The sequence below is a fragment of the Pseudomonas sp. NPDC087690 genome (assembly GCF_044743175.1).
GTDB lineage: Bacteria > Pseudomonadota > Gammaproteobacteria > Pseudomonadales > Pseudomonadaceae > Aquipseudomonas.
Genome location: NZ_JBIUVX010000006.1, coordinates 1 through 115,343, shown reverse-complemented (window position 1 = coordinate 115,343; position 115,343 = coordinate 1). Strand labels below are relative to the sequence as shown.

96 protein-coding genes, 1 tRNA gene and 1 pseudogene (1 of these 98 running past the window's edge) are annotated in these 115,343 nt (G+C 60.4%); 53 read left to right on the top strand and 45 right to left on the bottom strand.

Annotated features, from left to right (window positions below; all coding sequences use genetic code 11):
- The 19 genes and pseudogenes from ACIPIZ_RS10620 to ACIPIZ_RS10530 all read left to right on the top strand — a co-directional run.
- Positions 1-105: pseudogene (locus ACIPIZ_RS10620) on the top strand (methyl-accepting chemotaxis protein) (its annotated part extends 423 nt beyond the left edge of the window); the annotation flags it as partial.
- A 325-nt stretch (positions 106-430) separates the two neighbouring features.
- The gene (locus ACIPIZ_RS10615; protein ID WP_401165233.1) at positions 431-877 is read left to right on the top strand and encodes a DUF411 domain-containing protein; all 447 of its coding nucleotides are present in this window, start codon (positions 431-433) and stop codon (positions 875-877) included.
- Complete coding sequence (locus ACIPIZ_RS10610) at positions 877-1,311, top strand: YqaA family protein (protein WP_064391169.1); 435 nt, start codon at positions 877-879, stop codon at positions 1,309-1,311. The genes ACIPIZ_RS10615 and ACIPIZ_RS10610 overlap by 1 nt, the downstream gene beginning before the upstream one ends.
- An 87-nt stretch (positions 1,312-1,398) precedes the next feature.
- Positions 1,399-2,448: an alpha/beta fold hydrolase gene (locus ACIPIZ_RS10605; RefSeq protein WP_064391095.1), complete on the top strand. Its 1,050-nt coding sequence runs from the start codon at positions 1,399-1,401 to the stop codon at positions 2,446-2,448.
- Positions 2,449-2,461: 13 nt separating this feature from the next.
- Entirely contained in the window at positions 2,462-3,415 is a 954-nt protein-coding gene (locus tag ACIPIZ_RS10600; RefSeq protein WP_401165231.1) for a D-2-hydroxyacid dehydrogenase family protein, read from the top strand.
- 592 nt (positions 3,416-4,007) lie between these two features.
- A complete protein-coding gene (gene glgA, locus ACIPIZ_RS10595; protein ID WP_064391093.1) occupies positions 4,008-5,594 on the top strand; it encodes a glycogen synthase GlgA in 1,587 nt (528 codons plus the stop codon).
- 18 nt (positions 5,595-5,612) lie between these two features.
- A complete protein-coding gene (gene treZ / locus ACIPIZ_RS10590) occupies positions 5,613-7,415 on the top strand; it encodes a malto-oligosyltrehalose trehalohydrolase (protein WP_122661314.1) in 1,803 nt (600 codons plus the stop codon).
- Positions 7,412-9,490 carry a 4-alpha-glucanotransferase gene (gene malQ / locus ACIPIZ_RS10585; RefSeq protein ID WP_401165229.1) on the top strand — a complete coding sequence of 693 codons (2,079 nt, stop codon included), beginning with the start codon at positions 7,412-7,414 and terminating at the stop codon, positions 9,488-9,490. The genes treZ and malQ overlap by 4 nt, the downstream gene beginning before the upstream one ends.
- On the top strand, positions 9,487-12,255 hold the full coding sequence (locus tag ACIPIZ_RS10580; RefSeq protein WP_401165228.1) for a malto-oligosyltrehalose synthase: 2,769 nt from the start codon (positions 9,487-9,489) through the stop codon (positions 12,253-12,255). The genes malQ and ACIPIZ_RS10580 overlap by 4 nt, the downstream gene beginning before the upstream one ends.
- 27 nt (positions 12,256-12,282) lie before the next feature.
- Positions 12,283-12,597, top strand: coding sequence for a DUF2934 domain-containing protein (locus ACIPIZ_RS10575; RefSeq protein WP_122855137.1), 315 nt, complete (start codon positions 12,283-12,285; stop codon positions 12,595-12,597).
- 226 nt (positions 12,598-12,823) lie between these two features.
- On the top strand, positions 12,824-14,983 hold the full coding sequence (glgX, locus tag ACIPIZ_RS10570; protein WP_064391088.1) for a glycogen debranching protein GlgX: 2,160 nt from the start codon (positions 12,824-12,826) through the stop codon (positions 14,981-14,983).
- A gap of 1 nt (position 14,984) precedes the next feature.
- Positions 14,985-15,983 carry an acyl-CoA dehydrogenase family protein gene (locus tag ACIPIZ_RS10565; protein ID WP_064391087.1) on the top strand — a complete coding sequence of 333 codons (999 nt, stop codon included), beginning with the start codon at positions 14,985-14,987 and terminating at the stop codon, positions 15,981-15,983.
- Positions 15,980-16,738 (top strand): PIG-L family deacetylase, encoded by a 759-nt coding sequence (locus tag ACIPIZ_RS10560; protein ID WP_122855135.1) that lies wholly within the window; start codon positions 15,980-15,982, stop codon positions 16,736-16,738. The genes ACIPIZ_RS10565 and ACIPIZ_RS10560 overlap by 4 nt, the downstream gene beginning before the upstream one ends.
- Positions 16,735-17,334, top strand: a complete 600-nt coding sequence (locus ACIPIZ_RS10555; protein ID WP_401165225.1) for an SAM-dependent methyltransferase — start codon at positions 16,735-16,737, stop codon at positions 17,332-17,334. Before ACIPIZ_RS10560 ends, ACIPIZ_RS10555 begins: the two co-directional genes overlap by 4 nt.
- Positions 17,331-17,987, top strand: a complete 657-nt coding sequence (locus tag ACIPIZ_RS10550) for a glycosyltransferase family 2 protein (protein ID WP_064391084.1) — start codon at positions 17,331-17,333, stop codon at positions 17,985-17,987. Before ACIPIZ_RS10555 ends, ACIPIZ_RS10550 begins: the two co-directional genes overlap by 4 nt.
- A 187-nt stretch (positions 17,988-18,174) precedes the next feature.
- A complete protein-coding gene (locus tag ACIPIZ_RS10545; protein WP_064391083.1) occupies positions 18,175-18,933 on the top strand; it encodes a PIG-L deacetylase family protein in 759 nt (252 codons plus the stop codon).
- Positions 18,934-19,121: 188 nt separating this feature from the next.
- On the top strand, positions 19,122-19,904 hold the full coding sequence (locus ACIPIZ_RS10540) for an endonuclease/exonuclease/phosphatase family protein (RefSeq protein WP_401165223.1): 783 nt from the start codon (positions 19,122-19,124) through the stop codon (positions 19,902-19,904).
- Positions 19,905-20,098: 194 nt separating this feature from the next.
- A complete protein-coding gene (locus ACIPIZ_RS10535) occupies positions 20,099-22,636 on the top strand; it encodes an autotransporter outer membrane beta-barrel domain-containing protein (protein ID WP_401165221.1) in 2,538 nt (845 codons plus the stop codon).
- Positions 22,637-22,959: 323 nt separating this feature from the next.
- Positions 22,960-24,030, top strand: a complete 1,071-nt coding sequence (locus tag ACIPIZ_RS10530; protein ID WP_122661321.1) for an autotransporter outer membrane beta-barrel domain-containing protein — start codon at positions 22,960-22,962, stop codon at positions 24,028-24,030.
- A 123-nt stretch (positions 24,031-24,153) separates the two neighbouring features.
- On the opposite strand, the gene glgB is transcribed toward ACIPIZ_RS10530, so the two are convergent.
- The 3 genes from glgB to ACIPIZ_RS10515 all read right to left on the bottom strand — a co-directional run bounded on the left by glgB (position 24,154) and on the right by ACIPIZ_RS10515 (position 31,893).
- Positions 24,154-26,385, bottom strand: coding sequence for a 1,4-alpha-glucan branching protein GlgB (gene glgB, locus ACIPIZ_RS10525; RefSeq protein WP_122855134.1), 2,232 nt, complete (start codon positions 26,383-26,385; stop codon positions 24,154-24,156).
- Between the two features lie 2 nt (positions 26,386-26,387).
- Complete coding sequence (gene treS / locus ACIPIZ_RS10520) at positions 26,388-29,729, bottom strand: maltose alpha-D-glucosyltransferase (protein WP_401165218.1); 3,342 nt, start codon at positions 29,727-29,729, stop codon at positions 26,388-26,390.
- Between the two features lie 169 nt (positions 29,730-29,898).
- Positions 29,899-31,893, bottom strand: coding sequence for an alpha-1,4-glucan--maltose-1-phosphate maltosyltransferase (locus ACIPIZ_RS10515; RefSeq protein ID WP_122661324.1), 1,995 nt, complete (start codon positions 31,891-31,893; stop codon positions 29,899-29,901).
- 216 nt (positions 31,894-32,109) lie between these two features.
- On the opposite strand from ACIPIZ_RS10515, the gene ACIPIZ_RS10510 reads away from it, so the two are divergent.
- Positions 32,110-32,268: a hypothetical protein gene (locus ACIPIZ_RS10510; protein ID WP_016985118.1), complete on the top strand. Its 159-nt coding sequence runs from the start codon at positions 32,110-32,112 to the stop codon at positions 32,266-32,268.
- 141 nt (positions 32,269-32,409) lie between these two features.
- On the opposite strand, the gene ACIPIZ_RS10505 is transcribed toward ACIPIZ_RS10510, so the two are convergent.
- Positions 32,410-32,922, bottom strand: coding sequence for an MgtC/SapB family protein (locus ACIPIZ_RS10505; RefSeq protein WP_105708126.1), 513 nt, complete (start codon positions 32,920-32,922; stop codon positions 32,410-32,412).
- A 123-nt stretch (positions 32,923-33,045) separates the two neighbouring features.
- Between ACIPIZ_RS10505 and ACIPIZ_RS10500 the strand changes: the two genes are divergently transcribed.
- The 3 genes from ACIPIZ_RS10500 to mapR all read left to right on the top strand — a co-directional run bounded on the left by ACIPIZ_RS10500 (position 33,046) and on the right by mapR (position 36,786).
- A complete protein-coding gene (locus ACIPIZ_RS10500; RefSeq protein ID WP_064391076.1) occupies positions 33,046-33,294 on the top strand; it encodes a DUF3203 family protein in 249 nt (82 codons plus the stop codon).
- A 195-nt stretch (positions 33,295-33,489) separates the two neighbouring features.
- Positions 33,490-34,920 (top strand): cytochrome c oxidase accessory protein CcoG, encoded by a 1,431-nt coding sequence (gene ccoG, locus ACIPIZ_RS10495; RefSeq protein WP_401165216.1) that lies wholly within the window; start codon positions 33,490-33,492, stop codon positions 34,918-34,920.
- A 456-nt stretch (positions 34,921-35,376) separates the two neighbouring features.
- On the top strand, positions 35,377-36,786 hold the full coding sequence (mapR, locus tag ACIPIZ_RS10490; RefSeq protein WP_401165215.1) for a GntR family transcriptional regulator MpaR: 1,410 nt from the start codon (positions 35,377-35,379) through the stop codon (positions 36,784-36,786).
- 116 nt (positions 36,787-36,902) lie between these two features.
- On the opposite strand, the gene ACIPIZ_RS10485 is transcribed toward mapR, so the two are convergent.
- The 7 genes from ACIPIZ_RS10485 to tpx form a co-directional block, all read right to left on the bottom strand.
- Entirely contained in the window at positions 36,903-37,649 is a 747-nt protein-coding gene (locus ACIPIZ_RS10485; protein ID WP_236431598.1) for an SDR family oxidoreductase, read from the bottom strand.
- A gap of 189 nt (positions 37,650-37,838) precedes the next feature.
- A complete protein-coding gene (locus ACIPIZ_RS10480; RefSeq protein WP_105708122.1) occupies positions 37,839-39,920 on the bottom strand; it encodes a bifunctional diguanylate cyclase/phosphodiesterase in 2,082 nt (693 codons plus the stop codon).
- 348 nt (positions 39,921-40,268) lie between these two features.
- Positions 40,269-41,741, bottom strand: coding sequence for an efflux transporter outer membrane subunit (locus tag ACIPIZ_RS10475; protein WP_064391072.1), 1,473 nt, complete (start codon positions 41,739-41,741; stop codon positions 40,269-40,271).
- Complete coding sequence (locus ACIPIZ_RS10470) at positions 41,738-44,845, bottom strand: efflux RND transporter permease subunit (RefSeq protein ID WP_150648663.1); 3,108 nt, start codon at positions 44,843-44,845, stop codon at positions 41,738-41,740. The genes ACIPIZ_RS10475 and ACIPIZ_RS10470 overlap by 4 nt, the downstream gene beginning before the upstream one ends.
- Positions 44,846-44,987: 142 nt before the next feature.
- Positions 44,988-48,089 (bottom strand): MdtB/MuxB family multidrug efflux RND transporter permease subunit, encoded by a 3,102-nt coding sequence (locus ACIPIZ_RS10465; RefSeq protein ID WP_064391070.1) that lies wholly within the window; start codon positions 48,087-48,089, stop codon positions 44,988-44,990.
- Positions 48,086-49,393, bottom strand: a complete 1,308-nt coding sequence (locus ACIPIZ_RS10460) for an MdtA/MuxA family multidrug efflux RND transporter periplasmic adaptor subunit (protein ID WP_064391069.1) — start codon at positions 49,391-49,393, stop codon at positions 48,086-48,088. Before ACIPIZ_RS10460 ends, ACIPIZ_RS10465 begins: the two co-directional genes overlap by 4 nt.
- A 175-nt stretch (positions 49,394-49,568) precedes the next feature.
- Complete coding sequence (gene tpx, locus ACIPIZ_RS10455) at positions 49,569-50,069, bottom strand: thiol peroxidase (protein WP_007955056.1); 501 nt, start codon at positions 50,067-50,069, stop codon at positions 49,569-49,571.
- A 336-nt stretch (positions 50,070-50,405) separates the two neighbouring features.
- Here tpx and ACIPIZ_RS10450 point away from each other — a divergent pair, with 336 nt between their 5' ends.
- Positions 50,406-50,831 (top strand): YciI family protein, encoded by a 426-nt coding sequence (locus tag ACIPIZ_RS10450; protein ID WP_105708117.1) that lies wholly within the window; start codon positions 50,406-50,408, stop codon positions 50,829-50,831.
- Between the two features lie 229 nt (positions 50,832-51,060).
- Positions 51,061-51,441: a YciI family protein gene (locus ACIPIZ_RS10445; RefSeq protein WP_224790858.1), complete on the top strand. Its 381-nt coding sequence runs from the start codon at positions 51,061-51,063 to the stop codon at positions 51,439-51,441.
- A gap of 100 nt (positions 51,442-51,541) precedes the next feature.
- Here the strand turns inward: ACIPIZ_RS10445 and ACIPIZ_RS10440 are convergent, their stop codons facing one another.
- Positions 51,542-51,766, bottom strand: a complete 225-nt coding sequence (locus tag ACIPIZ_RS10440; protein WP_064391067.1) for a cold-shock protein — start codon at positions 51,764-51,766, stop codon at positions 51,542-51,544.
- A 314-nt stretch (positions 51,767-52,080) separates the two neighbouring features.
- Here ACIPIZ_RS10440 and ACIPIZ_RS10435 point away from each other — a divergent pair, with 314 nt between their 5' ends.
- The 14 genes from ACIPIZ_RS10435 (at position 52,081) to ACIPIZ_RS10370 (ending at position 68,680) form a co-directional block, all read left to right on the top strand.
- Positions 52,081-52,869, top strand: a complete 789-nt coding sequence (locus ACIPIZ_RS10435) for a hypothetical protein (RefSeq protein WP_401165274.1) — start codon at positions 52,081-52,083, stop codon at positions 52,867-52,869.
- Positions 52,870-52,879: 10 nt separating this feature from the next.
- Positions 52,880-53,080 carry a hypothetical protein gene (locus ACIPIZ_RS10430; RefSeq protein WP_401165211.1) on the top strand — a complete coding sequence of 67 codons (201 nt, stop codon included), beginning with the start codon at positions 52,880-52,882 and terminating at the stop codon, positions 53,078-53,080.
- Between the two features lie 12 nt (positions 53,081-53,092).
- The gene (locus tag ACIPIZ_RS10425; RefSeq protein WP_064391065.1) at positions 53,093-54,043 is read left to right on the top strand and encodes a transporter; all 951 of its coding nucleotides are present in this window, start codon (positions 53,093-53,095) and stop codon (positions 54,041-54,043) included.
- A 23-nt stretch (positions 54,044-54,066) separates the two neighbouring features.
- The gene (locus ACIPIZ_RS10420; protein ID WP_064391064.1) at positions 54,067-55,047 is read left to right on the top strand and encodes a MoxR family ATPase; all 981 of its coding nucleotides are present in this window, start codon (positions 54,067-54,069) and stop codon (positions 55,045-55,047) included.
- Positions 55,044-55,979, top strand: a complete 936-nt coding sequence (locus ACIPIZ_RS10415) for a DUF58 domain-containing protein (protein ID WP_122855128.1) — start codon at positions 55,044-55,046, stop codon at positions 55,977-55,979. The genes ACIPIZ_RS10420 and ACIPIZ_RS10415 overlap by 4 nt, the downstream gene beginning before the upstream one ends.
- Positions 55,976-56,575 (top strand): DUF4381 domain-containing protein, encoded by a 600-nt coding sequence (locus ACIPIZ_RS10410; protein ID WP_401165209.1) that lies wholly within the window; start codon positions 55,976-55,978, stop codon positions 56,573-56,575. The genes ACIPIZ_RS10415 and ACIPIZ_RS10410 overlap by 4 nt, the downstream gene beginning before the upstream one ends.
- Positions 56,562-57,554: a VWA domain-containing protein gene (locus ACIPIZ_RS10405; RefSeq protein WP_253484234.1), complete on the top strand. Its 993-nt coding sequence runs from the start codon at positions 56,562-56,564 to the stop codon at positions 57,552-57,554. The genes ACIPIZ_RS10410 and ACIPIZ_RS10405 overlap by 14 nt, the downstream gene beginning before the upstream one ends.
- Before the next feature lies 1 nt (position 57,555).
- A complete protein-coding gene (locus ACIPIZ_RS10400; protein ID WP_401165207.1) occupies positions 57,556-59,136 on the top strand; it encodes a VWA domain-containing protein in 1,581 nt (526 codons plus the stop codon).
- On the top strand, positions 59,133-60,581 hold the full coding sequence (locus tag ACIPIZ_RS10395) for a hypothetical protein (protein WP_401165206.1): 1,449 nt from the start codon (positions 59,133-59,135) through the stop codon (positions 60,579-60,581). The genes ACIPIZ_RS10400 and ACIPIZ_RS10395 overlap by 4 nt, the downstream gene beginning before the upstream one ends.
- Positions 60,578-61,600, top strand: coding sequence for an HAD family hydrolase (locus ACIPIZ_RS10390; RefSeq protein ID WP_122661340.1), 1,023 nt, complete (start codon positions 60,578-60,580; stop codon positions 61,598-61,600). Before ACIPIZ_RS10395 ends, ACIPIZ_RS10390 begins: the two co-directional genes overlap by 4 nt.
- Positions 61,601-61,673: 73 nt before the next feature.
- Positions 61,674-63,254, top strand: coding sequence for an arylsulfatase (locus ACIPIZ_RS10385; protein WP_150648655.1), 1,581 nt, complete (start codon positions 61,674-61,676; stop codon positions 63,252-63,254).
- A 191-nt stretch (positions 63,255-63,445) separates the two neighbouring features.
- Positions 63,446-65,950 carry a fused MFS/spermidine synthase gene (locus ACIPIZ_RS10380; RefSeq protein ID WP_401165205.1) on the top strand — a complete coding sequence of 835 codons (2,505 nt, stop codon included), beginning with the start codon at positions 63,446-63,448 and terminating at the stop codon, positions 65,948-65,950.
- 100 nt (positions 65,951-66,050) lie between these two features.
- Positions 66,051-67,688, top strand: a complete 1,638-nt coding sequence (locus tag ACIPIZ_RS10375) for a J domain-containing protein (protein WP_401165203.1) — start codon at positions 66,051-66,053, stop codon at positions 67,686-67,688.
- The gene (locus tag ACIPIZ_RS10370; protein ID WP_401165201.1) at positions 67,685-68,680 is read left to right on the top strand and encodes a DUF3829 domain-containing protein; all 996 of its coding nucleotides are present in this window, start codon (positions 67,685-67,687) and stop codon (positions 68,678-68,680) included. The genes ACIPIZ_RS10375 and ACIPIZ_RS10370 overlap by 4 nt, the downstream gene beginning before the upstream one ends.
- 49 nt (positions 68,681-68,729) lie before the next feature.
- Here ACIPIZ_RS10370 and ACIPIZ_RS10365 read toward each other — a convergent pair whose 3' ends face one another.
- A complete protein-coding gene (locus ACIPIZ_RS10365; protein WP_064391053.1) occupies positions 68,730-69,404 on the bottom strand; it encodes a DUF3313 domain-containing protein in 675 nt (224 codons plus the stop codon).
- A gap of 211 nt (positions 69,405-69,615) precedes the next feature.
- Here ACIPIZ_RS10365 and ACIPIZ_RS10360 point away from each other — a divergent pair, with 211 nt between their 5' ends.
- Positions 69,616-71,976 (top strand): tetratricopeptide repeat protein, encoded by a 2,361-nt coding sequence (locus ACIPIZ_RS10360; protein WP_401165199.1) that lies wholly within the window; start codon positions 69,616-69,618, stop codon positions 71,974-71,976.
- A gap of 532 nt (positions 71,977-72,508) precedes the next feature.
- On the opposite strand, the gene ACIPIZ_RS10355 is transcribed toward ACIPIZ_RS10360, so the two are convergent.
- The 3 genes from ACIPIZ_RS10355 to ACIPIZ_RS10345 all read right to left on the bottom strand — a co-directional run bounded on the left by ACIPIZ_RS10355 (position 72,509) and on the right by ACIPIZ_RS10345 (position 75,864).
- The gene (locus ACIPIZ_RS10355; protein WP_150648652.1) at positions 72,509-73,483 is read right to left on the bottom strand and encodes a hypothetical protein; all 975 of its coding nucleotides are present in this window, start codon (positions 73,481-73,483) and stop codon (positions 72,509-72,511) included.
- A gap of 231 nt (positions 73,484-73,714) precedes the next feature.
- Positions 73,715-74,194, bottom strand: coding sequence for a DUF934 domain-containing protein (locus ACIPIZ_RS10350; protein WP_401165197.1), 480 nt, complete (start codon positions 74,192-74,194; stop codon positions 73,715-73,717).
- Entirely contained in the window at positions 74,191-75,864 is a 1,674-nt protein-coding gene (locus ACIPIZ_RS10345; protein ID WP_401165196.1) for a nitrite/sulfite reductase, read from the bottom strand. The genes ACIPIZ_RS10350 and ACIPIZ_RS10345 overlap by 4 nt, the downstream gene beginning before the upstream one ends.
- A 336-nt stretch (positions 75,865-76,200) precedes the next feature.
- On the opposite strand from ACIPIZ_RS10345, the gene ccoN reads away from it, so the two are divergent.
- Both ccoN and ACIPIZ_RS10335 read left to right on the top strand, forming a co-directional pair.
- Positions 76,201-77,628 (top strand): cytochrome-c oxidase, cbb3-type subunit I, encoded by a 1,428-nt coding sequence (gene ccoN / locus ACIPIZ_RS10340; RefSeq protein ID WP_122855164.1) that lies wholly within the window; start codon positions 76,201-76,203, stop codon positions 77,626-77,628.
- A 15-nt stretch (positions 77,629-77,643) separates the two neighbouring features.
- Positions 77,644-77,865, top strand: a complete 222-nt coding sequence (locus tag ACIPIZ_RS10335) for a hypothetical protein (RefSeq protein ID WP_064391048.1) — start codon at positions 77,644-77,646, stop codon at positions 77,863-77,865.
- Between the two features lie 140 nt (positions 77,866-78,005).
- Here ACIPIZ_RS10335 and ACIPIZ_RS10330 read toward each other — a convergent pair whose 3' ends face one another.
- Entirely contained in the window at positions 78,006-78,497 is a 492-nt protein-coding gene (locus tag ACIPIZ_RS10330; protein WP_064391047.1) for a hypothetical protein, read from the bottom strand.
- A gap of 195 nt (positions 78,498-78,692) precedes the next feature.
- Here ACIPIZ_RS10330 and ACIPIZ_RS10325 point away from each other — a divergent pair, with 195 nt between their 5' ends.
- Positions 78,693-79,385: an aspartate/glutamate racemase family protein gene (locus ACIPIZ_RS10325; protein ID WP_401165194.1), complete on the top strand. Its 693-nt coding sequence runs from the start codon at positions 78,693-78,695 to the stop codon at positions 79,383-79,385.
- A 1-nt stretch (position 79,386) separates the two neighbouring features.
- Here ACIPIZ_RS10325 and ACIPIZ_RS10320 read toward each other — a convergent pair whose 3' ends face one another.
- The 14 genes from ACIPIZ_RS10320 to ACIPIZ_RS10255 all read right to left on the bottom strand — a co-directional run bounded on the left by ACIPIZ_RS10320 (position 79,387) and on the right by ACIPIZ_RS10255 (position 93,586).
- Positions 79,387-79,905 (bottom strand): GNAT family N-acetyltransferase, encoded by a 519-nt coding sequence (locus ACIPIZ_RS10320; RefSeq protein WP_064391045.1) that lies wholly within the window; start codon positions 79,903-79,905, stop codon positions 79,387-79,389.
- Positions 79,906-80,080: 175 nt separating this feature from the next.
- A complete protein-coding gene (locus tag ACIPIZ_RS10315; RefSeq protein ID WP_401165192.1) occupies positions 80,081-81,061 on the bottom strand; it encodes a LysR substrate-binding domain-containing protein in 981 nt (326 codons plus the stop codon).
- A gap of 157 nt (positions 81,062-81,218) precedes the next feature.
- Positions 81,219-82,166: a peptidylprolyl isomerase gene (locus ACIPIZ_RS10310; protein ID WP_401165190.1), complete on the bottom strand. Its 948-nt coding sequence runs from the start codon at positions 82,164-82,166 to the stop codon at positions 81,219-81,221.
- Positions 82,163-82,633 (bottom strand): YbjN domain-containing protein, encoded by a 471-nt coding sequence (locus ACIPIZ_RS10305; protein ID WP_401165188.1) that lies wholly within the window; start codon positions 82,631-82,633, stop codon positions 82,163-82,165. The genes ACIPIZ_RS10310 and ACIPIZ_RS10305 overlap by 4 nt, the downstream gene beginning before the upstream one ends.
- Positions 82,634-82,663: 30 nt before the next feature.
- Positions 82,664-83,293: a DNA repair protein gene (locus ACIPIZ_RS10300; RefSeq protein ID WP_122661239.1), complete on the bottom strand. Its 630-nt coding sequence runs from the start codon at positions 83,291-83,293 to the stop codon at positions 82,664-82,666.
- A gap of 17 nt (positions 83,294-83,310) precedes the next feature.
- The gene (locus ACIPIZ_RS10295; protein WP_401165186.1) at positions 83,311-85,008 is read right to left on the bottom strand and encodes a putative porin; all 1,698 of its coding nucleotides are present in this window, start codon (positions 85,006-85,008) and stop codon (positions 83,311-83,313) included.
- Positions 85,009-85,062: 54 nt separating this feature from the next.
- Positions 85,063-85,767: an energy transducer TonB gene (locus ACIPIZ_RS10290; RefSeq protein WP_401165184.1), complete on the bottom strand. Its 705-nt coding sequence runs from the start codon at positions 85,765-85,767 to the stop codon at positions 85,063-85,065.
- Between the two features lie 3 nt (positions 85,768-85,770).
- Positions 85,771-86,196 carry a biopolymer transporter ExbD gene (locus ACIPIZ_RS10285; RefSeq protein WP_007915482.1) on the bottom strand — a complete coding sequence of 142 codons (426 nt, stop codon included), beginning with the start codon at positions 86,194-86,196 and terminating at the stop codon, positions 85,771-85,773.
- An 11-nt stretch (positions 86,197-86,207) separates the two neighbouring features.
- Positions 86,208-88,004 carry a DUF2341 domain-containing protein gene (locus ACIPIZ_RS10280; RefSeq protein WP_401165182.1) on the bottom strand — a complete coding sequence of 599 codons (1,797 nt, stop codon included), beginning with the start codon at positions 88,002-88,004 and terminating at the stop codon, positions 86,208-86,210.
- Positions 88,005-88,016: 12 nt separating this feature from the next.
- Positions 88,017-89,615 carry a ShlB/FhaC/HecB family hemolysin secretion/activation protein gene (locus ACIPIZ_RS10275; RefSeq protein ID WP_401165180.1) on the bottom strand — a complete coding sequence of 533 codons (1,599 nt, stop codon included), beginning with the start codon at positions 89,613-89,615 and terminating at the stop codon, positions 88,017-88,019.
- Positions 89,616-89,671: 56 nt separating this feature from the next.
- A complete protein-coding gene (locus ACIPIZ_RS10270) occupies positions 89,672-90,274 on the bottom strand; it encodes a transposase (protein WP_401165272.1) in 603 nt (200 codons plus the stop codon).
- Between the two features lie 270 nt (positions 90,275-90,544).
- A complete protein-coding gene (locus ACIPIZ_RS10265; RefSeq protein WP_401165271.1) occupies positions 90,545-91,753 on the bottom strand; it encodes a DSD1 family PLP-dependent enzyme in 1,209 nt (402 codons plus the stop codon).
- A gap of 71 nt (positions 91,754-91,824) precedes the next feature.
- Positions 91,825-93,156, bottom strand: coding sequence for a D-arabinono-1,4-lactone oxidase (locus tag ACIPIZ_RS10260; protein ID WP_401165269.1), 1,332 nt, complete (start codon positions 93,154-93,156; stop codon positions 91,825-91,827).
- 76 nt (positions 93,157-93,232) lie between these two features.
- Complete coding sequence (locus ACIPIZ_RS10255; protein WP_064391033.1) at positions 93,233-93,586, bottom strand: cytochrome c5 family protein; 354 nt, start codon at positions 93,584-93,586, stop codon at positions 93,233-93,235.
- Positions 93,587-93,988: 402 nt separating this feature from the next.
- Between ACIPIZ_RS10255 and ACIPIZ_RS10250 the strand changes: the two genes are divergently transcribed.
- The 5 genes from ACIPIZ_RS10250 to ACIPIZ_RS10230 all read left to right on the top strand — a co-directional run bounded on the left by ACIPIZ_RS10250 (position 93,989) and on the right by ACIPIZ_RS10230 (position 100,147).
- Positions 93,989-95,614, top strand: coding sequence for an NADP-dependent glyceraldehyde-3-phosphate dehydrogenase (locus ACIPIZ_RS10250; RefSeq protein WP_122661245.1), 1,626 nt, complete (start codon positions 93,989-93,991; stop codon positions 95,612-95,614).
- Positions 95,615-95,744: 130 nt separating this feature from the next.
- The gene (locus ACIPIZ_RS10245; protein ID WP_105708053.1) at positions 95,745-96,095 is read left to right on the top strand and encodes a DUF3302 domain-containing protein; all 351 of its coding nucleotides are present in this window, start codon (positions 95,745-95,747) and stop codon (positions 96,093-96,095) included.
- Positions 96,096-96,100: 5 nt separating this feature from the next.
- Positions 96,101-97,060, top strand: coding sequence for an HlyD family secretion protein (locus tag ACIPIZ_RS10240; RefSeq protein ID WP_064391030.1), 960 nt, complete (start codon positions 96,101-96,103; stop codon positions 97,058-97,060).
- Between the two features lie 61 nt (positions 97,061-97,121).
- The gene (locus ACIPIZ_RS10235) at positions 97,122-98,162 is read left to right on the top strand and encodes an FUSC family protein (protein ID WP_177330963.1); all 1,041 of its coding nucleotides are present in this window, start codon (positions 97,122-97,124) and stop codon (positions 98,160-98,162) included.
- A gap of 83 nt (positions 98,163-98,245) precedes the next feature.
- Positions 98,246-100,147: an acyltransferase family protein gene (locus ACIPIZ_RS10230; RefSeq protein ID WP_401165177.1), complete on the top strand. Its 1,902-nt coding sequence runs from the start codon at positions 98,246-98,248 to the stop codon at positions 100,145-100,147.
- Here the strand turns inward: ACIPIZ_RS10230 and ACIPIZ_RS10225 are convergent.
- Complete coding sequence (locus ACIPIZ_RS10225; RefSeq protein WP_064391028.1) at positions 100,144-101,043, bottom strand: DMT family transporter; 900 nt, start codon at positions 101,041-101,043, stop codon at positions 100,144-100,146. The genes ACIPIZ_RS10230 and ACIPIZ_RS10225 overlap by 4 nt on opposite strands.
- 149 nt (positions 101,044-101,192) lie before the next feature.
- Between ACIPIZ_RS10225 and ACIPIZ_RS10220 the strand changes: the two genes are divergently transcribed.
- Positions 101,193-101,630: an Lrp/AsnC family transcriptional regulator gene (locus tag ACIPIZ_RS10220; protein WP_064391027.1), complete on the top strand. Its 438-nt coding sequence runs from the start codon at positions 101,193-101,195 to the stop codon at positions 101,628-101,630.
- Positions 101,631-101,688: 58 nt separating this feature from the next.
- The gene (locus tag ACIPIZ_RS10215) at positions 101,689-102,018 is read left to right on the top strand and encodes a YceK/YidQ family lipoprotein (protein WP_064391026.1); all 330 of its coding nucleotides are present in this window, start codon (positions 101,689-101,691) and stop codon (positions 102,016-102,018) included.
- Positions 102,019-102,097: 79 nt separating this feature from the next.
- Here ACIPIZ_RS10215 and ACIPIZ_RS10210 read toward each other — a convergent pair whose 3' ends face one another.
- Entirely contained in the window at positions 102,098-102,769 is a 672-nt protein-coding gene (locus ACIPIZ_RS10210) for a Bax inhibitor-1/YccA family protein (protein WP_064391025.1), read from the bottom strand.
- A gap of 101 nt (positions 102,770-102,870) precedes the next feature.
- Here ACIPIZ_RS10210 and ACIPIZ_RS10205 point away from each other — a divergent pair.
- From ACIPIZ_RS10205 to ACIPIZ_RS10195, 3 genes are all read left to right on the top strand, one after another.
- Positions 102,871-102,958, top strand: a tRNA-Ser gene (locus ACIPIZ_RS10205).
- A gap of 207 nt (positions 102,959-103,165) precedes the next feature.
- A complete protein-coding gene (locus ACIPIZ_RS10200; RefSeq protein ID WP_236428055.1) occupies positions 103,166-103,375 on the top strand; it encodes a hypothetical protein in 210 nt (69 codons plus the stop codon).
- An 82-nt stretch (positions 103,376-103,457) separates the two neighbouring features.
- A complete protein-coding gene (locus ACIPIZ_RS10195; RefSeq protein ID WP_401165174.1) occupies positions 103,458-104,177 on the top strand; it encodes a hypothetical protein in 720 nt (239 codons plus the stop codon).
- 385 nt (positions 104,178-104,562) lie between these two features.
- Here the strand turns inward: ACIPIZ_RS10195 and ACIPIZ_RS10190 are convergent, their stop codons facing one another.
- From ACIPIZ_RS10190 to ACIPIZ_RS10135, 12 genes are all read right to left on the bottom strand, one after another.
- Positions 104,563-105,084, bottom strand: coding sequence for a lysis system i-spanin subunit Rz (locus tag ACIPIZ_RS10190; protein WP_401165267.1), 522 nt, complete (start codon positions 105,082-105,084; stop codon positions 104,563-104,565).
- Positions 105,084-105,617 (bottom strand): glycoside hydrolase family 19 protein, encoded by a 534-nt coding sequence (locus ACIPIZ_RS10185; RefSeq protein ID WP_236428057.1) that lies wholly within the window; start codon positions 105,615-105,617, stop codon positions 105,084-105,086. Before ACIPIZ_RS10185 ends, ACIPIZ_RS10190 begins: the two co-directional genes overlap by 1 nt.
- 57 nt (positions 105,618-105,674) lie before the next feature.
- On the bottom strand, positions 105,675-106,724 hold the full coding sequence (locus ACIPIZ_RS10180) for a contractile injection system protein, VgrG/Pvc8 family (protein ID WP_236428058.1): 1,050 nt from the start codon (positions 106,722-106,724) through the stop codon (positions 105,675-105,677).
- A gap of 98 nt (positions 106,725-106,822) precedes the next feature.
- Positions 106,823-107,029, bottom strand: coding sequence for a tail protein X (locus ACIPIZ_RS10175; RefSeq protein ID WP_236428059.1), 207 nt, complete (start codon positions 107,027-107,029; stop codon positions 106,823-106,825).
- The gene (locus ACIPIZ_RS10170) at positions 107,004-107,849 is read right to left on the bottom strand and encodes a phage tail protein (protein WP_236428060.1); all 846 of its coding nucleotides are present in this window, start codon (positions 107,847-107,849) and stop codon (positions 107,004-107,006) included. The genes ACIPIZ_RS10175 and ACIPIZ_RS10170 overlap by 26 nt, the downstream gene beginning before the upstream one ends.
- Positions 107,850-107,861: 12 nt before the next feature.
- Positions 107,862-110,534, bottom strand: a complete 2,673-nt coding sequence (locus ACIPIZ_RS10165; RefSeq protein WP_401165172.1) for a phage tail tape measure protein — start codon at positions 110,532-110,534, stop codon at positions 107,862-107,864.
- Between the two features lie 145 nt (positions 110,535-110,679).
- Positions 110,680-110,991, bottom strand: coding sequence for a phage tail assembly protein (locus ACIPIZ_RS10160; RefSeq protein ID WP_236428062.1), 312 nt, complete (start codon positions 110,989-110,991; stop codon positions 110,680-110,682).
- An 11-nt stretch (positions 110,992-111,002) separates the two neighbouring features.
- The gene (locus ACIPIZ_RS10155; RefSeq protein ID WP_064391014.1) at positions 111,003-111,506 is read right to left on the bottom strand and encodes a phage major tail tube protein; all 504 of its coding nucleotides are present in this window, start codon (positions 111,504-111,506) and stop codon (positions 111,003-111,005) included.
- 12 nt (positions 111,507-111,518) lie between these two features.
- The gene (locus ACIPIZ_RS10150) at positions 111,519-112,685 is read right to left on the bottom strand and encodes a phage tail sheath family protein (RefSeq protein WP_236428063.1); all 1,167 of its coding nucleotides are present in this window, start codon (positions 112,683-112,685) and stop codon (positions 111,519-111,521) included.
- Between the two features lie 103 nt (positions 112,686-112,788).
- Complete coding sequence (locus ACIPIZ_RS10145) at positions 112,789-113,331, bottom strand: DUF4376 domain-containing protein (RefSeq protein WP_236428064.1); 543 nt, start codon at positions 113,329-113,331, stop codon at positions 112,789-112,791.
- 8 nt (positions 113,332-113,339) lie between these two features.
- Positions 113,340-114,893 (bottom strand): phage tail protein, encoded by a 1,554-nt coding sequence (locus ACIPIZ_RS10140; protein ID WP_236428065.1) that lies wholly within the window; start codon positions 114,891-114,893, stop codon positions 113,340-113,342.
- A partial coding sequence (locus ACIPIZ_RS10135) for a phage tail protein I (protein WP_401165169.1) occupies positions 114,886-115,343 on the bottom strand: 458 nt, incomplete at its 5' end. The genes ACIPIZ_RS10135 and ACIPIZ_RS10140, both read right to left, overlap by 8 nt.

Sequence of the window (115,343 nt, the reverse complement as noted above, 5' to 3'; positions counted from 1 at the left end):
GATGAATTGGTGCAGAGCGGTCAGGCCAGCGAACTCAACACCCGGCAACTGCTGGAAGCCAACAGCCGGGTGAGTGCGATCATGGGACGTTTCAAAGTCCGCTGATTCATGCAGGAATTCCTGCCAACCCTATAACCCCTGTGGGAGCGAGCCTGCTCGCGAAAGCGTCCTTTCAGTCACTACTTCCAGTGCCTGACACACGGCCTTCGCGAGCAGGCTCGCTCCCACAGGGTTCGACGGCGTTCACACCATCGCCAGATGTGGCCACCTGACAACTTTGTCATCTCGCGCTCAGCAACCTGTCAGCCTTGATCTACGATCATCCTGCCAGCCTGCCTTGCAACAACTGGAAACATTGCGTTGATGCCGAGCGGGAAAAACCGTTCAAAATGCGTTCTTTTCTGACCGCCATCCGAGTCGAGACCTCACCATGCGAACCCACCTGCGTATGGTCGCCCTGAGCGCCCTGTTCCTTTCATCCCTGGCCCAGGCAGCCGATCTGATCCCGATCGAAGTCCATCGCGACGCCAATTGCGGCTGCTGCAAAAAATGGATCAGCCACCTCGAAGCCAACGGCTTCAAAGTCGAAGATCACGTCGAAAGCGACATGAGCAGCTTCAAGCAGCAACACGGCGTACCACCGCGTCTGGCGTCCTGTCACACCGCAATCATCAACGGTAAATTCGTCGAAGGCCACGTACCGGCTGAACAAGTGCTGGCCCTGAGCAAGCGCAATGACCTGCTCGGTGTTGCCGCACCGGGCATGCCGATGGGTTCGCCGGGCATGGAAATGGATGGCATGAGCGATGCCTATCAAGTGATCGGCCTGAAAAAGGACGGTGCTGACGTGGTGGTGGCGGACTACCCGGCCCATTGATCGGCGCGGCTTATTTCGGGCTGTTCTTCGCCGCGTTCGGTGCTGCGACATTGTTGCCGCTGCAGTCCGAGGCGTTGCTGGTCGGGCTGATCGTCAGTGATCGTTACTGGCTCTGGGGACTGCTCACGGTCGCGACGCTAGGCAATGTGCTCGGCTCGCTGGTCAATTGGTGGCTGGGCTGTCGGCTCGAGCGATTTCAGGATCGGCGCTGGTTTCCGGTCAGTCCCGCGCACATGGCCAAGGCGCGCAAGCACTATGAGCGCTACGGCCACTGGTCGTTGCTACTGAGCTGGCTGCCGATCATCGGCGACCCGCTGACGCTGATCGCCGGTGTCATGCGCGAACCGCTCGGACGGTTTCTGTTTATCGTAACCCTGGCCAAAAGCGCACGTTACGGCGTGCTGGCCATGCTGACGCTGGGGTGGCTGGGGTGAACGATCGGGCGCGGGCATTGCCTGTGTTTAACGTCGCCATAATCCGGCCGTTCCAGCATCGGCCGCTTTCAAACGGAGTTTGACCTTATGTCTGTCACGTTTTCCCGTTGGCTCCCCTCACTGCTCCTCTGCGCCGCCCTGCCCTTGTCTGCGCAGGCTGCCGCGCCAGCCGAAGCAATGCCCGAAGGCCCGGCTTACGGCCCGGAACTGCAAGGTTTCGAATACCCTTACACGCTTAAACACTTTGCCTTCCAGTCTCAGGGCAAATCCCTGCAGATGGGCTACATGGACGTCGCCGCGCATGGCAAAGCCAATGGCCGCACCGTGGTGCTGATGCACGGCAAGAATTTTTGCGCCGCGACCTGGGACAGTTCGATCAAGGCCCTGAGCGAGGCCGGTTACCGTGTAGTCGCACCGGATCAGATTGGCTTCTGCACATCGAGCAAACCGGACAACTATCAATACAGCTTCCAGCAACTGGCAACCAACACCCAACAATTGCTCAAAGCGCTGGGCATTCAGAAGGCCACCCTGCTCGGCCACTCCACCGGTGGCATGCTCGCCACCCGCTATGCCTTGTTGTTCCCGGAACAGGTCGAGCAACTGGCGCTGGTCAACCCGATCGGCCTGGAAGACTGGAAAGCCCTCGGCGTGCCCTATCGCACCGTGGATCAGTGGTATCAGCGCGAGCTGAAAGTCAGCGCCCAGGGCATTCGTGATTACGAACGCACCACCTATTACGACGGCCGCTGGAAACCGGAATTCGATCGTTGGGTGGACATGCTCGCCGGCCTCAGCAAAGGCCCGGGCAAAACCCAGGTCGCGTGGAACTCGGCGCTGATCTACGACATGATTTTCACCCAGCCGGTGTTTTACGAGTTCAAGGACCTGAAGATGCCGACCTTGCTGCTGATCGGCACTTCCGACACCACGGCAATCGGCAAGGATCTCGCCCCACCGGAAGTAAAAGCCAAAATCGGCCATTACGAGGTGCTCGGCAAACAAGTGGCCAAGCTGATTCCGCAGTCGACGCTGGTGGAATTTCCCGGCATGGGCCACGCGCCGCAAATGGAAGAACCGGCGCAGTTCCACAAAGCTCTGCTCGACTGGCTGAATACATCCAATCCCGTTCGTTGATGAGGTAAGGCTGATGGCGGTGCAGATTGCAGTAATCGATGACTGGCAGGACGTGGCCCGCGATGTGGTCGACTGGTCAGTGCTCGATAGCCTCGGTGAAGTGACGTTTGAACATGATTACCCGGCCGATAACGCCACACTGGCCGAGCGTCTCGGCCGGTATCAGGTGATCTGTGTGATGCGCGAGCGCACGCGTTTCGATGAAGACCTGCTCAAGCGTCTGCCCAATCTCAAGCTGCTGGTCACCGGCGGCATGCGCAATGCGGCGCTGGACATGCCAGCGGCAGCCAGACTCGGAGTCAAGGTCTGTGGCACTGACAGCTACAAACATGCAGCGCCGGAATTGACCTGGGCACTGATCATGGCCGCCACGCGTAACCTGGTGAATGAAGCCAATGCCCTGCGCGCCGGCAAGTGGCAGCAAGGTCTGGGCGGCGACCTGCACGGCAAGACCCTCGGCATTCTCGGTCTCGGCAGTATTGGCCATCGCGTTGCGCAGTTCGGTCAAGTGTTCGGCATGCGGGTGATTGCCTGGAGCGAAAACCTCACTGCAGAACGAGCTGAACAAGTGGGCGTGACGTACGTTAACAAGCAGGCACTGTTCGAGCAGGCCGACGTGCTTTCGGTGCACCTGGTGCTCAGCGAGCGCAGTCGTGGTTTGGTCGATGCGCAGGCGCTGGGCTGGATGAAACCGACGGCTCTGCTGGTCAACACCGCGCGCGGGCCGATTGTCGATGAAGCGGCGCTGATCAAGGCCTTGCAGAAACAGCAGATCGCCGGGGCGGCGCTGGACGTATTCGCGCAGGAACCGCTGCCGGCCATGCACCCGTTTCGCACACTGGACAACGTACTGGCGACGCCGCATGTCGGGTATGTCAGCCGGCAGAACTATGCGCAGTTCTTTTCGCAGATGATCGAGGATATTCAGGCTTGGGCGGCTGGGGAGCCGGTTCGCCTGTTGAACTGACCCTTCTCTGCAAATAGAGGGTGAAGTCACTATTGCTATCGCGAGCAGGCTCACTCCTACAGGGGAACGCATTTCAACTGTAGGAGTGAGCCTGCTCGCGATAGCGTCATAACCGTCACCCCATCAACAAACTGCCCGCACCACAACAGTGCAACCGCCCTCCTCGCTAGCACAACATCGTGACCGCCCAGTCACCGTTTTGGCCCTCCCTCGCAGAAAAACCTGCACTTCGTCGGTGCGTTTGCCCCGCCAAAGTACGGTTTGCACAGACTGCCAACCGATTGTCGAACAATTTACCCATTTGCTCTGGCCCGCTCTAGGATCTGGCCTAGACTGGTTTTTTCGAGGTACGACCTGCCAGTCACATTGCGGAAAAAAACTCGAAACTTTTGCGCAAAGCGGCGGGTCATCTGAAAGGCAGGGCCAAAGCGACTGGTGCAATCCTTGCAATGGCCTCTACACCCATTCTGCTTGCGCGTGTTGGGTAGCGTTTGCTCACCGATGCGTGGCGCGTTTGCGCCCGGCCACAGGATGTGGCCATGGACATCACTTGTTCCAGACAAGAATCAGATCAACAAAACGGGAGTTACATATGATCAGTGCGGCATTGGATATTCAGGGAGAGCGTGCTCAGCAGTCAGTTGGCGAATCGAGCAGCGTCAGTGTTCCCGGCAGCCGACAGATCAACGTCCCCGGCACCAAGACGCTGACTCCGGTAGCGAGCCAGAATCCGAACAAAAAGAAAGTGCTGTTCGTGACTTCGGAAATCGCCGATCTGGTGAAAACCGGTGGCCTGGGTGACGTCTCCGCCGCCCTGCCCCGCGCCATGGCGCATCTGCACGATGTGCGCGTGCTGATCCCCGGTTACCCGCAGGTAATGCACAGCGAGAACCCGATCCACATCATCGGCGAACTCGGTGGCCACGCTGCGCTGCCGCCGTGCAAGATCGGCCGTATGGACATGCCGGACGGTCTGGTGATCTACGTGTTGATCTGCCCCGAACTCTACGAGCGCGAAGGCTCGCCCTACGGCGCCAACAACGGTCGTGACTGGCCGGACAATCACATTCGTTTCGCCCGTTTGGGTCTGGCGGCTGCCGACATCGCCGCCAACCTCGCACAAATTCACTGGTGCCCGGATCTGGTGCACGCCCATGACTGGCCGGCCGGCCTGGCCCCTGCCTATATGCACTGGCGCGGGCAGCGCACGCCGACCCTGTTCACCATTCACAACCTCGCGTATCAAGGCGTGACCAGTCTCGGCTCCTGCCCTGAGTTGGGCATTCCCAACCATGCCCTGCAACAGGAAGGCATGGAGTTCTACGGCAAGATGTCGTTTCTCAAGGCCGGCATGGCCTATTCGAGCCATATCACCACGGTCAGCGCGACTTATGCGCAGGAAATCACCACCCCGGATTTCGGCTGCGGCCTCGACGGTTTTCTCGCCGCCAAGACCCAGCAAGGCTTGCTCAGCGGTATCCCCAACGGCATCGACGAGAGCTGGGACGCCGCCACCGATCCGCACCTGTTCGCGCCGTTTGCCATCGGTGACTGGGAAGGCAAAGCGGTCAACGCTGCGCATGTGCGCGAACTATTCGAATTGAATGACTCCGAAGGCCCGTTGTTCGCCGTGGTGTCGCGACTGGTCTATCAAAAAGGTCTGGACCTGACGATCGCGGTGTCCGAGTACATCGTTGAAAACGGTGGCCAGATCGCGATCATCGGTCGCGGCGAACCGGAAGAAGAACAAGCCATGCGCGAGCTGGCGCTGCGCTTCCCAGGCCAGATCGGCGTGCGCATCGGCTTCAACGAAACTGATGCCCGCCGCATGTTCGCCGGCAGCGACTTCCTGCTGATGCCCTCGCGTTACGAGCCTTGCGGTTTGAGCCAGATGTACGCCCAGCGCTTCGGCTCGCTGCCGGTGGCGCGCAACACCGGCGGGCTGGCCGACACCATTGAAAACGGCGTCACCGGCTTCCTCTTTGACCAATCCACTGCTGAGAGCTATCAAGAAGCCCTGAGCCGTGCGTTCAAGGTCTTCGCCTTTCCAGAGCTGCTCAATGCCATGCGTTGCCGGGCGATGGCGGCACCTTTCAACTGGTGCAAAGCGGTTGAACCGTACGCCGAACTCTACGAGCAACTGGTGGCCAAGGCACTGGGTAAAGCGCACCACAAATAACCAGGGAGGTTTTCAACGATGCCGTTACGGTCTACTGAAACCTGGCCCCACGGCGCGATCATGCTGGACGCCGAACACACGCAGTTTGCACTGTGGGCGCCGGATGCGTTTTACGTCAGTGTCGAGCTGGACAACGGCCAGTCCCTGCCAATGCTGCCTCAAGCAGATGGCTGGTTCGTGATCAAGACCCGCTGTGCGGCGGGTTCGCGTTATCGCTATAACATCGACGGAGAACTGGAGGTGCCCGACCCGGCTTCCAGGGCACAGGACGGCGACCTCGACCGTCACAGCGTGGTGGTCGATCCGCTGGCTTATCAATGGCGACACACGGCCTGGCACGGTCGGCCGTGGAGCGAAGCGGTGATCTACGAGTTGCACGTCGGTGCGCTCGGGGGATTCGCGGAAGTCGAACAACATCTGGCGCGCCTTGCGGGCCTGGGCATCACCGCCATCGAACTGATGCCGCTGGCGCAGTTCCCCGGCGAACGCAATTGGGGCTACGACGGTGTTTTGCCCTACGCCCCGCAAGCCTCCTACGGCACTCCGGAACAACTCAAACACCTTATCGACAGCGCCCACGGCCACGGCCTGGCGGTGATTCTCGATGTGGTCTACAACCACTTCGGCCCCGACGGCAATTACCTCCATCGTTACGCCAAAGGTTTTTTCCGCGAGGACAAACACACGCCGTGGGGCGCGGCGATCGATTTTCGTCGCGACGAAGTGCGCGAGTTCTTCATCGAAAACGCCCTGATGTGGTTGCTCGAATACCGCTTCGACGGTCTGCGCCTGGACGCGGTGCATGCCATCGAAGACCCGGATTTCCTCACGGTAATGGCCCAGCGCATCCGCGCGCAGATCGACCCGAGCCGGCATGTCTGGCTGACGGTGGAAAACGAACTGAACCAGTCGAGCCTGCTCGAATACGACTACGACGCGCAGTGGAACGACGACGGCCATAACGCCCTGCACGTGCTGCTCACCGGCGAAACCGACGCCTACTACGCCGACTATGCCGCACAACCCACCGAACAATTGGCGCGCTGCCTCAGTCAGGGTTTTGTCTTCCAGGGCCACATCACCCGCCATGGCGAACCGCGCGGCGAGCCCAGCGAGCACCTGCCCTCCACGGCGTTCGTGCTGTTCCTGCAAAACCACGATCAGATCGGTAACCGTGCGTTCGGCGAACGCCTGCATCATCTGGCCGATCCGCGCGCGGTGCAGGCAGCGACCGTGTTGTTGCTGCTGTCACCGATGATTCCGCTGATGTTCATGGGTGACGAGTTCGCCGCCGAGCAGCCATTCCTGTTTTTCACCAGTCACCACGGCGAACTGGCGGAACTGGTGCGCGAGGGTCGGCGCAATGAATTCGCCGCGTTCAGCGCCTTCACCGATCCGCACAAGCGCGAGCAGATTCCCGACCCGAATGGCGAAAAAACCTTCCACGCTTCACAGCCAAGGTTGATCGGTCATGGCAGCGAAAAACAGCAGGAAACCCTCGCGCTCTACCAAAAGCTCCTGCAATTTCGCCATCAATACATCATTCCCCATCTGTCCGGCACGCAAGCGCTCGGCGCGCATATGCTCGGTTATGGCGCGGTCAGTGCGCGCTGGCGTCTGGGCAATGGCAGCGAGCTGCGAATTGACCTGAACCTCAGCGACACGCCAGTGGTCAACCCTCCACAGACCGAGGCCGTGTGGTTGTTTCAACAGCCACCCACCGTCGATCTATCGGAATCGGGCGTACTGCCCGCGTATTGCGCGCTTGTCAGCCTCACGGCCGCAACCCCTTTGCAACCTCTGAATGGAGAGCGCCTATGAGCGATGCGCAACTGGAAATTCTTGCAAGCCGCGCCGGCCTCGCCGTCGACTGGATCGACGCCAACGGCCGCCCGCAAAAAGTCGCTCCGGCGGTGCTGCGCAATGTCCTGATCGGCCTCGGTCACCCCGCCAGCACGGCGCAGGAAATCGACGCCAGCCTGTTGGAACTGCAAGCCGTTCAACAAGATCGCCACTTGCCGCCGTTGTTGACCGCCGATGTCGGTGTCGGCGTCGATCTGGCGCGTTATTTCGCCCCGCAAACGCCGTGTGAAATCCACCTTGAAGACGGCTCGCGGCTGAACCTGAAACTCGATTCCGAAGCGATATTGCCGGGGCTGATCCCGGTCGGCTATCAACAGGTGCACATCAGCGATCAGTATTTCACCTTGGCCGTGGCCCCGGAGCGCTGCTTCAGCGTCGGCGATGCAGTGGATAATCCGATTCCCCGCGTCTGGGGTCTGAGTGCGCAGCTGTATTCGCTGCGCCGCCCCGGTGACGGCGGTTTCGGCGATACTCAGGCGCTGGAAGACCTGGTGCGCGTGGCCGGTGAACGCGGCGCCGATGCGGTGGCGATCAGCCCGCTGCACGCCATGTTCAGCGCCGATAACGGGCGCTACAGCCCTTATTCGCCATCCAGTCGGTTGTTCCTCAATTCTCTTTACGCAGCACCCGGGGCCATTCTCGGTGAGCGCGCCTTGCGTGATGCGATCGACGCGGCCGGCCTGGCCGAGCAGTTCGCGCAACTGGAAGACCTGACGCTGATCGACTGGCCGAGCGCCGCCGACGCCAAGCAGAAACTCCTGCAAGCGTTGTATGAAGGTTTCATCGCCGGTGAGCATCCGCTGCACCCGGACTTCGCCAGTTTCCGTCACGCCGGTGGCGAAGCATTGGAAAACCACTGCCGTTTCGAAGCGATTCAGGAAATGCGCGCCGCCCGTGGCGAGAACCTCGACTGGCGGCAATGGCCGGAACACTGGCACGACCCACGCGGCGCGGCGCTCGAAGCCTTCGCCGAAGAATATGCCGAGCGCATCGGCTATTTCGCTTTTTGCCAATGGCTGATCCACCGCTGCCTGGAACGTGCGCAAACCGCCGCACGCAGCGCCGGCATGGGCATTGGTCTGATCGCCGATCTGGCGGTCGGGGCCGATGGTGCCGGCAGCCAGGCCTGGAGCTTTCAGGACGAACTACTCGCCTCGCTGACCGTCGGTGCGCCGCCCGATATCCTCAACCGCTCCGGTCAGGGCTGGGGAATTTCCGCGTTCTCCCCCGAAGGCCTGATCCGTAATGGCTTTCGCGCGTTCATCGACATGCTCCGGGCCAATTTCGCCCACGCTGGGGGCTTGCGCATCGACCATGTGATGGGCCTGCAACGCCTGTGGGTGATTCCCAATGGCGCGGTGCCGGCCGACGGCGCCTATTTGTACTACCCGGTGGATGATCTACTGCGGCTGCTGACCCTCGAATCCCATCGTCATCAGGCGATTGTCCTCGGTGAGGACCTCGGCACCGTGCCCGACGGCCTGCGCGAGAAACTCATCGCCCGCTCGATGCTCGGCATGCGTGTGCTGCTGTTCGAACAGGACAACTGTCACTTCAAGCCCATCCTCGACTGGCCGGACAACGCCCTCGCCACCACCAGCACCCACGACCTGCCAACACTCAATGGCTGGTGGCATGGCCGCGACATCGACTGGAACGCGCGCCTGGATTTTGTCGATGCCAACGGTGAAATCGAATGGCGCCATCATCGCCAGCGTGAGCGCGAAGGTTTGCGCAGCGCCTTGAGCCAGGATCCGCAAAACTTTCGCGAGGAATCCCACGAGGCCGATCAAGTAGTCGATGCCGCTGTGCGCTTCCTTGGCCATACCCGCGCCCCCTTGGTGTTGCTGCCACTGGAAGACGCGCTGGGTATCAACGAACAGGCGAACCTGCCCGGTACCATCGACACACACCCGAACTGGTCGCGGCGCTTGCCCGGTACCAGCGAAGCGTTGCTCGATAGCGACGACGCTGCGCGACGGCTTGAGTTACTGGCGTGCGCGCGCCTTCAGGCGGCCGAGCGTGACCAATGAACCAAGCGCTCATCCAGCCACTGCGCGCGACGTTGCGTCTGCAGTTTCATAAAGGCTTCACCCTCGAACAAGCGGTGCCACTGGTGCCGTACTTTGCCCGGCTCGGCATCAGCCACATTTATGCCTCGCCGCTACTCGCCGCGCGTGCCGGCTCGATGCACGGCTACGACGTGGTCGATCCGACCCAGGTCAACCCGGAGCTCGGCGGCGAAGCGGCGTTGCGGCGTTTGGTCAGCACCCTGCGCGAACACAACATGGGGCTGATCCTCGATATTGTCTCCAATCACATGGCCGTCGGCGGCAGCGACAATCCGTGGTGGCTCGACCTGTTGGAGTGGGGGCGGCTGAGCCCTTATGGCGAGTTCTTCGACATTCAGTGGCACTCGCCCGACCCGTTAATGGAAGGCCAGTTGTTGCTGCCGTTTCTTGGCAGCGATTACGGGGTCGCGTTGCAGGAAGGCACGCTGAAACTGCGTTTCAATGCGCAGACAGGCAGTTTCCATGTCGAGCATTATGATCATCACTTCCCGATCTGCCCGAACGATTACGGCGAGTTGCTGAAGCCCGCGGAAGCGCTGAAACCCCTCGCGGATCGCTTCAGCACGCTGAGTTACCAGACCGATGCGCATGCGCTGGCGATCCCGCTGAAGGACGAGTTGCGGCAACTGGCGCGCGACCCGCAGATCCTTGCCGCGATTCAGCGCAACCTTGAGCATTTCGACTCGACCACGGCGGAAGGCTTTCAGCAGTTGCATCAATTGCTCGAACGGCAAAGCTATCGCCTCGCCAGTTGGCGCACCGCCGCAGATGACATCAACTGGCGGCGCTTCTTCGACATCAACGAGCTCGGCGGCCTGCGCGTCGAACGTCCGGCGGTGTTCGAAGCCACCCACGGCAAGATCTTCCAGTTGATCGCCGAAGGGCTGGTCGACGGCTTGCGCATCGACCACATCGACGGCCTCGCCGACCCGCGCGGCTACTGCCGCAAACTGCGCCGGCGCGTCGATCGGCTGGCACCGGGCAGGCACTTGCCGATCTACGTCGAGAAGATCCTCGGCGCCGGTGAAACCCCGCGCCGCGACTGGACGGTGGATGGCACCACCGGTTACGAGTTCATGAATCAGCTGTCGCTGTTGCAACACGATCCGGACGGCGAATACGTCCTCGGTGATCTCTGGCAACGCCGCACCGAACGCCCCGCCGCGTTCATCGAAGAAGCGCAACTGGCGCGTCAGCAGATCCTCAACGGCTCGCTCGCCAGTGACTGCGAAAGCGTCGCTCAGGCGCTGCTGCAAGTCGCCCGCGATGACCTGATGACCCGCGACCTGACGCTGGGCGCGATCCGCCGGGTGTTGCAGGCATTGATCGTGCACTTCCCGGTGTATCGCACTTACATCAGCGCCATGGGCCGCTCGGCGCAGGACGAGGGGTTTTTCCAGCAGGCCATGGACGGTGCCCGGCAAACCCTCAGCGAAGGCGACTGGCCGGTGCTCGACTGCGTGGCGAGTTGGCTCGGTGGCACACCGTGGCGGCGCAAACCGCGCGGCCGCTCGCGCAAGATTCTCAAGCATGCCTGCGTACGCTTTCAGCAACTGACCTCACCGGCAGCGGCCAAAGCCGTGGAGGACACCGCGCTGTATCGCTCGGCCGTGCTGCTGTCGCGTAACGATGTCGGCTACAACACCGAGCAGTTCAGCGCGCCGGTCAGCGACTTTCATGCGGTCAATCAGCAACGGTTGGATGAATTTCCCGACAACCTGCTGGCCACCGCCACCCACGACCATAAACGCGGGGAAGACACCCGTGCGCGGCTGGCCGTGCTCAGCGAGCGCAGCCATTGGTACGCGGAGCAGATCGAATTGTGGCGCGCCCTCGCCCGCCCGGTGCGGGTTGACGAGCAAATGCCGTCGAGCGGCGATGAACTGATCCTCTATCAAGCCTTGCTCGGCAGTTGGCCGCTGCAACTGCGCGATGACGATCAGGCCGGGTTCGCCGACTACGCCAAACGTATCTGGCAATGGCAGCAGAAGGCGTTGCGTGAAGCCAAGCTGCAAAGCAGTTGGAGTGCGCCGAACGAAGCCTATGAAAACGCCGCGCAAGCGTTCACCGAAAAACTCCTTACCGGAGAAGAAGGTGAACTGCTGCGCGCCGCGCTGAGCAAGACCGTCAACAGCATCGCCGCTGCCGGCGCGCTCAATGGTTTGGCGCAAACCTTGCTGCGCATGACCGTACCGGGGGTGCCGGATCTGTATCAGGGCAACGAGTTCTGGGATTTCAGCCTGGTCGATCCGGACAATCGCCGGCCAGTGGATTACGCCGCTCGCGAGCGAGCCTTGCAGGAGCCATTGCCACCTGTGGAGTTGCTGGCGAACTGGCGTGACGGGCGTATCAAACAAGCTTTGATCGCCCAGGTGCTGAACCTGCGCGTCGAGCATGCCGAGCTGTTTCGGCGTGGCAGCTACCAAGCCCTGGAAGTGCTCGGCAGTCAGGCGCACAACGTGCTCGCGTTTGCCCGCGAGCACGAGGGGAAGCAGGCCATCGTGATCGTGCCGATCCGTTGCGCCACGCTGCTGGAAAAAGGTGCTGTACCTCAGGTCGATGCGCTGCGCTGGGGCGATACGCGGGTGGTTTTACCGTTCGCCGCCTCTGACACAAACCTGAAGGGACTTTTTTCAAGCAGCGCAGTCACAAAAAACAGGGAGCTGAATATCAGCGACGCGCTGGGGGATGTCCCGGTCAATCTCTTTATCCAACACTTAACGTAAGCATGAGTTCAGTTCAGGAGCATTGCGATGAGTACCGACGATAAACGCATTCGCGAATTCGCCTATCAGATCTGGGAATCGGAAGGTCAGCCCGACGGTCAGGAAGAACGCCACTGGGAGATGGCGCGCAAACTGGCCGAAGCCGAGGCGCTGGCCCCGAAAAAGCCACCGAAAGCGGCTGGCAGCAAAACCGCTGGCAAGACTGCCGAAACCAAGGCGCCGGCCGCCAAACCGAAACCTGCGGTGAAAGCCAAGCCCGCCAGCGCCGCCAAAGTGATTCCCCCGGGCGAAAAAGCCGCCGAGAAAAAGCCCCGAGCGCCGCGCAAGCCTTCGGCGATCTAAAGCTTTAACGACGATTGAACTGAATGACCGTGTGGCGGGCTCGCTCGCCACCGAGGACGCGTTCGTCCTCAAGAAACACACAAAACCCCTGTGGGAGCGAGCCTGCTCGCGAAAGCGCTGGGTCAGCTAACAGAGATGTCGGATGTGCCGACGCCTTCGCGAGCAGGCTCGCTCCCACAGGGGAAACAGTGTCAACCGAACCATCCCGATTTTTGCAGGAGCAATCATGACCCGTCCAAACAAACCCGAGCCCACCGCGCACGCCGAGCCGTCGAGAATCCGTGAAGGCCTGCCCTTCCCGCTTGGTGCGACCTGGGATGGGTTGGGGGTCAACTTCGCGCTGTTTTCCGCCAACGCCACCAAAGTCGAACTGTGCATCTTCGACGATGCCGGCGAAGTCGAACTCGAACGCATCGAACTGCCGGAATACACCGACGAGATCTACCACGGCTACCTGCCCGATGCGCATCCGGGGCTGATCTACGGCTACCGTGTCTACGGCCCGTACGACCCAGCCAACGGCCACCGCTTCAACCACAACAAGTTGCTCATCGACCCCTACGCCAAACAATTGGTCGGCCAGCTCAAATGGTCCGAGGCACTGTTTGGCTACACCATCGGCCATCCCGACGCCGACCTGAGTTTCGATGAACGCGACAGCGCGCCTTTCGTGCCCAAATGCAAAGTCATCGACCCCGCACACACCTGGGGCAACGACCAGCGTGTCAGTGTGCCGTGGGACAAAACCATCATTTACGAAACCCACGTACGCGGCATCAGCATGCGTCACCCCTCGGTGCCGGAAAACGTGCGCGGCACCTTTGCCGGTCTGATGAATGACGATGTACTCAAACACATTCGCAGCGTCGGCGTTTCGTCGGTCGAGTTGCTGCCGATCCACGCCTTCGTCAACGACCAGCATCTGCTGCACAAAGGCATGACCAATTACTGGGGCTACAACAGCATCGCGTTCTTTGCCCCCGACCCGCGCTACCTGGCCAGCGGCAAAATCGCCGAGTTCAAGGAAATGGTCGCGCACCTGCACGAAGCCAACCTCGAAGTGATTCTCGACGTGGTCTACAACCACACCGCCGAGGGCAACGAGCAAGGCCCGACCCTGTCGATGCGCGGCATCGACAACGCCTCCTACTACCGCTTGATGCCCGACGACAAGCGCTTCTATATCAACGATTCCGGCACTGGCAACACGCTGGACCTGAGCCACCCGTGCGTGCTGCAAATGGTCACCGACTCACTGCGTTACTGGGCCACGGAAATGCACGTCGACGGTTTCCGCTTCGACCTGGCGACGATTCTCGGCCGTTATCACGATGGCTTTGACGAACGTCACAGCTTCCTCGTGGCCTGCCGTCAGGACCCGGTGCTGCGTCAGGTGAAAATGATCGCCGAGCCGTGGGACTGTGGCCCCGGTGGCTATCAGGTCGGCAACTTCCCGCCGGGCTGGGTCGAGTGGAACGACAAGTTCCGCGACACCGTGCGCGCGTTCTGGAAAGGTGATGACGGTCAGGTTGCAGACTTCGCCAGTCGCATGACCGCCTCCGGCGAGATGTTCAATCAGCGCGGACGCCGGCCGTATTCGTCGGTGAACTTCATCACCGCGCACGACGGTTTCACCCTCAACGATCTGGTTTCGTACAACGACAAGCACAACGAAGCCAACGACGAGAACAATCAGGACGGCAGCAACAACAATCTATCGTGGAACCACGGCGTCGAAGGGCCGACCGACGATCCCGAGATCAACGCGCTGCGCCATCGGCAGATGCGCAATTTCTTCGCCACCCTGCTGCTCTCTCAGGGCACACCGATGATCGTCGCCGGCGATGAATTCGCCCGCACCCAGGACGGCAACAACAACGCCTATTGCCAGGACAGCGAGATCGGTTGGGTCAACTGGGACCTGAGCGAGGATGGCAAGGCGCTGCTGAAATTCGTCAAACGTCTGATCAAGTTGCGACTGGCCTATCCGATCCTCCGTCGTGGCCGTTTTCTGGTGGGCGAATACAACGAAGACATCGGCGTCAAGGACGTCACCTGGCTGGCGCCGGACGCCACCGAGATGACCACCGAGCATTGGCATGACGCACACAATCGCTGTCTCGGCATGTTGCTCGATGGTCGCGCGCAGGAAACCGGGATTCGCCGCAAAGGTGGCGACGCGACGCTGCTGCTGGTGGTCAACGCGCACCACGACATCGTCAATTTCACCTTGCCGCAAGTGCCTGACGGCGGTTTCTGGACGTGCATGATCGACACCAATCAGCCGTCGATTCGCGGTCAGGAACGTTTCGATTTCGGTCATGAATATTCCGTCACCGGGCGCTCACTGCTGCTGTTCGAGCTGCAACACGAAGAAGAAGATTGATATGGACTTGCACAGTTATCTCGCCCGGCGCCCGCCGGACTACGCCAATACCACCGCCCTCGGCAGTTGCCTGCGGGCGATGGTCGAGGCCGGGCATGACCGTTTGCCGCTACCCGGCAGCGGTCGCACCCTGGAACGTTTTCAGCACTTGGCCGATGTCGGCGGGCATGATCTGGGCCTGTGCAAACTCTTCGAGGGGCACACCGACGCACTGGCAATCATCGAGCAACTGGGCGGTTCGCCGACGCCCGGCAGTACGTGGGGCATGTGGGCTGCGGAGCCGCCGCAGGCTCGGGTCAAGGTTTCGGCGGCCGGGCACATGGTCGCGCTGCACGGGCGCAAGGCCTGGTGCTCCGGCGCGGCGGTACTCAGCCACGCCCTGCTGACCGCGTGGGACGCTGACGATCAGCAGCAACTGGTCGCCGTCGCCCTCGATCAACCGGGCGTGACCATCACCGATCAGGGTTGGCAAGCGGTGGGCATGGCGGCGACCGGCAGCGTCGAAGTGGTGTTCGAAGGCGCCGAAGCACAGGCGATCGGCAACCCTGGCGACTACCTGCAACGCCCGGGGTTCTGGCAAGGCGGGATCGGCATCGCTGCCTGCTGGTACGGCGCCGCACGGCAGCTTGGCGAAAGTCTGCGCCAACACTGCGCGCGACGCGAAGAAGCCCACGCCCTCGCTCATCTCGGCGCGGTCGACACGGCTTTGCAGGCTGGCGCTGACGTCTTGCGCTTCAGCGCACTGCACATCGATGCCCATCCCGAGGACGACGCCGAATTGCTCGCGCGGCGGGCCCGCGCGGTGGTCGAGCAATCGGCCGAACAGGTGATGCGCGAAGTGGGCCGAGCCCTGGGTGCCGGGCCGTTTTGCAAAGACCGGCATTTCGCCCGGTTGATCGCCGATCTGCCGGTGTTTCTGCGGCAAAGCCACGCCGAACGCGATCTCGCCGCCCTCGGCCAACTGATCACCGCGCAATCGGATGAGGTATGGACGCTATGAGAACCAATCCAATCGTCGGTCAGGGAACATCCCTGCATCAATGGCAAAGCTCACGACATCTGGCGGAGCTCGACAGCATCGACATCCTTAGTCTGGTGCCGCCTGGCTCACGCGCGGTGATTGTCGCGCCGCATCCAGACGATGAAGTGCTCGGCTGCGGCGGTTTTCTGCAACGGCTTGCCGCTGCCGGACGTGCGCTGCAACTGATCTCGGTCACCGATGGCAGTGCCAGCCATCCCGGCTCCGCGCGCTGGCCGGTGGCACGGCTGAGCGTGGTACGTGCGCAGGAGTCCGCCGAGGCCCTGCGCCGACTCGGCCTGCCGATGCATCGTTTGAAGTGGCTGCGCGCGGGTTTCACTGACACACAGGTGGCCGCTGAAGAACCCGCCTTGCGCGCCTTCATCCAGCGGCATCTGCGCGCCAACGATGTGCTCTTCACCACCTGGAGCGAAGATGGCCATTGCGACCATGAAGCCGTCGGCCGCGCCAGTACCGAAGCGGCGCGGCTTGTCGGTGCGACCTGCCACGAACTGCCGGTATGGACCTGGCACTGGGCAACGCCGGAAGACGCTTTGGTGCCATGGCAGCGGGCGCGCAAGATTCTCCTGTCTCCCGAACAGATCGCGCGCAAGCGTCACGCCGTGCACGCTTTCGCCAGCCAATTGGAGGGCGACGCCGAATCCGGACTGGCGCCGGTGCTTGCGCCTTACGTGCTGGACCGGCTGCTGCAACCGTTCGAAGTGGTGTTCTTGTGAGCGTCGAAGACCGCTATTTCGAAGGGCTGTTTGCCGGCAACGATGATCCGTGGGCGTTTCGCCAGCGCTGGTACGAACAGCGCAAACGCGCAATCACTCTCGCCGCCCTGCCGCGTGCGCACTATCGGGCGATTTTCGAACCAGGCTGCGCCAATGGTGAATTGAGCGCCGAGTTGGCAGTCCGTTGCGACCGTCTGCTGTGTTGCGACACGGCGAGTGCGGCCGTCAGTCTGGCGCGTACCCGACTAAGCCTGTTCGATCACGCCGAAGTCCGGCAAAACCGCTTGCCGGACGACTGGCCGGAGGAAAAATTCGACCTGATCGTATTTAGCGAAATCGGCTACTACCTCGACAGCAAGGATCTGACAGAAGTGATCCGTCGGATCAGTCACAGCCTGACCGCTGACGGTCAATTGCTCGCCTGCCACTGGCGGCCGCCGATCGATGACTGCCCGCTGAATGCGCGACAGGTACACGACCTGATCCACGAACAATTGCATCTGCCGCGACTGGCGCTGCATCAGGAAGCCGATTTCATTCTTGAGGTGTGGAGCCGCGAGCCACGTTCAGTGGCGGCACTGGAGGGTTTGCGATGATCGGCATCCTGATCCCGGCGCACAACGAAGAGGCGCTGCTCGACGATTGCCTGAGCGCGGCGATGCGCGCCAGCAGGCACGGACTGCTGGCTGGTGAGCGGGTCGAGGTGTTGGTGGTGCTCGACAGTTGCACCGATCGCTCGGCGCAGATTGTCAGCCGTTACCCGGTGCAGAGCCTGCACATTGAGGCGCGCAATGTCGGTCAGGCGCGTGCCGCCGGGGCGCAGGTTCTGCTGGAACGCGGTGCCCGCTGGATCTCCTGCTCGGATGCCGACAGTCGCGTGGCCGACGATTGGCTGGTGGCGCAACTCGGCTTGGGGGCAGACGCGGTGTGTGGCACCGTGACGGTCGAACACTGGCCGGAGTCGTTCGCCGAAGCCGCGCAAATCCGCTATCACAGCCAGTATCAGGCCCGCGATGACCATCGGCACATCCACGGTGCCAACCTCGGCATCAGCGCCGACGCCTATCGCTGGGCCGGAGGCTTCCCGCCGCTGGTGTGCGATGAAGATGTGCAGTTGGTCCGGCAACTGCAATTGTCCGGTGCCGACATCGCCTGGAGCCATCGCCCGCGAGTGCATACCAGCGCCCGCCTCGACAGCCGCGCCCGTGGCGGATTTGGTGACTACCTGCGAAATCTGGCACAGCTTTGACAAATAAATCCGGATCAGATTGATCTGTAACGCGACGAACTGTACTTCATGAGCAATACTCTGCTGCGCGGCAATCCAGGGTTCGGAGCGTCGCATGGCATTTACCCCGCCTTCACGGGTCGTTCGCGACAACCATCGAGGTTGCAAGCACGACTGAGGGCCAGACTCAACAAGGACGTCATCCCCCATGAAACCGTTATTTCTCAGCGAAAACAGCCCGAACGGGCAGATCTGGAACAGCGCCGCGCAACTCGACAATATTCCGGTCATCGCCACCCAAAGCCTGGTTCCCCCTGGCGCGCGCGCCGTGGTGATCGCCCCGCATCCCGGTGATGAAGTGGTGACTTGCGGCGGCCTTCTGCAATTGCTCGCCAGCCTCGGCCATCCGTTGCAACTGCTGTCGATCACCGACGGCAGCGCCAGCCACCCCGGTTCACGTCAATGGTCGGAGAAACGCCTGAGCGTGTTCCGTCCGCAGGAAAGTGTCGAAGCCCTGCGGCGCCTGGGCTTGCCCATGCACAGTTTGAAGTGGGTACGCGGTGGTTTCACCGATAACGCGCTGCTGGATCAGGAACGCCAGCTGACCGACTTCATCGGCCGCTACCTGCGCCCCGGCGACGTGGTGTTCAGTACCTGGCGCGAGGACAGCAATGACGACCATGAAGTCGTCGGCCGCGCCAGTGCCAAGGCTGCCGAGCTGGCTGGCGCCAGCTATCACGACGTGCCGGTCTGGGCCTGGCACTGGCCGGAACGCGATCACGCGCTGATCCCCTGGCAGCGCGCGCGCAAGCTGCGCCTCGACACCTGGACCGTCGCCCGCAAGAGCCACGCCACCCATGCTTATGCCAGCCAGCTCAAGGGTGAGCCGGCCATCGGCATCGCGCCAATGTTGCCGCCGGTGATTCTTGAGAGGATGCGTTTGCCCTACGAAATCGTCTTCGTCTGACAAGTACCTTGGAGGAGCTGCCGAAGGCTGTGATCTTTTGATCTTGATCTGCAGAAGCAGAAGCAAAAGATCGCAGCCTCGTTTCACTCGACAGCTCCTACAGATGAATGGCGCCCCCAAGCAGAAGGAACTGCCGCCCCTCCCCATCAGTCGCATGAATAAGCCGACCGCTATCCAGAGGAGTCACCGTGTCCAGCGATCCCGAGCGTCATGTAGTCGACGCGCCCGTCATCCATCGTCTCAGGGTGCTGACGGTCAACACCCACAAAGGTTTTACCGCGCTGAATCGGCGCTTCATCCTTCCGGAACTGCGTGAAGCGGTGCGCAGTACCTCGGCCGATCTGGTGTTCTTGCAGGAAGTGGTCGGTGAACACGAGCGTCATTCCAGCCGCTACAACGAATGGCCGCAAACCTCGCAGTACGAGTTTCTCGCCGACAGCATGTGGAGCGATTTCGCCTACGGACGCAATGCCGTCTACCCCGACGGCCACCACGGCAATGCGCTGTTGTCGAAATACCCGATCCGTGAATACCGCAACCTCGATGTCTCGATCACCGGACCCGAACGGCGCGGCCTGTTGCACTGCGTGCTCGATGTACCGGGGCATGCCGAAGTGCATGCGATCTGCGTGCATTTAAGCCTGCTCGAAAGTCATCGGCAATTGCAGCTGCAGCTGCTTTGCCAACTGCTCGAATCGCTGCCCGAAGACGCCCCTGTGATCATTGCCGGTGACTTCAACGACTGGCAACTTCAGGGCAACGTCGCCCTCGCCCGTCGCGACTATCTGCACGAAGCCTTCGAGCGGCATCACGGGCGCCCGGCCAAGACTTATCCGGCACGCTTTCCACTGTTGCGACTGGACCGTATCTACCTGCGCAATGCCAGCAGTCATGATCCCCGGATCCTCGGCAACAAGCCGTGGACGCATCTCTCCGATCACTTGCCGCTGGCGGTGGAAGTGCATTTGTAAGCGCGATTCTGACAAGACCGTCTGTCAGCCCCGCTTGAACCGCGAGAAAAACCATCTACACCTAAATCAGCTCAGGGAGTAGCGCATTCAATCTGTTAGGTCATGGAGTTGATGTAAGGCATCAGCTGTAAACGATGCCGGACCCATGGCATACCCAAGGATGAATTCCCCCGAATTTGCCGTAGGGAATGACCATGCCGCGCTGCTCCACGCCTCTGCGGACACTACCGCACGTTTTGTTCCTGCCCGCATCCTTGCTGTTATTGACCCTCCAACCCGTTTCAGCGGCCTGCACGCTTGTGCCGGGGCCTGGCAATGACAACTTCACCTGTGACAGCGGCACCAGCGGTTCACTGACGGATCTCGCCGGCAACAACAGCCTGACCCTCCCCGCCAACAGCACTGGCCAGATCAATGGCGGCGTAACTTTCGGCGCAGGTGCCGACCGGGTCGAGATCAACTCCGGCGTGATCACCGGCGCGGTCAGTCAGGGCAACGGCGTCGATGATTTCGTCATCAATGGCGGTTCTATCGGTTCACTGGCCCAAGGCGACAGCCGCGATACGTTCCTGATGACTGGCGGCACCATCGTCGGCGCTTTCGAGGACGGCGATGTCGCACGCATGACCGGCGGCACGATCGGCCGGGTCGACATGAAACTCGATAACAATATTTTCAACCTGTCGGGCGGGCAGATTCTCGGCAATCTGGTGACCGGGTTCGGCACCGATACGATCATCGTTTCCGGCGGCCGCATCGGCGGCAACATCAGTGTCAGCGGCGGTAACGACAGCATCACCGTCAGTGGTGGGGAAATCGTCGGCGAGATTCGCGCCAGCGTCGGTGATGACGCTTTCATGTGGGACGGCGGCGGGATTATCCGCTCGGCGATCCTGATGGACATCGGCAATGACACGGCCACCCTGCGTAATCTGGACGACAGCATTCTTGCGCTGACGCCCAGCATTGATGGCGGCGTCGGTACCGATACGTTGACACTGGACAACACGCGCACCGCCCTGCCTGTGCGCCTTATCAATTGGGAAACAGTCAACCTGAGCAATGCCTCGCAGCTTGATCTGGGTTCGTCCAGCCTGGTGCTGGGTGACGCGGGAACCGGCACGGGCGCGTTGAACATCGACGCCAGCAGCACACTGTTTTCCACTCAGGGCAGCGTTGCACCAGCGCTGGCGGGACAAAACGTGACGCTCAACAACGCCGGGATCATCGACCTGACACAAGGCAACAGCCGCACCAACGACACACTGACCGTGCAAGGCAACTACGTCGGTAATCGTGGTCAGTTACTGCTGCAAAGCGCCGTTGCTGGTGATGATTCGGCAAGCGACAGACTGATCATCAACAACGGCAGCCTTGGCGGGTCGACGGTCATCAGTGTCAGCAACGTCGGCGGTCTGGGCGCACTGACTCAGGTCAATGGCATTGAACTGGTGCAGGCACAAGGCAGCGCTGTCAGCAGCAATACGGCGTTTACTCTCAGCGGCCCGGTGTCTGCCGGCGCTTACGATTACTACCTGTTCAAGGGGGGCGTCACCGCCGGCACCGAGAATAACTGGTATCTGCGCTCAGCCGTTGTCGCACCGCAATTGATGAGCGTGCCCAATCCCGATCCGGCATTACCGCCGCTTCTGGTTCCAGTCGTGGCCACGCCCATTGCGGCGGCCATCACCCCGCTCGACGGCGCGCCCGGCGAAGCGCTGTCCATCGCCTCGCTGCCGGTGTTACCTGCCGCCGTGGCCGGTGCCGCGCCAATTCCCCTGTATCGCCCGGAAGTACCGACCTGGTCGGTGCTGCCACTCGCTGCCGCGCAACTGACGCTGAATGCACTGGGAACGTTTCATGATCGTCAGGGCGAGCAGCGCCTGCTCAGCGAAACCGGCGCATTTGGCGCCGGTTGGGGCCGGGTCTACGGCAAGAACCTCGAGCAGACCTGGGCCGGTACGGTGACTCCGCGTCTGGACGGCTCACTCAATGGCTTTCAGGTCGGCAACGATCTGTTCAGCTCGCAGACTTCCGGTGGCCAGCACCAGCGCGTGGGGTTCTTTGTCGGCCACAGCCGTTTGCAGGGTGATGTCGACGGTTTCAACGAGGGCTTCCAGCACAACAGCGCTGGCAAGATCAAACTCGAAGGCGACAGCTATGGCCTGTACTGGACGCTCACGGATCCCTACGGCTGGTACGTCGACACCGTGGTGATGGGCACGCGTTTCGACGGCGACAACCATTCCGATCGCGGGGTAAAACTGGACAATCGTGGGCACGCGCTGACCTTGTCGGCCGAAGCTGGTTATCCATTGCCGATCAGTGATACGTGGGTAATCGAGCCACAGGCACAGGTCATCCACCAGAAAATCTCCCTCGACAGCCAGGACGATGGTATTTCACGCGTCTCGTTCGATTCCGACGGTGCCTGGACCGGCCGTCTCGGTGCGCGCCTCAAGGGTCGTTATCAAGTCAGCGGTTTGCCGGTCGAACCGTACCTGCGCGCCAATCTATGGCATACGTTTTCCGGAACTGACTCGGTGACATTCGGCACCAGCGATGTCATTACCACCGAACAGAAATCCTCGACAGCGGACATTGGCCTGGGCGTCGTGTTGACCCTCGATCGCGCCGTCAGTGTGTACGCCAGTACCGATTACACCAGCAATATTGACAGCAATGACCTGCGCGGCGTGGTAGGCAATCTGGGTGTGCGAATTAGCTGGTAGACCTTCCGTCGGCAATTAAACCTCTCTACCTCGGGGCTTTCACTGCGTTTTACCATGCAAACAACAACTTAGTTATGTGCAGAAAAACAAACGCTTGCAAACGCTGCTTTACCACTACCGCTCATCGTTCAATTTCTTGACGGGCGCCTTCCAGTCTTCTTATCTCTACCTTACTACCCCCGGAATCACTACCCGGGACGAGCCTTCGGACACTCGCGAAATCGAGCGGTCAGGGTTCGCCCCGCTCCATTCGGTCGCCCCTCGTTCGGGGTAGGAGAGACGCCAAACTCGAGATACCGCATGCGCCTGCAAGGTAGACCTCCATGAAAACGCCCACCATCACCCCACACGAGATCAAAATCACTTTCTGCACAGTGTCGAGTTCGATCCTGCTGTGCTCATCCATGGAGGCGCAGGCCAGCCCTGTGTCGGATGAAACGACCCCGTGGTATCGCGCGGACGTTCCCGTCATGACCTTGCCCGCCACGGTCATTACCCCAGGCCCGCAACGCCTCAGTCCACGCCCAGACCTGCAGGGCACGCGCCTGATCACCGAAGACCTCGCACCGTCGGCCTGGGATGAGCTGTATGGCAGAAGTGCCCGTCAGGCACAAACCGATGTGTTGTCGTCGGGTTACGCGATGCCTGGCAGCGGCGACTTCAAAGGCCCGGCTGTGCTGACGCTGCAAAGTGGTAGCCATACCCAGACCATCGGCCTGATTGGTGGTCTCAACCAGATTCAAGCCAATGGCAACGGGCCAATCACCAGCCGCGCCCTGGCAGACCCGAACAGTGACACGCTTAATCTGCAAGGCCAAAGCCTCGGCGCCTATTACAGCCTGATCGGCGCGCAGGGTTGGCACGTCGATTTATCCGCCAGCGGCGGCCGGGTCAGTGGCTTTAGCCGCAACGGCCAAGGCGCGCGGCAAGCCACCGAAGGCAGCGCCATGACTTTTTCGGTCGAAGGCGGTTATCCGATCGGCCTGAGTGAAAACTGGGTGGTCGAACCGCAGGCGCAACTGATCAATCAACGCATCACCCTCGACACGCCCTACGCCGGCTCGGGCAATGCCTCTTCCGCCGATCTGACGGCATGGAGCGGTCGTGTCGGCGCACGCTTGAAAGGCAGTTACGATTTGAACGGCCTGCCGGTCGAGCCCTATGTTCGCACCAACCTTTGGCACACGGTGTACACCGGCAATACCGTGACACTGGATCAGGTCGACAAGATCAGCAGCAGCCGCAAGTCATCTACCGTTGAATTGGGCTTGGGCCTGGTGGCGCGGGTGACGCCGGCAGTGAGTCTGTATGTCAGTGCCGATTACAGCAGTGATGTCGATGACAATGATTTGAACGGGATCATTGGCAGTCTTGGGGTGCGGATGCGTTGGTAGCGTTTGGCTTGGCGGCGAGAGTGTTTGTGCTGACGCCATCGCGAGCAGGCTCACTCCTACAAGGGGAACGCATTCCAAGTGTAGGAGTGAGCCTGCTCGCGATGGCAGCAACTCGCTACTGGATCAACCCTCCGGTTTGAGGATCAACACTGCCAACGGCGGCAGGTTCAGTTCCAGCGACAACGACTGGCCATGGCTCGCCACTTCCTCGGTAAATGCCCCGCCGCCATTGCCGTAATTGGAACCGGCATAGGTGTCGGCATCGCTATTGAGCAACTCAGTCCAGCGCCCGGCAAATGGCACACCGACGCGATACGCCTGACGCGGCACCGGGGTGAAGTTGGCCACCACCAGCACCGGTGCGCCCTCCTTGCTCCAGCGCAGCCAGGCATAAACGCTGTTGATCGCATCGTCACCAATCAACCACTGAAACCCCTGCGGCGCGTCGTCCTGATCGTGCAGCGCCGGCTCCTCGCGATACAGCCGATTGAGATCGCCAACCAGTTTCTGCACGCCTTTGTGCTCGGAGTACTGCAGCAGATACCAATCGAGCTGCTGATCGTGATTCCACTCGCGCCACTGGCCAAATTCGCAGCCCATGAACAACAGCTTCTTGCCGGGATGGGTCCACATGAAACTCAGATACGCGCGCAAGTTGGCGAATTTCTGCCAGCGGTCGCCGGGCATCTTGTCGATCAGCGAATGCTTGCCATGTACCACTTCATCGTGGGAGATCGGCAGGATGAAACGCTCGGACCAAGCGTAGACCAGGCCAAAACTCAACTCGTTGTGATGGTGGGCGCGGTACACCGGGTCCTGCTGAATGTAATGCAGTGAATCGTGCATCCAGCCCATGTTCCATTTGTAGGCAAAACCCAGGCCGCCCTGCTGCGTACTTTGACTGACACCGGGCCACGCCGTGGATTCTTCGGCGATCACCAGCGCACCCGGCGCTTCCAGCTCAACCACATCGTTCAAATGCCGGAGGAAATCGATGGCTTCGAGATTCTCGCGCCCGCCATGACGGTTCGGCACCCACTCGCCAGCCTTGCGCGAATAGTCGCGATAGAGCATCGACGCCACCGCATCGACGCGCAAACCATCGACATGGAAATGCTTCAGCCAATGCAGCCCGGAGGCGAGCATGTAGCCGTGCACTTCGGTGCGCCCCAGGTTGTAGATCAGCGTGTCCCAATCCTGATGGAAACCTTCCAGCGGATTGCCGTACTCGTACAGCGCGGTGCCGTCGAATTGCGCCAGACCGTGGGTATCGGTGGGGAAATGCGCCGGTACCCAATCGAGGATCACGCCGATCTCCGCGCGGTGGCAGGCGTCGACGAATTCGGCGAACTGTGCCGGCGTGCCATACCGCGCGCTCGGTGCAAATTGCGAGAGCAACTGATAACCCCAGGAACCGCCGAACGGGTGTTCCATGATCGGCATCAATTCGATGTGGGTGAAACCGAGTTCCTTGACGTACGGAATCAGCCGCTCGGCAAGTTCCGGCCAGGTGTACTGACGCGCCACCTCACCGAGATCATCCAGCTCGCATTGCCACGAACCGGCGTGCAGCTCATAGATCGACAGCGGCGCCGAATGCTTGTGACGGTCGCGGCGGCTGCTCATCCAGTCCTGATCCTGCCAGTCGATCTGCAGGGGTTCCGCGACTTTTGACGCGGTATCCGGCGGCAGGCTGGTGGCCAGCGCCATCGGGTCGGCCTTGAGCGGCAGAATGCCGTGGGCACCGAGAATCTCGTATTTGTACAGCTCGCCCGCTTGCAGGCGCGGAATGAACAGCTCCCAGACCCCGGACGGATGACGCAGGCGCATGGGATGGCGACGCCCGTCCCAGACGTTGAAATCCCCCACCACTGACACGCGCCGGGCATTCGGCGCCCACACCGCGAAACGCACGCCGTCGACGCCATCCACGGTTTTCAGCTGCGCGCCAAGGCACGCGCTGAGGTCACGGTGATTGCCCTCGGCGAACAGATACAAATCCATTTCACCGAGCAACTGGCCAAAGCTATACGGGTCCTCGGCGACTTGCTCGCCGCCGGCCCAGCGCGTGCGCAGCTGGTAAGGCCGCGCCTGATCGAAATGACCGACAAACAGCCCCGGCGTTTCGGTCTGCTCCAACGGACCGCGTTCTTCGCCGCTGTCCTTGTCCACTACCACGACGCTCAATGCACCGGGCAGATACGCGCGAATGAATTGCCCACCAGCGCCATCGCCGTGCGGGCCGAGAATGGAAAAAGGGTCGTGATGTTCAGCGCGGACCAAGGCGTCGATATCTTTCGCCGAGGGCAGCAGCGCTTCTTTGACCTGACCCTGTTCCTTGTTTGAGAAACTCATGACTACTCTCCACCAAGATCGGAAAAGGGTTTAAGCCCCGTCAATAACCCGTACAAACCGTGCAACGGCACGGGCAGCCACGTGGGGCGATTTTCGGCTTCATAGGCCACTTCATAGGCCGCCTTCTCCAGGCCGAACAACGCAAGCGCAGCGTCGGCACCTTCAGGATCTTGCCAAGCATGCTCAAGACTAGCTGCCGCGCGGCGATATGCCTGAACAAATGCCTCACGGGCCTCACGCAGATAGCGCTCGGCCACCAGACGCCGCGCAGTTTCAGACTCAGCGCTGTGGTCAACGTTGTGCACGTTGATGGTCATCGCTGCCGCGTAATCGAAGGAGCGCAGCACGCCGCTGACATCCTTGTACGGGCTGTGTTTGCCACGGCGCTCGCTCAATGGCCGCGCCGGTTCGCCCTCGAAGTCGATCAGATAGGCATCGCCCTTGATCACCAGCACCTGGCCCAGATGCAGGTCGCCGTGGACGCGGATACGCAAGCCACCCGTGGCTTTTTTCGCCAGATCCTGCACATGCGCAAGAATGGTTTTCTTCTCGTCGATCAGGCGTTTGACCAGCTTCTGATCCGCTGCATCGAGCTCGCCCTGATGTTGCTTAAGCAGCTTCAAGGCATGTTCGACCTGCGCCACGACATCCTTGCCCGTGGCCTGCATGTCCTTGGTGGTCGACACTTGCGGGGCGAAGTCGGCATTGTCGGTTGGCGCGGCGAGCACCTTGTGCATCTCACCCAAGCGCTGGCCGAGCATGCCGGCAAAGTCCCTCAGTTCACCCAACGCGTTGTAATGCTGCTCCTGTTCGGACATGGCATCGGCCAGTTCATCGCGCAGCGCCCGTTCGAGGTTGTTCTGCGTCCATTCCCAGGCATCACCCTGATTGCTCAGATAGCCTTGGGCGATCATCAACAAATTGTCTTCGCCCTTGGCATCGCGGCGGATAACCGAGCCGAGCAGCGGTGAAATATTGGCAAATCCGGCCTCGGTCAGGTAAGCGCTCATCTCCAGTTCCGGGTGTACGCCAGAAGCGACTTTACGTATCAGCTTGAGCACCAGACTGTTGCCGATCACCACCGAACTGTTCGATTGCTCAGCGGACAGATAACGCACTTCCGCCTCGCCGCCGAGGCCGAGTTTTTCCAGTTGCGCGGTCGGCGCAAAACGGATTTCGCCCTCGGTTGATTCCAGCACCGTGTTGTTCTGCATGCCGTGCAGCACCGCGCGAATGAACGCTTCAAGGCTGAACGCATCGGTGATCAAACCGACTTGTCGCACTCTTCGTACACGCGACAACGCCAATTGCTGCGGCAACGCCGGGCCGACCTGATCTTCGGCAATGAAGCCAAACGGCAATTGATAACGACTGGTCTGCCCAGCGCTGGTGACTTCGATTTCGCTGAGCAGCACCGGATGCTGCGCGTCGCCGAAACGCACGCCATAGGCCAGATGCACCTTGTCGATGCCAGCATCTTTGCCAGCGAACCAGCGCCGGTTCTGCAGCCAGCTCGGCAGGATGCTCTGCTCCAGCGTCGTGCGCGACGGCGCTTCGAGCAATTCCTCCATGCGTTTCTTCAACACCAGCGTGGTGAAGTCCGGCAGGCTCTGCGCCGGTTCGACGTGCCAGCTCGGCATCTGGTTTTCCGCGGCCAGTGCAAACCAGTAGAAACCGTACGGCGCCAGGGTCAGGAGGAAATTCAACTGACCGATCGGCGGGAAGGCATTACCGCCGAGCATCTCCACCGGCACCATGCCGACGTAGGCCGACAGGTCCAGCTCCACCGCTTGCGCGCTGCGCGAGACGTTGGCCACGCAGAGGATAATTTCGTGCTTGCCGTCGGCATCGGTGAATTCGCGGGTGTAGGCCAGCACGCGACGGTTGTTCGGTGAGAGCATCTTCAAGGTGCCACGGCCGAAGGCTTTCGACTGTTTGCGCACAGCGAGCAAGCGTCGGGTCCAGTTGAGCAATGAATGCGGATCGCCCGACTGGGTTTCGACGTTAACCGACAGATAGCCGTACTGCGGGTCCATGATCGGCGGCAGTACCAGGCTCGCCGGATCGGCGCGAGAGAAACCGCCGTTGCGGTCGATCGACCATTGCATCGGCGTACGCACACCGTCGCGGTCGCCGAGGTAGATGTTGTCACCCATGCCGATTTCATCACCGTAATACAACGTCGGCGTGCCGGGCATCGACAGCAGCAGACTGTTGAGCAATTCGATGCGGCGGCGATCGCGCTCCATCAACGGCGCCAAGCGACGGCGAATGCCGAGATTGATCCGCGCACGGCGGTCAGCGGCGTAGTAATTCCATAGATAGTCACGTTCTTTGTCGGTGACCATCTCCAGCGTCAGCTCATCGTGGTTACGCAGGAAAATCGCCCATTGGCAGTTGGCGGGGATTTCCGGGGTCTGGCGCAAAATGTCGGTGATCGGGAAGCGATCTTCCTGGGCCAACGCCATGTACATGCGCGGCATCAACGGGAAGTGAAACGCCATGTGGCATTCGTCGCCGTTTACACCTTCGGCATCGGTGTCACCGAAGTACAGCTGAGTGTCTTCCGGCCACTGGTTGGCCTCAGCGAGCAGCATGCGGTCGGGATAGTTGGCGTCGATTTCCGCACGGATTTGCTTGAGGACGTCATGGGTCTCGGGGAGATTTTCGTTATTGGTGCCGTCGCGTTCGATCAGGTAAGGGATGGCGTCGAGACGCAGACCGTCGATGCCCATGTCCAGCCAGTAACGCATCACCGAGAGCACGGCTTTCATCACTTGCGGGTTGTCGAAATTCAGATCGGGTTGGTGCGAATAGAAACGGTGCCAGAAGTACTGGCCCGCGACCGGGTCCCAGGTCCAGTTGGATTTCTCCGTGTCGAGAAAAATGATCCGCGTGCCGTCGTATTTCTGATCGTCATCCGACCACACGTAAAAGTCCCGCGCCGCCGAGCCGGGTTTGGCCTTGCGCGCACGCTGGAACCACGGGTGCTGGTCGGAGGTGTGGTTGATGACCAGTTCAGTGATCACTCGCAAACCGCGCTTGTGCGCCTCGGCGATAAAGCGCTTGGCATCGGCCATGGTCCCGTAATCGCTGTGTACGCCTCGGTATTCGGCGATGTCGTAACCGTCGTCGCGGCGTGGCGAGGGGTAGAACGGCAGAAGCCAGATGGTGTTGACGCCGAGGTCGGCGATGTAGTCGAGTTTGGCGATCAGGCCGGGAAAGTCGCCGATCCCGTCATTGTTGGAATCGAAAAACGATTTGACATGGACTTGATAGATCACCGCGTCCTTATACCAGAGCGGGTCTTTGATAAAGGTGGCTGCTTTGGGTTTCTTCGCCATGTGAAACTCCTGTTGAATTCTGGATAAACCGTGAGCCGATCATCTGGCTCGAAAACGCTGAGCAACCTGTAGGAGTGAGCCTGCTCGCGATAGCGGTTTCATATTCAGTAGAGTTGTCGCCTGCAAGATTGCTATCGCGAGCAGGCTCACTCCTACAATGGTTCTGTGTTCAGGCAGTGATTCGCCAAATGCCGAACGGCTGATACGCCGGGTCCAGGCGCATGAACTGGTATTTGCCGTGCCAGTCCCAGCGATGCCCGTTCATCAAGTCTTCGCCGTGGGTCGTCGCGTCATCGGGCAGGCCCATTTCCCACAATGGCAGTTCGAAGTTCGCCTCCTGCACGTTATGCGGATCGAGGCTGACCGCGACCAGAATGAAATTGCTACCGTCAAAACTGCGCTTGCCGAAATACAGAATGTTGTCGTTCCAGGCGTTGTAGACCTTCAAGCCCAGATGCGTGTGCAGCGCCGGGTTCTGCCGGCGGATGCGGTTGAGCTGGGCGATCTCGGCAATGATGTTGCCCGGCGCGGTGAAGTCGCGAACGCGGATCTCGTATTTCTCCGAGTCGAGGTATTCCTCCTTGCCCGGCACCGGCGCCGACTCGCACAGTTCAAAACCGGAATACATGCCCCACAAGCCCGAACCCATGGTTGCCAGCGCCGCACGAATCAGAAACCCCGGGCGCCCGGACTCGTGCAGGAATGCCGGGTTGATGTCCGGCGTATTGACGAAGAAATTCGGCCGGTAGCATTCGCGCCAAGGCGATTCGTTCAGTTCGGTGAAATACGTCGCCAGCTCAGCCTTGCTGTTACGCCAGGTGAAATAGGTGTAACTCTGCGTGTAACCAACCTTACCGAGGCGCGCCATCATCGCCGGCGTAGTGAAGGCTTCAGCGAGGAAGATCACTTCGGGGTAAAGCGCGCGAACGTCAGCAATCAGCCATTGCCAGAACGGCAGCGGTTTGGTGTGCGGATTGTCGACGCGAAAGATCTTCACGCCCTCCTCGACCCAGCCAATGACGATGTCGCGCAGTTCGACCCACAGACTCGGAATCGCGTCCGGCGCGTAGAAGTCGACGTTGACGATGTCCTGGTATTTTTTTGGCGGGTTCTCTGCGTATTTGATCGTGCCGTCCGGGCGCCAGTTGAACCAGCCCGGATGCTGCTTGAGCCACGGGTGATCCTGGGAACACTGGATGGCGAAATCGAGGGCGATTTCCAGACCATGATCGGCAGCAGCGGCAACCAGTCGGCGGAAGTCTTCGCGGGTGCCGAGTTGCGAGTGGATCGCCTCGTGACCGCCCTCCTCGCTGCCGATGGCATAAGGGCTGCCTGGATCATCCGGGCCGGCGGTCAAGGAATTATTGCGGCCCTTGCGGTGCGCACGGCCGATCGGGTGGATCGGCGTGAAGTACAACACGTCGAAGCCCATGTCTTGAATCATCGGCAGACGCGCGTGCACGTCATTGAAAGTGCCATGACGGCGGGGATCATCGGTGATCGAGCGGGGAAACAGTTCATACCAACTGGCAAACTCGGCCAGTTCTCGCTCAACGTCCATGGGGAATTCGGCGCTGACGCTCAAGTAGGCGCGGTGATCGGCCTCAGCCATCAATTGCGCACTGCGCGAGTGCAGAAACAGCGCGACCTGCTCGGTTTCGAGCAACCCGGACAATTCGTGGTGCAACGCCGCCAGTTGTTCGCTGAGCTGGCCCTCGCTGCGTTCGGCGGCCTGCTGAACCATGGTCCGGCCTTCCTGCAACTCCAGCGAAACGGGGACGGCGGCATTGTGTTTTTTCTCCAGTTCGTACTGAAAACTGGCGAAGTGATCGATCCACGCTTCGATGCAATAGAGGTAGCGGCCCTGCTGTTCAGGGCGGAACTGGCCTTGCCAGCCATTATTGCCCTGATCGGCCATGACTTCGCTTTGCCATTGCTCTTCGCCTTCCTCGCGCCAGCGGATGCGCACCGCGAGTTTGTCGTGGCCGTCGGCGAACACCTTGCTGGTAACCACTACTTCACGACCGGCGATCGACTTCACCGCGAACTGCCCGCCATCGAGGGTCGGCATGGTGTTTTCGATGGCAATGCGTGGCAACAGCAAAGCCTGCGACAGTGGCATATGCGGGTTGTAGTTTAATTCTGAGGGTTTTTCAGCAGTCATTGAGCATCTCTCCTTAACGCCCCAAGGACGCTCTTGTGCCGGTTCAGCGTTCGCAATCGAGCGCCTGCCCGGAATGAACTCACTTAGGTTCCGAGCGACCGGCGCCGGGAAAAGTTCAGATGAAATTACCGTGTCAGAAAAGCGGATCGAATTCGCCATGAGGTGGTCAATCCACTTAAGCACTTCTCACGCCATGTGCCACACGGAGGTCATCAGATGAATATCCCGATCCCGGCGGAAACGCCCGATCCGAACATCGACAAACCCACCTTGCCCGAGACCGAGCCGCAGCCGATTCCCGAGCAGGAACCGCCGGGCACCACGCCACCGCCTAAGGAAGAACCGCCGAGCACGATGCCACCCGTCATCGTCTAACTGATCGTGATTGATCGTTCCCACGCTCCGCGTGGGAATGCCTCAATGGACGCTCCGCGTCCGCTTTGGGACGCGGAGCGTCCCGGGCTGCATTCCCACGCGGAGCGTGGGAACGATCAACGATCTCCGGCGCCGGAATGATCAGTGGTCATCAGTCTTCTCTTCTTCTTTTTCGAAGAGCTTCACGATCCGCGGCATCACGCTAAAAATTGCCAGCGCCAGAAAGGTGCTGAGCAACGCCGTTGCTTCCTTGCCCAACCCAGCCGCAACACCGATCGCAGCGGTCATCCACAGCCCGGCAGCCGTGGTCAGGCCTTTGACATGACCTTCATCGCCTTCCTTGTTTTTCAGGATAGTCCCGGCACCGAGAAAGCCGATCCCGGCAATCACCCCTTGCACCACCCGGCTCATTGCATCCGACTCTGCCCCCGAAGTCTGCGGCACCAGCACAAACAACGCCGCGCCGAGCGCCACCAGCATGTGTGTGCGCACCCCGGCGGCCTTGCCTTTGTGTTCGCGCTCGAACCCGAGAATGCCACCCAGAATCGCCGCCATCAGCAGGCGCACGGTAATCCGCGTCAGTTGCGAGGCATCGCCGACGTCAGCGAATTCCGCTTGCAGGGTTTCCCACACTTCATGCCACCACGCGTTCATCCGGCGGTCCTTTCCAAGGGTCTATAAAGGATGGACAGCGGCGACCATTAATCAGTTGCGCAGAACGATCGGCGCAGCGTGCGCCCTAACCTTGCAGACCTCACTGAAAAAAGGACTGCTCCCATGCCTCTTCGAGTCGATGAATCCAACCCCGAACAAAAAGTGTGTTTTTTCACCGTTGAACATGGCGAGGAAATTCGCATTTGCGACACCCTGGAAGTCATGACGGATAGCGAAAAATCCATGTCGTTCGTGGAAATAGAAGGCCGGCGCGTTTACATCAGCGAAAAAGAAGCTGACGCCTTGACCGTCGCAGGCGCCAAAGACGGTCGCAAGCACCTGAAGGCCGACGAGAGTGATTCGGTGATTTGACTGACCCTGATCAACACCCCGCGCAAACGTCTGCGATAGGCGTTTGCGCCTTTGTCTGCGGGCTGCTTCAAGTTGTCGCAGGCGCTGCGCGAAAACGCATCTGATCCGCTTTTTATTGAAATACCTGAGTCTGTTATGCAAACAGATCGACGCTCATAGTGCTCTGGCCTGATGGAGGCTGATGAGCGAATAACCATGAGCGAACAAATCCCCGTCCGAACCGTAGAAGCAACGCCAACCATTAAAAGTGTGCCCGCACGCCCAATGAAGGCGACGGCCAAGTCCAGTGACAACCAGATCCACACCCGCAGCTTCACCGGTCTGTTCCGCACCCTGCGCATGAGCGGCGCGGGATTTCTGTTCGTGCTGTTTTTCGGCACTGTGTGGCTGAACTGGGGCGGACGTCAGGCAGTGCTCTGGGATCTTTCTGAAAGCAAATTCCACATCTTCGGCGCGACGTTCTGGCCGCAGGATTTCATCCTGCTGTCGGCGCTGCTGATCATCGCCGCGTTCGGCCTGTTCGCCATCACCGTGTTCGCCGGTCGGGTCTGGTGCGGTTACACCTGTCCGCAGAGTTCGTGGACGTGGATTTTCATGTGGTGCGAGAAAATCACCGAAGGCGAACGCAACCAGCGGATCAAGCTGCAAGCCGCACCGTGGAGCCTGAACAAACTGGCCCGGCGTGCGGCCAAGCACACGCTGTGGCTGGCGATCAGCGTGATGACTGGCCTGACCTTCGTCGGTTACTTCACCCCGATCCGGCCACTGGCTGAAGAGCTGCTGACTTTGCAGATCGGCGGGGTCAGCCTGTTCTGGGTGCTGTTCTTCGCCGCCGCCACGTACATCAACGCTGGCTGGTTGCGTGAAGCGGTGTGCATGCACATGTGCCCGTATGCGCGGTTCCAGAGCGTGATGTTCGACAAGGACACCCTGACGATTTCCTACGACGTGGCCCGTGGCGAAAACCGTGGCCCGCGCAAACGCGACGTGAAACCGGTAGAAGCAGGTCTGGGTGATTGCATCGACTGCCAGTTGTGCGTGCAGGTCTGCCCGACCGGCATCGACATTCGCGACGGCTTGCAGATGGAGTGCATCGGCTGCGCCGCGTGCATCGACGCCTGTGATTCGATCATGGACAAGATGAACTACCCGCGCGGTTTGATCCGCTACAGTTCCGAGCGCGAATTGCAGGGGGGTAAAACCCATCTGCTGCGTCCGCGTCTGATTGGCTACACCGTGGTGCTGGTAGCGATGATCGGCGCGTTGGCATTGGCGCTGGTCGAGCGGCCAATGGTCTCGCTGGACGTGACCAAGGATCGCGGGCTGTTCCGTGAGAACGGTCAAGGCCAGATCGAAAACATCTATAGCCTCAAAGTCATCAACAAGACCCAGCAACGCCAGGACTACAACCTGACGCTGGTGGATGGCGATGGCTTCCAGCTGCAAGGCAAGACCGAGCTGAGCCTGGCGCCGGGGGAAATTGTCGATGTGCCGGTGTCAGTGGCGATGACCACGGAGCGCCCGGCCAGCAGCTCGCAAACCTTGAGTTTCAAAATTGCCGACAGCGATGAGCCTGAGATTTACAGCGTGGCGAAGAGCAGGTTTGTTGCGCCGATGAATCGTTGATCCCTTAGAATCCGCTCCCTCACCCCAGCCCTCTCCCAGGGGTAGAGGGAGCCGACCGAGGTGTCTGTCGCTATCCATCGACCTGACAGACCGAGTCGATTGTGGATTCAGCAAAACACTTTCAGGCCGAGTCGATTGTGGATTCAGCAAAGCACTTTCAGGTCGAGTCGATTGTGGATTCAGCAAAGCACTTTCAGGCCGAGTCGATTGTGGATTCAGCAAAGCACTTTCAGGCCGAGTCGATTGTGGATTCAGCAAAGCACTATCAAGCCGAATCGATTACGGATTCAGCAAAACACTTTCAGGCCGAGTCGATTGTGGATTCAGCAAAGCACTTTCAGGTCGGTGTATTTAGCAAGCATCCCCCAATCAGGTTCCTCTCCCTCTGGGAGAGGGCTAGGGTGAGGGGCAGTTCTCCTGACACACCTCATCATCAACCAGCACCAAGGCTCCTCGATGAAACGCTACGAAAAATTCGCCGACGACATCGCTGAACTGATCCGCTCCGGCGTCCTCGGCCCCGGCCAGCGCGTGCCGTCGGTGCGTTACGCCAGCCAGACCTACGGGGTCAGCCCGTCCACGGTGTTCCAGGCCTACTACCTGCTCGAACGCCGCGGCCTGATCCGCGCGCGGCCGCGCTCCGGCTACTTCGTCAACACTCACGCGCCGAGCCCGTTTTCCGAGCCGGTGATCAGCAGCCACGTTAACGACTCCACCGAAGTCGACGTCAGCGAACTGGTGTTCTCGGTACTCGATTCGATCAAGGACCCGAGCACGATCCCCTTCGGCTCGGCGTTCCCCAGCCCCACGCTGTTCCCGTTGCAACGCCTGTCGCGCTCGCTGGCCAGCGCCGCCCGCGAGATGGACCCGCGCATGGTCGTCACCGACATGTCGCCGGGCAATCCGCAACTGCGCCGGCAAATCGCTCTGCGCTACATGGTCGGCGGCCTGATGCTGCCGATGGAAGAACTGCTGATCACCAACGGCGCCCTCGAAGCGCTGAACCTGTGCCTGCAAGCAGTGACTGAACCCGGCGACCTAGTGGCCATCGAGGCCCCGGCGTTCTACGCCAGCCTGCAAGTACTGGAGCGGCTGAAACTCAAAGCCGTGGAAATCCCCGTGCACCCGCGTGACGGCATCGACCTTGGCGTACTTGCGCAGACGCTGGAACGGCATCCGATCAAGGCCTGCTGGTGTATGACCAGTTTCCAGAATCCGATGGGCGCAACCATGCCCGAGTCAAAAAAACAGGAACTGGTCGAACTGCTGCGCCGCCATCAGGTGCCGCTGATCGAGGACGATGTCTACGCCGAGCTCTATTACGGCCAACAGGCGCCGAAACCGGCCAAGGCCTTCGACACCGAAGGTCTGGTGATGCACTGCGGCTCGTTCGCCAAGAGCCTGGCCCCCGGCTATCGCATCGGCTGGGTCGCTGCCGGGCGTTACGCGCAGAAAATCGAACGGCTGAAACTGATGACTTCGTTATGTGCCTCGATGCCGGCGCAAGCGGCGATTGCCGACTATCTGCAACACGGCGGCTATGACCGTCACCTGCGCAAACTTCGCTATGCACTGGAAGAACAGCAGAGCGCGATGCTTGCCGCCATCGCCCGTTACTTCCCGGCGCAGACCCGGGTCAGCCAACCGGCGGGCGGCTACTTTTTGTGGCTGGAACTGCCACCGCAAATGGATTCATTGAAGTTGTTTCAGATGGCACTGGCGCAGGGCATCAGTATTGCGCCGGGGCCGATTTTCTCGCCGACGCAGCGCTTCAGGAATTGTATTCGCCTGAACTATGGCAGCCCTTGGACCGAGGATTCGGAAAAAGCCATGGAGACGTTGGGGCGGATTGTGCGGTCGTTCTGACAGGTTTGTACTGCCCCACCAATAGCTATCGCGAGCAGGCTCACTCCTACAGGGGAACGCATTCCAAATGTAGGAGTGAGCCTGCTCGCGATAGGGCCAGAGCGGCCACCGGTGAATTAACGTCCGCCCCCCAAATCAACAAACGTCCCGGTCGCATACGACGCCTTGTCCGACAACAACCAGACAATCGCCTCCGCCACCTCATCCGGCCGCCCGCCACGGGCCATCGGAATCGCCGACTCCAGCTTGCTGACCCGATCCGGGTCGCCACTCAAGGCGTGGAAATCGGTATAGATGTAACCCGGGCGCACGGCGTTGACCCGAATCCCCTCACCCGCCACTTCCTTGGACAAGCCAATGGTAAAAGTGTCGAGCGCGCCTTTGGACGCGGCGTAGTCGACGTATTCATTTGGCGAGCCCAGACGCGACGCCACCGACGACACGTTGACGATACTGCCACCCTGCCCGCCGTGCTTGGGCGACATGCGCAGGATCGCGTGTTTGGCACAAAGGATCGGCGCCAGGACATTGGTTTTCATGATCTTGAGAATGCGGAATTCGGACATTTCGTCGACCCGCGACTTTTGCCCGACGGTGCCGGCATTGTTCACCAGGGCGGTGACACGACCGAGTTCGCTGTCGACCCGCTGGAACAGCGCGATCACTTCGTCTTCGATGCTGACGTCGGCGCGCACCGCGATGGCTTGTGCGCCCAGTGCGCGGACTTGCTCCAGCACGCTTTGCGCGGCTTGTTCATCCGACTGATAGTTGATGCAGATCCGATATCCCTGCTCGGCAGCCAACAACGCCGTAGCGGCGCCAATCCCGCGCCCGCCACCGGTGATCACAATGACTTTATCCATGCTGGCCTTTCCCCCAAATGCACACGTAACAGTCGGGGGGAAGAATAACCGCCATTGGCGGGTTTTGCATGGAGTCTGTGGTGTCTGGGCAGACGCCTTCGCGAGCAAGCTCGCTCCCACAGGGTTCTGTGTCGTTCACACAGCCAATGTGGGAGCGAGCCTGCTCGCGAAGAACGATAACGCAGTCGATCAGACCACCGCCAACTGCTCACCCCGTGCAATATCCTGCATGAATTTCTCCGCCGGCATCGGATGCCCCAGCAGATACCCCTGCAACGAATCACACCCCAACTGCGTCAGAAACTCCTGCTGCACTCCGGTTTCCACGCCTTCAGCGACAATGCGCAACCCCAACGCCTGGCCCAACGCAACGATCGCCGAGACAATCGCCGCATCGTCACTGTCATGCTCCAGATCGCGCACAAACCCACGATCGATCTTCAGCTCATTGGCCGGCAGCCGCTTGAGGTACATCAGGCTGGAATAACCGGTGCCGAAGTCGTCAATCGACAGGTCGACGCCCATGTCCGACAACTCCTGCAATACCGTCATGCTCGCATCGGCATCGCTCATGGCCGTGGTTTCGGTGATTTCCAGGGTCAGGCTGTTGGCCGGCAAGTGGTGAGTGGCCAAGGCCTTGGCCACGCTACGGACCAAACCGGTGTGGCAGAACTGCAACGCCGACAGATTCACCGCAATGCGCCAATCGGTGTAACCGAGCACGTACCACTCGCGCATCTGCCGGCACGCTTCGTTGAGCACCCATTCACCGATGGGAATGATCAGACCGGTTTTCTCGGCCAGTTCGATGAACTTGTCCGGCATCAGCATGCCGTGGACGGGATGCTGCCAACGCAACAGCGCTTCAGCGCCGACCGGACGGCCATTGGCGGCGTCGAACTTGGGTTGGTAATGCAAGCTGAACTGGCTGTGTTCCAGCGCCGCACGCAGATCCTGCAACAACTGCAATTGCTTGCGCGCGTTGGTGTTCATCGATGCGTCGAAAAAGCTGTAGCCGTTTTTGCCGCCGCCCTTGGCGTGGTACATCGCTGCGTCGGCGTTCATCAGCAGTTCCTGGGCGTTCTGGCCATTGCCCGGATACAGGGCGATGCCGACGCTGGCGGAGATCTGCAAGTCATGCTCGGCGACGCGGAACGATTGCGCAATCAAGCCGACCTGGCGTGCCGCCAGCCCCAGCGCGTCGTTCGGCTCAGTCAGACGCACCAGCAGGACGAACTCATCGCCGCCGATCCGCGCGAGAGTGTCGAGGCTGCGCAAATCTTCACGCAGACGCACACCGACTTCGCGCAACAACTGATCGCCCATGTGATGACCAAACGCATCGTTAACCGGTTTGAAGCCGTCCAGATCGATGAACATCAAGGCAAAACAGCCGCCCTGCTCATGGACCTTTTTCATTGCCTGATTAATGCGATCGTCCAGCAGCATGCGGTTCGGCAAACCGGTCAGGGTGTCGTGCAGGGCCAGTTGGGTGAGTTCGCGGTTGGCCACGGTCAACGAGTGCGCGAGATCGGCGGTGCGCGCTTCGAGGCGCGCGTCGAGAATCGAGGTCAGCAAGGCAATCGACAGCACTGCCAGCGTAGTGATCAACACCAGACTGTCGAGGCCGTTGCCTTTGAGGCCATTGATCGTCGCACCGCAGAAGCTGCCGTCGGGAAATTGCGCGGCAGCCATACCGGTGTAGTGCATGCCAACGATGGCGATGCCCATGATGATCGCTGCGCCACCACGGATCAGCCGCACATAGGGAGAGTGCTGACGCAAGCGGAAGGCGATCCACAGCGCCGCCGCCGACGCACCGACCGCAATCAGCAATGAGGCGCCAAACAGCGTCGGGTCGTAGTCGATCCCCGGGGTCATGCGCATCGCCGCCATGCCGGTGTAATGCATGGCACTGATGCCGGCGCCCATGATCAGCGCGCCGAACGCAAGTTGCAGAATCGGCAGCTTCGGCTGGCTGACCAGCCACAAGGCGAACCCGCAGGACAACACCGCGATGAGCAGCGAAAGCGCCGTCAGGGTGATGTCATAGCCCAGATCGATCGGCAGTTTGAAGGCCAGCATGCCAATGAAGTGCATCGACCAGACGCCGATGCCCATGGCAAACGCACCACCGGCGGTCCAGAAATGCACCGCCCGGCCCTTGGCCGTGGCAATGCGGCCGGTAAGGTCGAGTGCGGTGTAGGAAGCGAGAATCGCCACGCACAACGAAATGAAAACCAGGGTGGAGGAATAACTACCGATGAGCATGGGATTTCTCGTGGCCACCCAACGCGGATTGCGTCCATTCCCGGTCGGGCAAATGCGGCGATTGTACTGATTGCACAGAAGAACGCACTGACAAAGTAATCAAATGGCCATCAAGCCGATGAAACGCTTGTTCGATCGTCCGACAAGGCTCTGGAGTGGGCCTTTCTGCAGCTTGCGCAACTCACTGTGTGAGCGAGCCTGCTCGCGAATACGTCCTCCGATTTGATCGTTCCCACGCTCCGCGTGGGAATGCAGCCCGGGACGCTCCGCGTCCCTTCAAAGCCGAACGCGGAGCGTCCGTTGAGGCGTTCCCACGCGGAGCGTGGGAACGATCAGTGAAGCCAACCTTCAGCGGGTGTTATCGCTGACATCCAGCTGCCCGTCCCAGCCACCGCCCAGCGCCGCAATCAATTGCACGCTGGCAATCAAGCGGCTTTGCAGAATGTTCAGCACGCTGCGCTCGTTGCTCAACGCCGTGGCTTGCACCACCACCACATCGATGTAGGCAATCAGCCCGGCCTTGTACTGGTTTTCCGTCAGGCGCAGGGAGTCGCGGGCAGCATCGAGGGCTTCCTGGCGCACCGCCGCTTCGTCCTCATAGACCTTGAGCTGTACCAGATAATTTTCCACCTCGCGGAAACCGTCGAGCACGGTCTGGCGGTACTTGGCCACGGTCTGGTCGTACACCGCTTCCGTGCGATCGACTTCCGCCGAACGAATGCCGCCGTCGAACAGCGGCAGCGCCAGTTTCGGCCCTACCGACCAGAAGCGGTTTGGCAGGCTGATCAGGTTCTGCGAGGTACTGCTGCTGTAGCCACCGCTCAGGCTCAGACTCAGATCCGGGTAATACGCCGCTTTGGCCACGCCGATGTTGGCGTTGGCCGCAATCACCGAGCGCTCCGCCGAAGCAATGTCCGGGCGCCGCTCCAGCAACTGTGATGGCAGGCTCAACGGCACCTGCGGCAGCTTCGGAATGGTCTGCACTTCGGCAATGTTGAAATCCGCCGGCGCTTGCCCGGTCAGCACGGCAATCGCATTTTCGAATTGCGCGCGCTGCCAGATCAGGTCGACGAGATCGGCCTGGGTGCTTTTCAGTTGCGTCTGCGCCTGGGCGACCGCATCGCGCCCGGAAACGCCGGCGCGGTATTGGTTTTGAGTCATTTTCAGCGAGCGTTCGTAAGCGGCAACCGTGGCCTCGAGCAGGCGTTTTTGCTGATCGATCACGCGCAGTTGCAGGTAGTTTTGTACCAGTTCCGATTGCTGGCTCAGGCGCATGGCGGCCAGATCGGCAAAACTGGCCTGGGCGCTGGCCTCATCGGCTTCCAGTCCACGGCGCAGCTTGCCCCACACGTCCGCTTCCCAACTGACACCCAGTTCGGCGTTATAAGTGTCGCGGATGCCACTGGAGGAACTGCTCAGACTCGAACTGCTGCTGCCGGTGCCCTGGCTGGAACGGGTCTTGCCCACGCTGAGGTCGACACTCGGATAGAACGCCCCGCGTGCGCTGCGCACCAAGGCTTGGGCCTGACGAAACTGTGCTTCCGATTGCGCGACGGTCTGGTTGGAGCTGTTTAGTTTTTCGATCAGCCCGTTGAGCTGTTGATCGCCATACAGCTCCCACCAGGCACCTCGGGCCAGCGAATCGCTCGGGTTGGCCTGGGTCCAGCCTTCGGCCTCCTTGTACTGGGCAATTTCAGCGGTCTGCGGACGCTGGTAGTCCGGGCCGACGGCGCAGGCACTGAGCATCGCCACGCACAGTGACAGGCTCAGCAGACGCGAGCCGCGAACAGTGGCCAGATTGAAAAGCGAACGGTCAGTCATAGCGGAGTTTCCAGAGCGGCGTCAGTACGCACGCCACGCCATTTGTTGAAACGATGGCGCAGCTTGTCGAGATAGAGGTAAACCACAGGCGTGGTGTAGAGCGTCAGCACCTGGCTGAAAATCAGCCCGCCGATGATGGTCAGGCCCAACGGCTGGCGCATTTCCGCGCCTTCGGCCCGGCTCAGCAGCAACGGCAAGGCACCGAGAATCGCCGCCAGCGTGGTCATCAGAATCGGCCGCAGACGCTGCAGGCAGGCACTGCGAATCGACTCCAGCGGCGACAGGCCCTGATGACGTTCCAGTTGCAGCGCGAGGTCGATCATCAGAATGGCGTTTTTCTTCACCACGCCAATCAGCAGGAACAGCCCGAGCAACGAAATCAGACTGAACTCGCCGCCCAGCGCATAGATCGACAGCAACGCGCCGACCCCGGCCGACGGCAGGGTCGACAGGATCGTCAGCGGGTGGATGTAGCTTTCATACAGCACGCCCAACACCAGATACACCGCCAGCAGCGCGCCGAGAATCATGAATGGCTGGCTCTTCTGCGTCGCGGCGAAGGCGTCGGCGGTGCCGGCCATTTTCGCGATGACGTCTTCTGGCAGGCCGAGCTTGGCAATCGCCCGCTCGATGGCGGCACTGCCCTGCTCCACCGTCACGCCTTCGGCCATGTCGAAGGAAATGTCTTCGGAGGCAAACTGGCCTTCGTGGCTGACGCGGTCGTCCTCCAGGCTGTTTTCGTAATGAGCGAAGGTCGACAGCGGCACCCGCGCACCGTCAGCGGTGATCACCTGCACCTGCTTGAGCGTCACCGGGTCCTGGGCGTATTTCGGATTGACCTCCATCACCACTTGATACTGGTTGAGGCTGTCATAGATCGTCGAAATCTGCCGCTGGCTGTAGGCGTTGTTCAACACCGAGGTAACCATGTCCATGTCGACACCGAGGCGTTTGGCCTGATCGCGGTCGACGATCAACGTCACTTGCTGCGCGCCCTTGCCTTCACGGGCATCGATCGCGGTCAGTTCGGGCAACGCACGTAACGCAGCAACCACTTTTGGATACCACTTGCGCAACTCACCCAGATCACCACTTTGCAGGATGTAGCTGTACTGCGACGTGGTCTGCTCGCGGCCGCCGCCAAACTGCAGATCCTGATCCGCCATCAGCATCAATTGCGCACCGGGGACCTTGGGCATTTCCTTGCGCAGGCGTTCGATGACCTTTTGCGCATTGAGCTGACGTTCCTTGATCGGCTTCAGACGTACCAGCATGAAGGCGTTATTGGTGCCGTTGCTGCCACCGATGAACCCGGCGACGCTTTCCACTGCTTCGTCCTTGAGCACGGCACGGCGGAAGATTTCCATTTTCGGCTGCATCACGCTGAACGAAAGACCATCGTCACCGCGCACGAAACCGATCAACTGGCCGGTGTCCTGCTGCGGCATGAAGGTTTTCGGCACCACCACGTACAGCGCGACGTTGACGCCAACGGTGATCAGCAGACTGAGCAAGGTCAGACGACGATGGCGCAACACCCAGTCGAGGCTGCTGGCGTATTTGCCAACCATCCAGTCGTTGGTGCGGCGGCTCCAGCGTTGCAGACGGTTCTCCTGCCCCGGCGTGTGCGGCTTGAGCCAACGGGCGCAGAGCATCGGTGTCAGCGTAAGCGAAACCACCAGCGAGACGACAATGGCCGCCGCCAGGGTGATGGAAAACTCGCGGAACAGGCTTTCGACAATCCCGCCCATGAACAGGATCGACAGGAACACCGCCACCAGCGAAACGTTCATCGACAGCAAGGTGAAACCGACTTCCTTGGCCCCGAGGTACGCGGCCTGCATCGGTTTGACGCCCTCGTCGATGTGCCGGGAAATGTTCTCCAGCACCACAATGGCATCGTCCACCACCAGACCGGTGGCCAGAATCAGCGCCATCAGCGACAGGTTGTTCAACGAAAAACCATAGAGGTACATCACCGCAAAGGTGCCGACCAGCGACACCGGTACGGCCAGGGTAGGAATCAGCGAAGCGCGGAAATTACCGAGGAACAGGAACACCACCAGAATCACCAGTGCCACGGCGATCAGCAAGGTCATCTCGGCTTCATGCAGTGTCGCCTTGATCACCGGCGAGCGGTCCATGGCCAGATTCAGCTTCACGCTGGCCGGCAACACCGCTTGCAGGGCCGGCAACTGCGCCTTGATCTCGTTGACCGTCTCGATGATGTTGGCACCGGCCTGGCGATTGATCACCAGCAGCACGGCGGCGTCATCGTTGAAGAAGCCGCTGTTGTAGCGGTCCTCGACACCGTCGCTGACCTTGGCCACGTCCTTCAGACGCAACGCGGCACCGTCGGCGTAGTGGATGATCAGCGATTCGTAATCCTTGGCTTTTTCCAACTGATCATTGGCCTGGATCTGCCACAAGCGCTGACCGTCCTCGACCGAACCTTTTGGCCGGCGCACGTTGGCATCGGCGATGGTCTTGCGCACATCGTCGAGCGCCACTCCGTACTGGTTCAGCGCCTGCGGTTCGAGTTCGATGCGCACAGCCGGCAGCGAACTGCCGCCGATCTGCACTTCACCGACACCCTGCACTTGCGACAGGCTCTGGGACAGAATGGTCGAGGCCAGATCGTAGAGCTGGCCTTTTTCCAGAACATCGGAGGTCAGCGACAGCACCATGATCGGCGCCTGCGACGGGTTGACCTTTTTATAGGTCGGCATGCTGCGCATACCGCTTGGCAGCAGATTGCGTGAAGCGTTGATCGCCGCCTGCACTTCCCGCGCGGCGCCGTTGATGTCGCGGTCGAGATCAAATTGCAGAATGACCCGGGTCGAACCCTGACTGGAACGGCTGCTCATGGTGTTGACGCCGGCGATCGCGCCGAATGAGCGCTCCAGCGGCGTGGCCACGGTGGACGCCATGACCTCCGGACTGGCACCGGGCAGGCTCGCCTGCACAACGATCACCGGAAAATCCATTTGCGGCAGCGGCGCCACTGGCAGCAGGCCGAAGCTGACACCGCCGAGCAGCATGATCGCCAGGCTCAGGAGCATCGTCGCGACTGGGCGTTTGATGAAAGGACCGGAGAGGTTCATTGACCACAAACCCCGACTTCACACCCATCCCCTGTAGGAGTGAGCCTGCTCGCGATAGCGGTGTGTCTGCCTCCACTGATATTGAATGTGCCGGCCTCATCGCGAGCAGGCTCACTCCTACAGGGGTTATGTGTACGGACAGTCATACCGAGACCTCTTCGGCATCCGCATTGGTCTTGCCAAAGCGCCGACCGAGGCGGTCGAAATACAGGTAGATCACCGGTGTGGTGAACAGCGTCAGCACTTGGCTCACCAGCAGACCACCGACCATCACCAGACCCAACGGCTGACGCAGTTCAGCCCCGGAACCGGTGGCGAGCATCAACGGCACCGCACCAAACAGCGCCGCCAGGGTGGTCATCAGAATCGGCCGGAAGCGCAGCAGCGCCGCCTGATAGATCGCCTGCTCCGGCGCCATGCCTTGGGTGCGTTCAGCATCGAGGGCGAAGTCGATCATCATGATCGCGTTCTTCTTGACGATACCGATCAGCAGAATGATGCCGATGATCGCGATCATGCCCAGATCGTTGCCACTGAGCAGCAACGCTAGCAAGGCGCCAACTGCCGCCGACGGCAAGGTCGAGAGAATGGTGATCGGGTGAATGTAGCTCTCGTACAGCACGCCGAGCACGATGTACATGGTCACCACCGCCGCCAGAATCAGCAGCAAGGTGCTCGACAGCGAGGCCTGGAAGGCTTCCGCCGCGCCCTGGAACTGGGTTTGTACGCCGACCGGCATGCCGATGTCTTTCTGCACTTGTTCGATGACATCGACCGCATGCCCCAACGCTACACCGGGCGCCAGGTTGAACGACATCATCACTGCCGGGAACTGGCCGATATGGGTAATCGCCAGTTGCGCCTGACGTTCTTCCACATGGGCCAGACTCGACAGGCGTACCTGTGCGCCGTCGGTGGTCTTGACGTGAATCTGGTCCAGCGCCTGCGGGCCGATCTTTTCCCCGGCCTGAGCTTGCAGCACCACGCGGTACTGGCTGGCCTGGGTGTAAATCGTCGAGATCTGGCGCTGGCCGAAAGCGTCGTACAGCGCATCGGTGATATTCGCCACTGAGACGCCAAGGCGGGAAGCGGCATCGCGGTCGATCACCAGATACACCTGCAAACCCTTGTCCTGCAAATCACTGGCAACGTCGGTCAGTTCCGGACGCTGGGCCAGCGCTTCGACCAGTCGGCCGCTCCACTGGCTGAGCAATTCGGAGTCCGGCGAAGACATGCTGAACTGGTATTGCGTGCGACTGACGCGGTCTTCAATGGTCAGGTCCTGCACCGGCTGCATGAACAGGCGGATGCCGACCAGTTTGTCCAGTTGTGGTTGCAGGCGCGCAATCACCTCAGTAGCGGTCAGATCACGATCGCCATGGGGCTTGAGGTTGATCAGCAAACGGCCGCTGTTGAGCGTGGCGTTGTCGCCGTCGACACCGATGTAGGACGACAGGCTCTGCACCGCCGGATCTTCGAGAATGATTTTCGCCAGTTCCTGTTGACGCTCACCCATGGCGGCAAAGGAAATCGACTGCGGCGCCTCGGAAATGCCCTGAATCACCCCGGTGTCCTGCACCGGAAAGAAGCCCTTCGGCACGACCATATAGAGGAACACGGTCAATGCCAGCGTACCGATGGCCACCAGCAAGGTCAGTGGCTGGTGCTTGAGTACCCAGCGCAGCATCCGACCGTACTCGGCGATCATCCAGTCGATGACAGCGCCGCTGGCTCGGTAGAAACGGCCCTGTTCATGTTCCTCGGGTTCACGTTTGAGCAAACGTGCGCACATCATCGGCGTCAGGGTCAGCGAGACCACCAGGGAAATCAGGATTGCCACGGCCAGGGTGATGGCGAACTCGCGGAACAACCGCCCGACCACGTCCGCCATGAACAGCAGCGGAATCAGTACTGCGATCAGCGACAGGGTCAGGGAAATCAGGGTGAAACCGATCTGCTTGGCGCCTTTGAGCGCGGCCTGCATCGGGCTGTCGCCCTCTTCGATGAAGCGCGCGATGTTCTCGAGCATGACGATGGCATCGTCGACCACAAAACCGGTGGCAATAGTCAGCGCCATCAGGGTCAGGTTATTGACCGAGAACCCGGCCAGGTACATCACGCCGAAGGTGCCAATCAGCGACAGTGGCACGGCCACAGACGGAATGAGCGTCGCACTGGCGCGGCGCAGGAACAGGAAGGTCACCATCACCACCAGGGCGATGGCGATGAGCAATTCGTGCTGCACGTCAGTGACCGAGGCGCGGATGGTCTGCGTGCGGTCGGTCAGCACGGTGACATCGAGGCCGGCCGGCAGGTTGTCGGTGATGCTCGGCAGCAGTGCCTTGATGCGGTCAACCACTTCGATGACGTTGGCACCCGGCTGACGCTGGATGTTCAGCAATACCGCCTGATTCTGGTTGGCCCACGCCGCGAGACGCTCGTTCTCGGCGCCATCGACGATTTCCGCCACGTCCTTGAGCCGCAACGGCGCGCCGTTCTTGTAGGCGAGGATCAGGTTGGCGTAATCCTCGGGCGAGGTCAGCTGGTCGTTGGCGTCGAGCATCGACACTCGGGTCGGGCCGTCGAAGTTGCCTTTCGGCTGATTGACGTTGGAAGCGCCGATCAAGGTGCGCACGTCCGACAGGTTCAGGCTGTTGGCGGCCAACGCTTCCGGGTTGACCTTGATGCGCACGGCCTGACGTTGACCGCCGGCAATGCTGACCATGCCAACACCGCTGATCTGGGCGATTTTCTGCGCCATGCGCGTATCGACCAGATCATTGAGTTTGGGCAACAGCATGGTTTTCGAGGTGATCGCCAGGGTCAGTACCGGGGTGTCTGCCGGGTTGACCTTGTTGTACACCGGCGGCGCTGGCAAATCGGTCGGCAGCAGATTGGTCGCGGCGTTGATCGCGGCTTGCACCTGCTGTTCGGCGACGTCCATGTTGATATCGAGACTGAAACGCAGGGTCAGCACCGACGCGCCGCCGGAGCTGGTCGAGGCCATTTGCGTCAGGCCCGGCATCTGCCCGAACTGGCGCTCGAGTGGCGCAGTTACAGCACTGGTCATCACATCCGGGCTGGCGCCGGGATACAGGGTCATGACGCGGATGGTCGGGTAATCGACCTGTGGCAGTGCCGACACCGGCAGCAAGCGATAAGCGATCAGGCCGGCCAGAACAATGGCCAGCATGCTCAGGGTGGTGGCTACCGGTCGGAGGATGAACAGCCGCGAAATGTTCATGCGCCCTTCTTGGCCTTGTCAGTGACCGCAGCATCCGGTGCGTTGGCGGCGGATTTGCCTTGCAGGTGTTCGGTCGGGGTGGTCGGCACTTGATTGCTGTCGTTGACCACTTCCACTTCACTGCCCTCTTTCAGGCGGTCGGTGCCTTCCAGCACCACGCGGTCGCCAGCGGCCAGACCTTCGGTGATGACGGTGTTTTCGCCATCGCTGGCGCCGATCTTCAACTGGCGAATGGTGACTTTCTTGTCGCCGTCCAGCGCATAAACGAAGGTACCGTTGGTGCCGAACTGGATGGCCGCCGAAGGCGCCAGCACCACGCCTTTCAGCGTGTCAGCCAGCAAGTGCACGTTGACGAACTGGTTGGGGAACAGCGCCTGATCGCGGTTTTCGTAGCGGGCCTTGAATTTCAGGGTGCCAGTGGCGACGTCGATCTGGTTGTCGAGGCTTTGCAAAACACCAGTGGCCTGCAGTTTGGTGTCGCCGCGATCCCACGCTTCGGCCGGCAGCTTGGCGCCGCTACGATAGCGGGCGAGCACTGTTTCGAGGCTGTTTTCCGGCAAGGTGAAAGCGACGCTGATCGGTTGTGTCTGAGTAATAACCGCGAGGAACGTGGTGTCGTTGGCGGTGACGAGGTTGCCGACGTCAATCTGGCGCAGACCGACACGGCCGGCAATCGGCGCGCGGATCTTGGTGAATTCCAGATTGAGTTTGGCGTCATTGACCGCCGCCTGATTGGTCTTGACCGTGCCCAGATACTGACCGACCAGCGCTTCGGCGGTGTCCAGCGTCTGTTTGGCGATGCTGTCCTCTTTGAACAGACCGCGATAACGCTCGACGTCGACCTGCGCGTTTTTCAACTGTGCCTGATTTTGCAGCAAGGTGCCTTCGGCCTGCAGCAAGGCGTTCTGGTAGGGACGCGGGTCGATCTCGGCCAGCAGGTCACCAGCCTTGACCATCTGGCCTTCTTCGAAATTGATCTTGACCAGCTCGCCGCCCACACGGCTGCGCACATTGATGGTGTTGAGCGCGGTCACCGTACCCAGCGCCTTGTAGTACAGCGGAAAGTCGCCGGTGACCGCCGGCGCCACCCGCACCGGAATCGGCCCGGTGCCGCCACCGAAGCCCGGCCGCATCATCCCCGAACGTCCGGCATGCCCGGCAGCAGCCTTGTCAGCGCCCTCCTTGTGGGCTGAACCGGCCGGCCAGAATTTCCAGCACAGAACGGCGATCACCAACAGGACAAGCAGGCTGATCAGCCAGCGACGGGAGTTACGGGGGGACGATTGCATGGAGTGATTAACCATTGGGCGCGTGGGCTTCTATTACGGGAGGCTGAACGATAAGCACTGATGGGGAATTAGCAAAGCAGCTTTACCGGCAATTTACTTACACCTTACGTTTCAAGGTGTGAGGCAAAACACTGATACACAAATGAAAACGGCCTGGACAGGGCCAGGCCGTTAACAATTGTAAAAGCGCTTACTTGAGAACGGACAGTGCCGCTTCGTAGTTAGGCTCTTCAGCGATTTCCTTGACCAGTTCGCTGTGCAGGACGTTGTCGTTTTCGTCCAGAACCACGACGGCGCGAGCGGTCAGGCCTTTCAGCGGGCCGTCAGCGATGGCCACGCCGTAGTTCTCGATGAACTCGGCACCGCGCAGGGTCGACAGGTTCTGGACGTTTTCCAGACCTTCGGCGCCGCAGAAGCGTGCCTGGGCGAACGGCAGGTCAGCGGAGATGCACAGCACCACGGTGTTGCTGATGTCATTGGCCTGAGCGTTGAACTTGCGCACGGAGGTAGCGCAAGTCGGGGTGTCAACGCTTGGGAAGATGTTCAGCACTTTGCGCTTGCCGGCAAAGTCTTTCAGGGTGACGTCGGACAGATTGCCGGCAACCAGAGAAAAGGCTGGCGCCTTGGAACCGGCTTGTGGCAACTGGCCGTTGACTTGAACCGGATTGCCTTTGAGGGTGACTTGAGCCATGACTTGAGTCCTTCTGATGTTTTGATTGGAAAGCATGCAAGAGGCCGAAGTTAACCACGAAATTGTCCGACGACCTATGCCCTGTTTGGAAATTGTTGGGTGCCTGCGCGAAAAATTGTATACAAAACCACCGCTATTCCAATGTGGGAGCGAGCCTGCTCGCGAAGAGGTCGTCACATTCAACATTTATGCTGACTGATCCAGCGCCTTCGCGAGCAGGCTCGCTCCCACATTGGATTCTGCAGTGTTACTGGTCTTTTATTCAGAGACTCTGTCGATTCACCGCTGGCCCGTTCGACTAAACAACGAATCCCCACAATCCACGGAGTAACCGCCATGCGCTTCATGATCCTTGTCAAAGCCAGCGTCGACTCGGAAGCCGGCATCATGCCCAGCGAAGAGCTGATCACCGCCATGGGCAACTTCAACGAAGAACTGGTCAAAGCCGGCATTCTCATCGACGCCGATGGCCTGCACCCGAGCAGCAAAGGCGCCCGCGTACGCTTCTCCGGTGACAAACGCACGGTCATCGACGGGCCGTTCATCGAGACCAAAGAACTGGTGGCGGGTTACTGGATCTGGGAAGTGAAATCAAAAGAAGAAGCCATCGAATGGGTCAAGCGCTGCCCTAACCCGATGCCGGGCGAGTCCGATATTGAAATCCGCCAGATATTTTCTGCAGAAGACTTCGGCGCCGAGTTCACCCCCGAAGCACGTGCGCAGGAAGAACGCGTTCGCGAACAAGCCAAGAAAAACGGCTAAACCAACTCCTCCCTGTAGGAGCTGCCGCAGGCTGCGATCTTTTGATCTTGAAAAGCAAAGTCAAAAGATCACAGCCTCGTTTCATTCGACAGCTACAGAATCGATCACTCGGGCATAGAGCGGATCTTGATCGTTCCCACGCTCTGCGTGGGAATGCCTCTCGGGACGCTCCGCGTTCCAAATTGCGAATTTGACGCAGAGCGTCAGGGGCTGCATTCCCACGCAGAGCGTGGGAACGATCAATCAAGAACTGATCACCGCCATGGGCAACTTCAACGAAGAACTGGTCAAAGCCGGCATTCTCATCGACGCCGATGGCCTGCACCCGAGCAGCAAAGGCGCCCGCGTACGCTTCTCCGGTGATAAACGCACGGTCATCGACGGGCCGTTCATCGAGACCAAAGAACTGGTTGCGGGTTACTGGATCTGGGAAGTGAAATCAAAAGAAGAAGCCATCGAATGGGTCAAGCGCTGCCCGAACCCGATGCCCGGCGATTCGGAAATTGAAATCCGTCAGATATTTTCTGCCGAAGACTTCGGCGCCGAGTTCACCCCCGAAGCACGTGCGCAGGAAGAACGCGTTCGCGAACAAGCCAAGAAAAATAGCTGAACACTACACAGGTAGGAGCTGCCGCAGGCTGCGATCTTTTGATCTTCAAAACATAAGCAAACGATCGCAGTCTCTGGCATCACAGACAAAGCAGTAAGCCTTAGATCAACTTGAGACTATCGCAACGCCAGGTTTTTTTACCTTTATCCATGGGGCACTCGACTTTTTCAAATTCAACTCTTGAATTCTGATTGACCAGTAAGTAGATGTCCAAACCAATATCCTTGGCACTAAAGTACACAAGCTCTCCTGTTTCATCCTGCTTGATAAATCCGGAATATTGAGCAACATTGTAGAAGATCACCGTTCCCGTCGCCACATCCATCCCCTTATTGAAGCCTTCTCTTCACCACCAGTCAGCAGTGGTTCCCTCAACATCAAGCGACATTCATCCTCGCTGAACAACTGTCAACTCTGACAGGTGCCGAGCATTACCGACTAACGGTCGCAGGCCATCCAGTACACAACTCGATTGTTAACCCGTACACAAAACCAAAGAATTAATCCATTCGGCTGGCTAACTCCCGATTAGCTGCTAGCGTCATTCAGACGTGTCCTACAGGCTTGATAAGAAAGGGATTACGCAGTAACGGCCGCGAAGTGCCAAGTTATCCAAAAGCCACCAGGGAATCGGGGATGATGTTCAATCGAGTGGGGAAGACTCTTTTTCTGGCGAGTTCGCTGGCGGCTGCGTGTGCGGCACAGGCGGATAACGCCGAGGACTCGAACAAGAGCAACAACCCGTTGAACGTCGCACCGGGCGCCAATCTGCAGGATTACTACACCCCCAAACTCTACGACAGCAATGCGCACAGCAATGACGTGTTGCTGCGCGGCACCCTGCCGATCGCGCCGAACGATTTGATCGGCGTGCCGCAACTGGTCCGTGCGACGCTGCCGATCAGCACCCGCCCAGACCCGCATAACGGATACAGCACCGGCATCGGCGATCTGAACCTGTTCGATATCTTCATTCTGAAAACCGACGGCGTGCAGTTGGGCATTGGCCCGTTGATCACCGCACCGACGGCTGAACAGGACGAACTCGGTACCGGCAAATGGCAAGGCGGTCTGGCAGCGGTGGCCATCGACGCTTCGCCGCGCGGGTTGCTCGGCGCTCTGGTGCAGTACCAGAGTTCGTTTGCCGGCGACAACGATCGCCCGCACGTCGAGAGCGCCACCATGCAGCCGTTCATCATCCATAACCTGGAAAAAGGCTGGTATCTGCGCTCTACCGGCACCTGGACTTTCGACCTGAAAAACGACACGCACTACATCCCGCTCGGTCTGGGTGTCGGCAAAGCCTGGAAGTCCGGCAGCAACATCCTCAACGCTTTCGTCGAGCCGCAGTGGACGGTCGACCGCAAGGGCGACGGGCTGCCGCAGTTCGTCGTGTACACCGGCATCAACGTGACATTCGGCAAATAAGGAAAACGCCATGCACGCTATTTTCAAAACCACTGGATACGGCCTGATGATCATGTTTGTCAGCTGTGGTGTCGGCGCCCAGCAACCCAAATGCCCCACGACGCCAAACGGGTCGGCACAGGAGATTGTTCGCCTTGATATGCCAACACCGGAAGTCGCCAGTGGTGAATGGAAAATGCCGTTGCTCAACCCGATCAATTCAAAACAATAAGCGGAGTTTTTGATGATCAAGCCCAACGTAGTGCGCCCATTGCTGGCGCTGTGCATGATCGGCAGTCCTCTGCTTTACGCAGCAGAGGGTGGCGTTGGCCGACCGATCACCGGCCAGCAGGTGTTTTCCAACGCCGGGATAGTCCCGCCCGAACCGGGCTGGGTCATGTCGCTGACCAGCATCTGGTACGACGGCTCGCTCAAGGGCAGTTCCGGCGCGCCGATTTCCGGTGCCGTCAGTGGCGGGATCGACATGAAAGTCTCCTACACCATGGGCAACTTCACCCACGTCTGGGACACCGGCAAGGGTCGCTGGAACTACGCCTCGGCGATCGGCGTGCCGGTGCAGTACACCGACATCAAAGCGAGTATCTCCGGCCCGCGCGGCCGCACGCTGGGCGACAGCGATTCCGGCACACAATTCGCCGACGCCTTGATCACGCCGATTGCCGCCGGCTACCACTTCGATGAGCTGAACCACATCTCGTTTTCGCTGCCGATCTACGTGCCAACCGGTGCCTACAACAAGGATCGCCTGGCCAACCCGGGACAGAACAACTACACGTTCATGCCGACCGTGGCGTTCACTCATCTGGATGGCAAGGGCGGCGAATTCAGCCTCATGAGCGCTTTCGAGCGCTACACCGAAAACGACGCCACCGATTACCGCAACGGCAACATCTTCCGCCTCGATGCCCTGTGGACCCTCGGGTTTGGCGAAGGCTGGAATGCCGGCGTTGCCGCCGGTTATATCCAGCAACTGACCGACGACAAAGGCCAGACCGCCAACACGTTCAACGGCTATCGCGGACGTTCTGTGGGCGCTGGTCCGGTGCTCGGCTGGACCGGCAAATTCGCCGATGCCCAAGCCAACATCAGCGCCCGCTGGGTGCCGGAATTCGACACCAAGAATCGCCCCGAGGGCAACGGCTTCAGCGTCAACCTGACCCTGGCGTTTTTCTAGACCGGACACAAAGGACTGCTGCCATGACCGCACTTACCGACCTCAATGCCCTGCAAGCCAGCATCGCCGAAGCCGTACTCGGCCAGGATCAGGTGATCCGCCAAATCCTCCTCGGCCTGTTGGCCAACGGTCACTTGCTGCTGGAAAGTCTGCCGGGGCTGGCCAAGACCCGCACGGTCAAAGCACTGGCCAAACACCTCGACGCGAAGATGAGCCGCATCCAGTTCACCCCGGACTTGCTGCCCTCGGACATCACCGGCGCCGAGGTGCTGCATCAGGTCGAAGGCAAGAATGAAATCCGCTTCCAGCCCGGCCCGCTGTTCGGCAATCTGATTCTCGCCGACGAGATCAACCGCGCCCCCGCCAAAGTGCAGGCGGCGTTGCTCGAAGCCATGGAGGAGCGGCAGATCACCGTCGCCGGTAACAGCCATGCATTGCCCGAATTATTCATCGTGGTGGCGACGCAAAACCCGATCGAGCAGGAAGGCACTTACCCGCTGCCGGAAGCGCAGATGGATCGCTTTCTGATGAAAGTCCTGCTCGATTACCCGAGCGCGGAAAACGAGAGCCAGGTGCTGCGCCTGTTGCGCAACGAAGAATTCGCTCAAGGTGCGAGCACCACACCCATCAAGGGTTTCAGCCTCGCGCAGGATGTGATCTTCGCGGCGCGCAAAGAGGTCAGCGCCGTGCACGTGTCGCCGGCCATCGACAGCTACCTGATCGACCTGATCAACGCTACCCGCCACCCTGCCGACTATGACGAAGACCTCGCGCGCTGGATCAGCATCGGCGCCAGCCCGCGTGGCGGCATCGGTCTGGATCGTTGTGCGCGTGCCGATGCGTGGTTGCAGGGCCAGGATTTCGTTTCGCCGGACAACGTGCGCGCCGTGGTGCATCCGGTGCTGCGCCATCGTCTGCAACTGAGCTATGACGCGGTGGCGGACGGTGTCAGCGCCGATCAGGTGCTGGACCGGATTCTCGATAAAGTGGCGATTCCGGCATGAACGATGAAGGCCTGGTCTACGTCTCTCTCGCGCAACTGATGGCGCTGGAGTTCAAGGCCCGTGACCTGAGTTTTCTCGCCCGCCAGCCGCAAGGCAGCATCCTTGCCGGCAATCACGCCTCGCGCTTGCGCGGCCGTGGCTTGAACTTCGACGAACTGCGCCGCTATCAGCCAGGCGATGATTTGCGTCACCTCGACTGGCGCGCCTCGCTGCGCACCGGCAAACCGGTGGTGCGCACCTTCACCGAAGAGCGCGATCGGCCGGCGCTGCTCGTGGTCGATCAACGCATGTCGATGTTCTTTGGCTCGCAACGCAGCTTCAAATCCGCCGTGGCTGCCGAACTCGCCGCACTCGCGGCGTGGATGGTGTTCCACGCCGGCGACCGGGTCGGCGGGCTGGTGTTCAACGATCAACGCATCGACAGCATTGCCCCACTGCGCAGCCGCAAGCGCGTCGAAGCGCTGCTCAGCCGCATTGCCGAACAGAACCGCGCCTTGAACGCCGGCAACCGTGACGCCGAGGATGAGGATCAACTGGACAAAGTCTTGCAGCGCTGTCTCGCGCTGGCCGGGCACGACCACCTGATCTGCATCGTCAGTGACTTCGCCGGGGCTGGCGAGCGTACCTTGCAACTGATGCGGCAACTGTCGGCGCACAACGATGTGATTGCGCTGCAAGTTTATGATCCGCTGGCCTTGAAGCTGCCGACTAACGGTCGCTTGCTGGTCACCCAAGGCGAGTTGCAGGTTGAATTGGCCATCGAGAAACGCAATGTGCATCAGCCGCTGGGGGACTTTCTCAGCGGGCGGCTCCAGGACGTCGCCACCCTGCTGCGCCGCAGTCAGGTACCGCTGATGATGATCAGCACCGCAGAAGAAGCCCATGCCCAACTGCGCGCCGAGCTGGGTAAAAGTGCCGGGGCACGGAGGTGAATCCGCAGATCCCCAGCATCGAACAGCTTAAGGAGCTGGGCCTGCCTGCGCCGGTCAGTTATGCGCCGCAGACGTGGGGTTGGTGGGTGTTGCTTGCCCTGCTGATATTGGCCGCGTTGTTGATCGGCATTCGGCGTTATTGGCAATGGCGCAGGGACGCTTATCGGCGTGAGGGCCTTGCGCGTCTGGCGCAATTGCGTGAACGCGGCGATGACCTCAATGCCTTGCGCGAATTGCCGGAACTGCTCAAGCGCGTGGCGCTCTCGATGCCCACACAATCCCCAAACTGGAACCCGATCTCTGTAGGAGTGAGCCTGCTCGCGATAGCGTCATCACGTTCAACACATGCATCGACTGACCGGACGCCATCGCGAGCAGGCTCACTCCTACAGGGTCCTGCGGCGCTGGGGAAGGAGGATTGGCAAGGCTTTCTGCAGCGCCACAGCAAGAAACCGCTGCCGGCAAACTTCGGCGCGCAACTCGCACAACTCGCCTACGCCCCCGACGAAACCCTGCGCGCCCTCCCCGCGCCGCAGCGTCAGGCACTGTTCGAGACCTGCCAATACTGGATGGAGCATCACCATGTGGCAGCTTGATTACCCCTGGCTGTTGTTGCTGCTGCCGCTCCCCTGGCTGGCCTACCGATACCTGCCCGCCTACAACGAAGCGCGCAGCGCAGTGCGCGTGCCGTTTTTCAGCGCCATGAGTCGCGCAGTCGGTGAAGCACCGAGCAACGTCGGCAGTCGGCGCAACACCTGGCAGTTGCTGCTCAATGTGCTGGTCTGGGCACTGATCCTGTTGGCTGCTGCCCGTCCGGTATTCGTCGAAAAGCCCATCGAGAGGCAACAACCGGTGCGCGACCTGATGCTCGCCATCGACCTTTCGCAGTCGATGGAAACCGAAGACTTCAGCAACGCCAACGGTGAAAAAATCAATCGCCTCGCTGCCGTCAAAGAAGTCGTGCAAGGCTTCATCGATAAGCGCAAGGACGACCGTCTCGGCCTGATCGTCTTCGGCAGCGGCGCCTACCCGCAGGCGCCGCTGACCCTCGATCACGCCAGCCTGTCGCTGTTGCTGGCGGACACCGGTATCGGCATGGCCGGGCCCAACACCGCGATCGGCGACGCGATCGGCCTGAGCCTGAAGCTGCTCGACAAGGCCCACGAACAGGAAAAAGTCCTCATCTTGCTCACCGATGGTAACGACACCAGCAGCGCGATCACTCCGGATCACGCCGCCGAAATGGCCGCCAACAAAGGCGTGATCATTCACACCATCGGTATCGGCGACCCGAGTGCATCCGGCGAAGCCAAGGTCAACCTGTCGGCGCTGGAGCAGATTGCCAAAACCACCGGCGGCCAGTTCTTCCGCGCCGAAGACCGCAACGCGCTGGATCAGGTCTACAGCACCCTCGATCGACTGACCCCGCATCAAGTGAAAACCCTCAGCCATCAACCGCAACGCGAATTGTTCTACTGGCCGCTGGGCGCGGCAGTTGCGCTGTTGGCGCTGTATCACCTTGGCGCGCTGCTGCGTGTGCGCCTGGCGTTTGCCCGTCAGCGACAGGAGGCCTGAGATGGAGATCAACCTCAGCGACTTCCATTTCCTGCGCCCGCTATGGCTGCTCCTTGCACTGTTCGGCGCCGCGCTGCCGTTGCTCTGGCGTCGCGGTCGCGACCTGCAACGACGCCTGCGCGGCAATATCGCCGAGCACCTGTTGCCGCATTTGCTGATCACCCCGCAAGACCATCAGCGCCTGCGCCCGGTGCACCTGCTGTGCGCACTGTTGATCGTCGGCGCAGTCGCGGCCGCCGGGCCGACCTGGGAACAGGATCGACCAGACTTTCTCGAGAACCGCGCGCCGCTGATTGTCGCCGTCGATCTGTCGCCGTCGATGGACGCCAGCGATGTGCAGCCGACTCGCCTGGAAGCGGCGAAACACAAACTGCACGACCTGATCCAGCGCCGCGCCGGCGCCCGCACTGCTCTGATCGCCTACGCCGGCAGCGCGCATCTGGTGTTGCCGCCCACCGACGATCCGGCGCTGCTCGACACGTTCATTCAAGCCTTGGGCAGCGGGCTGATCGACAAACCGGGCAAAGACGTCGGCGCGGTGATCGATCAGGCGAAACGCTTGCTCAGCGCCGAGAAGACTCCGGGCAGTCTGTTGTTGATCACCGACGGTGCCGACACCTCGCAACTCGACGGCCTCGATAAACGTTTGGGCGACAGTCCGTTGCAAGTGCTGGTACTGGCCGTCGGCAATGAGGACGGCGGCATCATTCACGACGCCAGCGGCCAGCCGCGCACCGATGCCAACGGCCGCCCGGCGCTGGGCAGCTTCGATCAGGCGGCAATCAAGCAACTGGCCTCCGCCGTCGCTGCGCCGCTGGGCAGCCTGACGCTCAATGACGATGACCTCGACTGGATTGAACTGCACGCGCAGCAACACTTCCAGAGCGCCAGCGCCGAACAGCGCGAATTGCACTGGAAAGACGCCGGTTACTGGCTGTGCTGGCCGTTGTTGCTGTTGGCGCTGTGCAATGTGCGCAAGGGCTGGAGCGTCAACTGGATGCCCGCGCTGGCGCTGGCGGCTGGATTGAGCTGGCCAGCAGCACCAGCACAGGCCAACGCCCTGACCGACGCCTTCTTCACCCGCGACCAGCAAGGTCGCTGGGCGTTCGAACATGAGCATCTGCCGCAAGCAGCGGCGCTGTTTGTCGATCCGTACTGGAAGGGTGTGGCGGCGTATCACGCGGCCGATTACGACCTGGCGCTGGCGACATTCGCACGGCTGGACACGCCGCAGGCGTACTTCTATCTGGGCAATATTTATGTGCGGCGCTTCAAGTTCGATCAAGCCATCGCCGCCTATACCCAGGCCTTGAAGTTGCAACCGCAGTTTCCCGAAGCCACGGCCAACCTGGCGCTGGCGCAAGCCTTGCTGAAGGACACCGAGAGCGCCGAGAAAAACGCCCCGGAAACCAAACCCGACGAGGTGAAATTCGACAAGGCACCGGGTAAGGGTCAGAGCAAAAAGGTCGAGACTGAACAGGCTGCGTCCGATGCTTTGTGGCTGCAGAACCTGACCACCTCGCCGGCGAAGTTTCTCAGGCAGAAGTTCAGCTTGCAGGATCAGCAGGGAGCCAGGCCATGAACCGCCTAACCCCTACTACCGCCATCGCTGGCAAGCCAGCTCCCACAGGGAACTCCGGTGTTATCACCGATTTTGTGAACACCATAAAACCCTGTGGGAGCTGGCTTGCCAGCGATGGGGCCAGATTGATCACTACAAGAGTCGGCTTCTGGTTCCTGGCCAGTCTGCTAAGCCTCAATGCTTTTGCTGCCGAACCCGAACCCCAACTCAAAGTCCAGGCCCACCTGCAGCCCGCCGAAGGCGCGATGGTCGGCGGACTGGTCGAACTGCAAGTCGATGTCCTCACCGACACCTGGTTCACCAGCGCCGCCACCCTGCCCGACCTGAAACTCGATGGCGCGCTGGTCATGCCGCCGGGCGGGCAAGCCCAACACCTTAATCAAACCATCGACGGCCAGGCTTTCAGCGGTTTGCGCTACAGCTACCTGATCACCCCGAACGTTGCGCGCACGTTTGATATCCCTTCTCTGACCGTGCGCGCGACACCCGGCCAAGCCACGACAGAAATCAGTGCGCAAAGCCAACCGGTGCAGTTCAGCGTGGCACAAACGCCCGGTTTCAAACCCGGGGAAACACCGCTGGTGGCCAGTGGATTGCGTTTCACCCAGACCGTCACAAACTCGGCGACCCCCTTGAAAGTCGGCGACAGCATCACCCGCCAACTGACCCTGCAAGCGGACGGCGCACTGGCCATGGCTCTGCCGATTCCAACGTTGAGTGATATCCCCGGGCTAAGCCGCTATGCGAAAACTCCGCAAGTCACTGCACTGGATGACGGTCGCGGTGACATTCTCGGCGGTCAACGCATCGACAGCGTCACCTACCGCATCGACAAGGCCGGCTCGCACACCCTGCCGGCCGTTGAGGTGAAATGGTGGGACGCCAGCACTCGCCAACCGCGCATCGCGCAAGTGCCGGCGGTGACCTTCGAAGCAGCGGCCGGCACTGCCTACAAACCGGTGTTTTCGATCAGCGAAGACCTTCAGCGACTGGGCCAGAATCACCTGCGTTTCTCCACGCGCTGGCTGTTGTGGCTGACGCTGATTGCCGCAGTCGTTGCCGCCGTTTATCTGCTGCGTCCTGCGTTCATCCGCGCCAGGCAACAGTGGCAAGCACGCCGGCAAGCGCAGCAACGGGCCTGGCAGCAATCCCCTGCTTTCGCCTGGCAACAAATCAATAGCCAACTGCAGGCCAGTCCGGCGCAATTGACGGCGCTGTACCTGTGGCTGCGGCGCAGTCGCCTGGGGCTGAAACTGGTCAATGCCGGCCCACGCCTGCAAGGCCTGTTACGCGGGCTTTACGGTCGCCAACCGAGCACCGGACAAACACTCGTTCACCTGCGCGAATCATTGACTACGCTTCACAGTCAGGCCGAACAGCAACAGGCAAAACCGGCCTCGGCCCTGCGCCCGCTCAACCCCGTTCACGAGAAGGATTTCCCATGACGATTGCGCTACTGCACCGCCAACGATTCGCCCTGGCCTTGTTGTTTGGCCTCGCCCTGCCGCTGCTGGCCCAGGCCAACGAGCCGCTGCCGTCGTGGAATGACGGCCCGGCAAAGAAGAGCATTATCGAATTCGTGCAGACCGTAACCGACCAGTCCAGCAAGGATTTCGTCAAACCGGGCGACCGCATCGCCGTGTTCGACAACGACGGCACGTTGTGGAGTGAACAACCGGCCTATTTCGAATTGCTGTTCGCCTTCGATGAGATCAAGCGTACCGCCGCGCAGCACCCGGAATGGAAGACCACCCAACCGTTCAAAGCCGTGCTGGAAAACGATCACAAAGCCCTCGCGGCGTCGGGCATGGATGGCCTGCTGAAGATCGTCGGCGCAACGCACACCGGCATGACCACTGAAGCCTTCGATGACTACGCCAAGACCTGGCTGAGCCAGGCGCGCCATCCAAAAACCGGCAAGCCCTATACCGAGATGATCTTCCAGCCGATGCTGGAAATGCTCGACTACCTGCGCAAACAGGACTTCAAGACCTACATCGTCTCCGGCGGCGACACCGGTTTCATGCGTGCCTTCGCCGAGAAGGTCTACGGCATTCCGCCGGAGCAGGTGATCGGCACCACGTTCATCACTTCGTTTCAATACAAGGACGGCCAGGCCTCGATCGTGCGCACACCGAAACTGGCGCACAACGACGACGGCCCCGGCAAACCGGAAAGCATCGACGCAGTGATCGGCAAACGGCCGATCCTCGCCTTCGGCAACTCCGACGGCGACCTGCAGATGCTCCAGTGGACGGCCGCCGGTTCCGGTAAACGCTTCATGGGCCTGGTGCACCACACCGACGCCAAACGCGAGTGGGCCTATGACCGCAAATCCGATATCGGCCGGCTCGACAAGGCCCTCGACGAAGCAAATTCCCGTGGCTGGACCGTGGTCGACATGGCGTCCGAATGGCGCCGGATCTATCCGTTCGAGCCAGCGGTAACCGAGCAGGTGCAATAAGAAAAAAGCGTGCTGCAGGACTGCAATAAACGTAAGTCGCAATAAACGACCCCCGCGAAAAGGAGCAAGTCAGATGACTCGCATACGCAAGTGGCTACCCAAGCTCGCCTTAGTGGCGACTTCGGTCATGGCGCTGTCGGCTACGGCCACAGCGGCTGAAAAACCCAACATTCTGGTGATCTTCGGCGATGACATCGGCCAGACCAATATCAGCGCCTATTCGATGGGGGTGGTTGGCTACAAGACCCCGAACATCGACCGCATCGCCAAAGAAGGCATGATGTTCACCGATTACTATGCGGAGAACAGCTGCACGGCTGGACGATCTTCGTTCATCACGGGGCAGACGCCGTTGCGTACCGGCTTGTCGAAAGTCGGCATTCCCGGTGCCCCGGTGGGTCTGCAAAAACGCGACATCACCATTGCTCAGGCGCTCAAGTCGCAGGGTTATGCGACCGGCCAGTTCGGCAAGAACCACTTGGGCGACAAGGACGAATACCTGCCGACCAACCACGGTTTCGACGAGTTCTTCGGCAACCTGTATCACCTCAATGCCGAAGAAGAGCCGGAGCGTCCGTACTGGCCAAAAGATGACGCCGAGTTCGTCAAGGCTGTTTCCCCGCGTGGTGTGATCCACAGCTTCGCCGACGGCAAGATCGAAGACACCGGCGCACTGACCACCAAACGCATGGAAACCATCGACGACGAAACCACGGCGGCGGCACAAGCGTTCATCGAGAAACAGGCCAAGGCGGACAAACCGTTCTTCGTCTGGATGAACACCACGCGCATGCACTTGTTCACCCACGTACGTGATTCGATGAAGGGCCAGAGTGGCATGCCCGGCAACGAATACGCGGACGGCATGCTCGAGCATGACGCTGACGTCGGCAAACTGCTGAAAACCCTCGATGACCTGAAAATCACCGACAACACCATCGTCGTCTACACCACCGACAACGGCCCGAACCAGTTCTCCTGGCCGGACGCGGCAACCACGCCGTTCCGCAACGAGAAAAACTCCAACTGGGAAGGTGCGTATCGCGTGCCGGCAATGGTTCGCTGGCCGGGCAAGATCAAACCGGGTGAAGTCACCAACGAGATGTTCTCGGGCCTGGACTGGTTCCCGACCTTGCTCGCGGCGGCGGGTGAAACCGATGTCGCCAACAAGTTGCTCAAAGGCTGGGCACCGACCTCTGGCGGCACCAGCTTCAAAGTGCATCTGGACGGTTACAACCAATTGCCGTTCCTGACCGGCCAAAGCCCTAAGAGTGAGCGCAAAGAGTTCTACTACTTCAACGACGACGGCGTACTGGTGTCGATGCGCTACGGCAACTGGAAAGCGGTGTTCTGCGAACAACGCGCCCCGGGCGGCTTCAAGGTCTGGAGCGAACCGTTCGTGTGCCTGCGCGTACCGAAAGTCTTCAACCTGCGCATGGACCCGTACGAACGTGCTGACATCGTTTCCGATCAGTACTACGACTGGACCACCAAAAACGTTTATCTGACCGAGATGGCCGTGATGAAGTCGGCGGCGTTCCTGCAGACCTTCATCGAGTACCCACCGAGCCAGAAACCGGCCAGCTTCAGTGTTGACCAGGTTCGTGCGGCGGTAGACGCGAAAATCGCTGAAAAAATGAAAGCTGCACAGTAACACCGCTCGACTGCCGCCCGCCCTCGCCGGCGGGCGGACTTATTGATCGTTCCCACGCTCTGCGTGGGGACGCAGCCCGGGACGCTCCGCGTCCCTTGCCGAAGCGGACGCAGAGCGTCCAATGAGGCATTCCCACGCAGAGCGTGGGAACGATCAGCCAGTCTCAATGACTTTTGAATTAAGGCCTCCGCATGTCCTCACGTATCGCCAGCAAGCCGTCGGCCATACCCGCCTCGCACAGCGCCGCTCCCGCGCTGCTGATCCCCGCCCTGCTACTGTGCATCTCCGGCGCAGCGGCGCTGGTCTATCAAGTGCTGTGGATCAAGCAACTGTCGCTGGTGGTCGGCGTCGAGGTGTACGCGATCACCACCGGTATCAGTGCGTTTTTCGCAGGCCTGGCGATCGGTGGCTGGCTGTTCGGGCGCTGGGCCGATCGCTTGCAACAACCGGTTCTGCTGTATGCCGTGCTGGAAGTGCTGGTGGCGATTCTCGGCGTCGGTGCCACCGTGGCCATGAGCCTGGCAGCCAGCCCGTTTGCCTGGCTGCAAGAGCATGTCGGCCTGCTCGCGTGGATATTGCCGTTCGCATTGGTCGGCCTGCCAGCGGTGTTGATGGGCGGCACCCTGCCGGTGCTGGTGCGTTCGCTCGCCGCCGATCCGGGCAAGGCTGGCGGTCAGTTGTATGCGGCCAATACCTTGGGGGCGATTGTTGGCACCCTGCTCGCCGCGTTTGTGTTGATCGCCAGCCTCGGCGTCCGTGGCAGCGCGTTGTTCGCGGCGATGCTCAATCTGCTGGCAGCCATCGGCGCGTTATGGCTGGCCCGGCAGCATCCAGTGCCAGTGGCAACCGCCACTAAACATCATGCGGAAAAAGCCCCGGATCGCAGCGCGTTGTGGCTGTATTCCATCGCCGGTGGCGTGGCGCTCGGTTATGAGGTGGTCTGGTCGCAATCGATCGTGCAGTTCATGAGCACGCGCACCTACGCGTTTGCCGTGGTGCTGGCGACGTATCTGACCGGGTTGTTTATCGGCAGCGCCCTGCTCGCCCGGCGGGTCGAACGGATCCGCGATCCATGGGGCGTGTTCGGCTTGCTGATTGCCGGCGCCGGCCTGATCGCGCTGCTGGAAATCGCCGTGCTCGGGCGCTGGCTGGTGATCGCGCAAAGTCAGGCGGAGATGTGGCTGTTGAGTCTGGGTGCCAGCGAACTTGCCGGCATGAGCGCACGCTTCGCCGTGGCAGCGTTGAGCATTGTCTTTGTGCCTACGTTGTTGCTCGGTGCGGCGTTTCCGCTGGCGTTGCGTTTGAGTGTCGGCCATGAGCGCGTCGGCCGGGATGTCGGCGCCGTGGTGGCTTTCAATACGCTCGGCGGGATTGTCGGGGTGATGCTTTGCGGCTTTCTGCTGATCCCGCTATTGGGGCTGGTGCGCACGCTGGGCCTGCTGGCGCTCATCGCTGCCGGCATCGGCTACTTTGCCGTGCGCAAAGGTCATCACGTCAAGAAAGGCCGGCGTCAGGCCGTGGTCACCCTCGGTCTGCTCGCAGTTGCGTTTGCCGTGTTCACCCCGGTCGACAAGCTCGCCAGCCTGTTACCCGGCGCGCGCAACGGCACACTGGCGTTCTATGAAGAAGGTCGCGGCGGTACGGTTGCGGTGGTTGCTCAAGGACGCGGCGATAACACCTTCCACCGTTTGTATATTCAAGGCGTGTCGAACACCGGTGATGCCATGCCCTCACTGCGCTACATGCGCGTGCAAGCCTTGCTGCCGCTGCTGATTCACAACGGCGAGCCACGCTCGACGCTGGTGATCGGTTTCGGCACGGGCATCACTGCCGGCGCAATGTTGCGCTATCCGGGCCTGGAGCACCGGGTGGTCGCCGAACTGCTGCCGTCGGTGGTCAAAGCCGCGCCACTGTTCAAGGGCAACTTCAACGCCGCCAGCGATCCCGGCGTCGATGTGCGTCTGCGCGACGGGCGTCAGGAACTGCTGCGCAGCGCACAAACCTACGACCTGATCACCCTCGAACCGCCGCCGCCCTCCGCTGCCGGTGTGGTCAATCTGTATTCGCGGGACTTCTATCAGTTAACCGCCAGTCGCCTGGAGCACCAAGGCATCGTCGCCCAGTGGCTGCCATTACCGACGCAGAACATCGACGACTCGCGTTCACTGGTGCGCAGTTTCCTTGATGTGTTCCCGTATGCCTCGCTGTGGACCAGCGAATTCCATGAGATGTTGCTGGTCGGTTCGCTGCAGCCAATGGAACTGGATGCCGCGAAAATCACCGCGCGTTTCCAGCAGGACAGCGTGCGTAGCACCTTGCAGGATGTCGGCATCGGCTCGGCCGCTGCCCTGCTCTCGACCTGGGTCACCGATCGCGCCGGGCTTGAGCGCTTCGCTGCCGACGCGCCTGCGGTGACCGACGATCAACCGCGTATCGAATATGCGCCGTGGGTGCGCAGCAAGGAGATCACGCGGGTGTTGCCGGCACTGTTGGACCTGTATCAGGCACCGCCACTGGTCAATGCCGATGCCGGGTTCAATGAGCGTATGGAAAGTCATCGTCAGCGCTTGATGCAGTTCTATCGCGCCAGCCTGCATGCCTATGACGGTGACCGCGATGCCTGGGCGCGGGATATCGGCGAGGTGATGCGCGGCGACGGCAGCAACCCGTATTTCCGCTGGTTCGTCGGCAAATAAGCGGCGGCTGAGGACTTTTCGACGCGAAACAGATAAGGTGCGCACAATCAAAGTGCCACCACTGGACCGCGTCGACGGTTTTCATGGAGTTGTACACGCAATGAGTTGCTGGACCGTCCTTGGCCTCACCGCCGACGCCGATACGCGCAGTATCAAACGACAATACGCTGCCCTGCTCAAACAGACCCGTCCGGACGAAGACGCCGAGGGCTTCCAGCGCCTGCGTGACGCCTATGAGCAAGCCCTGAATTACAAGGAATGGGCGCAGGCCAACGAAGACAACGAAGACAACGCAGCGCAGGACGACAGCTGGGATTTGACCGGCCTGACCGTGGTCGAAGTCGATGCCTTGCAACAAGCAACTCGCTCGCTGCAGGGCACCAGCCTTGCGCAGTTGCAACAGCGCCATGCCCTCGCCGTTGAGCAGGGTTGCGCGCATATCCTCGAAGAGACCCTGCTGCAGCATTGCATCGAGAACCCGCAAACCTCAGCGCCGATGGTCGATTGGGCGGTGCAGACCTATCACTGGTTCAGTGCCTGGCAGCGCTTGGAACTGGACGAGGAATCCATCGAACATTTGCTCGATCAGCAGCGCGAACGCATTACTCGACCGCTGCGTGAGGCCCTCGAACGTGAGGACATTGCGGCCTTTTTGCAGGCCTACGCACAGTGCGCGCAATGCCTCTGGCTCGACGCAGAAGTACACCGGCAGTGGTTCAACCTGTTCCTGAGTCGATTGCTACTGGACAGCGAACACTGGTCCTCCACTATTTTCGAGCAGGTTTGTGCGGGCCAGGGCTGGCATTCCGGCCCGGCCAACCGTTGCCCGCAAGATGAATGGAAGCGACTGGTCGCCCGCCATGAAGCACCGCTTTTTCTGGCGCAGCAGCGTCAACTCGCCGAAGCGCCGCCCGCCACCGCCGAACACCGCGCCGCGCGCCTGTTGCTCGGCAGCGGCCCGTTCAGCCAGCGTCGCGCACTGGCCCGGCGCCTGCGGGAGAAAGATTGGGAGCATTGCCGACATTTGAGTTCGGCGCTGTATGCCAATCATCCGAAGGTCTGCGCAGAGTTGCCCGGTGGCACCGCGTTTTTCTGGCGCGACTGGGAGCTCGGCCGTGACGAATGGCCGACATACCTTGGCGTGGTGCTGGCCTGTCTGATCGGTGCGTTTACTCATTTCATCCCACTGGGGCTACGCGTCACCGGGCTGATCAATATCGTCATGACCTCAACGATCGTGTTTGGGGTGATCGCTGCGGGCATCAACTGGCTGACTCACGAACTGGCGCACACCCATTGGCTGCTGGATGACCGCCTCAGCGCGCGGTTGTGGCCAGGTTTAGCCAAGGACGCTGCGCCGTTCGGCGTACTGCGCGATCTGATTCCCTGCGTATTGATGGTGGCCGGGCTCAGCTGGTTTTTCGGCCCCATTGCTGGCGTCGTCTATGCCGCCACACTGGCCTGCGTGGGTTTGATCCGTCGCCGTCAGGTCAAACCACACACGTCCTGGGAAAAGACCAACCTGCCGGTGAAAATCGGCCTGACGCTACTCGGGGTTGTCGCCTTGGTGCTGGTGCTGGGCGTGTTCAAAGTGGCCGCCAGTCAAGGCACGGTCAATCGCAATCAGGGGCTACAACCCTGGGCGGAGCGTTTGTGTAGCCGGTTGCCGGCGAGTTCTTTCGATTGCGGCGCTCCGGCCACCCGCGAGCAGTGGTATCCCGTGGAGGCACGGCCATGACGTCGAGATTCATGTTTGTCAGCGGCGTAGTGGTCGTTCTGGTGGTGATGGGGCTGTCGAGCGCGACACGGCCGTTCCTGAAGCTCGATCTGTGGCTTGATCAGCGCGAATCCCCCGTGACCGCGCAGGCCAACGCGTTGAGCCCGATCATCGCCTGCGTCAACCGCGTCGATGTGCACTGGCGCAACGCCTACGACAAGTTCGAACGTCCGCGACCAACAAGTGATGCATTCGGGCATTATCTTGCTGAGGCACGGGATTTCGACAACACGGATGCGTACACCGTGCAGGACATCCAAAAGGATCTCTGCCTCAGTCATATCAACGAAAAACTCGAACTCTTGGCCTATCAGCCAGTGCTTTCGCAAAAAGTCCGTGACTACGCGCAAGCACTGCAGGGGGCAGCGGTGATCTTTACGCCGGAGCGACTCGACAGAAGTGCGAATTTTTATGCCACGCCGCTCGCCCGGTTGTCCCAGGGCTCGGGGCAAATCCAGGCCGCCAGCAATGCCTACATCAACGCATCGACAGGCTTGCGAGAGGAACTGCTGCCACTGGATGTGGCACAGCGCCCCGAGCAGCTCAAGCGGCTGGAAGCGCGCGTGGGTAAGGAGATCCACTGGTCGCTGCTGGCGTACATGATTCAGGCTCGGGAGACACTGGAGTTGCTAGAAAACGGGATGAAACACCGCACCCTGAGCCCGCAAGCCGTGGCCGATACCACCGCTGATTTGCAACAGGCGTGGAATCGTCGCGCGCCCTTCATTGCTCTTCGCGAGGGTGGATTTCGAAACAAGGACGATGACGCGCGGGAGCTGTGGCGGCACATCAGTGAGCCAGCGCAAAGCTATCTCGACGCGCTGAACACCCTGCACAAGGACTGGCAGAACCACGCCGAACCGCAACGCTTGAGCGACGACTACTACGCCGTCACCCGTGGCTACGACGCCCTGCTCAGCCAATACAACCGTCAGGCACGCGCCAATTTCTGAGGGTGTGCACAGGCCGGACGGTCCTCGCGGACAATCCGGCCTCATGCGCTTATTTGCCGGCCTTAAGCTTCAGATACGACTGACGCATGTCTGAAGCCCAGCCATCGATCACCGGTTTGACGTCATTCGCCGTCATCGCCTGCGAGTCATTTTCCAACGGTTTGCCGGTGCCTTTGCGCACTACTTGCGAGATAACCTTGTTGTTCGCGCCGTCGAGGAATACCGCTTCGGTGGCCAACGTCGTTTCCTGATCGCGAATACCGCTGGCCGTGCTGACCGCTGCTGCCACCAGGGCAATCGGAATCACCTCATACGCGTGCAGGCCTTCGGTCTTGCTGCTCACGGCGGTGATCGCCGCACGCACCACAATCACACCTGGACCTGGGCCAGTGGCCAACGGCAAGTCCTTGCCGATTTCACGTTTGAGCGCCTGATCGTAGTAGGAAGTGATGCCATTGAGGGTTTGCTGGGAGATCTTCGCGGTCGGTTGCGGTTTCGGGTAGAGCTGGGTTGGTTCGATATAAACGCTGGTGAATTTCTTGATGTCGACCTTCGGATCGATCCAGCGCATGACCTCGGCACCGGACGGCGATTTGGCCTCCTTGAGCTGGCTGTAGTCTTTGAGGAAGCCGGAGTACTCTTTCGGGTCGACGGTTTTGCTGGAACAACCCACCATGGCGACGGTGGCAATGCACAGCGTGCCCATCATTACTGCTAGCTTCATGCTGTAACTCCTGTCAGAAGGCCAAAAACTTTGCCGGGGGAGTTACAGGTATAGCTAAAACCTCAGTAATTGCGATTGCAAAGCACAATATTCACGCAAGGCTGCGTGGCGGATCACAACGGTCATTTGACAGACGCCTGTCATCCGGCAAAGCTGCATCGAGCTTGAACGCACGCCAGACGGCAAATGCACCTGGACTACGGAAGTCGCAATGCCCAAGCATAAAAATAAAACCGCACAACCTGACCCTGATTCGACTCGATCTTCACCCTCAAAATATCTGTTCCCGATCACCATTGGCGTGCTGCTGGCCGCCGTGGCGGGGATCGGCTGGTTTCTGTTCAGCCCCGCTTCGGTGCCGGTGAAACCTGCGCCGGTCAGCGCCCCCGTTGTCGCCCCCGCCAAGCCGCAAGCCGTGCTCGCAAGCAAACCGGCGACGATGGTCGATGAACAACAATGCCAGGGCTGCCACAGCGAACAGGTCAAGGACTGGCAAGGTTCGCATCACCAATTGGCGATGCAGCCGGCGAACGCTGAAACGATGCTCGGCGATTTCAACAACATCACCTTCAAGGCCGAAAACGAGACCACGCGTTTTTCACGCAAGGACGATGAGTTCTGGGTCAACACGCCCGGCATCGACGGCAAGCATGCCGACTTCAAAGTCGCCTACACCTTCGGCATCGCGCCGTTGCAGCAATACCTGATCGAGGTTGGCGAAGGTCGCTTGCAGGCCCTCGGCGTGGCGTGGGATACCGAGAAACATCGCTGGTTTCATCTCTATCCCGGCCAGGGCGTCAACTTCAAGAATCCGCTGCACTGGAGCAAGCCGAGCCAGAACGCCAATTTCATGTGCGTCGAGTGCCACACCACCGGGTTCAAGCGCAATTTTGATGCGGCCAGCAACACCTTCAACAGTCAATGGAACAGCCTCGGTGTCGGCTGTCAGGCCTGTCACGGTCCGGCGTCCAATCACCTGGAATGGACGCAGAAAAAAGGCGATCTGATTCATCAGGGTTTTGACGTCGATCTGAAGGACAAGAACGCTACCGTCGAAATCGAAACCTGCGCTCGCTGCCATGCGCGCCGTGCGCCGTTGGGCGACGGCTACACCGTCGGCAAACGCTTGATGGACGATTATCTGCCGAGCCCCCTCACCCGTGAGCTGTACGCGCTGGACGGCAAGATCAAGGACGAAGTGTTCGAACACGGCTCGTTCCTGCAAAGCAAGATGTTCGACAAGGGTGTGCGCTGCAGCAATTGCCACAACCCGCACAGCAATGAACTGAAAGCACCGGGCAACGCGGTGTGTCTGCAATGTCACAACACTGCTGGCAAGACTTCGGTCGAGGGTGTGGACGGCAAGGGCCTGCAGGCGAAGAACTACGATTCCATTGAACACACCCGTCACACCATGGGTCAGCCCGGTTCGCAGTGCGTCGATTGCCACATGCCCGGCAAGTTCTATATGGGCAACGACTTCAGACATGACCACAGCTTCAGCATTCCCGACCCGGAACGCGCGCAGAAGCTCGGCACTCCTGACGCCTGTCTGACCTGTCACCAGGGCAAGGCCGGCGACAAGGTCACCGCACAATTCAAGCTGTGGAGCGCCTCCACCGCGCCGCAAGCACCGCGCTACGACGAAAGCCTGTGGCTGATCCGCAATGGGCGACCGGGCGCCGCTGATGCACTTTATGAGCAGTTGCAGCGCAGTAATCTGCCGGCGATTCAACGGGCGACATTGCTCGCGGAGCTGCCGCTGTATCCGAGTGAGCAAGCGTTGAAGCTGGCGACACAGGACCTGAAAAATCAGGCACCGCAGGTACGCGAAAGCGCCGTGCGGGCAATCAGCGCGTTCTTGCCGCCTCCGGAGCGTGCGCCGTTGTTGGCGCCGTTGCTGGGTGATCCGGTGAAAGCCGTACGCATCGTTGCCGCACGGGATCTGCTCAGTGTTGCGCGCAATGGCGGTCTCGGTTCTGCGCAAGCCAACTGGGATGCCGCAATTGCCGAATACGAAGCGGTGCAGAAGAGTCTGCTCGAACGTGCCGAGGCCAATCTGAACCTGGCGATGCTGTACCAGGCCAGTGGCCGTGGCGCGGAAGTTGAAGGTCTGCTGCGCTCGGCACTCAAGCGCGACCCGGATTTCTACCCAGCGCTGGTGACGCTGGTGCAATGGCTGGAAGCCAATGGTCGTGGTCAGGAAGCGCAGACGCTGTTGGATGACAGCCTCAAGCAGCATCCGGACGCGGCGTTGTTGCAGCACACTCGAGGCTTGTCGCTGATCCGCGCGGGCAAGGCTGCCGAAGCCATGGCACCGCTGAAGAAAGCTGCGCAACTGGAGCCGCAGAACGCTCAGTACGGTTATGTGCTGGCGGTGGCGTTGCATGAGAGTGGCAAGGTCGATGAGGCGTGTTCGGTGTTGGAGGGGCTGCTCAAGGCTCAACCGGCGAACCGCAATGCGCGGTTGTCGCTGATTCAGTGGTATCTCGACAGTGGGCAGGAACCGAAGGCGCAGGTGCTGTTGCAGGGGTGGAAGAAGATGAACATGGGGGATCCGGCGCTTAAGTGATCGGCTGGAGATTGTCGCCCCCTCACCCTAGCCCTCCCGAAACGTCGGACCGCCCAGAGGTAGAGGGGACCGATTGGGGGAGATTCAAGAGATACGCCGACTTGAGCGATAGGCTTTGAATCCATAATCGACTCGGTCTTTCACGTCGGTGCAGGGCCACAGACACCTCGGTCAGTCCCCTCTCCCTCCGGGAGAGGGTTAGGGTGAGGGGCTTTTCAAGGTTCAACCGTTTACCAGGAAAAGGCGCGGGTGCTGTTGCAGGGGTGGAAGAAGATGAATATGGGTGATCCGGCGCTCAAGTGATTGGCTGGAGATTGTCGCCCCCTCACCCTAGCCCTCTCCCAAGGTAGAGGGGACCGATTGGGGGATGTTCAAGAGATACACCGACGTGAACGATTGGCTTTGAATCGATAGTCGACTCGGTCTTTCACGTCGGTGCAGGACGACAGACACCTCGGTCAGTCCCCTCTCCCTCCGGGCGGTCCGACGTTTCGGGAGGGTTAGGGTGAGGGGCTTTTAAGGATTCACCCGATTACCAGGACGAAGTCTCACCACTACGCAACGCCATCTCCCGCCGGCTGTTGATGTGCATCGCCTTGATCAGCGACACCGTGCCCACCAGCAAAATCGCCGCCCCCAACAGGAAGTCGATGTTGTACAGCTGGAAATCCTGCACCGGCCCGATCAGCAGCACCCGCACGATCGCAGCGCCCAACAGCGTGGCGAGAAAGTCGATCCCCGGTTCATTGCGGTAGAACACCAGCAGCAACGGCAGGCACAACACCAACAGCAGCAACAACACGACAACCTTGAACGAACCTTTGCGCTCGACGCTGAAGGCACATTCGTGGGGCCCGTAGGCCTTGTAATCCTCATCGCGGATCATCGAGGTTTTCTCGTTGATGTAGTCGACGCGGTTGTACTTCTGGATCGGCGTGAAGGTGTTGGACATCTCCATCAGCGTGGTGATGTTCTTGAAACGCAGGTCGATGCGCTCGCTGCCCTTGAGGTAATAGAGCACCGGTTTGTAGCCGTAGCGATACGTGTCGAACGGGAATTCGGTGACCTGGCCCTGCACGCCGATCGGACGTGATTCGAGTTGCGCGTAGGCGCTTTTGTTGGTCGTAGAGAGGTTGCGACTCAGTGGCTGGATCTTCACCTGTTCGAGGAAGATCGGCGTGGCGCCGTAGGTCCACTGCAAGGGTTCCAGACGCAAACGCAGTTCGTTGCGACCGAGGTCATAGCGGTTGAAGGTACGTTCGGAGACCACCAGGGAGCCGCCGAGCATGAACTCGCCGCGCAGGTTGTTGGTGACGCGCAAGGTCAGTTGGTCCTTGCCCAGCAACGCTGCTTCCGTGGATGGCGGCGTGCCGCACCACGCGGTGCTTTCACCGACGCCGCCGAGCTGGCCGCTGCGGTTTTCCTTGAATACGTAAAAGTAACTGGCCCACAGCGTCACCATCAAAAGCAACGCTGTAAGGCCGAGAATTTTTTTGCCCGGACTCACTGATCAGACTCCCTTCTTCGGTTCCATCGTCCAGCCGAAAACCCGCTGGCGACGGCGACTCTACCAAAAGGCCACCATCGACCCAAGGAAAAATGCCCGATTCATCAGGTTCTAGGGGTTTCCCCGGTGTACATCGAAGATCAAAAGATCGTCCGAACGCGGCCCGAACTGCGGCAGCTCCTACACGCGATCCACTGTAGGAGCTGCCGAAGGCTGCGATCTTTTTAACCGTCAACGCCGACGGAAAAGCGGACGCGGCTCGATCACCGAGCGCCCGTACAGCACGCTCATCCCGGCCAATCCTTTCAGCGCATCCTCGGCGGATTTGTCCTCACGCACCGCAAAACTGTCGAACCCGCACTGGCGCATATGGCTGAGCTGATCCCGCAACACGTCGCCGATCGCACGCAACTCCCCTGCCCAGCCGAAACGACTGCGCAGCAGATACGCCTGACTGTAAGCACGCCCATCGCGAAAGCTCGGGAAATCCAGCGCAATCAGTGGCAACGAGGCCAGCCACGGCACCAGGCTTTCAACCTCATCGTCCGGCCCAAGCCACACGGCGTGAGTCGCCGGCGATTGCAGCCAATGCGCCAACGGCAAAATCAGCAACCCGTCAGGCCTTGGCATGGATGGTTCGCGCACCAGCGTCCACGGATCAGCGAGCGCAATCCGCGCCGCGCCGTGCTCCAGCCGCAGCAAATTGTTCATGCCATTGCCTCCAGCGTCTTCGGATAGACCCGTTCCTTGAACGGCTCCAGGCCTATTCGCGCCACGGTGTCGACAAACAATTCCTCATGCTCGCGATAGCGCACAAACGTGCCGATAATCCGCTCGATCACCTGCGGCACTTCGGCAGCGCTGAACGACGGGCCGATGACTTTGCCCAGCGCGCTGTGCTTGCCTTGGGCACCGCCGAGGGTGATCTGATACCACTCGCTGCCGTTCTTATCGACGCCAAGAATGCCGATATTGCCGATGTGGTGATGGCCGCAGGCGTTCATGCAGCCGGAGATATTCAGGCTGATGTCGCCCAGATCATGCAGGAAATCGAGGTTATCGAAGCGCGCCTGAATTGCCTGGGCAATCGGGATCGACTTGGCATTGGCCAACGCGCAGAAATCGCCACCGGGGCAGGCAATGATGTCGGTGAGCAGGCCGACGTTGGCGCTGCCCAGATCGTGTTTGCACGCCAGTTGCCACAACGCGTAGAGGTCGCTCTTCGCCACGTCGGGCAGGACGATGTTCTGCTCATGGGCGATACGGATCTCGCCGAAACCGAAACGCTGCGACCAGTCGGCCACCGCCAGCATCTGTACACCGGTCACATCCCCTGGCGGTGAGGCCATACCCGGTTTGGTCGACAGCACCACGCTGGTGTAACCCGGCACTTTGTGCGGCTGCACGTTGCGCGCGACCCAGCGAGCGAACGCCGGGCTTTCGGCCAAATGCGTGCCGAAGTCCAGATCGGTGTCGGCCAAGGTCTGATAAACCGGCGGCACGAAGGCACTGGCAACGCGCTGGTATTCGGCTTCGGTCAACTGCGCCGGGCCATCCTTGAGGTGCTGCCATTCCTCTTCGACTTCCTTGGCAAACGCCTCGATGCCCAGTGCCTTGACCAGAATCTTGATGCGCGCCTTGTACTTGTTGTCGCGCCGGCCGTGACGGTTATACACCCGCAGAACCGCTTCGACGTAGGACAGCAAATGCTGCCACGGCAAACCTTCGCGAATCTGCAAACCGAGAATCGGTGTGCGGCCCAGGCCGCCGCCGACAATTACCCGCAGGAGCATCTGCCCGTCGCGGCCGGGGTAAAGGTAGAGGCCGATGTCGTGCATCATGATTGCCGCGCGATCCTGCTTTGCCGAGCAGATAGCGATCTTGAATTTGCGCGGCAGGAAGAGGAATTCCGGGTTGATCGTCGACCACTGCCGCAGGATCTCGGCCAGCGGGCGCGGGTCGATCATTTCGTCTGCGGCGACCCCGGCGAACGCTTCGGTGGTGATGTTGCGCACGCAGTTGCCCGATGTCTGGATCGCATGCATGTTCACTTGCGCCAAGCGTTCGAGAATGTCTGGCACTTCGGCCAGCTCGATCCAGTTGAACTGCATGTTCTGCCGCGTGGTGAAGTGGCCGTAACCACGATCGTAGTCGCTGGCGATGCTGGCCAGCGTGCGCATCTGCTCGGCGCTCAAGGTGCCGTAGGGAATCGCTACGCGCAGCATGTAGGCATGTTTTTGCAGGTACAGGCCGTTTTGCAGGCGCAGCGGCAAAAACTCCTCTTCGCTCAATTCCCCGGCCATGAAGCGCTCGACCTGATCGCGGAATTGCGCAACGCGCTCGAACACCAGCGCCCGGTCGTAATCATCGTATTGATACATGCGTGCCACCTCATCAGTTATTCCTGTGGGAGCGAGCCTGCTCGCGAATGCGGTGTGTCAGGCAACTGCATTGGCTGACACACCGCATTCGCGAGCAGGCTCGCTCCCACAGTTTTCTTCAGAGCACTATGACGAAGCAGCGCAGCACGTTACAGATTCACCTGAAGCGATAAAAACCATATCAGGGCGCGGCAGAACGCCGCAGCCAGTACTTCCATCTGATCCGCACAAATGAACAATTCCTGAGCCTGTTTTGTTTCTGACGGGGTTTCTACAGTGCAGCTCATGCCAGACCGGGTGGCCTGGCAAGACTTTGCAACCGTGGATGAACTGACCATGAGCACAGCAACAATCGGACAGGCTTATAACTACAAGGTCGTCCGCCAATTCGTCATTGCGACGATCTTCTGGGGTGTGGTGGGCATGGCGATGGGCGTGTTGATCGCCTCGCAACTGGTCTGGCCAGAGATGAACCTGGACCTGCCGTGGACCACTTTCGGCCGCTTGCGCCCGCTGCACACCAGCCTGGTGATTTTCGGCTTCGCCGGCAGCGCGCAATTTGCCGCCAGTTATTACGCGGTGCAACGCACCTGTCAGGTGCGACTGTATTCCGACACCCTCGCCGCATTCACTTTCTGGGGCTGGCAGTCAGTGATCGTGATCATGCTGATCACTCTGCCGATGGGCTACACCACTACCAAGGAATACGCCGAAATCGAATTCTCCGGCGCGGTGTGGATGGCCGTTGTCTGGGTCGCCTACGCCGTGGTGTTCTTCACCACCGTGGTGCAACGCAAGACCAAACACATCTACGTCGGCAACTGGTTTTTTGGCGCGTTCATTCTGGTGATCGCCATGTTGCACGTGGTCAATCACCTGTCGATTCCGGTGGACTGGTTCAAGTCTTATCCGGTGTATTCCGGCGCCACCGACGCCATGGTGCAGTGGTGGTATGGGCATAACGCGGTGGGTTTCTTCCTGACCACAGGCTTCCTCGGGATGATGTATTACTTCGTGCCGAAACAGGTCAATCGGCCGGTGTATTCGTATCGCTTGTCGATCGTGCATTTCTGGGCGCTGATCACCCTGTACATCTGGGCCGGCCCGCACCATTTGCACTACACCGCGCTGCCGGACTGGGCGCAGTCACTGGGCATGGCCATGTCGCTGATCCTGCTCGCGCCGAGCTGGGGCGGCATGATCAATGGCATGATGACCTTGTCCGGCGCCTGGCATAAGTTGCGCACTGACCCGATCCTGCGCTTCCTCGTGCTGTCGCTGGCGTTCTACGGCATGTCGACATTTGAGGGGCCGATGATGGCGATCAAAACCGTCAACGCCCTCTCCCACTACACCGACTGGACCATCGGCCACGTCCACGCCGGCGCGTTGGGCTGGGTGGCGATGATCACCTTTGGCGCGACCTATCACATGGTGCCAAAAGTGTTTGGCCGCGAGCAGATGTACAGCACGCCGCTGATCAACCTGCACTTCTGGCTGGCGACCATTGGCACAGTGTTGTACATCGCGTCGATGTGGGTCAACGGTATCACCCAGGGCCTGATGTGGCGGGCGATCAACGAGGACGGCACGCTGACCTATTCGTTTGTCGAAGCGCTGCAGGCCAGTCATCCGGGGTTCATCGTGCGCTTCGCCGGGGGGGTGTTTTTCCTCACCGGGATGTTGCTGATGGCCTACAACGTCTGGCGCACGGTGCGGGTCGCCGACGTCGCACTGGCCCACCGTGAAGCGCAAATCGCCTGAGGCGGGGAGCCGGTCATGCTGGAGATTTTTTTCGATGTGCTGGGCGTGGTGTTTCTGTGGCTGGCGGTCGAGTACTGCTTGCGGCGGGAGACGGCGGACAGTCTGGATGAGGCGAGCATGGTGCCGTTTGCCGACGATCCGGAAGTGGCGCGGCGGGTTGAGCTGGCTACCGGGAAAACCGTGAAAGCGGTGGCGCCCGAGGTGGCGAAGCCGGGGTGGGTCAATCTCGATATGTAGCCTTCTCGCCTTGATCGTTCCCACGCTCTGCGTGGGAATGCAGCCCGGGACGCTCTGCGTCCCAAAAGCCGAACGCGGAGCGTCCGTAGAGGCGTTCCCACGCAGAGCGTGGGGACGATCATCGCGAGAGTCCGTGTGATCTAGGCGCGATCGCGGGGGATCAGACTTTGCAGTTGCTGGGCAAGGAAGTTGGCATCGAAGGCGAAGGTATCCGGGTCCTTCAGGCCATTGGTCTTGCGCCACTGCCACGTGCCGTCCGGCAATCCGACCAGCGAAATGCTGCCATACCGCGCCGCCGTCAGCCCCATCACCGCCAGGGAAATCTGTCCCGCGCTGCCCATTACGTCTGGCACAAACTCGACCGGTTTTCCAGCGATGACGATGCTCAGTTTTTCGGTCTTGAAGGTCGATGTCTCCACCGGCGTGCTCGGCCCGAATGCGACATACGGTTCGCGGCTGACTTCCAGCAGATTCGGCGCTTGCACCGGCTCCAGCCATTGCTGAATATCGCCGAACAACCCGGTGATCCGTGTTGCCCAGACTTGCGACTGCGTTTCGAAAACCTGCTTCTTGTGCGCTTCGCTTTCGGCATAGTGACGAAGCATCTCGCCCAGTTGTTGAACGTCGCTCATTGCGGTGTGCCTCGGAAAGGATCCTGCGAAACACCATAGTGGCAGATCGGAGCCTCTCTGTACGGTCAGAAACACCATGACACTTGCGTGAAAGATCAGCGGTACAGTCACTTGCTGCTGGCATCGACGTGTGAAGAAAAGGAAACTCCGGGCAGACCTGAACGCTCGACACTGCAATTTGCCTGAGGACATCCAATGCGCACCATCGGCCTGATCGGCGGCATGAGCTGGGAATCCAGCGCCGAATACTATCGACTCATCAATCAACACGTCCGTGATCGTCTCGGCCCGTTGCGTTCGGCACAATTGCTGATGTACAGCGTCGACTTCGGCCCTGTCGAACAGGCCCAGCACGCCGGGCGCTGGGACGATGCGGCGGCGATTCTGGTCGATGCTGCGCGCAGGCTGGAAGCGGGGGGCGCGGAATGTGTGGTGCTGTGTACCAACACCATGCACAAGGTCGCCGAGCAGATTCAGGCGGCGATCAGCATTCCGTTCCTGCACATTGCCGAACCGGCCGCGCAGGCTGCCCTGGACATTGATGCGCGCACCGTCGGTTTGCTCGGCACCGCATTCACGATGGAACAGGACTTTCTCAAGCAACGCCTGGTCGCCAAGGGTTTGACCGTATTGGTGCCGGACGAAGCCGAGCGCAAGGACGTGCACCGAATCATCTACGACGAACTCTGCGTCGGCGTGATCAGCGATCAGTCGCGGCAAATCTATCAGCGGCTGATCGAATCCCTCACCGCTCGTGGCGCGCAGGCGATCATTCTCGGTTGCACGGAAATTGGCCTGTTGCTCAAACCCGAACACAGCGCCCTGCCCCTGCTCGACACCACCGAGCTGCATGCGCAGTCGGCGGTGGCGTTCGCGCTGGGCGAGTAAGTCAGGTTTTCGAACGATTGCGCAGGCGGGCCATGCTCAGGGTGTCGACCCACTGCCCGTCGCGCACCGCGTAATCGCGAAACAGGCCTTCGTCCGCGAAACCGAATTTGCGGTAGAGCGCGATGGCGGCCTCGTTGTCGGCGTAAACCGAGAGTTCGACGCGGTGCAGGTTCATCCAGTTGTCGGCGACGTCGAGTGCCGCCGCCAACAGCTTCGAACCCACGCCTTTGCCCTGCCACGCCCCGGCGACTGCCATACCGACGCTGCCGGCGTGGCTGCGACGAATCCGCGAATAGTTTTCCAGCCCCAAATGGCCGATCACCACGCCCTGATGCAGCGCGACCAGCTTCAACACCCGTTCATTTTCCGCCAGCAGCCGTTGGCGCCAGACGTCGACGGACTGAAACGGCATCTGCAACACTTGCCGGGTGACGGCCCGCTCGTTGTAGAGCGCAGTGACAGCCTCGAGGTGCGACTCGCTGAAGCGTTCGATGTGAATGGCGGCGTTGTGGTCGGGCATGGCGGATCCTTCCTGGATCGATGTGTGGCTGACCACTCTAAACCGCCAAACACGACATCTGCCATAGGTAAATACTTGTAGGAGTGAGCCTGCTCGCGATAGCGGTGTGTCAGTCAACATTGATCAATCTGACACACCGCTATCGCGAGCAGGCTCACTCCTACAGGGGAATGCGTCAGGGCTGGAACCATTCCTGGCGTTCGTTGAAAGTGTGGTGGATGAGGTCGGTGAGGGTCTGCACTTCGGGCATGCTCTGCGATTCAGCGTTGACCGCCAGCCACGCTTGCAATTGCATCGGTTCCTCGAACAGCCCCGGTAGCGCAATCAGGCCTCGATCAAAGCGGCTCATATACGCCGGCAGCAAACCAATGCACGCGCTGCAACGGATCATCTCCAGCATCAGTTCATAGGACTGCATCTGCACCACCCCGGCCAACCGCTGTTCGACCAGCTCATTCCATGGGCGAAAGCTATGGATCTGCCGGTCGTGTTGCCATTGCACCAGCATGAAGTCGGCGAGGTCGTCGGGGGTGTCCGGGCGCGCGGTAACGCGGGAGTAGCGTTTGGCGATGTGCGGCAGGTAGTCGAGGCGCGCCAGCGCTTGCGGTTCGCTGGTGGCGAAGGTCGGGCCGGGGTGTGGGGTTTCGCCGTGGGCGAGCCAGAGGACGATGTCGGCGCTGACCGCGCGCAGCGACAATTCGCTGTCGAGCGCGATGATCTCCAGGCGCACACTGGCGTTGCGGCGCAGCAGCGCGATCAGGTCGCGGCCGAGGATGTCATGCAGGATCGATTCGGCGACAGCCAGGCGAATCAGCGGTTGCTCGATCACCGGGAGTTTGCGTTCGTTGGCCAGCGCCACCAGTTTGGCTTGTAGCTGTTGGCCTTCGCGGGTCAGGCTCAGGGCGCTGCCCTGAAAGCTGAACAGTGAGTGCTGGAGTTCTTGTTCAAGCTGCGCCAACTGTTTGCGCAGCAAGGTCGAGCGCACGTTGAGGCTGCGCGCGGCTTGCATGAAGCAGCCGCAGCGGGCGCTGACCAGGAAATATTGGGCGATATCGGCATTGATCGCGGCGGCTTGTGCCAGCCAGGAATCGCTTTTGTCCTGCGCCCAGCAGTACTCGGCGCTGCCCTGTCGTTCTGCGGGTTCGGTGAATGACATCGATGACTCCCTGTCGATCTTTGTGGTTGCCTTTACGCAATTCCTTGTAGGAGTGAGCCTGCTCGCGATAGCGGTGTGTCAGTCGACATTGCTTAACCTGACACACCGCTATCGCGAGCAGGCTCACTCCTACAGGGGGCTTGTGGTGACGGTGGGATTAGCGTTTTTCCTCTAGGACTTTGTTGAGTTCAGCGCCGTCGATGCTCAGTGTTGCGGTGTTGAGCATTCCGTCCAGATAGGCTTGGGCTATCTGCTCCTGGCGCTGCGCACGCAAGGCCTGGGTCAGTTGATCGCGCAGTTCATCGAGGGTTGCGGTGCGTGCAGGCTGTTGCTCGGTGAGTTTGATTACGTGAAACCCGGCCGCACTTTGGACGGGATCAGAGACTGCGCCGACCTTGAGCCGCGCCACAGCGCCTCGCACCTCCGGTACCAGTTGCTGCAACGGTTGCAGGCCACTATCACCGCCGCGTTCAGCGGTGACGCGATCCTGTGAATATTGAGTCGCCAGCGCGGCAAATTCTGCCGGCGTCGCCTGGGCTTTCTTGCTCAGTTCGAGCGCCTGCTTGCGCACCGATTCAAGATTCTGCGGATCATTCACCCCAAGGAAAATCTGACTGACCCGATACAGCGCCGGGGTCTGCCAGTTCGCCTTGCCGGCATCGTAGGCCTGCTGCAACTCGGCAGCACTCGGATAATCCGCCGGGACTTCACTGACCGAACGCAAGTAATCGCGAAAGACAATCTGCTCAGTCGCCGCACGAGTCTGCCGCGCAACCTCCGGGCGCTGCGCCCAACCCTGCGCATCAGCCTGCTCCAGCACCGCTTTCTCGGCCAGACGCGTGCGAATCCAGCGTTCCAGGGCCTCACGATTGCCGCGCAGTTGCTCGCGGGTTTCCGCTGGCACCGTCGCCAGCAACGCCTGAAGTTCCGCAGGGGTTACCTGCTGATTACCCAACCGCGCCACCGCCGGCCCCGCAGCAACCGCCGCCACTGGCGACGATTGCTGGGCGGCGACCGGGTCACTGCCCGGCCGCACCACCAGCGCCACGGCCACCACCAACAGCGCTACCGCAGCGGCGCTGATCACCATGGCAGGCTTTTTCACAGCGCGACTTCCTCTTCCTCGGCCACGGCGACTTTGCCGGTCTGCGCGCTGCCGTTCTGGGTGAAGTCACGCAGATAAACGATGAACTCCTGCAGCAGACGATCCCACAATTCCAGGTTGCCACGCAGGTGATCGTTGCTCACGCCCGCCGCCACGACCACGTCCATTTCCATCACCAGAAACTCGCCCTGCAACGACAACCGGGCAAAACGGCGCGTGGCGTTCCACTGCTCGGCCACACCCTGTGGCAACTCACCCTGCACCCGCAGCGCACAGCTGAACGTGAAATCGACGTAGCTGCCCTGCTCCACCGCCGGGTTGCCGAAACGTACGGCGTAACCAATGCCCTGGCTGGCGCTGAGCAACTGGACGATGCCGTTCTGTTCGGTCTGATTGACGCGATAACCGGCCGCTTGCAGGACGTCGGTCAGGGATTGTGGCGATACGTGGCTGATCAATTGAGTCATTGTTTCTTCCTTGTTTAGCAGTCTTTTAAATCAATGCGCGAGCGCGGCTTGCGGCGCGTCGAATTGAGTCTTGTAGAGCTCGTCACCGAACCCCTGAGCCAGTTCATCGAACTTGACCCGGGCGCTGCCCGCGAAGGGCTGGCGGATCTTCATCACCTCGGCCACGTCGATGTTTTCGTAGGCAGTGAGGATCTGTTTGGCGACGCCGTACATCTGCTGATTCTTGACTGAACATTGCTGCACTTGTGTGTCACGTTCAGTCAATTGCGCTTGAAGCTTAGACCGTTCTGCCTCTTTGGCGCGGGCCATGACCAGCAACTCGTCATAGGCCTTTTTGAACTTGCCGGTCTGCTCGGCGCTGGCTGCCACTTGCGCTTGCGCCTGGCTGTGCAGGCTCTGTTGCTGCCCGGCCAATTGCTCGGCAACGCCTTTGGCCTTGGCCAGCTCAGCGCTCAATTGCTTGATTTGCGCCTGCGCAGCCTTGGCTTCGTTTTGCGCCGCCAGTTGCGCGGCGCTGGCCTGGGCCTGCTGACTTTGCAGGGCCTGCAACTGTTGCGTGGTGCTGCGCAATTGCGTGCGCAGGCGTTCTTCCATGCCTTCGGCATGCGCTCCAGTGGCGATCAAAAGCCCGAGCCCGAGCCACACAAATCGCGTTTTCATAACCCTCTCCCGGCGCCTTAGAAGCGCGTGTTGATCTCAAGCTGCAAGACGTCGATGTCGAACGGCGCGCCGTACACCGCTTCGGTGCTCATCCAGCGACCGGTGGCATAAACGTTCTTCGCCAGACCGTAGTTGCCGCCAATGAAATAACCCTTGGCGTTGGTGCCGCCGAGGTGGAACGAGGAGTCGTTGAAGCCATCTGGCAAGGCATCCGGCTGGATGTACTTGTAGCCAGCGAACAGATTCCAGTCGCCCTGCTTTTTCAGGTCCAGCGCGCTGCCGAGGGTGAACTGCACCATCCACGCATTGGCGCCGCTTTCGATGTTGCCGTTGCTGTCGAGGTTGTTGACGATCTGCCCGGCGGAACGCTTGCGCATGTCGCCTTCGTCGTAGCTGAGGTTGTGGATGTAGTTGCCCTGGCTGCGCAGTTTGAAATCTTCTGGCAGGTCGGCGTCCCACACCACGTTCAAGTCCAGCAGATTGAATTCGGAAGCGAGGCCAACAAACTGCGGCTGCGGCGTGGTGCTCGGGTTGAGCGGGTTCGGCGTGATGTCACGCAGCAGGAACACGCTGTTGCCCTTCTGCATGAACGCCGTGCGGCTGCCGTCGCTGTCGCAGCCCGGCGCACCGGCCCACGGCTCGCAAGGGCTGGAGCGCTCGCCCTGAATGTCGTCGAAACGGTAGTACGCCAACGCGCCCTTCAAGCGGTTGTTGCTGTTGATCGCCCATTTGGCGCCGACTTGCGCGCCGTACAGCCACTTGTTGTCGCTCTCTTCCTTGTCGAAGCCGTTGCTGCTGGCGGTGTCGTTGGTGTAATCCACCGGGAACGCGCCGACGGTGCCGAACACCCCCCAATCGCGGTTGAGCTTGTGGTCGAAAATCGCCGCGACACCGTCGAAATTCAAGTCGTTGGAATAGAGCATGTCGGTGGACATGAACGGATTGGCGAAGCGCCCGCCGGTCAGGGTCAGCTCATCCGTCGGCTTCCAGTTGAGGTAGCCCTGATCGAGCCAGATGTCCTTTTTGGCGAAACCGCCGCCGAGGTTTTGCGTGGTCGACACCGGGTTGTTGTCCGAACCGGTGCCGATACGAATGCCGGCGGTCCATTGCGGCGAGATCTCGGCTTTCATGCCCAGCCGTGCGCGGATGCGGAACTGGTTGGTGCGTTCTTCGCGGGTGTTGAGCAGCGGTGGCAGACTGGTGCTGCTGTTCGGGTTGACGTCGTACGGGCCGTTGTTGTTGAGCTTGGCGAAGTCGACGATCTCGTTGCTGTTGCTGTCCGAGTAGTAGCGCGATTCGTTGCGCAAGCGAATGTCGCCGTCGAAACTGATGCGCGCAGCCCATTCCGGGAAGCTGTTGGGCGCGGCCCAGTTTTCCTGTTTGGCGGTGGCCATGACTTCGGCTTTGACCTGATCGCGGATCTGGTCACGCACTGCTGCCGGCACGTATTGCACGCGGACATCGCCCGGCGCCGCCACTGGCCCGGCCGCCACGGCGGTGGATGCCGCAGCCTGTTTGGCTTGGGCCGCTTCGTTCTGCGCCTGAGCGATCAGTGCGTCGGCCTTGTCCTGTTTCAGAATGCCCTGCTCGACCAGCAAGCGGATCAGATTGATCGTGGCGTTCTCCGAGGGCGCAGGCGCTGCCGCGGCCTGACCGACCAGGGTCGCAATGACCATGCCGACCGCCAGGGACAATCGATTCACGTTGGAAATCATCTGCACACAACTCCTTTTGGCAAAGCTTTAATGCTTGGCAATAAATAGGTTGAATTAACCCGGACGCCGCCCTTGCAGGGACAGGCGCACAGGCAAAGTGATGGAGGCCGGTGGCCGTTCGCTGAGCGCCGGGGCACCGCGCAGCGCCGCCAACACTTGGGTATCAATTTCGGGGTTGCCGCTGGACTTGATCAGTTCGACCCGGGTGATCTCGCCGACGCCGCTCAACCAGACATCGGCCTGCAACGAGAACGCGAGGTTGCGCAGCTCAGGGTTCTCGCGCAGCAAACGCTGGAAGGTGAACGCCAGAAACTGGCTGTATGTACCCGTGCCCAAACGTCCGCCACCCGCACCGGCCATGCCGCCACCCTTGCCCGCGCCGATGTTGAAGGCGTCGTTGCCGCTTTGAGCGTCACCGTCCATTTGCATCGGGTTGGCCAGATCTTCCGCTGGGGATGGCGGCGCTTCTTCCTCGGGCTTGACCTCTTCGGGTTCCGGCGTCGGCTCCGGCTCGACGACTTTTTCTTCCACCGGGGTTTCCGGCTCCGGCGGTTTTTCCGGCGGCGGTGGAGGCGGTGGCGGCAACGGAATGATCGTCGGCACCTTCGGCGCTTCACGACGAATACCGCTCATGTCGTTGGCCCACTGCCACAAAAACCACGCGGCGAGCGCGCCGATCAGCAAGCCGGCGCCCCACTTCGCATAACGCAGCGCTGGCTTTTTCACCGGCAGCGGCTCGATCGGGAGTTGTGCGGTCATGACTCAGCCCTGACTCGGTTTGCCGGTCACAAGACCGACCTGGGACAGTTCGAGCCGGCGCAACAGATCCAGCACTTCGATGACTTTCTGGTATTGCACCGTCGCGTCGCCGCGCACGATCACCGGGAAATCCGGGCTCTGCGCCTTCTCGATGCGCAGGCGTTCTTCCAGTTCAGCCAGCGTCACCGGGTAGGCGTCGAGGAACACCTGGCCGCCATCGTTGACCGAAATTGCCTTGGTCTTGGCCTCGGACAGCGACACCGAAGCGCTGGCCTTGGGCAAATTGATCTGGATCCCCGAGACCTGCGCGGTGGCGGTGAGGATGAACATCACCAGCACCACCATCAGCACGTCGACCAGTGGGGTGATGTTGATGCTGTCCACCGCTGCATCTTCGTCATCGTCGTGGGAGGCATTTACAGACGCCATGTCAGTGCTCCTCAGGCCGGTACGGAGTGGTTGGCGTGATGGCCGCGATGCGACGCCTCACTGAACTGGCTCTCGCCATGCATCTCCGCCAGGCGGGTGATGAACTCGTCGACGAACACGCGCATGTCGGCGCTGACTTCCTTGTTGCGGGTGATCAGGCGGTTGTAGCCAAACAGCGCTGGAATCGCGACGAACAGGCCCATTGCCGTGGCCAGCAACGCAGCAGCCATACCCGGGGCGATGGCGTTGATATTCACGTCACCGGCCATCGCCGTGCCGAGGAACACCACCATGATCCCCAGCACCGTGCCGAGCAGGCCGATGTAAGGGCCGCCGGCGATGGCGTTGGACAGGGTCGAAAGCTTCGAACTCAGTTGCTGGTTTTCGCGGGTACGCACGCCGTCCATCGAGCAGCGGATCGCTTCGATGGTCGCCGCTGACACCGACGAGGTATCGGCGCCCTGCTCGCGACGGGTGCGAATCTCTTTGACCGCCACCAAGTACAGACGCCACAGCGAGGAATGCTGCAAACGCTGGGCGAGTTGCGCGTCGTCGGCGAACATCTCCAGACGCGTGCCGACCTTGGCGAATTGCACGCGGAAGTCTTCGTTGGCAGCGCTGACGCGGCTGAGGCTGCGGTTCTTGCGCAGCATGATGATCCACGACTGGAACATCATCAGCACCAGCACGGCGATGATCACCCAAGCGTCGATTGGCACCGCGTTGAGCAGGAAGCCGAGGCTGCCGAAGCCAAAACCGGACTGTTCTTCGTCGACGCCGTAAGCGACCAGTTTCGACTCGGCGCCTTGGGAAGTAGCGTCCGCCAGCAACAGCGCTGCCGGGCGTGAAACCTTCGACAGGCGCAATTCATCGATAGCGCCCACAAAAGGCTGGAACGGGCCTTCATGCACGTCAGCGCCGATGGCCATGACTGAGTTGAAAGCCGGCATCGCCTGCGCGAGCGTGGCAGCTTCGCGACCGTTGATGAACAGGGTCACTTTCGAGCCTTCAGCGGTGAGTGCGACGTGTTGCCATTGGCCCGGGTTCAGCGCTTGCGTGGCGACGGCGCGTTGGCCATCGATTTCCACAAACGGTACGCCTTGATTCGCACCGATCAGCAGACTGTTGGCGCCTTCACGACGGGCGAGAATCAGTTGTTCGCCACTGGCCTGATCCAGACGCAGCCAAGCACTGAAGGTGAACGCACTGCCGGCGTTGTGTTGCAACGAAGGGCTGGCCGGCAGCAACAACGGCTGGCCGCTGAACTGCAAGGCGCGCCCTACTACACCGTCAATCGCAGCGCCGGTCGCGCTTTGTGCGGTATTACCGTAAGCGGTGGTGTCTTTGGCCGGGGTGCCGGTGGCGCCGTCGAAGTGATAAAGCGCGGTGTAATTCGGGTCGAAAGTCAGTTGGCCGTTGCCGGTCGCCGGGGCCTTCTGATTGCCGTAGTACATCCAGATGTCCTGACGCTGCCCGCCCTCGACATTCGGCACATCGACCCAGATCAGCGCCATGCCCATCAGCGCGTCGAAGCTTTCGATCTGGTGGTTGAGCACGGTTTTGTCATCGGCGGCGACAAAGCGCAGGTCCGAACCGTCCTCCTTCACGCCATCGAAGGTGAAGTTGCCGGTGTGCAGACGCACCAGCAGCGCGGTGCGGCCAAGGGCCTGATTGATCGCCGCGCCTTGTGGCGTGGTGTCGACGGCAATCTGTTTGCGGTAGTGCCAGTCGTCCTGCCACCAGGCCTGAGCCGTGGCCGGGAGCACGAAGCCCAGGCAGATCAACAACGAAAGAATGAGGCGCTGCATGAACGTGCTCCTTTAGAAAGTGGCTTGAAGGTTGAAGTGCAGGCGCGATTCCTGTTTCGAGGTGCTCGGCCCTTCGAGTAGCGGGTAGCCCCAGTCGAGGCTGCCGGACAGCCATTTGCTCAGGCTGGCGCGGGTGCCGAGGCCGACGCTGGCCAGGGCGTAATTGGCGTCCTGATCCGGCAGTTCGTCGCGCAGATACAACTGCGCGCCCTCGGCGAAGGCGTAGAAGCGCCAGTCCTGCATCCATGTGCCGGCGTACTTGGCCAGCGACGGCGTGCGCACTTCCTGGCTGAGCAGCACGCCGTCATCGCCGGTGCGTTCGGCGGCCAGATAACCGCGCACCGAAGTGGCGCCACCGGCAGAGAATTGTTCGTTGGAAACCAACGGCCCGGAGGCGAGCTGGAACGCGGCTTTGCTTGCGCTCTGCCAGTCGCTGTCGAAGGTCCAGGTGTAATTGGTATCGCCCTTGAGCACGGCGAAACTCGGTTTGGCGCGGTAGCGTTTGTAGTCGAAATCTTCGTCGGAGCTGCCGTAGCCGAAGATGCTGCGGGTCGCGGCAACCAGGCTCAGGCCGAGGCCGAGCTGACTCTTTTCGCTGTAGCGATAGCCGTTGTAGGCGAAGGTGAACGGCGCGTATTGCAGGGGGACTTTGTCGCTCTCGCCGGACAGGGTCAGGCGTTCGTCGAAATCCTTGAAGTCGATGCCGGCCGACAGCGAGTTCGACCAGTTGCCGCTGGAGGGCAGCGTGTAGATCGCCGATACACCGTAGCTGTGGCCCTTGCCGAGCACGTTGCTGCCGCCGATGGTGGCGACGTTGCTGTCGGACTGGTAACCGGAGAACTGCACGCTCCAGCGCTCGGTCAGCGGCGCGGTGTAGGAGCCGGACCAGACCTTGGCATTGTCGGTTTCCTGCGGCGCGGTGAAGAACGTCAGGTTGACGCTATGGCCGAGTTGCCAGAGGTTGTTGTAGCCGAGGCTGGTGACGGTGCGCAGCTTTTCCGTGTCGGCGCTGTAGTCGTTATTGAGGCCGACGCTGGCGGTCCACGGGTTCTGATCTTCGACCTGCAGATCGACGTCCATGGTGCCGGGGCGCTGACCTTCGCGCACCAGCGGCATCACTTGCCGGCCCGGGGTTTTGTTGAGCTGCGCCAGTTCGCCCTGAACCTTGGCGAAGTCCGGCACCTCGCCTTCTTTCAGCGCCGGGACGTCGTCGCGGATGTCCAGCGGCGAATAGTGTTTGGCGCCGACCACACGCACGCGGCCGACCTTGGTTTCACTGACTTGCAGATAGACGATGCCATCGGCGACGGCTTGCTCCGGCAGCTCGACGAACACGGATTGATAGCCGCGTTGCTGATAGGCCTTCTGCAAGGCATCCCGTGCGCCTTCGATATCGGTGAGGGCTTTTTGCGGGCCTAGGAACGGGTACACCGCTTCTTCAATCGCCCGCGCGTCGAGCACGGTGTTGCCGCGCACGAAGTATTCGTTGACGTCGACCAGACGCTGGGCCGCCGCGTTTTCGGCAGCCTCTTCGGCCAATGCCGGCTGCGCGCCCGCCGTCACCAGCAGCCAGCCCCACAGCGCCAGCCGTGACTTGAAAATCGGTTCCACACTACCCCCTGAATTCGCGATGACCTGTTGGCGTTTCGAACGCCGCGTGTATGGCGTCAATTGCTGGCTGTCGAGGCACAGGCGTGCTTGCCCAGCCACGTGTGCAAAAGCGCGAAGTTCAGCGAGAACTCGGGCATTTGCAGCAACGCGCCGCAGAACACTTCGCCGATGATTTTTTGAATGAGCAGCACCGCCCGTGGCTCGTTGAGCAGCGTGGCGATGTCGCGACTGAGGGCGTTGAAGCTCCAGACTTTCTGGTTCAGACCAAGACCGACGAACCAGCGAAACAGCAGGTTGTAATTGAGCTGTTCATACAGTTGCTGTTCGCTGGGCACCGAATACAGCAGTTGCAGAAGCAGAATGTGCATGACCGTTTGCGCGGGGATCAGCATGCCGGGCTGGGCATTGAGGTCGTGCAGAAGGCTTTGGTGGGCGTCGAGCAGATCATCGATCTGCGGGCGCAACAGAACCAGCGAATGCCCCGGCGGAATGTAGCTGGACACCTCTTTCAAGGCGCCTTGCCAGTCATCCTGCGAGACGATCCAGACCCACGGCGCGCCGTAGCGGTACACCGAAACCGGCTTCTTGCGCGCGGCTTCGACGATCTTCGACAGGCGTTGATCGAGTTCCTGCATGCCCACTTTCGAGTAGCGTTCCATAGTCCCCATTGCCTCACTCCCGGCGTCCCGCCTCGGCTTGTGAAAAGCGCCCCGTTGGGCTCCTCAAGCGCGTTACATAGGCATGACCGGACTGGCGATGTGCTACCGAACTTTTGTCATAAAAGCTTCATTACCGCGTATGGGTGTACACACATCCAATGTAGGAGTGAGCCTGCTCGCGATAGCGGTGTGTCAGCCAAATAAATATCAACTGACAGGACGCTATCGCGAGCAGGCTCACTCCTACAGGGGATTGGTGGTGATTTTGGGTCAGGTGTAGACGGGCCAGGTGTCGACGATTTTGCCGTTGCGCACGGCGAGCAGATCGCCGAATTGCAGGAGCACGGCTTCGGTCTGGGTCGGGCGCAGGAAGACTTGATCTTCTATCGTCAGGCCGACGGCGTTGGAGCCATTGACCATCTCTTGGTTGGAACTGCGTCCGTAGACGCTGTTGCTCTGTAAACCCTGGGGCGATTCGAATTCGGCCATCCAGTTGCCGCCATAGATGAAGAAAGTCTGGCGCTGGTTCTGGTCCCACCACGAAAACAGCTTCGACTTGTCATCCAGCGCCGGAATGTTCACCGCGCCGGTGCTTTTCAACACCGGCGTGGCGATGTAAGTCGCGGGTACGTGCTCGACCAGCGATGGCAAATCATAGTGCGTCGGTTTGAGCATCGCCGTGCCCACGGAAACCTCGGTACTCAGTTTCTCGTTTTCATGAATGCGATAACTCGGACTGCCAGCGGTATTCAGGCACAAGCCGTCATGCCACAACGCCGGAAACTGCTGTCGGGTGAAATCCACGCAGCGCTGATAAATCACCATGACCTTGGCGAACAGTTCTTCCGGTGCGCCAAGGATCCCCGGCACGCCCATGCCCACGAACGGGTCGTAGCCCATGAACCCGGCGAACTCCAGATGCTGCGGATTGGCGCTGATCAGCGTGAGCATTTGGCCCAACACATTCACATCACTGACGCCGCCGCGATGCAGGCCGACGTCCAGTTCGATGTTGATGCGCATCCTTGTGCCTAACCCCTGAGCCAGCGCGAGGTATTGCTGCAAACGCTGCGGCCCGTCGAGCAGCCATTGCAGTTGCTTCGCGGGATCAAACGGACCTTTGTGGGTTTGGTAGAACAGCTCTGCCGAGCGCACCGGCAAAGGTTTGCCAAGCAGAATGTCGGACTGCGGAAACACCTGCGCATCGTGATTGAGAAACGGCTGATGGAACGACATCAATTTTTGCGTCCCGGCACGTTGGGCGATGTAGCTCAACAGCCCCGGCGATGGCAGCGACTTCTCCACCAAACGCGATTGCTTGCCACCGCGTTTGACCGACTGCATCACCACATCGATGTTGTGGTCGAGGCGATCCAGATCAATCAGCAGCACCGGACGCATCGGCCCCTTTTCCTTTAACTCGTTGTTCAGCGCCCGGAAGTATTCGCTGTACGGCGCGCCACGATCCCCCGGCCGCAGCCAAGCGCCAACGCCCACCAACAAAGCGCCGACGCCCAACGTACCCAACAGGAAATTACGTCGATTGACCGTCATAAGCTCATCCCCAAAATCGACGACAAATGCGCATTGAGAAAGCGCCCGTTCGGATCGAGCGCCTGTCGCACATCGACAAACTCACGCCAGCGCGGATACAGCGGCTGCAGGGTTTGCGCGTTGAGCGTGTGCAACTTGCCCCAGTGCGGGCGGCCGTTGTACTTCCAGAAAATCGGCTCGACCGCTGCGAAGAAATTGTGATGGTCCATCTGATAATGCTGGTGCACCGAGATCGAACAGCTGTCGCGGCCCTCGAACATGCTCAGCGGGATATCGTCAGCCTTGACGTAGCGGTACTCGATGGGAAACCAGGTGCGCAGGTCCTTGTCCTGGATCAGCTTGAGAATCTCGCGCAGGCAGGCCGGCCCGTGTTCGGCGGGCACCGAATATTCCATCTCGTTGAAACGCACGGTGCGCACGTTGGCGTAAATGTCGAACGAGTCGCCGATGCGATCATCGAAACTGGCCAGATGGCGCAAGCTGTTGAGCAGCGTGCGGCGCAGGTCGGGGAAGTCGCTGCCGTACTTGTCGATCTTCTCGATCAGGCTGACAAACTCGTTGCCGCCCTCCTCTTCAGGCGGGATCGGCGGCGTCGCCGGTTCGTCGGTTTCGTTGAGGGCGATGGACAAGGCGTAGTCGGAATGGGTGACGACGAGCATTTCCCAGTGCTGGTTTTCGCGGGTGTTCCTGTCGAGGTCTTCGAGCAGTTCTTCGGTCTTGGCGATCCACTGGCGTTCGCGCAGGCGATAGGCCGGGCGGTTTTGCAGGCGGATTTTCGTCGCCACGCCGAGGGCGCCGAGGGAAACCCGTGCGGCATTGAATACTTCAGGGTGACGCTGACTGTCGCAATCCAACACTTCGCCATTGGCGGTGACCAGTTGCAGCCCGCAGACGTGGGCCGAGTAGGACTGGAAGTTTTTCCCGGTGCCGTGGGTCGACGTGGCAATGGCTCCGGCGAGGGTCTGGTAATCGATGTCAGCCATGTTTTGTAGGGCCTGGCCGATGTCTTTCAGCGGCTGGCCCATGCGTGACATCGGTGTGCCGGCGGCGAATTCGGCTTGCAAGGTTTTCCCATCGTGATTGAGCAAACCGTTGAAATAGCTCAGCGACAACAGCGTGCCATCGGTGGGCACCAACGCACTGAAGGAATGCGCCGAGCCGACCGGGCGGATCTTGCCCTGCGCCTGCTGGATAGCGGTCACCAGCTCATCGAGATTTTTCGGTGCCAGCCGCGCTGCTGGCAGGCAGCTCTGCCCACCCGACCAGTTGCGCCACGGAATCAACCTTGGTGCGCGCATCAATTGGCCCAATGCCGGGTGACTTGCCAACGCGCTGAATGCGCCAACGATGCTTGCTCGCTGCAACAACTGACGCCGAGTCAGATCCATGGTCATGCCGGGCACCTTATTCTGGGAGGGGCTGGTCGGCCATGAAGCCGATCAATTGCACAAACTGTTCTTGCGAGCATTCGACGCACTGGCCCATCGGCGGCATGCCGTTGTAGCCGTTGATGGCGTGGTCGAGGAGCGTGTCGGTGCCCTGCTGGATGCGCGGTTCCCAGGCCTTGCGGTCGCCGGTCAGCGGCGCGTTGGCAGCGGGGTTGGCGTGGCAGAGCTGGCAGCTGTTGGTGTAGATCTGCGCCAGTGCCGGGTCGTTGGGCATGGCGTTATGGGTGGTGACCGGTGGTTTGGGATCTTCGCCGCAGCCAGGCAGCGCCACGGCCAACGCCAGCATTAGAGTGAGTCGAATTGCCCGCATAACGGCCTCGCTTACTGTTGTGTTCACACCTTAAGGCAGCGGCTGCAACGGGTTGAGGGCATTGCGGGACAGCGAGGGGGGCATCCGGGGACATGACTTCTATGTAGGAGCCGCCGAAGGCTGCGATCTTTTGATCGATGATCGTTCCCACGCTCTGCGTGGGAATGCCTCAAGGGACGCTCCGCGTTCCAATGGGACGCAGAGCGTCCCGGGCTGCATTCCCACGCGGAGCGTGGGAACGATCAATCATAAACAAGAGTTCTCGCATGTTCTTTGAAGCTCTGCTGTGCGCGTTTGCGTGACATTCGGGTGACATTTGCGGGTTTAAATTGCGGCGCATTCAGGCGTATAACCTGTGAAGGCTTTTTGATCTGCATACGGACATCAACACGGGGTAGCGACATGACCACAGCAAACATCCTTGGCAATCTGTTCCCTTCTGTCAGCGACATCCCGGAAAAATACCGCCTCGACGGTCAGGTCGAGCAACGCGAATATCTCGTCGACGGCCAGTTGCGCCGCTGGGACGGCCCGCTCGCCACCGTGCGCAGCCCGGTCTATCTGAAAGGTGACAACGGCGACGAACAAGTGATCCTCGGCAGCACGCCACTGCTCGATGCCGACACCGCCCTCACCGCGCTCGACGCCGCCGTGCGTGCCTACGACCGGGGCCAGGGCCTGTGGCCGACCATGCGCGTGGCCGAACGTATCCAGCACGTCGAAGCCTTCCTCGGCCGCATGCGCCAGCAGCGCGATGCGGTGGTGAAGTTGCTGATGTGGGAAATCGGCAAGAACCTCAAGGATTCGGAAAAAGAGTTCGACCGCACCTGCGATTACATCGTCGACACCATCAATGCGCTCAAGGAACTCGACCGCCGCTCCAGCCGGTTCGAGCTGGAACAGGACACTCTCGGCCAGATCCGTCGCGTGCCATTGGGGGTGGCGCTGTGCATGGGGCCTTACAACTATCCGCTGAACGAAACCTTCACCACGCTGATCCCGGCACTGATCATGGGTAACACCGTGGTGTTCAAACCGGCCAAGCTCGGCGTGCTGCTGATTCGTCCATTGCTGGAAGCGTTCCGCGACAGCTTCCCCACCGGCGTGATCAACGTGATATACGGCAGCGGCCGCGAAACCGTCAGCGCGCTGATGGCCAGCGGCAAGATCGACATCTTCGCCTTCATCGGCACCAACAAGGCTGCCAGCGATCTGAAGAAACTCCACCCAAAACCGCACCGCTTGCGTGCTGCGCTGGGTCTGGACGCGAAAAACCCCGGCATCGTCTTGCCGGAAGTCGATCTGGACAATGCCGTCAGCGAGGCCGTGACCGGTTCGCTGTCGTTCAACGGCCAGCGCTGCACCGCGCTGAAAATCCTCTTCGTCCATGAAGATGTCGTCGACAGTTTCATCGAAAAATTCAACGCGAAGCTGGCCACTCTGAAACCGGGCATGCCGTGGGACAGCGGTGTGTCGCTGACGCCGCTGCCGGAATCAGGCAAGGTCGATTACCTGCACGGTCTGGTGGCCGATGCGCGCAGCAAAGGCGCCGAAGTGGTCAACCCCAATGGTGGCGAATCCCGCGAGTCGTTCTTCTACCCGGCAGTGCTGTACCCGGTAAATCCGCAGATGCGTGTCTATCAGGAGGAACAGTTCGGCCCCGTGGTGCCGATCGTGCCGTACCGTCATCTCGATACGGTGATCGATTATGTGCTGGAGTCGGATTTCGGTCAGCAGTTGAGCATCTTCGGCACCAACCCAGTGGCCGTCGGGCGTCTGGTCGATACTTTCGCCAATCAGGTCGGCCGTATCAACCTCAACGCGCAGTGCCAGCGCGGGCCGGACACTTACCCGTTCAACGGCCGCAAAAACTCCGCCGAAGGTACGCTCTCGGTGCACGATGCGTTGCGGGTGTTCTCGATCCGTACGCTGGTGGCAACCAAGTTCCAGGACAGCAACAAGGATCTGATCAGCGAGATCATTCGCGGGCGTGATTCGAGCTTCCTGACCACCGATTACATCTTCTGATCCACGGTCTCCCGAATCGTGAATAAGCAAGAAGGCGAGCCCGTGCGGTTCTGATCCAAAGTCGCCAAGCGCCCGGCAAATCAGTGTCTACACTGATGCCAGCACTGTGCTGGATGCCGGGAGCTTGACCATGCTGGATTACTTTGCGCTAGGGGTTTTGGTGTTTGCCGGGCTCGTACTGTTTTACGGGATCATCGTGTTGCACGACATTCCCTATGAAATTGCCGTTCATCGTAAACACCCGCATCAGGATGCAATCCATGCCACTGGCTGGGTCAGTCTATTCACGCTGCATGCGCTCTGGCCTTTCCTGTGGATCTGGGCGATGGCCTATCGAGAAGATCGCGGTTGGGGCTTCGGTGACGGTAAATCCGTGCAAAACCATGTGGTTCGCCTGGAGCAACAGGTGGTCGAACTGCAAGGACGCCTCGAACGACTCGAAGCGCTGAATGCCACCGCCCCCCAAAACCGGGAGGGCTGAACGCCATGGATCTGCTGCTCATCCTGACTTACGCCGCGTTCTGCGTCGCAGTGTTCAAGATCTTCCGTATCCCGCTGAACAAATGGACGGTGCCCACCGCCGTACTGGGCGGCATCCTGATGATCGGCGCCCTGATTTTCACCATGAACTACAACCATCCCTACTCCGAGGTGGCGCGCACTTACTTCGTGTCTGTGCCGGTAATTCCCATCGTCAGCGGCCAGGTGATCGACGTGCCGGTGAAGGGTAACGAGCCGCTGGAAAAAGGCGATGTGCTGTTTCGCATCGACCCTACACCGTTTGAAAACCGCATGAAGTCGCTCAAAGCGCAACTGGTGGCCGCCAAGGGTGATCGCTATCGCATCACCGAACTGATCCGGCGCAACTTCGGCACCCAGCGAGAGCTGGACGCCGCCATCGCCCGCACCGATGATCTGCAAGCGCAACTGGATAACGCCCAGTTCGAGCTGGACAACACCACCGTCCGCGCGCCGAGCAAAGGCTTCGTCACCCATGTTTCGCTGCGTCCGGGAATGATGGCGAGCAAGTTGCCGTTGCGTCCCTCAATGGTGTTCATTCCCGAGGAAGGCCAATACTTTGCCGCGTGGATGCGCCAGAACAGCCTGCTGCGCCTGACCGTCGGTGATGAGGCGGAAGTCGCGTTCGACGGCATTCCCGGCAAGGTGTTCGCCGGTCGGGTGAAAAACGTCATCGGGGTGATTGCCGAAGGTCAGGTGCAGCCTTCCGGCACGCTGATCGGCTACACCGGTTCGCCGCCGGCCGGGCGTGTGCCGGTGATCATCGAAATCACCGATCCGGAATTCGCCCAGTACAGCAAGCTAATGCCGGGCGGCGCTTACGGGCAGGCCGCGTTGTACAGTCAGCACTTCCACCACATTGGCACGATGCGCAAAATCCTCCTGCGTATGGCAGCATGGATGAATTACATTTTCCCTTTCCATTGATCTGAAGCCCAATCACGAGAGGCCCGCACTGAGTACTTACAGCACCCATCGACTTCCGCCCTTGCTGCGCCGTGTCCTGCGTCCGTTGCTTGATCCTTATCGACGCTACCGGCACGCGCGGCTGATTCATGCAGTGCGCGTGGCCCTCGGGTTGCTGGCAACGATCCTGCTGACCACCGGCATCAACCTGCCCCACGGTGAGTGGGCCTCGGTGACCATGCTGGTGGTGATCGGCGGTTTGCAGCACCACGGCAACATCGGCAAAAAAGCCGCCGAGCGCGCCACCGGCACATTGATCGGCGCCGGCGTCGGTTTGTTGCTGGTGGCGCAGCAGGCGTGGCTCGGCATGCCGTGGCTGACGTATTTTGCGATGGCGGTGGTCTGCGGTTTTTTTTCTTATCACGCGATTGGCAAAGGGGGTTATACCGCCCTGCTCTCGGCGATCACCGTGTTCATTGTTGCCGGGCATGGCGACAATCCGATCACCGACGGCTTGTGGCGCGGCGTCGACATTCTGATCGGCATTGCCCTCGCTCTGGCCTTCTCTTTCGCTCTGCCGCTGTACGCCGTGTACTCGTGGCGCTACAACCTCGCCGACGCCTTGCGCGATTGCGCCACGGTGTACGGCCGCATCATCAGCGGCCAGGCGGTGAGCGCCGATGAGCATTTGAAGCTGATGAGCCGCTTGGGTGCCGTGATGGTGCAGCTGCGTTCGCTGATGCCATCGGTGTCCAAGGAAGTGAAGATTTCCATGACCGAGCTCGATGCCATCCAGCGCAACCTGCGCATGTGCATCAGCACGCTGGAGATCCTCGGCAATACCCGGCCAGACACCAACGACCCACAGGCCATGGCCCATCTGCGAACCGCGTTGAAGTCTGAACACCGACAGATTCGTGTGCAATTGATCGGCATGGCGCGGGCCTTGAAGACCGGTGCATCACAACGGCTGGAGCGCCCGCTGGAGTTGCCCGACGCCAGCCTTGATGCACCGGTCTACAGCACGCTGGATGGCTATCGCCTGTTGACCCGGCAACTCGCCGCCAACATCGGCGAGATGCGCCAGCGCCTGGCGCTAACGGCGCCACGCTGGAACATCTGAGCAGCGCCGGATAATTTCCATGTAACAAAGCCGACAGGATCATTACAATGCGCCATCACAGTGGACGTGTCATGGATGCATAAATGCAATTCAGGAAGAATATCAATGCTTTACGGGCGCTTGCCGTTCTCGCGGTAGTGCTTTTTCACTTCAGGATTCCGGGCTTTGACGGCGGTTTTGTCGGCGTTGACATATTCTTCGTAATCTCCGGTTTCCTGATGACGGGGATCATCGTCACGGGTTTGCAGCAACGAAACTTCTCCCTTCTCGGCTTCTATGCATCTCGTGCCCGACGCATCATTCCGGCGCTGCTGACCCTGTGTATCGCGCTGCTGATCTTCGGCTACGTGTACCTGCCGCTGGATGATTTTCGCGAGACGATTCGCACGATCAAGAGCAGCCTGCTGTTCAGTTCCAATTTCCTCTTCGCCAAAGACGGCAATTACTTCGACGCACCGCTGCACGAGAACTGGTTGCTGCACACCTGGTCGCTGTCGGTTGAGTGGCAGTTCTACCTGCTTTACCCCCTTCTGATGATGGGGCTGTGCAAATATTGTGGCGAGCGCACAAGCAAAATCGCCTTGGTCGTGCTGGCGGCCATCTCGCTCGGTGCTTCGGTTTACTTGAGTAAAACCCACCCGGTTTTTGCCTTTTACATGCTGCCCACCCGCGCCTGGGAGATGATCGTCGGCGGTCTGGCCTTTGTTTTTCCTCTGGTTCTCAGCCGCCGCAACAGTGCGCTGTGTGAGGGAACTGGACTCCTGGCGATCGCCCTCAGCGTTACGTATTTTTCGGAAGAAGATCTTTGGCCGGGTTATCTCGCCCTGCTACCAGTGATCGGTACCCTGCTGGTGATCTACAGCAACCGCCAGTCGCTCTTCAGTCGCAATGAAATCCTGCAATTCACCGGCAGCATTTCCTACTCCGTCTACCTCTGGCACTGGCCGCTGGTGGTGCTTCTGTATCTGTGCGGACTGTTGAGCAGTTGGCCGCATGTGCTGGGCGCCATCGCTATTTCACTGTTGCTCGGCGCCGTCTCCTACTACTGGGTCGAATCGAAGGTCAGCAGAACAAGTACCGCACCACGCACACTGTTCAAGTTTGCCTCGCTGATCGTCGGCGTTATCGGTTTTTCGGCCGCAACCTCCTCGCTGGTGAAGCAATACCCGGATGCCCGCCTGGCATTTGTCGACCTCGGTCAGCCCGAATACACCAGCAAACTGTATCCACAAGAGTGCTATCCCAACCGCTACGCTGCGGCTGACTGCAAATTGGGCACAGGTGAAATCTCGGTGATTCTGTTCGGTGACAGTCACGCGCAATCCACCGCTGCCGCCGTACAGATGAGTAATCCGCAAGCCGCACTGTCCTGGTCGCGCGGCGGCTGCCCGCCCTTGCTGAACTTCGAAATGCGCGACAAGGACCTGCAAGACAAATGCCGTGCCTTCAACGATGAAAAGCTGCGCGTCTTGAAGACTGACTTCCCGGGCGTTCCGGTAGTGCTGTTCAGCCGCGCCGCGCTGTATGCCGATCCTGGGAGAAGCAACAATTACCGCATTCACTTTCCGGACAGCCCGCATTCTGGCGATGCAGCTTTTGTCGACGCCTACATCGCCGAATACAGCAAGACCGTTTGCTCGATTGCCGAAAACCACCCGGTTTACATCGTCAGGCCGATCCCGGAAATGCCCTTCAGCGTCTACAAAGGCCTGAATCTGAACCAACGCCTGTTCCGGCAGAACGCCGATATTTCGATCACGCTGAGCGAGTATGAAAAACGCAACAGGATCGCCAACTACACCATTGAGGCAGCCGCCAAACGCTGCCATGCAACGGTGATCGATCCGACGCCGTACCTTTGCCCGGCAGGTACTTGTATGGGGTCCAGGGACGGCGTGGCCTGGTACTTCGATGACAACCATTTGGTGGATGCCGGTAACCAACAGTTGAAAGGTCTGTTCAAGGAACTGATCAAGGCCATTTAGGGCCGCGCAGCCACCGCGGCCCGGGATTTCACGCCCCACCCCTGTTGCATGCCGGCCGCCGCCAGCAGGATCGCTGCCACCCCGAGCCATTGCAGGGTTTCCAGGCGATGGCCAAAGGCAAACCAATCGACGAAGATCGCCGCGATCGGGTAGATAAACGACAGTGCACCGGTCAACGCCGTCGGCAGTTTCTGGATCGCGCCATACAGCAACACATACATCAGGCCGGTGTGGACGATGCCCAGCGTCACCAGACTGGCCCAGGCACCGGGGACTTGCGGCAGCGCAGAAAAGTGCGCAAACGGGGCGAGTAACAACACGCCGGTGCACACTTGAACCAGTGCGATCAGGTGGGGCGGTGTGCCCGTCAGGCGCTTGATGATCAGCGCCGCAATCGCATAGAGCAACGCCGCGCCCAATGCCAGGCCGATGCCCAGCAGGTAGTCGTTGCCGCCCTCGCCTTGCGTACCATGGGCACTGACAATCGCCAGCATGCCGATAAACGAAATCGCCAGCCAGAACAGCTTCTGCAAGGTGATTTTCTCGCCCAGAAACAGCGCCGCCAAACCGACCAGCATGAACGGCTGCACGTTGTACACGGCCGTGCCGATGGCTATCGAAGCGCGCGAATAAGAAGCAAACAACAGCACCCAGTTACCGACAATCGCTACACCACTGAGCACCGCCAGCAAGAACGTCGTGCGGGTCAGAATACCCGGACGCAAAAAGCCGAAGGCCGCGCAAATCAGCAGCAAGGTGCCTGCGCCGAACACACAGCGCCAGAACACCACGTCGAGCACCGGTTGCCCGGACACCAGGACGAACCAGCCGATCGTCCCAGAGATAAGCATGGCCGCGGTCATTTCAAATGTGCCGCGACGGATTGGGTTGTCCATCATCAATCTCCTGAGCATTTGCTGAAAACGTGACAAAAGTATGTCAAGCCCAACCACCTGTTCTCCAGAGTAAAAAGCAGGCTAAACTCGATTTGTGCCTTTTTTATCGAGGGTGGTTTCCCTCAGCTGCCTAATCCTGGAATCAGCTCATGACAGACGATATAGACCAGATCCTCATCAGCGCATTGATGGAAGATTCGCGGCGCTCGCTCAAGGCGCTGGCACAGCTAAGTGGGTTGTCTTCGCCGAGCGTGGCCGAACGTTTGCGCAGGCTTGAAGAGCGCGGTGTGCTCAAAGGTTATACCGTCGAAATCGACCCGAAATGCTTCGGTTACCAGCTACAGGCAATCGTTCGCGTGCGGCCACTGCCGGGGCAATTGCAGGAAGTGGAGCGGCAGATTCTGGCGATTCCAGAGTTTACCGAGTGCGACAAGGTCACCGGCGAGGACTGCTTTATCGCCCGTCTGCACGTGCGCTCGATGGAGCAACTGGACACCCTTCTCGACCGGCTCAATACTCTGGCGGAAACCAATACTGCGATTGTCAAGAAGACACCGGTCAAACGTCGATTGCCGCCGATGGCGTAAGTGCTTTTTCAGCATGTTCGGCGTAGATTGAGGTTTTTCCGGCGAAGGATTGGCGGCAATGAGAATTCAGGCAATGATACTGGCGGCGTTGATGCTAGGCGGTTGCGGGACAGTTCAAACCGTGGTGCGCAATGATCAGGCCGCGGTGGACAGCCTCAAGAAACAGAAGAGTTATTGCGGGGCGGTGCCAAGAATCTACAGCGGCCTCGCCTACGATTTCTGCAGTTTGCATGCCCCTCTGGGCGAAGGCGTGGAGGCCGACGACTACAAAAACGCCGCGATTCCTGTGGTGTTGATCGATGCGGTGATATCCGGGGCACTCGATACTTTTCTGCTGCCCTACACCATCTACAAGCAGCAGGTCGACGGCAGCATCGTGATCAATTAGCCGAGCATGGCCTCACCACTTTCACGCAGACAACAAAAAACCCGCCCAGGCGGGTTTTTCGTTATTTCACAGACTGCGATCAGTCGTCGCGGCTCATGATGCCGAAGATCTGCAACAGGCTGACGAACAGGTTGTAGATCGATACATACAGGCTGATGGTCGCCATGATGTAGTTACGCTCGCCGCCGTGGATGATGGCGCTGGTCTGGAACAGGATGCACACCGACGAAAACAGCACGAAACCTGCGCTGATCGCCAGTTGCAGGCCGCTGATCTGGAAGAAGAAGCTTGCCAGCGTTGCTCCCAGCAACACGAAGAAACCGGCGGTGATGAAACCACCGAGGAAGCTCATGTCCTTGCGGGTAATCAGCACGTAGGCCGACAGACCACCGAACACCAGTGCAGTCATTGCGAACGCCGAGCTGACCACTTCAGCGCCGCCCTGCATGCCCAGATAGCGGTTGAGGATCGGGCCGAGCAGGAAACCCATGAAACCGGTCAGCGCGAATGCGGACACCAGGCCCCACGCGGAATCACGCAGCTTGTTGGTAAGGAAGAACAACCCGTAGAAGCCGATCAGCACCACGAAAATATTCGGGTAGCCAACGCGCATCTGCTGGGCAACGAAAGCCATCACACCGCTGAATGCAAGGGTGAGAGCCAGTAGGCCGTAAGTGTTGCGCAGGACGCGGCTAACCTCTAGCTGCTCAGCCTGCACGCCGTTATTAACTGCGTAATCCTGTTCGCGCATGGCGACACTCCTGTTGGTTTGAAACGTTCAGTCGCAAAGATCATAACAGACGCTCTGTAACAAGCCATGCAGAGAGTTTGACAGTGTGTTACATACTCAACGGAGGTGTGGCCGAGTGGTTTAAGGCAACGGTCTTGAAAACCGTCGACTGTAACAGGTCCATGAGTTCGAATCCCATCGCCTCCGCCATCTTATGTACGACAAAGCCCTGATTATTCAGGGCTTTGTCGTTTCTGGCGATTGAGATTTCTGCCGCGCTCATTGAAGCGTTACAAAACTTTTTGACACGCGTTACAAAACTTTCTGGTTTTTCTCCCTTCTCCGGCGTCCTGCCAAACGTAAAACACTCTTCATGTAACACGGTGCTACGCTGGTCTCTTTCACGGAGGAAACCCCATGCCGAATTCAGATCTGCTCCCTTCCCTGCTTTACAAAATCAATGAGAACCAACTCGCTCTCGAAGCCGCCATCATGGAGCTGTCGAATTGGGTCGAACAACGCGGCTCTGCGGATGTCGCCGAGAACGTCAGGGGTGCCCTTTGGGCGATCGACAAGAACGAAGAATTCATCAAGATGACCTTGGCTGTATTGATGACTCCCGACTGACAGTTCGTCGCCTCCTCCTCGCCTACTCGTCGCGCCTCGATTACTGTACATGCATACAGCATTTGTACAGTGAACCCGCAGCATGAACTTCGATCAGGCGAAAAACCTACGGCTCCAACGATGGCGCGCAACCCTCGACGATCACGACTTCCGTCTTCAGAACCCAGAGGGTCATCGGGAAACCCTCCACGATATGGCGGCGACGCTTCTCGATGAGGGCCTGATCGACCGGCTTGAGCAGTTCGACATGAACGAGATGGCGGATTCCGCTTACTGGCACGCCGTCGAGGAGCTGCAGAACTCGACCGGGCACTACCGTGGCGCCTCGACCTATGACGTCGTGCAGATCGACAACGGAAACCTGCTGGGCACTATCAGCCGCTCAGTATTCAACTTTGCCAATGACGAGCCCCGCGGCGCTTCCTTCGCCTACGACGGGAAGGTCTACTCCGACGCGGATGGTGTGCGGTTGACGTTGGGGCTTTCCCGACAGATTGGGAAGATTTCAGGCTTGGTGCTGGAAATGAATGGGCGTCGGTATCAACTGGTCGAGACCGAACGAATGATCGCCGGCATCACCCACCATCCTATCTCTGACGCTGACGCCTATCGAGCGCTTATAGATGCAGCGCAAGTCGCGCATGAAGAACGGGATCTGCGCGCTTTTGAAAAGGTGCGGCCTCACATTGAGTCGGCGGCCTTCTGCATGTGTCCTGCCTGCCTTGATCGCTTTGCTGCTCGCGATGATTGCTCGGCCTGCGCCGGAAAAGGCTTTGTGACGAAACCGATGTCAATGCGATAAGGCTTCGCCACACTCAATACTGTCGGTTGGCTAGGATTTGCAGGCAATAAGCAAACTCCGCGTCATAACAGAGCCTCCATAAAAGCCGGACTGATTAGCAGAAGCGACGCTGCCCTGCTCGCCGGCCTGAGACAGGATGTCATACCCGAGGCTACCGCAGATCTCTCCGGCTTTCTCAAAGCAGTTTCCCCAACTGAAAGCGGTTCCAGAGCAGTTAATGGAATATCCAACACGTCCATCCGGCATATAAGTCTTGGAAGCAGTTGTACACCCTGAAATCGAGACCAGCGTAATCAGAAATAGCGACAATAACCGCATAGCGACTCTCCAATGAAGACCAGCAACCATTGAGATAGTAGAGCAGAATGCCATTATTGGATGGAGCCTAGTCCCTATCCGGATGACTGCTGCTCACCTCCTTGATATAGCCTTGGCACGCTTGGAGCGCTATTAATCCCCGGTCACCGGTGTCAGTGATGGCGATAATTCGTTGAGCATGCGCTGGGTCAAGTCGGGCTCGTACGGCTGCATGAACCATGCCGCCGGTGCCGGCGGCGGCAGGCACTGAACAGCCAGCGGTTGAACCCGAGTCGAGGAAGACTGACAGCCGCAGATCAGCAGTGGCAAGGCGATCGCGCAGGCGATCTTGGTTCTTTTGGGCATCAGTCATTTTCTCGAAGTGGGTTTGCTCACTGGCCGCCAGTCTCTGCTCGAGCGCTCGGCGCTTATCCTGCTCGGCCTGTTGTGCGGTGGCAGCGGCTTGGGTCAGTTGGTTGAGGGTTTCGGCGTTCAACCGCGCCTGCTCGGCCAGCTGCCGCCCGTACCGCCAGCCCTGAAACTGCCAGGCACAGCCAGCGCCGATCAATACCAGCGCCAGCACACCGACTGTTTTCCAAGGGACGGCGATCACACCAGCACCGCCCGCGCACGCGACCAGATCTCCAGTCGATCCTGTAAACCATTCAGACCGCCATTAATACGGCGAGTGATGGTGTTGAACTGGTCTCGGTCAGCCAGATCGTTCAGTCCATTCTGCTTCCAGAACCACGCTGCTGACATGGCTGCGTACCGGGGTAGTTCCAGCAGCTCCGGCTGAATGATCAGGTCGAGGCCCAGCGCCTCGCCGCACGCAGCATAATTCGCCCGCCCGGTAATCTGGATCAGGCCCCGGCCACGATATTTCGAACCATCGCCGGGTTGGGTATTGCCCAGATCCGCTCGCCCCTCATATTTCGCTTGACCCGGGGTCGGCCCCCAGATCTCGCGAACGTAGCGCAGCTGTCCCGACTCATGGCCTAGCTGGGCGATGAACGCGGCAACACGCTTTCTACCGACGATTTGGTAGCGCTGCATTGCTGTATTCAGGACAGGTACAAAAACGCCCGCGACAGGGCGGGCGTTGGGGAGGATTTGCAGCAACTGCTGCTGAGTGATGGACATACAAACTCCAGACATGAAAAAGCCGCTCAAGGCGGCGAATGGGTGCGACTGATGGCGTTATGCGAGGCTGACGACCTTGACCGGCTTGGCCGGCTTTTTCCCTTTCTTGCCCTTGGCGTTGGCCTTGCCCTTCTTGCCGCCGTTGCATTCAACGGTGATCGACCAGCCGGCTTGCGTGTAAGTGTGCTGCACCGATTCGGTGAGAAATTCGCCATCGAGTCCGACCTTGAAGCCTTGGGCGACAATGGTGCACTCGGCAAAAATATCGGTGCGCCCGGGCATTTCCAGCCGTACGCCGGCCGTGGAACGGTTGAATGCTGCCAGCCGCGCTTTGGCCGCAGCCTGGGCGGCGGTCTTGTTCGGGTAGATATGCCGATCGGTATGCACCGCCGGCAGCCCGGCCGGGGCGTCGTCGTTTTCCAGCGACACCACAGCCAGCTCACCGGTCTTTTTGTCTTGATGCTTGGCTCCGACCGCCTTGTGCGAATCGCGATCCTGAAAGTTGAACTGCCAGCGGCTGACGTCACTTTTTTTGATCACGATCGGCGGCAGCACCTTACCGCTTGCGCTCTGCCCGCCCTGACGCGGCATGACCAACAACTTGCCGTCGGCGACCTTCGCCGTGCAGTCGTATTGCTTAGCCAGGCGCGTGACAAAATTGAAGTCGGATTCGTTGAGCTGATCGGCCCGCGCAACCTTCGTGCCGACCGGACACGCCGGCGACCAGCCGTTGCGCGCGGCGATATCGCCAACGATCGCCGACAGCGGCACGTCCTCCCAACTGCCGCTGCGCACGGTCTTGCCACTGCCGCGCATGTCGCTGGCTTTGCCCTTGATCACGATCGTATCGGGCGGGCCGGACACCGCGACGCCATCGACCACATAGCGGCCCAACCGGACCAGCGACGTCTCCTGATAGCCCAGATAGATCTCGATGCCTACGCCTTTACTCGGCAACGTCACCAGCCCGTCCCGATCGTCAATGCGCAGCTCGAATTCGTCGGACTCCATTCCGGTCTTGTCGGTGACACTCAATTGAATCAGCCGATCATTCAACAGAGCCGTGATGTCGGTCCCGTCGACCACAATACGAAAGCGCGGCGTCATGAATTTTTCCCAAAAAAAAGCCCCGTACAGGACGGGGCAAGCAAGCACAGAGCGTTACGCGTAACGCGAGGATCCGCCGGCGAGGACTCAGGACGGGGTCAGTTCCACAAGGTAATTGCCTCGGTCACCCGCTGCGGCAGATCCGGCAACACGATCACCACGCCGGCGCGGTAGGGTTGATCTTCATCGGCCAGCCCCTGATTGGCATCAAGCACCGCCTCGACGCAGCCATCCAGATGCCCGTAATAGTTGTGACAGATGGTATCGAGCAGATCCCCGTCAGACGTCCTGCATGTCGTCGCCATAGCGCACAAACTCCAAGGTAAAGGCCTGCTTGCGCGGGATACCGCCCTGCATCAGCGCGCTTTGTTCTTCATCGACGTTTTCAAGGCACCACGTCCCCAGCACGTCGCCATAACCGGTGGTCATGGTCAGCGGCTGAAGTTTTCCGCCCATCGTGCGCAGGGTGTCGAGCTGCTTTAACCCGCCCTTCAGCCCCGGCAGGATCACGCCCTTGAGGGTGATTTTCTCGTCACCGATGCCCACGCCCTGCTGCGCCGGGCGCCGCGATAGGCGCTCTTGCGAGGCCCAGCGGAATTTGGTCGACCGGCGCAGCTCGTCAAAGGCCGCCGTGTCCAGGTTGAAGAAATACGGCTGCTCCTTGGGGTCTTGCGGCTGGATGATCAGCAGGTGCGGGAACGGCTTCACCGCTTCCGGCGCCGGCGTCTGATCCGTGGCAAAGGTGCCCGTGGGCACGATGTTGGCCAATGACGGGCTGATCTTGCCGGCGATCTTGTTGATGGCCGTGGCGGCCTTGCCGGCCTGCTCCTTCAGCACGCCCAAGCGTTCCTCCACCTGGGCGACCGCGCGGGTGGCCGTGCCGTACATGGCCACCACCCGCCCCACTTGCGCCTGCGCGGCGTTGATCCCGCGCATGGCCCGCTGAAGCTTTTCCCCGATCGCCGGCCCGACAAAGGGCAGGCTTTCCAGCTCGGACGCGGCGCCGGTGATTTCGCCGATCGCGCCATTCACCGGTGACAGCATTCCGTCCAAACTGCGCCGGCCGGTTTCGCCTGCCGTGGCCAAGTACTTCAGCCCCGATTGCAACTGCCCCAATGCTTCCATGTGCCCCCCTTATCAAACGTGTGGCGTGTCATAGAGCTGATTGCCCCCCATCTGCTTGGCCATGTCGCGATAGTGCTGATCGAGCATTGGCTTGATCTGCGCGAAAAGCTGATTGCCATCCTTCACGTCGCCGTTGACCACCAGCGAAAACGGCGCCTGAATCGCCACGTTGGACTCGACTTTTGGCGCCGCCGGCGCCGCTGCCATCGGCTTGACCAATGCCCCCGCCGCCGCGTCTGCGCTGGCCGGAGGCATCATCATGTCTTTGGCGGCCATGCCGATCTGAGGCGGCGGCGTAGGCTCTTCCAGCCCGGAGCGAATCACCTTCGGTCGACGCAGTTCCGAACCCGGGAAGCGCACCTTGTTGGCAAAGTGCGGCAACAGCATGGCGTCCTTCGAATTCAGGTCGCGCGGGTCATACGACACCGGCGGCGCCTCCGGAACGGCCGGGGCCATCGTCGCGCCGACATCCAGCCCCTTGCCGGGATTGGTCAGCATCAAGGGGCCAGTGGCCGCCGGCGCGAACGCCTTGGCCGTAGCACCCAACGAGGTATCGCCCAGCTTCGGCGCCATGTCCTTGCCGGCATCAGCCATCATCAATGGCCCGGCGTCCGGGATTTTCTTCAGCTCTTCGGGCGTGCCGAACATCTTTTTGCCCATGAAACCGCCGAGGGCATCCCCGCCCTGACTGCCTAGGTAGCCACCGATCAACCCGCCGATGATCGTGCCAATCACCGGCACCGCCGAACCGATCGCCGCACCGGCGGCCGCACCGGCCAGCGTGCCCGCCAAACCACCGGCGGCCGCGCCGTAACCCTCGGCCTTCTCGTCCTGAGTCTCGGCGTTTTCGTAGGTGTCGTAGGCCTTGAAGCCGGCATCGATCACCGCAACCACCGCCGCACCCTTGACCACGGATCCGACGCTTGGCCCCTTGTAGCCGCCTTTCACGCCCTTGCCACCCTTACCGCCCTTGCCCTTTTTGCCATCGCCGCCGGCATCGAGGTCGCCGGCCTCCATCCCGCCGCCCATACCACCGGCGCCCATGTTGGTCACGATCACTTTTTGCGGGATGTTCGGATTGCCCATCAGCGAGCCACGGCCGATGTTCATCAACCCCTTGGCCATCTTGAGGCCACTCATGGCCGTCGACAGACCAATCAAGCCAGCCGTGGCCAGCCCGATACCCGTCACCAGTCGCGGCGACTCGTCGGCGAGCTTGGCCAGACCCGTCGCCACCGAGCCAATCCCGTCAACCACCTTGTCAGTTACCGGGCGCATGGCGTCGCCGATCGCGCGCATCGAGTCGTCAAGGTTCTGCACCATTTCCGACTGCTTTTGCGCCGAAGACTGCCGGCGTTCTTCCAGGTTCTTATCCAGAATCCCGGTCGCGCTGACCGACTCCTTTTTCAGCTTCTCGTACAGATCCTTGTTCTGCATGAACGCGGTCAAGGCGCCCTTAACCTGCATGTCAGCGAACAGGTCACCGGTGCGCAATGCCGATTCCAGCGAGGCGATCATGGCCTTGGCTTTTTCGGGATCAGATTCCTGGCTGATCGCAGCCGTGGCTTTGGCCATCTCGGCGGCCTTTTTGGGGTCGGTCGCTTCGATGTACTTTTGGGCCAGCGCAAAGCTGGATTCCAAAGTGGACTTGCCGTTCTGCAAACCGGTGTTCATCGACCCTTGATAGTCGATGCCGGCCTTTTTGTACGCCGCGACGGTTTCGCCGGAGCCGATTTTCTCCATCCAGTTCTTGAGGTTGTTCGCCGCCTCATCCGAACCGCCGGCAGTCTTCATCTGCACTTGCAGCATCGACCCCAGTTGCGTCACCGAGTCCATGCCGGTGATGCCCAGCTTGCCCATGCCGGCCAACAACTCCGGAAACCACTTGGCCATGTCGGCCGCTTCAAAACTGCCCGCCTGCCCTTGGTAAGCGATCGCCTCAAGCGCCTTTTGCATCATTGCCGGGTCGGTGATCTTGGCGTTCTGCCCGAGGGCATTGATCATCTTGGCGGTTTCAGTACCGTCCGACCCCTGCCCCACGGCGAACTTGGCCGCCGTCGGTGCATACGACAGCGCCTTGTCCAGCTCCATGCCGGCGCCCACCAGGGCGTTGACCACCTCGGCCACCTGATTGCGCGCCATACCGGTATCGCGCGACGTGTCGATCACGGTCTTGGACAGCGTCGCCTCTTCGGGCGTGTTGGCAATGTTGGCCTTGATCGCGATGTCACGAATGATCGCGCCATAGTCCGCGCTGATCTTGGCCGGAATCACCATCGCAGCCGAGGCGGCGGTGGCTTGCCCGATGCTGCTTTTCATCTGCTGCTTGCCGGCATCGAGCTGCGTGTGTCCCTTGGCCTTCAGCTCGGCCCCGCGCGCCGTCCTGCCCATCTGAGTGTAAGCCTTGCCCAGATTGCGGACTTCGACGCCTTCCTTCTTCAGCGCGGCGAGGTTGGCTTCCAGCTTCTTGCGCAGGGCGTCGGCACCCTTCTCGCCGGCCAAATGCGCCTTTCGCCACTCATCGCGCAGGCGCATGGTGTCGCCAATGGTCTTTTCAAGAACCCGGGCGCGCTTGCCCGTGTCCTCCAATTTCTTGATGCGGCCGGTGACGTCCTTGAACGCCGCTCCCACCGTGGAACTGACCGCCCCGCCAATGACCAACCCGAGCGCAAGTTTATTGCTCATGTGCGTGCCCTACCTTGCTCAGTCGAAAGCGGCTCAATCCCTGAGCCACCACAGCATCCGGTCAAAGGGCATGGCCTCGATCTCGGCGGCAGAGAAACCCGTCTCTCTCGCCAAGGTCTTGGCCGCCACCCGTTGGGTCTCGGCGTTAAAGCTCATCCTCTTCGACCAAGCGAAAATAGCCGGCCTGCAGGCGGTTGTAGTTGCGCGTAGTCAGGGCCGCAATCTCCGGTTCGGTCGCCTGCAACAGGCTGCAAAACATGCTGATTTCGAGCTGTTCATAGTCACCCTTGGCACCCGCCGAAGCGGCGCGCTGATCGCGAACGGTCGGCGCGCGCATGGTCACTTTGTCGACCTTGACGCCGCCGAAGTCAGCAGCCCCCTTCAGGGTAATGACGACGCTGTCGTCATTGACGAGCAACCAGGACGGGACTTTCTTTTCTTCGTTTTCTTGAGTCATTTTCTAATTCCTTACATGCCCAGGGCTGAACGTTCGGCAGCCAGTTGGTCAACGCCATCCACCACAAAAATCATGGCGAGCGGGTCAACTTCGAACATCACGCGCCCGTCGATTTCGAGCTTGTAATAGGTGATCTTTACGCCGTGCTTGATTTCACCCACGGTCGACGGTTTCCAGTCGCCCATGTCCACCTCTTTCACACCGCCGCGCATGGTGACGATCACCGGCGTCACGCGGCCTTTCAGATCTGCGAAGGCGCCACGGAACACCAGATTGGCGGCGGTCTGGTCAGCCAGACCGAAGAACTTCAGCGCCTCGCGGCGCACGCCGTTGGTGGTAAAGGCCGACTCGATTTTTTCAAGACCCACCGCGAACTCGATCGGGGCGAACATGCCGCCGCCTTGGTAGTCCTCGACTTTTTGGGTCAGCTTGGGCAACGTCAAGGTCGGCACGTCGCCGGAGAAACTGACGCCGTCGACAAACAGGTTCATGTTCTTCAGAACTTGAGGAATCATTGATAAGCCCCCTTAGGCTTCAAGCACTTCAGTCAGCCACTCGTTGGTGACCTCAATTACGAAATTCGGGTTTTCCGCCGGCGGCACGTCGGTGAAGCGAATGACCCAGTAAATGATGCCCTGCTCGATCTGGCTGGCCGTGTTCCGTTCGGTGTCCGCGTAAACCTCGAAGTTGATGATCGCGCCGGCGTTCTTCTGATCGCGCATGAACGCTTGCAGGCCTTCGGTCACGTCCTTGACGTAGGTCTTGGTGATCGAGCGGTCGACCGCCCACTTGTGCCCCGCCTGAATCGCATCCATCAGGATGTCGCAGGTACGCACGCGGGTGACGAATGCCCACTTCGAATCGCTCGACAGCGTGCGGTTGCCCCAGAGGCGATAACCGCCGTCACGAATGATCGTGGTGATATTGGCGTTGTTGAGCAGGTTGGCCCGGCAAGTGGCGTCACCGTCCAGGTACTCGACCGGGCGCGAGGTGCCGGTGATGCCGACAAACTCCTTGTTCGACGGCGAAGCCCAATAGCCGTAATTCTCGTCCGTCCAGGCGAACAGGCCGGCAGTCCATGCCGAACCCGGCGCGTCGATCGTCGCACTGGTGACCGTGTCCCAGAACTGCACACCCGGATCCACCAGATACAGGCGCTTACTGCCGAAGTTTTCGGCGTATTCCATGACCGCTTCGTCGGTCGTGTTCGGGCCGTCGATGATCGCGATCGCGCGCAGCTTGCCGGCCAATGCATCCATGGCCGTCGCGATCGCTTGGGTTGCCGAATGTTTCGGGGCGATCAGCAACTTGGGTTGCGCGTTGTGCTTGCTCTTGCCATCGAGCAGCGCTTGCAGGCCGGTACGCTGACCCGAGGCCAGCACGCCGCCGATGATCGCCGAGGTTTGCAGCGCGGCGTCTTCCAGCTTGGGCACGCCGATGGCGACGATCACCGCCTTGGCGCGCACATAGATCGCCTGACAGGCCTTGGTGATGGCCGAGTCAGCGCCGAAAGCGGCGATCGCCTCGCGCTCGGTCGTGATCAACATCAGCTCGCCAGCCTTGGCCGTGCCGCCGCCGAGAACGCCGGGGGTGAAGGTGTCGCACAGACCAATGATCGAGGACGACGGCAGCGAGATAGTGCGCGCACCGGTATCAATCAGCGTGGTCGTGACGCCGTGAAAAAAACCACTCATAAGGGTCAATCTCCAGAAACGAAAAAGCCCCGCATAAGCGAGGCTGTGAGGGTGTTCGTGTTACGCGTAACGGAAAAGAAAACGCCCCGTCAGTGCGGGGCGTTTATTGCAGCTCGGCAGGATCTGGCGGCGAGGAATCCGGCCAGCCCTGCGACAGCATGTCGTCGTGAAACTCACCGGCCTCGATCACGCGCAACAGCGTCAGCTCACGGTCAAAACAGGCTTGGACGTGCGCCCGCACCGCCTTGGCAATGGCGATGATCTGAGCTGAGCCGATCTCGACAAAGCCCGTCACCGTCTTGAAGTTACAGCGATATTCGGGATCGAGGACGGCGGACAATCCGGTACTGGCAATCAGCGCCTGGCTGTCACGCGTCGTCTCGATTTGCAGGCCATCGACGGTGACGCCAGTGGCCTCACGCTTGTAGCGCTCGACAGCGACTAACTGCGCATAATCCGGCACCGGCGCCGGGCGCTCGCCCTTGACCACCTCCCCGTCGACCAGACGCCAAATTCCGTCAGTCTCCTGAGTGATCCGAAGAAAAAGGCCGTCATCGACCTTGATCGCCGAAGTGGGGATCTGATGAACCCCGCTAATCAGACACGTCCGCAACGTCAAATCTTCGTTAAATACTGCGTACTTCATGGCTCACCTCAGTAACCGATGCAGATCCAGGAGAAGGCATCAGGATAAGTCGCAGCAGCGTTGCGGTACTTAAACCCCGTGGCCACCAAGTAGTTATTGTGAAAGGACAGAGTCGCCTCGTTTTGCCCAAACACCAGCGCACACGGCGCATTCGGAAACTGGATTGGAAAGGACACCAAAGCGTCAGCCGCGTTGGCGGTGTTATTGCCCCACTGGATGATCAAGCCGCCGAGCCACGACGGGAACACAATGTAGCCATTAATGGCCTTCTGGATTTGAAACCCCCAGCGCATTTTTTTCGGGGTCACGATCGTGGCGTCATCGGTGCCCGCGTCGGCCTGCGCTTGTGTGGCGATCTTGGCCGTGCCGAGCTTGATTTCGGTGGCCTGCGTCGCCAAAGCCTCAAGCGCGGCAATGTCGATATTTCCCTGATTGATCGGCGCGTTCCAGGCCTTAAGGCACCAGATGACAGCCAAGTTGCGTGGGCGCACAGTTCGCCAATATGCCGTGCCAAACGAACCGGATTGCATCCCTGTCGAGGTGTAGTTGATATCCGCCGCGAAGCCCGGCGCAGGATCAGCATCAATCTGCGAAACGTTGGCAATTCCTTGAATCGTAGGGCCAACACCGTCGTCACCTTGAATCTTAGTGCCGACTTGATAGCTGCCAACCGCACGTCCAGCATCAACCCCGCGCCCATGATCCCAGCCCCGCAGGAACTCCGCGCGGGATTCCGGCAAGCGGAAATTGCCCGCACCTTCGTCACCCTTGTTGAAAGCCGTGCCGAGAAACGTCGCCAGATCGGGATAGACGGCAATGCTTTTGACACTGCCGTCGAGTTCCAAAAACCCGGGCGGAATCTTGTCTACCGGAAACCATACGCCAGTGCCCACGGGCAACGCCGAGGCCTGAGCAATCATCGCCTCGATCTCGGTCTTGGTGTAAGTGTCCTTGATGCCCATGCCAGCGAGCGTTTCCGGGTTATCACCCGATACGAAAACACCACGATCGTTGACTTTGACGCGCGTGTACTGGCCCGGCGCCTTGTTCTTCGGTAACACCTCCAGAATGGCCACGTCGACGTAGGCCCGCGAGGCCAGCACGATCGCCGGGTCAATCTTGAGCTGAATGTTGCCGGTACTGGTGACGATGAAATTCATGCGCACGATTTGCGTGCGGCCCGAACCCTGCGACAGCAACGGCTTGAAGCTCGGCGCGCAGTTGGCCACCGCCACCAGATCCCCGTCCGCGTCGTACAGACCGATTTCGCGAATCCACTTACCGCCTTCATCGGCGGGAATGATCTGCTCGGCGATGATCACCGCCGGGTTGACGGGATCGATCTTCAGTTGATTGAGCGGCTTGCGGCGCCACTCATTGAGCAATTTGGTTTGTCCGGCCGCCGGTACCGGGTTGGGCGGATCTGCCAGCCCGTTCGGGTTGGCATCACCCACGCCCATTTGCGTGATCAGCCAGGGAATGCCGAGTGCGTCGGCGTTCGCCTGCTTGGCCATCCCCACGTTCGTGAGGATCGCGAAAAACTGCGAATTCGCATCAATCATAATAAACGTCCAGGGTGTCTATGGTGTGTTCGCGACCGACCACGCCGAAGCTGCCGGTGACCTCGATGTCACGCATGACGGGCGGGTAAACGTCGATTTCGTCGCCTTCGTAAAGGCACACGGCAATATTCAAATCGCCTTGTGTTTCCAGGCTGATCGCCAGCCCGGTCAGATGCCGCGTGACGGGCTTGGCGTCATCAATCAGGCGCTCTAGCTCCTGATACATTTCCTCGGTGATGCCGGTATCGAGAACGCCGACCTTCAGCGCGAAGGTGCCCGGCACGCCCTCGGGCACGGTGTTGAACCACTCGACTATCTCGATCAGATAGCCCAGCGGCTCGACCACCCGGCGCAACGCGCCGATCGTGCCCTTGTGCTTGTGGATGTAGAAAGACGCCTTGATGGCCGCGCGCTTGGTAGCCTCAGACCATCGGTAATCCCAGCGATCGA

What these genes read in the sequence shown, in the direction of transcription:
- ACIPIZ_RS10220 (WP_064391027.1), top strand. Translation starts at nt 101,193, where the DNA reads ATGACAGACGATATAGACCAGATCCTCATCAGCGCATTGATGGAAGAT.
- ACIPIZ_RS10335 (WP_064391048.1), top strand. Translation starts at nt 77,644, where the DNA reads ATGCTGGAGATTTTTTTCGATGTGCTGGGCGTGGTGTTTCTGTGGCTG.
- ACIPIZ_RS10270 (WP_401165272.1), bottom strand. Translation starts at nt 90,274, where the DNA reads ATGGAACGCTACTCGAAAGTGGGCATGCAGGAACTCGATCAACGCCTG.
- ccoN (WP_122855164.1), top strand. Translation starts at nt 76,201, where the DNA reads ATGAGCACAGCAACAATCGGACAGGCTTATAACTACAAGGTCGTCCGC.
- ACIPIZ_RS10345 (WP_401165196.1), bottom strand. Translation starts at nt 75,864, where the DNA reads ATGTATCAATACGATGATTACGACCGGGCGCTGGTGTTCGAGCGCGTT.
- ACIPIZ_RS10230 (WP_401165177.1), top strand. Translation starts at nt 98,246, where the DNA reads ATGCAATTCAGGAAGAATATCAATGCTTTACGGGCGCTTGCCGTTCTC.
- ACIPIZ_RS10560 (WP_122855135.1), top strand. Translation starts at nt 15,980, where the DNA reads ATGAGAACCAATCCAATCGTCGGTCAGGGAACATCCCTGCATCAATGG.
- ACIPIZ_RS10285 (WP_007915482.1), bottom strand. Translation starts at nt 86,196, where the DNA reads ATGGCGTCTGTAAATGCCTCCCACGACGATGACGAAGATGCAGCGGTG.
- ACIPIZ_RS10550 (WP_064391084.1), top strand. Translation starts at nt 17,331, where the DNA reads ATGATCGGCATCCTGATCCCGGCGCACAACGAAGAGGCGCTGCTCGAC.
- ACIPIZ_RS10400 (WP_401165207.1), top strand. Translation starts at nt 57,556, where the DNA reads ATGGAGATCAACCTCAGCGACTTCCATTTCCTGCGCCCGCTATGGCTG.
- glgB (WP_122855134.1), bottom strand. Translation starts at nt 26,385, where the DNA reads ATGAGTTTCTCAAACAAGGAACAGGGTCAGGTCAAAGAAGCGCTGCTG.
- glgX (WP_064391088.1), top strand. Translation starts at nt 12,824, where the DNA reads ATGACCCGTCCAAACAAACCCGAGCCCACCGCGCACGCCGAGCCGTCG.
- ACIPIZ_RS10420 (WP_064391064.1), top strand. Translation starts at nt 54,067, where the DNA reads ATGACCGCACTTACCGACCTCAATGCCCTGCAAGCCAGCATCGCCGAA.
- ACIPIZ_RS10510 (WP_016985118.1), top strand. Translation starts at nt 32,110, where the DNA reads ATGAATATCCCGATCCCGGCGGAAACGCCCGATCCGAACATCGACAAA.
- ACIPIZ_RS10325 (WP_401165194.1), top strand. Translation starts at nt 78,693, where the DNA reads ATGCGCACCATCGGCCTGATCGGCGGCATGAGCTGGGAATCCAGCGCC.
- ACIPIZ_RS10175 (WP_236428059.1), bottom strand. Translation starts at nt 107,029, where the DNA reads ATGGCGACGACATGCAGGACGTCTGACGGGGATCTGCTCGATACCATC.
- ACIPIZ_RS10295 (WP_401165186.1), bottom strand. Translation starts at nt 85,008, where the DNA reads ATGATTTCCAACGTGAATCGATTGTCCCTGGCGGTCGGCATGGTCATT.
- ACIPIZ_RS10505 (WP_105708126.1), bottom strand. Translation starts at nt 32,922, where the DNA reads ATGAACGCGTGGTGGCATGAAGTGTGGGAAACCCTGCAAGCGGAATTC.
- ACIPIZ_RS10600 (WP_401165231.1), top strand. Translation starts at nt 2,462, where the DNA reads ATGGCGGTGCAGATTGCAGTAATCGATGACTGGCAGGACGTGGCCCGC.
- ACIPIZ_RS10370 (WP_401165201.1), top strand. Translation starts at nt 67,685, where the DNA reads ATGACGTCGAGATTCATGTTTGTCAGCGGCGTAGTGGTCGTTCTGGTG.
- ACIPIZ_RS10450 (WP_105708117.1), top strand. Translation starts at nt 50,406, where the DNA reads ATGCGCTTCATGATCCTTGTCAAAGCCAGCGTCGACTCGGAAGCCGGC.
- ACIPIZ_RS10225 (WP_064391028.1), bottom strand. Translation starts at nt 101,043, where the DNA reads ATGGACAACCCAATCCGTCGCGGCACATTTGAAATGACCGCGGCCATG.
- ACIPIZ_RS10485 (WP_236431598.1), bottom strand. Translation starts at nt 37,649, where the DNA reads ATGGATAAAGTCATTGTGATCACCGGTGGCGGGCGCGGGATTGGCGCC.
- ACIPIZ_RS10395 (WP_401165206.1), top strand. Translation starts at nt 59,133, where the DNA reads ATGAACCGCCTAACCCCTACTACCGCCATCGCTGGCAAGCCAGCTCCC.
- ACIPIZ_RS10535 (WP_401165221.1), top strand. Translation starts at nt 20,099, where the DNA reads ATGCCGCGCTGCTCCACGCCTCTGCGGACACTACCGCACGTTTTGTTC.
- ACIPIZ_RS10210 (WP_064391025.1), bottom strand. Translation starts at nt 102,769, where the DNA reads ATGCGCGAACAGGATTACGCAGTTAATAACGGCGTGCAGGCTGAGCAG.
- ACIPIZ_RS10615 (WP_401165233.1), top strand. Translation starts at nt 431, where the DNA reads ATGCGAACCCACCTGCGTATGGTCGCCCTGAGCGCCCTGTTCCTTTCA.
- ACIPIZ_RS10180 (WP_236428058.1), bottom strand. Translation starts at nt 106,724, where the DNA reads ATGACGCCGCGCTTTCGTATTGTGGTCGACGGGACCGACATCACGGCT.
- ACIPIZ_RS10155 (WP_064391014.1), bottom strand. Translation starts at nt 111,506, where the DNA reads ATGATTCCTCAAGTTCTGAAGAACATGAACCTGTTTGTCGACGGCGTC.
- ACIPIZ_RS10460 (WP_064391069.1), bottom strand. Translation starts at nt 49,393, where the DNA reads ATGGTTAATCACTCCATGCAATCGTCCCCCCGTAACTCCCGTCGCTGG.
- ACIPIZ_RS10290 (WP_401165184.1), bottom strand. Translation starts at nt 85,767, where the DNA reads ATGACCGCACAACTCCCGATCGAGCCGCTGCCGGTGAAAAAGCCAGCG.
- ccoG (WP_401165216.1), top strand. Translation starts at nt 33,490, where the DNA reads ATGAGCGAACAAATCCCCGTCCGAACCGTAGAAGCAACGCCAACCATT.
- ACIPIZ_RS10160 (WP_236428062.1), bottom strand. Translation starts at nt 110,991, where the DNA reads ATGACTCAAGAAAACGAAGAAAAGAAAGTCCCGTCCTGGTTGCTCGTC.
- ACIPIZ_RS10300 (WP_122661239.1), bottom strand. Translation starts at nt 83,293, where the DNA reads ATGAAAACGCGATTTGTGTGGCTCGGGCTCGGGCTTTTGATCGCCACT.
- ACIPIZ_RS10250 (WP_122661245.1), top strand. Translation starts at nt 93,989, where the DNA reads ATGACCACAGCAAACATCCTTGGCAATCTGTTCCCTTCTGTCAGCGAC.
- ACIPIZ_RS10245 (WP_105708053.1), top strand. Translation starts at nt 95,745, where the DNA reads ATGCTGGATTACTTTGCGCTAGGGGTTTTGGTGTTTGCCGGGCTCGTA.
- ACIPIZ_RS10380 (WP_401165205.1), top strand. Translation starts at nt 63,446, where the DNA reads ATGTCCTCACGTATCGCCAGCAAGCCGTCGGCCATACCCGCCTCGCAC.
- ACIPIZ_RS10165 (WP_401165172.1), bottom strand. Translation starts at nt 110,534, where the DNA reads ATGAGCAATAAACTTGCGCTCGGGTTGGTCATTGGCGGGGCGGTCAGT.
- ACIPIZ_RS10435 (WP_401165274.1), top strand. Translation starts at nt 52,081, where the DNA reads ATGTTCAATCGAGTGGGGAAGACTCTTTTTCTGGCGAGTTCGCTGGCG.
- ACIPIZ_RS10440 (WP_064391067.1), bottom strand. Translation starts at nt 51,766, where the DNA reads ATGGATGTGGCGACGGGAACGGTGATCTTCTACAATGTTGCTCAATAT.
- ACIPIZ_RS10430 (WP_401165211.1), top strand. Translation starts at nt 52,880, where the DNA reads ATGCACGCTATTTTCAAAACCACTGGATACGGCCTGATGATCATGTTT.
- ACIPIZ_RS10360 (WP_401165199.1), top strand. Translation starts at nt 69,616, where the DNA reads ATGCCCAAGCATAAAAATAAAACCGCACAACCTGACCCTGATTCGACT.
- ACIPIZ_RS10315 (WP_401165192.1), bottom strand. Translation starts at nt 81,061, where the DNA reads ATGTCATTCACCGAACCCGCAGAACGACAGGGCAGCGCCGAGTACTGC.
- ACIPIZ_RS10565 (WP_064391087.1), top strand. Translation starts at nt 14,985, where the DNA reads ATGGACTTGCACAGTTATCTCGCCCGGCGCCCGCCGGACTACGCCAAT.
- ACIPIZ_RS10475 (WP_064391072.1), bottom strand. Translation starts at nt 41,741, where the DNA reads ATGACTGACCGTTCGCTTTTCAATCTGGCCACTGTTCGCGGCTCGCGT.
- ACIPIZ_RS10385 (WP_150648655.1), top strand. Translation starts at nt 61,674, where the DNA reads ATGACTCGCATACGCAAGTGGCTACCCAAGCTCGCCTTAGTGGCGACT.
- ACIPIZ_RS10500 (WP_064391076.1), top strand. Translation starts at nt 33,046, where the DNA reads ATGCCTCTTCGAGTCGATGAATCCAACCCCGAACAAAAAGTGTGTTTT.
- ACIPIZ_RS10240 (WP_064391030.1), top strand. Translation starts at nt 96,101, where the DNA reads ATGGATCTGCTGCTCATCCTGACTTACGCCGCGTTCTGCGTCGCAGTG.
- mapR (WP_401165215.1), top strand. Translation starts at nt 35,377, where the DNA reads ATGAAACGCTACGAAAAATTCGCCGACGACATCGCTGAACTGATCCGC.
- ACIPIZ_RS10140 (WP_236428065.1), bottom strand. Translation starts at nt 114,893, where the DNA reads ATGATTGATGCGAATTCGCAGTTTTTCGCGATCCTCACGAACGTGGGG.
- malQ (WP_401165229.1), top strand. Translation starts at nt 7,412, where the DNA reads ATGAGCGATGCGCAACTGGAAATTCTTGCAAGCCGCGCCGGCCTCGCC.
- treZ (WP_122661314.1), top strand. Translation starts at nt 5,613, where the DNA reads ATGCCGTTACGGTCTACTGAAACCTGGCCCCACGGCGCGATCATGCTG.
- ACIPIZ_RS10365 (WP_064391053.1), bottom strand. Translation starts at nt 69,404, where the DNA reads ATGAAGCTAGCAGTAATGATGGGCACGCTGTGCATTGCCACCGTCGCC.
- ACIPIZ_RS10405 (WP_253484234.1), top strand. Translation starts at nt 56,562, where the DNA reads ATGTGGCAGCTTGATTACCCCTGGCTGTTGTTGCTGCTGCCGCTCCCC.
- ACIPIZ_RS10255 (WP_064391033.1), bottom strand. Translation starts at nt 93,586, where the DNA reads ATGCGGGCAATTCGACTCACTCTAATGCTGGCGTTGGCCGTGGCGCTG.
- ACIPIZ_RS10200 (WP_236428055.1), top strand. Translation starts at nt 103,166, where the DNA reads ATGCCGAATTCAGATCTGCTCCCTTCCCTGCTTTACAAAATCAATGAG.
- treS (WP_401165218.1), bottom strand. Translation starts at nt 29,729, where the DNA reads ATGGCGAAGAAACCCAAAGCAGCCACCTTTATCAAAGACCCGCTCTGG.
- glgA (WP_064391093.1), top strand. Translation starts at nt 4,008, where the DNA reads ATGATCAGTGCGGCATTGGATATTCAGGGAGAGCGTGCTCAGCAGTCA.
- ACIPIZ_RS10465 (WP_064391070.1), bottom strand. Translation starts at nt 48,089, where the DNA reads ATGAACATTTCGCGGCTGTTCATCCTCCGACCGGTAGCCACCACCCTG.
- ACIPIZ_RS10170 (WP_236428060.1), bottom strand. Translation starts at nt 107,849, where the DNA reads ATGGAAGCATTGGGGCAGTTGCAATCGGGGCTGAAGTACTTGGCCACG.
- ACIPIZ_RS10215 (WP_064391026.1), top strand. Translation starts at nt 101,689, where the DNA reads ATGAGAATTCAGGCAATGATACTGGCGGCGTTGATGCTAGGCGGTTGC.
- tpx (WP_007955056.1), bottom strand. Translation starts at nt 50,069, where the DNA reads ATGGCTCAAGTCACCCTCAAAGGCAATCCGGTTCAAGTCAACGGCCAG.
- ACIPIZ_RS10330 (WP_064391047.1), bottom strand. Translation starts at nt 78,497, where the DNA reads ATGAGCGACGTTCAACAACTGGGCGAGATGCTTCGTCACTATGCCGAA.
- ACIPIZ_RS10515 (WP_122661324.1), bottom strand. Translation starts at nt 31,893, where the DNA reads ATGACTGCTGAAAAACCCTCAGAATTAAACTACAACCCGCATATGCCA.
- ACIPIZ_RS10415 (WP_122855128.1), top strand. Translation starts at nt 55,044, where the DNA reads ATGAACGATGAAGGCCTGGTCTACGTCTCTCTCGCGCAACTGATGGCG.
- ACIPIZ_RS10320 (WP_064391045.1), bottom strand. Translation starts at nt 79,905, where the DNA reads ATGCCCGACCACAACGCCGCCATTCACATCGAACGCTTCAGCGAGTCG.
- ACIPIZ_RS10390 (WP_122661340.1), top strand. Translation starts at nt 60,578, where the DNA reads ATGACGATTGCGCTACTGCACCGCCAACGATTCGCCCTGGCCTTGTTG.
- ACIPIZ_RS10185 (WP_236428057.1), bottom strand. Translation starts at nt 105,617, where the DNA reads ATGTCCATCACTCAGCAGCAGTTGCTGCAAATCCTCCCCAACGCCCGC.
- ACIPIZ_RS10145 (WP_236428064.1), bottom strand. Translation starts at nt 113,331, where the DNA reads ATGAAGTACGCAGTATTTAACGAAGATTTGACGTTGCGGACGTGTCTG.
- ACIPIZ_RS10280 (WP_401165182.1), bottom strand. Translation starts at nt 88,004, where the DNA reads ATGCAGCGCCTCATTCTTTCGTTGTTGATCTGCCTGGGCTTCGTGCTC.
- ACIPIZ_RS10425 (WP_064391065.1), top strand. Translation starts at nt 53,093, where the DNA reads ATGATCAAGCCCAACGTAGTGCGCCCATTGCTGGCGCTGTGCATGATC.
- ACIPIZ_RS10575 (WP_122855137.1), top strand. Translation starts at nt 12,283, where the DNA reads ATGAGTACCGACGATAAACGCATTCGCGAATTCGCCTATCAGATCTGG.
- ACIPIZ_RS10530 (WP_122661321.1), top strand. Translation starts at nt 22,960, where the DNA reads ATGAAAACGCCCACCATCACCCCACACGAGATCAAAATCACTTTCTGC.
- ACIPIZ_RS10195 (WP_401165174.1), top strand. Translation starts at nt 103,458, where the DNA reads ATGAACTTCGATCAGGCGAAAAACCTACGGCTCCAACGATGGCGCGCA.
- ACIPIZ_RS10150 (WP_236428063.1), bottom strand. Translation starts at nt 112,685, where the DNA reads ATGAGTGGTTTTTTTCACGGCGTCACGACCACGCTGATTGATACCGGT.
- ACIPIZ_RS10470 (WP_150648663.1), bottom strand. Translation starts at nt 44,845, where the DNA reads ATGAACCTCTCCGGTCCTTTCATCAAACGCCCAGTCGCGACGATGCTC.
- ACIPIZ_RS10605 (WP_064391095.1), top strand. Translation starts at nt 1,399, where the DNA reads ATGTCTGTCACGTTTTCCCGTTGGCTCCCCTCACTGCTCCTCTGCGCC.
- ACIPIZ_RS10545 (WP_064391083.1), top strand. Translation starts at nt 18,175, where the DNA reads ATGAAACCGTTATTTCTCAGCGAAAACAGCCCGAACGGGCAGATCTGG.
- ACIPIZ_RS10580 (WP_401165228.1), top strand. Translation starts at nt 9,487, where the DNA reads ATGAACCAAGCGCTCATCCAGCCACTGCGCGCGACGTTGCGTCTGCAG.
- ACIPIZ_RS10375 (WP_401165203.1), top strand. Translation starts at nt 66,051, where the DNA reads ATGAGTTGCTGGACCGTCCTTGGCCTCACCGCCGACGCCGATACGCGC.
- ACIPIZ_RS10480 (WP_105708122.1), bottom strand. Translation starts at nt 39,920, where the DNA reads ATGCTCATCGGTAGTTATTCCTCCACCCTGGTTTTCATTTCGTTGTGC.
- ACIPIZ_RS10350 (WP_401165197.1), bottom strand. Translation starts at nt 74,194, where the DNA reads ATGAACAATTTGCTGCGGCTGGAGCACGGCGCGGCGCGGATTGCGCTC.
- ACIPIZ_RS10305 (WP_401165188.1), bottom strand. Translation starts at nt 82,633, where the DNA reads ATGACTCAATTGATCAGCCACGTATCGCCACAATCCCTGACCGACGTC.